The sequence below is a fragment of the Arminella tubonensis genome (assembly GCF_003240585.1).
Lineage (GTDB): Bacteria > Pseudomonadota > Alphaproteobacteria > Rhizobiales > Rhizobiaceae > Rhizobium > Rhizobium tubonense.
The window spans coordinates 335,170-450,512 of the sequence record NZ_PCDP01000001.1 but is presented as its reverse complement, the minus strand read 5'-3'; the positions used below and the strand labels follow the sequence as shown (position 1 = coordinate 450,512).

Below are 115,343 nucleotides of genomic sequence, written 5' to 3'. Positions count from 1 at the left end.
CCGTCCATTCCGCTGATGGAGATTCTGCCATGAGAAAGATTGCCCAGGACTTTGCAGCGCACCTGTCGGGCGGTGCCACGACGACGTGTCATTGCTGGCGTCTGCAACGGCGCGATGGCGTGGTGCTCGGCTTTACCGAACATGACCACGACCTTGCCTTCGTAGATACGCTGTTTCTCGCAGCGAGCGGATTTTCGGCCAGCGACGGCGAGGAAGCAGCGGGCCTGCCGGCCTCGACAAGCAATGTCACCGGCGGATTTTCCAGCGATGCCATCACCGAGGCGGACCTGAACGCCGGCCTCTATGACGGCGCCCGCGTCGAGATCTACCTCGTCAATTGGGCAGCCCCTGAACAGCATCTTCTTCTGAAAGTACAGGAGATCGGCGAGGTGACGCGGCAGACCGGCCAATTCCAGGCGGAATTGCGCAGCTTTGCTGCCCGTCTCGCCGAGCCGCAGGGCCGCATCTACACCAGGCGCTGCGACGCCGTGCTTGGCGACGCCAGATGCGGGGTCGACCTCGGCCGTCCGCAATATCGGGCCGAAGGCACGATTGTCGCCGTCAGCGATACGACGCGACTGAGCCTCTCCGGCATTTCGGGTTTCGCCGATGGCTTTTTCGCCCACGGCAAACTGTTCTTCCTGGACGGAGCCAATGCCGGGTTCTCGGTGGACGTCGACAGTCAAGCGCTGGTGGGGGCGATCACGCAGGTCAATCTCTGGCTGCCGCTTTCACCTCCACCTGCAGTCGGCGAGCGGGTGGCGTTAATCGCCGGCTGCGACAAGGCCTTTGCAACCTGCCGTTCGAAATTCGGAAATCCGCAGAATTTTCGCGGCTTTCCACATATGCCTGGCTCCGACTTCGCCTACACCTATGCGGACGGAACGAGCGTGCACGACGGGAGCCCGTTGTTTCCATGAACGACGATATTCGCACACGCGTACTCTCGATCGCCGGGAGCTGGACAGGCACGCCCTATCGCCACCAGGGTTCGACCAAAAACATCGGCTGTGATTGCCTCGGGCTCATCCGCGGCATCTGGCGCGAACTCTACGGTACAGAGCCCGAACTGCCGAGACCCTACGCGCCGGATTGGGCCGAACGCAGCGGCGAGGATCGGTTGATGCAGGCGGCAATCCGCTATTTCGGCGCCCCTGTGCCGCAGGGGGAGGGTCGGCCAGGCGACTTGCTCCTCTTCCGCTGGCGGCCGGATTGTTCGGCGAAACACGCCGGCATTCTCTGCAAGGACATGCATTTCATTCACGCCTACGAACAGGCGGCAGTGATACGCTCTGCCCTCGTGCCCTCGTGGCAACGCAAAGTAGCGGCGGCCTTCGAATTTCCGCTGGGTTGAATTGAAGACCTCGCTCCCTTGCAAATTACGACAACCGCTGGTATTTTGGAGTGGTGAGCGAAGCGCTAACTCCGCTCACCGTTTTGGTTATCTTTCGAACAGTACCCGGACGGTGATTAACCAGCCCGTCCGGGTTTTTCTTAAGCTAAGCGTGATGCCAAGTGGTAACAACCACATAACCTCACCTCCATCTCAGAGAGCAAGGCCGTTACCTCGGTCGGCGTGGCCTATCCTCGCCGACGCACCGGCTGGCGCGGTGCCTGCTGCTTCTGCTCTCCAAGCTTTTACATGAATGCAATTTTAAAGAGCATACGCAAGCGGTTCATTCGACCGACGCGGAGTATTTTGCACGTCCAGGTCGCGGCGATTTCAGAGAGACACTCATGGCAACCATTGCATTCCAGGCGGCGGGCGCGGCCCTCGGCAGCGTGTTCGGTCCTGTCGGCGCGATGCTCGGCCGGGCGGCCGGCGCGATGCTCGGAAGCGTCGTCGATAAATCGCTGATCAACGGCAGCCAGACGAAATCGGGAACTCATCTCTCGACCGCGCGCATCCCCGGCGCCGACGAAGGGACCGCCGTCACCCGCCTGTACGGCACAGCCCGCATCGGGGGCACGTTGATCTGGGCAACCCGCTTCGAGGAGGCGGTGTCCAAGGAGCGCTCTGGTGGCAAGGCGAGCGGGCCGCGGGTCGAGACCTTTCGCTACTTCGCCAATCTTGCCATCGGCCTCAGCGAGGGGCCGATAGCCTGCGTCCGTCGCGTCTGGGTCGACGGCAAGGAGATCGACCTGACGCAGATCGAGATGCGCGTCCATACCGGAGCGGAAACGCAGCAGCCCGATCCACTAATCGAGGCGAAGCAGGGTATAGGCAATGCGCCGGCCTACCGTGGGCTTGCCTACGTTGTTTTCGAACGCCTGCCGCTCGACGGCTATGGCAATCGCATTCCGCTCTTCCAGTTCGAGGTGGTGCGGCCGATCGGCAGGCTGGAAAGCCAGATCCGCGCCGTGACGCTGATCCCGGGCGCCACCGAACATGGCTACAGCACGATACAGGTCACCGAGAAAACCGGTGCCGGCAGCGCCCGCGCAATGAACCGCAACGTATCGACCGCCACGACTGACTGGCAGGCATCGCTGGACGAATTGACGGCAGTCTGCCCCAATCTCGAGAGCGTAGCGCTGGTCGTCGCATGGTTAGGCACCGACCTTCGTGCCGGCAATTGCCGCGTCGTTCCGGGTGTTGAGACGAATATGCGCGATGGCGAGAGCAGCCTCTGGTCGGTTTCCGGCATTCCGCGCGCAGCTGCCCATCTCATCAGCCGCAATGAAGGCGGCCCGGCCTATGGCGGAACCCCCGACGACGCGAGCGTCTTTCAGGCGATTGCCGACCTTAGGGCGCGCGGACTGAAGGTCTATCTCTACCCATTCCTGATGATGGATATCCCTGACGGCAATGGCCTTGCCGATCCCTACGGCAGCGGTGAGCAGTCGACCTACCCATGGCGCGGCCGGGTCACGTGTTTCCCCGCGATTGGCCTGCCCGGAACGCCGGATCGCAGTGCGCTCGCCAGAGCACAGGTCATGGCGTTTTGCGGTGCTGCCTCCGCAAAGGACTTCGTCGTCAAAGGCCAGTCGGTCAGCTGTCAAGGCGGCGACCAGGGCTATAGGCGGCTGGTGTTGCACTATGCCAATCTCGCCGTGGCCGCCGGTGGTGTCGACGGCATCATCATCGGCTCGGAGCTGCGCGGATTGACGCAACTGCGCGATGGATCCGACCGTTTTCCCTTCGTCGAAGCGCTCGCGACGCTCGCGGCGGACGTTCGCTCTGTCGTCGGTCCCGCTACGAAACTCACATATGGCGCCGATTGGAGCGAATATTTCGGCTATCATCCGGCCGACGGCAGCGGCGACGTCTATTTCCACCTCGATCCGTTGTGGGCATGCCAGGCGATCGATGCTGTCGGCATCGACAATTACATGCCGCTTGCCGATTGGCGCGACGAGGATCTTTCGACGCCGAGCCCGGACGGCCATCGGACGGCGGACGATCTCCTTGGCATGACCGCGGCGATCACCAGCGGCGAAGGCTTCGACTGGTACTACGCCAGCGAGGTCGACCGGGCGGCCCGCCGCCGCTCGCCCATTGCCGACGGGCTTGCCGGCAAGCCCTGGGTCTACCGCTACAAGGACATAGAGTCCTGGTGGAGCAACCCACACTATGAACGCGTCGCCGACGCCGAGAAGTCGAAACCGACGGCATGGACCCCACGCGGAAAGCCGATCTGGTTCACCGAACTCGGCTGCCCGGCGATAGACAAGGGCGCCAACCAGCCGAATGTCTTCCTCGACCCGAAATCGGTGGAATCGGCGGCACCTTATTTCTCGAACCGCACCCGCGCAGACAGCATGCAGCGCCGCTTTCTCGAGGCCCATCACGATCATTGGGGCGCGGCGGGCGGCATGGTCGAACCGCATCACATGTTCGTCTGGACCTGGGATGCTCGTCCTTATCCCGCCTTTCCGAAGAATAGCGCCGTCTGGAGCGACGGTGCCAATTGGCAGACCGGTCACTGGTTGAACGGAAGGCTCGGCGCCGGAACGTTGGCCGATGTCATCGCCGCCATTCTTCGCGAGCAGAACTTCACCGATTTCGACGTTTCGGAAGTCAGCGGCGACCTGACCGGCTATGTTCAGGGCGAGGTGGCTGCGGCGCGCAACCTGATCGCTCCTCTGCTGGAGGTTTTCCAGATCGACGTTATCGAAGATGGGCCGCTGCTGCGCTTCCGGTCTCGTGCGCGAGCGAGCCTGCCTGCCATTCCAATCCCGGCGCTCGTCGATCTCGACAACCAGCCGCTTTGGCAGGAGACGCGCGGCCATGACAGCGACTATGCGACCGAGGCGATCGTCACCTTCTACGACCCGCTTGACGACTATGAACAGGCGAGCGTCCGCTCCCGACGGGCGCCGTCCTCGTCGAACCGTGTCCTGCGCTACGATCTCGGCGCCATTCTGCCCGAGGAGGCTGCGCACGCTGCTGCCGAAAACCTTCTGCGCGACAACCGGATTTCCCGCCGCTCGCTGACCCTGTCGCTGCCGCCGACCGATATCGGCGTGCAGCCGGGAGATGTGCTCTCGATCGCCGGTGGACCGGAGGGCCGTTTCCTCGTTACCCGGATCGAGGACGGAACGTCGCGCAAGATCGAAGCCCGTGAAATCGTGCCGCTTCTAGGTGGCGCCGCGATAACCGCGACGACCGGCAAACGAAGCGCCGGCATGGCATCCGACATTTTCGCGCCCCTGGTCGAACTCATGGACCTGCCGCAATTTACGGCCGGGGATCCGGCAAGCTTCGCGCGTGTGGCGGTCTATGCAAAGCCCTGGCGCACCGTTTCGATCTCGGCATCGGTGACCAACGAAGGCTATGCGAGCCGCGTGACGCTCGCGCGCCCGGCGCAGATCGGCAGCCTCACGAGCGCGTTGGTGCCAGGCGTCACCGGTCGCTTCGACTGGTCGCAATCGATCGTGCTGGATTTGCCATATGGAGGGCTGTCGTCGTCCGTTGAGCTGTCGTTGCTCAATGGCTCCAACCGCTTTGCAATCCTCTGCACGAACGGGAGCTGGGAAATCGGCTGCTTCCTGCAGGCAGACGAGATTGTGGCTGCCCGCTGGCAGCTCCGCGGTCTCTTGCGCGGCCTTGCTGGCACGGAGGATGCGATGGCATCCGGAGCGGCCGTCGGCGCGCCGCTCGTCGTGCTTGACGATGCAGTTCAGCCGATCGGTGTCGCGAATGAAGAGATGGGCCTTAAGCTTAATTGGATTGCCGAGGCCTCCGGCTCGACCGGAATGGCCGGCCCCTTTGCTTTCGAAGCCGGGTTGCGGGCCCAGACGCCGCTCTCGCCGGTCCATATCGGCGGCAGCCGCGGTTTGGACGGATCGGCCCTGATGACTTGGATCAGGCGCGGCAGGGTAGATGCGGATAACTGGATACCTCCTGACATTCCGCTTGATGAGCCCTCTGAGCGTTACCGGATAGAGGTTTTGAAGGGCGACAAGGTCCTGAGGCAGGTCGAGGTGACTGGGCCGGCCTGGCGCTATGCCGCCGCTGACGAAATCTCCGACTTCGGCGAGCGCCAAACGCAACTGCAGATACGGATATATCAGATGGGGCAGCGAATTCCGCTTGGCATTCCCGCGGTGGCACTCGTCACATTCTAGCTTTAAACCAGAGGAGTGCATCATGAACGACGTCAAGCACTGGTATCTTTCAAAGACCGTATGGGGTGGCCTTCTTGCGGTGGCAGCCTTCGCATTGCAGCTGAAAGGGTTTCAGCTCGATCCAACCGATCAGTCGGCAATCGCTGACTCGATCGTTTCGATCACCGGCGCTGTCGGCGGTATCTTGGCAATCTATGGGCGGGTCATTGCTACGGCAGCGATCAGGATCAGCTAAAAGCGTCAGGCTTAATGGATTAATATTCCGCCGCACGCTGGACGCGCGGAAAATTACCGCCCATTCATTTGCCATTCAGGCGGGTTTGGATAACTATTCGCTCAAGTTAGTGTCCCTTGTGGAAGTATCGAGCATGGCATCACTCTTGAGCGTAGCAACGGTCATCGCAACGATGGCGGGATCGGCTGTGCTTCCGGTCACGACGCCGACATTTGTCGCGCGCTCGAACAATGACTGCAGTGAAGCTGCCGCACAGGTCGTCGCCAAGACAGGGGGTCAGCTTCTTTCCGTGCAGCCCTCCGGGGACAGCTGCATTATTACCGTCCTCGTCCAGGGAAACGGCGAGCGGCCACGCAAGGTGACCGTGAAGGCACCGATGTAGTAATAAGCTCGTATAGAGCTTTGCGAATCGGTTAGGAATTGGGCGGAAACATGCGCATTCTCGTAATTGAAGACGATATCAATCTGAACCGACAGCTTGCCGACGCCCTCAAAGAGGCGGGCTACGTTGTCGACGTCGCGTTTGATGGGGAAGAGGGCCATTTCCTCGGCGATACCGAACCCTATGACGCAATCATCCTCGACATCGGCCTGCCCGAGATGGACGGCATCACGGTACTCGAGAAATGGCGCGCTTCCGGCAAGGGCACACCCGTCCTGATGCTGACGGCTCGCGATCGGTGGAGCGACAAGGTTGCCGGCATCGATGCAGGCGCCGACGACTATGTGGCCAAGCCGTTCCATGTCGAGGAAATCCTTGCACGCATCCGCGCTTTGATCCGCCGCGCCGCTGGTCACTCCTCCTCGGAGATCACCTGTGGGCCGGTACGGGTCGACACCAAGAGTTCGAAGGCGACAGTCAACGGCAAGCCGCTGAAGCTGACGTCGCACGAATACCGGCTGCTCGCCTACCTTATGCATCACAAGGGTGAGGTCGTGTCCCGTACGGAACTGGTCGAACATATGTACGATCAGGATTTCGACCGTGATTCCAATACGATCGAGGTGTTTGTCGGTCGCTTGCGCAAAAAGATGGGCGTCGATCTGATCGAAACCGTCCGCGGTCTCGGTTACCGCATGCAAGCGCCGACCAATGCGAATTAAGTCGCTCACCGCACGCGTCCTCCTACTGACTACACTGTGGTCGACGGTGGCGCTCGTGGTGATCGGCCTTGTTATATCAACGCTCTACCGCAAGAGCGCCGAGCGCGGTTTCCAGGATCTGTTGCGGGCGCAGCTCTACAACGTCGTCAATTCGGTAACGATCGGCGACCAGGAGGCGCTTGCGGGCAGTCCTCAGCTCGGTGATTTGCGTTTCGCCCAGCCGAAGACCGGCTGGTACTGGATGGTCGAGCCGCTCGGCACGTACACCGCGGCTCCATTGGTCTCACCCTCGCTCGGCGCTTCCAATCTGCCTGTCCTGTCGGTGCTCGAAGCCCCATTCGACAAGAACTACGAGCGTTATTACATCGTCACCGATAGCTTCGGAAACCGCGTTCAGGTCGCCGAGACCGAGGTCGTGCTCGATACGGATGGACGTGCCGCACGCTTCCGTGTCACCGGCAACATCGCCGTCGTCGAGGACGATGTAGGCACATTTTCCCATAGCCTGTATCTGGCATTGGCTGGCTTCGGCGTCGGCAGCCTGATCGTCAATGCGCTGGCTATCCTCTTTGGCCTGAAACCGCTCGATAAGGCCCGTGGCGCATTGGAGCGCATCCGCGCCGGCGAAAGCGAGCGGCTGCAAGGCGATTTTCCGCGTGAAATCCTGCCGCTTGCCAACGAAGTCAACGCCCTGATCGAGAGCAATCGCCGCATTGTCGAGCGCGCCCGTATGCAGGTCGGCAATCTGGCTCATTCCCTCAAAACGCCTATTGCGGTCCTGCTCAACGAATCCCGTGTGCTCGACCGGTCGCATGGCGATCTGGTGAAGCTGCAGGCCGAAGCCATGCAGGGGCAGGTGCAATCCTATCTCAACCGCGCCCGCATCGCCGCCCAGCGCGAATCCGTTCTCGCTCGCACAGAGGCGGAGCCTGCGCTCGAGCGGCTTGTGCGCGTGATGCGCCGGCTGAATGCCGACAAGGAATTCGAGCTCTCGGTTACGCCCAATCTGGCGCTGGCCATGGAGCAGCAGGATCTCGAAGAGACGGTCGGCAACCTTCTTGAAAACGCCGCGCGCTTTGCCGATCACAAGGTCCGCATAGCAGCCAGCGAGGCGCCGGCGGAAATCAAGGGCAACGATCCGGCCCGCCGCTTCTGGGTCGAACTCGTCGTCGAGGACGACGGCCCGGGCCTCGAGCCAGACCAGATCCGCGAGGCGATGAAGCGAGGCCGCAGGCTCGACGAAAGCAAGCCGGGCACGGGTCTCGGCCTTTCGATCGTCAGCGAGATCACCAACGAGTACCAGGGGCGGCTGGAACTGTCGCGCGGCACCTGGGGTGGACTTCGTGCAAGCCTAATTCTTCCAGGGGTTATGAAGGATGTTGCGTGAACAACGGCATGATGCCAAAAAGACGAGGTGCGCCATGGGGATGACCTCCATGAGCCGCAGGGCGGTAATCGCGCGTTGGCCTGTTAATTCTGGTTCGGTTGAATGAATCTTCGCTTTGCACGTCTGATCGTCCCATCATTGTTGGGTGCCGTTCTCCTTTCCGCTTGCAGTACAACCCACGGGACCGGCGCCGGCCGCGCATTGGCGGCACTCTCGCCGCTCAAGACCAATTCTTCCGCGACCTACATCAAGGCGCTCGATGGCGGTATCGTGAGCCGCACGGGCGTCAAGATCAGCGATAGCGACCTGCAGCGAGCGCTCGAAGCGGAATACCGCGCCCTGGAAGCGGCACCCGGGGGCCAGCCGGTCGTTTGGAGTGGCCGTGGCATCAGCGGTCAGGTGGTCGCGTCGGCGCCCTATCAGGTCGGCTCGCAGAATTGCCGCCAATATACGCATACCGTGACCGTCGACGGCGAGGAGACGAAGGCGCGCGGGGCAGCCTGCCGCAACGAGGATGGAACCTGGTCGCCGCTGAACTGAGCCGCCACAGCGGACAATCGGCCCGTTGCGCCGCCGGATTGGCTGCAATGCCTCACTTTTGCCGGGACAATTGCGGCGAAACGCCTCAAATCTTCGTCATATTGGCTTTGGCGGTTGGAATGACAGCCCCGGTAAAGTATTGGGCTTCCTATGCTGTTCTGGATTCTCGTGGCCGTTCTGACGGCGGGCGTCGGCGCCATTCTGCTTCATCCGCTCTTGCGCGGAGCGCAGGCGGCTGAGGATAGCCGAGCCGGCGAGGCGGCCGTCTACCGCGACCAGCTCCGTGAACTCGACCGCGATCTGGCGGGAGACCTGATCACTGCCGAGCAGGCCGGCTATGCCCGCGCCGAAATCGGCCGCCGCTTGCTGGCTGTGTCTTCCACTGGGCCGGCCGAGAAATTGGCGGCCCGCCCGAGCCGATACCGTCTGGCGCAGGCCTTCATTGTCGTCGTGCTCCCGGTCATCGGGCTCTGTCTGTACTTGGCGACCGGCAATCCCGGGCTCCCGTCGCAGCCGCTCGAGGCGCGGCTCGCAAATCCCGGCAACGACATGGCAATCCTCGTCGCAAAAGCCGAGCGTCATCTGGCCGAGGACCCGAACGACGGAAAAGGCTGGGAAGTGCTCGCCCCGATCTATTTCAAGACGATGCGGGTCGCCGACGCCGAGATGGCCTATCGCAACGCCATCCGCCTGCTCGGGCCGACGCCTGAGAGGCTCGGAAGTCTGGCGGAAGTGCTGATGGCGGTGTCGGATGGCATGGTCACCGCGGAGGCTCGCGATGTCCTGCAGCAGTTGGTCAAACTCGATCCAGCCAATCCGCGTGCGAAATTCTATATCGCCCTCGCCTTCGAACAGGAGGGCAAAGCCGAGGAAGCAAAGGACGCTTTTACGGCGCTCGCGAAGGAATCGCCCGCTGACGCGCCTTGGGTTCCACTCGTCAACGAGCATATCGCCAAGAACGGTGGTGTGCCGGTCGTCGCCGCGGCTGATCCTGATGCGCCCGGCAACCCGACCGCTGGCGACATCGCCTCGGCGGAGACCATGAATTCCGGCGATCGCCAGCAGATGATCCGCGGCATGGTCGAAAGCCTCAATGCCAAGCTGACGGAAAACCCTGATAATTTCGAAGGATGGATCCGTCTCGTTCGCTCCTACGCCGTTCTCAACGACAAAGACCGCGCTACGGATGCGCTGAAGCGCGGCCTCGCAGCCTTTCCTGCTGATAGCGGGCAGGGCCAGCAATTGGTGACGTTGGCGAAGGAACTGGGTCTTCCCCTGGAGGAAAAGCAGCCATGACCCGCAAGCAGAAGCGCCTGGCCGTCATCGGCGGCGGCATGAGCTTCATCATCGCCGCCGTGCTGCTGGTGTTGTTCGCCTTCAGCCAGTCCGTCGCCTATTTCTACATGCCGGGCGACCTTGCCAAGAATCCGATCGCGCCCGGCACGCTGATCCGCCTCGGTGGGCTGGTCGGCGAAGGAACGGTCGTTCGTGGCGAAGGCACGACCGTGCAGTTCGCTGTCACCGACGGCTCGGACGCGATCAAGGTCAAATATACCGGCATTCTGCCCGATCTTTTCCGCGAAGGGCAGGGCGTCGTTACCGAGGGCAGGTTCGAGCCGGGCGACAATGTTTTCGTTGCCGACACGGTGCTCGCCAAGCATGATGAACGCTATATGCCGAAAGAGGTCGCCGACCGCCTGAAGAAGGACGGTGTCTGGAAAGGCCAGGAAGCCAGCAAATGATCATCGAGCTTGGACATTACGCACTGGTTCTGGCGCTGGCGACCGCGATCATCGTCTCGATCATCCCGGCGCTCGGTGCCCGGCGGCTCGACCAGTCGATGATGGATGTGGCGCAGCCCGGTTCTTTGGCGATGTTCGCGCTTGTAGCCTTTTCCTTTGCGGTGCTCACCTACGCGCATGTCGTCTCCGATTTTTCGGTGGCCAATGTCTGGGAAAACTCGCATTCGCTGGTGCCGCTGGTGTTCAAGATCTCGGGCGTCTGGGGCAATCACGAGGGATCGATGATGCTCTGGCTTCTGATCCTGACGCTGTTCAGCGCGCTGGTGGCCTTGTTCGGCCGCAACCTACCGGACACGCTGCGGTCCAACGTGCTGTCCGTCCAGGCATGGATCTCGGTCGCCTTCCTGGTCTTCATCCTCTTGACCTCGAACCCGTTTACGCGCCTCAGCCCGGCTCCGGCCGAGGGCAAGGACCTCAACCCGGTACTGCAGGATATCGGCCTCGCCATTCATCCCCCGCTTCTCTATCTCGGTTATGTCGGCTTCTCCGTCTGCTTCTCGTTCGCCGTCGCTGCTTTGATCGAGGGCCGCATCGACGCCGCCTGGGCACGCTGGGTCCGCCCCTGGACGCTTGCCGCCTGGACATGCCTGACAGCCGGCATCGCTATGGGTTCTTACTGGGCCTATTACGAACTCGGCTGGGGCGGCTGGTGGTTTTGGGACCCGGTTGAAAATGCGTCGTTCATGCCGTGGCTGGCGGGTACCGCGTTGCTGCACTCGGCGCTGGTCATGGAAAAACGCGATGCCCTGAAGATCTGGACAGTGCTTCTGGCGATCCTCACCTTCTCGCTGTCCTTGCTCGGCACATTCCTTGTCCGCTCCGGGGTCCTCACTTCCGTCCACGCCTTTGCCAGCGACCCGACACGCGGCGTCTTCATCCTCTGCATATTGCTGATCTTCATCGGCGGCGCATTGTCGCTCTTTGCCTTCCGCGCGCCAAAGCTCACCTCCGGCGGGCTATTCGCACCGATTTCGCGCGAGGGTGCGTTGGTGCTGAATAATCTCATCCTGACCGTTGCCTGCGGCACTGTGTTGACCGGGACGCTTTATCCCCTGGCACTGGAAACCCTGACCGACGACAAGATCTCGGTCGGCCCACCATTTTTCAACTTGACGTTCGGCCTCCTGATGATCCCGCTGCTGGTGGCCGTTCCCTTCGGACCGCTGCTGTCGTGGAAGCGCGGCGACCTGCTCGGCGTGCTTCAGCGGCTATATGCAGCCGCAGGGCTGGCATTCGCGACTGCGGTCGTGTGGTTCTACATGCAGCATGGCGGCCCCGTCATGGCGATCCTTGGTCTGGCGGCGGGATTGTTCCTGATCTTCGGCGCGTTGACCGATCTCTGGTTTCGCGCCGGAATCGGCAAGGTGGCGGGCGACGTTGCCTGGCGCCGGCTGGCCGGGTTGCCACGCTCTGCCTTCGGCACGGCGCTCGCCCATGCCGGCCTCGGCGTCACCGTCCTCGGCATCATCGCGGTCTCCACGTTCCAGACGGAAGACATCACCGAGCTGAAGCCGGGTGGAACGGCGGATCTTGGCGGCTACACCTTGCGATTCGACGGCATGACGCCGGGCATCGGGGCCAATTTTACCGAGGACCGCGGTCACTTCACTGTCAGCCGCGGCGGCGTCGCGGTCGCCGAAGTCACCTCCGCCAAGCGGCTGTTTACAGCACGGAAATCGGCCACCACCGAAGCCGGCATCCTGACCTTCGGCCTCAGCCAGCTCTACGTCTCGCTCGGCGACGCCGGCAACGATGGAAGCATTGTCGTTCGCATCTGGTGGAAGCCCTACATCGTCTGCATCTGGGGTGGAGCCATCATCATGGCGCTCGGCGGGCTGGTCTCGCTCAGCGATCGACGCCTGCGGGTCGGCGCCCCCAGCCGACGCGCAAAAGCCGCGCGCCCGGCCATGGAGCCTGCGGAATGAGAGGGATCCTCACTTCCCCCTTCTCCCCTCGGGGAGAAGGTGCCCGAAGGGCGGATGAGGGGGCTCTTCGCGCGAATCCGGAGCAAGCTGCCCCCCTCATCCGGTCCTTCGGACCCCCTTCTCCCCGAGGGGAGAAGGGGAGGTTGCCGCACCCTTCGCGCCGAAGAAGCCCCGTTCTCCTCCGCCTATCCCTCTTTCTCGTCCTGCTCCTTGCTCCGCTCGCAGCCTTCGCGGTCAATCCCGACGAAGTTCTCACGGACCCGGCACTGGAGGCGCGGGCGCGGCATATCTCCACGGAACTGCGCTGCATGGTCTGTCAGAACCAGTCGATCGACGATTCGAACGCGGATCTGGCGCGCGATCTTCGTCTGCTGGTGCGAAAGCGCCTCGTTGATGGCGACAGCGACCGGCAGGTGGTCGACTATCTTGTTTCGCGCTACGGCGAGTTCGTGCTGTTGAAACCGCGGCTCAGCGAGAAGACGTGGCTGCTCTGGGGCGCGCCGGTGGCGCTGTTTTGTGTCGGAGGCGCGGCCCTTTTCATCTATGCCAGGCGTCGCAGTGGCAAGCCGACGGGGACGCTCCTGACGACAGACGAGGAAAAGCGCCTCAACGAGATTCTCGCAAAGTAACGCAAGCTTGTTCTCCGGGTCGGGAGCCAACGAGAAACATTTTACAACATTACCAACTTTTCATTGCCAGGACAGTTCACGGTAACGTCCGAACTCCTATATCTTCTGTACGAGCTGATCATCGCCCATCCCGGCTCCATAAGTCAGAAGAGAAGAAGAGAAGGTACGAACATGTTCAGGACCATCAAGGAACGTCTGTCCCGCAGCACCGCTTTGAAGGCATCCGCCGTCGCGGGTCTCGCGGTCGCAGTGCTTGCGACGGGCATTCCGATCGAAATCTCCCGGTCATATGCCGAGGCCGTCGTCGTTCAAGCCCCGCAGGTTCCGAGCTTCGCCAATGTCGTTGATGCTGTTTCGCCCGCCGTTGTTTCCGTGCGCGTCGAATCGCGCGCCAATCCGGTCGCCGATGATGACGACAGCTTCGGTCTCGGCCGCGGCTTTGACGAGCTTCCCGATGACCACCCGCTGAAGAAATTCTTCCGCCAGTTCGGCGAGCAGCAGAATGGCCACGGCCCGCAGGAAGGCCAGAAAGCCAAGCCTGACGGCAAGGGCCGCCTTCGCCCTGTCGCACAGGGCTCCGGCTTCTTCATCTCTGAAGACGGCTACCTCGTCACCAACAACCACGTCGTCTCCGATGGCGCCGCCTTCGTCGTTGTCCTCACGGACGGCACCGAACTCGATGCCAAGCTGATCGGCAAGGACCCGCGCACCGATCTCGCCGTCCTCAAGGTGGATGACAAGCGCAAGTTTACCTACGTGAAGTGGGCCGATGACGAAAAGGTCCGCGTCGGCGACTGGGTCGTTGCCGTCGGCAACCCCTTCGGCCTCGGCGGCACCGTCACCGCAGGCATCATCTCCGCTCGCGGCCGTGACATCGGCTCCGGTCCCTACGACGACTACCTCCAGGTCGACGCAGCCGTGAACCGTGGCAATTCGGGCGGCCCAACCTTCAACCTCAGCGGTGAAGTCGTCGGTATCAACACCGCAATCTTCTCGCCATCAGGCGGCAGCGTCGGCATCGCCTTCGCCATCCCGTCGACGACTGCCAAGGATGTCGTCGCCGACCTTATCAAGGACGGCTCGGTTTCCCGCGGTTGGCTCGGCGTCCAGATCCAGCCGGTCTCCAAGGATATCGCTGAATCGCTTGGCCTTTCCGAAGCGAGCGGCGCACTCGTCGTCTCTCCGCAGGAAGGTTCGCCCGGCCAGAAGGCTGGTATCAAGAACGGCGACGTCGTGACCGCGGTCAATGGCGAAACCGTGAAGGATCCACGCGATCTCGCCCGCCGCATCGGTGCCATGGCACCTGGCAAGAAGGTTGAAGTCTCGCTCTGGCGCGATGGCAAACCGCAGTCGGTCACGGTCGATCTCGGCACGCTGCCGGCAGAGCAGAAGGAAGCGTCGAACGACGATAACGCGCCTCAGCAGGCAACGCCTCAGCAGCCGGCCTCCGAAAAGGCGCTTGCCGATCTCGGCCTGACCGTCGGTCCGTCTGACGACGGCAAGGGCGTCGCCATCACCGGCGTCGATCCGGATAGCGACGCCGCCGACAAGGGCGTGAAGGAAGGCGAGAAGATCACCTCCGTCAACAACCAGGAAGTGGCCAACGCGGCTGACATCGCCAAGGTCATCACCCAGGCGAAGAAGGATGGTCGCACCAAGGCGCTCTTCCAGATCCAGTCCAACAGCGGAAGCCGCTTCGTCGCTCTCCCGCTCAATCAGGGCTGAGTTCCGATCCAACGACAAACGGAGCCGTGCAGGCCGACCGCTTGCACGGCTTCGTCGCTTCTTGATCGATGATGGGTGAAAACATGACCCCCGGCAGCCAAGATACCGTCGACAGTCCCGATTCCGCCAATACGCCCGATTCTGGTTGTGCAGAGGCGCGACCGGCGAGTATTGTCGTCCATATGAAGATTTTGATCATTGAAGACGACCTCGAAGCCGCCGCCTATCTGACGAAGGCGTTCCGGGAAGCCGGCATCGTTGCCGATCATGCAAGCGACGGCGAGAGCGGTCTCTTCATGGGCACCGAGAACTCCTATGACGTGATAGTCATCGATCGCATGCTCCCGCGCCGTGACGGCCTGTCGGTGATCGGCGAGCTGCGCCGCAAGAGCGTGCATACGCCTGTTCTCATCCTGTCGGCACTCGGCCAGGTGGACGACAGGGTCACGGGTTTGCGTGCCGGCGGCGACGACTACCTGCCGAAGCCATATGCTTTCAGCGAATTGCTGGCCCGCGTCGAGGTTCTCGGCCGCCGCAAGGGAACGCCTGACCAGGACGTGCTCTATCGCGTCGGTGACCTGGAGCTCGACCGGCTTTCGCACGAGGTTCGCCGTGCGGGCAAGGAGATCGTCCTGCAGCCGCGCGAATTCCGTCTTCTTGAGTACCTGATGAAGAATGCCGGGCAGGTCGTTACCCGCACGATGCTGCTCGAAAACGTCTGGGATTACCACTTCGATCCGCAGACCAATGTCATCGACGTCCACGTCTCGCGGCTGCGCTCGAAGATCGAGAAAGACTTCAATATGCCGCTTCTGAAGACGATCCGGGGTGCCGGCTATATGATCAAGGACGAGGGATGAGTCGCTTCCGCGTCCTCTTCAAGTCGACAGCGGTTCGCCTTTCTGCCCTTTATATTCTTCTGTTCGCACTCTGCGCCGCGACGCTGGTCTTCTATGTCACGGCGATGTCGGAACGGTTGTTGACCGGGCAGATCCGCGATGCGGTCCAGCAGGAAGTCAACCAGGTCAAGCACGCCTACGAAGTCGGCGGGCTGAACCTTTTGTTGCGCACCATGGAGCGTCGCGCCCGCCAACCGGGTGCCAATCTCTATGTCATCGCCGGTCCATCGGGCGATATCCTCGCCGGCAACGTTGCCTCCGTGCAGCCGGGCGTCTTCGACGATGAGGGCTGGACGGAGCTTCCCTTTCTCTACGATCGCTATGCGGACACCGGCGCCGAGAAACGGCACCTGGCGATCGCCAACATCTTCACGCTGGACAACGGTCTTCGCATCCTGATCGGCCGCGACCTTGGGGAGCCGGAGCGGTTCCGCGTGCTGGTCCGCCAGGCGCTGATGCTGGCTTTGGCGATCATGGGCGTCGGCGCGCTGGTCATATGGTTCGCCATCGGCCGCAATGCGCTGAAGCGTATCGATCGTATGACTGACGCCAGCCGCAAGATCATGGCTGGCGACCTTTCCCAGCGCCTGCCATCCGGCGGCTCCGGCGACGAATTCGACCGCATGTCGGATTCGCTGAATACCATGCTTGAACGCATCGAGAAGCTGAACGAGGGGCTTCGCCAGGTCTCCGACAACATCGCCCACGACCTGAAGACACCGCTGACCCGCCTTCGCAACAAGGCGGCCGATGCGCTCGACAGCGCCGACGGTGAAGGTCGCCGCGTTGCGCTCGAAGGGATCATCGGCGAGTCCGACCAGTTGATCCGCACGTTCAATGCCCTGCTGATGATTTCACGCGTTGAGGCGGGCTCCGTCGCAGCCGAGATGACGCCGGTCGATATCTCGGCAATCGTCGCTGATACGGCCGAGCTCTACGAACCTGTCGCCGAGGAGGCCGGTCTGGCACTGACGACGGATATCGAACCCGGCATCGAGGTCCAGGGCAACCGCGAACTGATCGGCCAGGCGATCTTCAATCTGATCGACAACGCCGTCAAATATGCGCCGGGAGGCGCCGGCAAGCCGGAGGTGACACTTCGGCTTCTGCAACGTCCAGATGGCGTCCACCTCTGTATCGCTGACCACGGCCCGGGCATTCCTGTCCAGAAGCGCGAGGATGTAGTCAAACGCTTCTACCGCATGGACGAGAGCCGCTCCAAACCCGGTACGGGCCTCGGCCTGTCGCTGGTCGAGGCGGTGATGGAGCTGCATGGCGGACGGCTGGAGCTTTCCGACACGGACGCGGAGAGCACCGATTCGCGTGGTCTGACGGCCAGCATTGTCTTCCCTGCGAAGAAGGACTGACAGCGCGCTTCAAGCACCCTATTGGCGTCATCCGCTGATGGCCCTAGGTTGTCAGTGACGCGTCGCGATTCCTCGCGAGGCCGGAGAGCCGCATGCCGACATCCGATCATCGTCTTGCTTCTGTTCAAAAGGGGCTGCTTCGCCCCGTCAATCAGACCGAAGCGAAGTCTGTCCTGGCTGATCTAAAAGACATCGGCAAATCGGAGCCGGCGGTCGCGACGCTTCTCGAGGGTGAAACGCCTCTGCGCGAGTTTGTCATCAGCGTGCTGACCTTATCGCCCTATCTGCGCGACATGGCCAAGCTGGATCCAACCGTGCTCGCCGCGGCCATCGAGCAGCCGCTTGAGCCGCAGATCGAGCAACTCGTCGTGGCGGCGCGCCATGCCTGGGAGACGCTGCCGGGAGAGGGGCAGCCGTCCGAGTCCGAAGTCATGAGCCGCCTGCGCATCATCAAGCGAAAGGCGGCCTTCCTGATCGCGCTTGCCGATCTTGCACGCGTCTTCGACGCCCGCGCCACCACGAGCTGGTTGAGCGCGCTCGCCGAAGGTGCGATTTCAGCCACCATCGATCACCTGCTGCTCTCGGCACACCATGCGGGCAAGATAGTCCTGAAGGACCCTGCGCGTCCGAGCGAGGGCTCTGGGCTCATCGTGCTCGGAATGGGAAAGCTCGGCGCCGAAGAGCTGAACTATTCTTCGGATATCGACCTCGTCATCTTTTTCGACGAGACGGCCGGCATCGTGCCCGATCCGCAGGATGCTATCGAGATTTTCCCACGGCTGATGCGTCGGCTGGTCCGTATCCTGCAAGAGCGCACCGCCGACGGCTATGTGTTTCGCACCGACCTGCGCCTACGCCCCGATCCCGGTGCAACGCCGCTTGCGATGCCCGTCGATGCCGCGATGATATATTACGAGGGCCGTGGGCAGAACTGGGAGCGAGCTGCCTTCATCAAGGCCCGTCCAGTCGGTGGTGACAGGGTAGCCGGTGCCGCCTTCGTGCAGGATCTCGTCCCCTTTGTCTTCCGCAAGTATCTGGATTACGCCGCAATTGCCGACATCCATTCCATCAAGCGCCAGATCCACGTCCACAAGGGACACGGCGCAATCGCGGTGAAGGGCCACAACGTCAAGCTCGGTCGCGGCGGCATCCGCGAGATCGAGTTTTTCGTCCAGACCCAACAGCTGATTGCCGGTGGCCGCATGCCGGCCCTGCGTTCCCGCGCCACCGAGGAAACGCTGGAAGAACTGACGAAGGCGAAGTGGATCGACGAGGAAACCCGCGATGAGCTGACGGGTGCCTACTGGTTTCTCCGCAATGTCGAGCATCGGATTCAGATGGTCCGGGACGAGCAGACACATCTGCTGCCTGAGACGGAAAGCGAGCTGAAGCGCATCGCCTTCATGATGGGTTTCAGCGATACGCCGAGTTTTTCCGAGGCGCTTGTTTCAATCCTGAAGACGGTCGAGCGGCGCTATTCCAGGCTTTTCGAACAGGAAGCGAAGCTTTCAAACGAAGCGGGCAATCTTGTCTTCACCGGCCAGAACGACGATCCGGATACGCTGGAGACGCTGCGCAAGCTTGGTTTCGAGCGGCCGTCGGACATCTCGCGCGTCATCAGGACCTGGCACTATGGGCGCTATCGTGCCACCCAGTCGGTCGAGGCCCGCGAGCGCCTTACGGAACTGACGCCGGAACTGCTGCAGGTGTTCGGCGCAAACAAGAGGGCCGACGAAGCGTTGCTTCGCTTCAACAACTTCCTCTCCGGGCTGCCGGCGGGGATCCAGCTTTTCTCCCTTCTCGGTAACAATCCGGCCCTCCTGTCCCTCATTGTCAACATCATGTCCTCGGCACCTCGTCTCGCCGATATCATCGCTGCAAAGCCGCATGTATTCGACGGCATGCTGGACCCGGGCCTGATGGCGGAGCTTCCGACGCGCGACTATCTCGCAGGGCGCATCAAGAGCTTCCTGGTCTCCGCGCGCCACTACGAGGAGATCCTCGACCGGTTGCGGATTTTCGCGTCCGAGCAGCGCTTCCTTATCGGCATCCGTCTCCTGACCGGCGGCATCAGCGGCGCGATGGCGGCACGCGCCTTCACGCATCTGGCTGATCTCGTCGTCGCAGCAGCCTTCGAGGCTGTGATGAAGGAGGTAAGACTGGCGCATGGCGACTATCCCGGCGGTCGCGTCGCGATCATGGGCATGGGCAAGCTCGGCAGTTTCGAACTCACCGCCGGTTCCGACATCGACATCATCCTGCTCTACGACTACGACGATGATGCAGGCGAATCCGACGGCCCGAAGCCTCTCGATGCGACGCGCTATTTCACCCGCATCACGCAGAGGCTGATCGCCGCACTCTCGGCCCCGACGGCCGAAGGTGTCCTCTACGAGGTGGACATGCGCCTGCGCCCGTCCGGCAACAAGGGCCCGGTCGCCACCCGCATCAATTCCTTCGAAAAATACCAGCGCGAGGAAGCCTGGACCTGGGAGCATATGGCGCTCAGCCGCGCTCGTCTGCTCTGTGGTGACGACGGCCTGATCCGCGACGCCGAGAGGATCATCGGCGAGGTGCTTTCGACCAAATCAGACGTTGCGAAAATCGCACGGGATGTGGCTGAGATGCGCGTGCTCCTCGAACAGGAAAAGCCGCCGAAAAGCATCTGGGACCTCAAGCTGATGCCGGGCGGATTGATCGACATCGAATTCATCGCCCAGTATCTCAGGCTCATCGCGCCGGCCAAGGGTGTGGAACTCGAAACCGGCAGCTTGAACACTGGGGAAGCCTTGAAGGCGCTGGGTCTGAGACTGATGGACCGAAACGACCTCGACACCTGCCTGGAGGCGCTCGCGCTCTATACCGAGCTCGCGCAGTTGATCAGGCTTTGCGTCGACGGTCTGTTCGATCCGGAAGAAGCCCCCGCCGGTCTGATCGAACTCGTCTGCCGGGCAGGGGATTGCCCTGACATCCGCACGCTCGAAGCCGAGATCCGGCGTCTATCCAAAGCTGTGCGCAGCATATTCCAGACGGTCACGGCCCACTGACATGTCTACGACTTGCCTGTTCTGATCGGGGATGTGGATCGAGATGACGGTGCCGAACCCGACCCGCGAGCGGATCTTCATGCGGCCGTGGTGCAGGATCGTCAGAGACCTGGAAATTGCCAACCCAAGGCCGGAGCCGCCCTTGCTCTTGGCATACTGGCTCTGCACCTGTTCGAAGGGCTGGCCGATCTTGCCAAGCGCGGATTTGGGAATGCCGATGCCGGTATCGGCGATCGTCAGCACGACGCCGCCGGAAACTTCGCGGGTGCGCACGGCAATCCGTCCCCCATCATTGGTGAACTTGACCGCATTGGAGAGCAGGTTGAGCAGGATCTGCTTCATCGCGCGTCGATCCGCGGTCAGGCTCATGCCGGAGCACATGCGCTGTTCGACCAGGATATTCTTGGCTCTGGCCGGAATGGAGGTGAAACGCAGGCATTCCTCGACGAGCGGTACGAGGTCGATGCTCTCGCAATAGAGCTTGATATGTCCGGCCTCGATCTTCGACATGTCGAGAATGTCGTTGATGACGTTCAAGAGGTGCTTGCCGCTGTCGTGGATATCCTTGGCATATTCGTCGTATTTGCCGGAGCCGAGCGGTCCGAACATCTGGTTCTGCAATATCTCCGAGAAGCCCAGGATGGCGTTCAGCGGTGTGCGCAGTTCGTGTGACATATTGGCGAGGAATTCCGACTTCGCCTTGTTGGCGGCTTCCGCGCGATCCTTCTCGGCCAGGTAATTCTTGTTCGCGGTCGAAAGTTCGGCCTTCTGCCGTTCGAGAATCTGCCGCGACGCCGAGAGGTCGTTGATCGTCGCCATCAGCCGGCGTTCGGAATCGCGCAGGCGCTCCTGATTGCGCTTCAGGAGGGTGATGTCGGTGCCGACCGATACCATGCCGCCGTCGCGGGTGCGCCGCTCGTTGATCTGCAGCCAGCGCTCGTCGGCGAGCTGCACTTCCGTCGTCTGCGAATAACCGGAGCGATCCGGGTCGGCGATGCGGCGCTCGATCACCGGCCGCGCCGCGGCTGCATAGACGCTCAGGCGTTCCGTGCCTGGCACCAATACGCTGTCGGGAAGTCCGTAAGCCTGCTGATAGTGAGCGTTGCACATGACCAGGCGGTCGTTCTTATCCCAGAGCACGAAGGCTTCGGACGTGCATTCGATCGCGTCCGCGAGGCGCTGGTCGGCCTCTGCGTAGCGCTGCGCCAGCCGATGCTGCTCCGTCACGTCCATGGCAATACCGATCATGTGGACGCTGCCGGAGTTGGTTCGGATCACCTGGGCACGAGCGCGCATCCAGACGTAGTGTCCCTTGGCATGGCGGATGCGGAGGATTTGGTCGACCTGTCCGGCATTGCCCTTGGCAACGGAGCGCGCCAGTGCATAGAGGCTGTTGTCGTCGGGATGCATCAAACGAGCCGCATCACCGAAGGAAAGCGTCTTGTCGGAGGCAGGCAGTCCGAGCATGTCGTACATCGACCGCGACCAGAAGAACTCGCGGCTGGAAAAGTCGAAATCCCACAATCCGCAGCGGCCGCGCGACAGCGCCGTCTCGACGCGCAGATTGGATTCGAGAAAGATTTCATCCGCGTCGCGGGCGCGTTTCACCTGCACGTAGTAGGCATAGAGGATGACGAGCAGGATCGAAGAGATACCGGCAAACAGCGTGACGTTGAGCGTCAGCTCCTGGCGCCAGAGATCGTCGATCTGATTGAGCGAAGAGGCTGAAAGTATGAAGTCGCCCTTGTCGCCGACAAGCGCGATCGCCGCATAATAGGGGTCACCGGCGATGGTGGTTTCGATCACGCCGGCACGATCGCCGAAGCGACGGATCGTGGAGACCTCGGGAAAGAAATCGGAAACCGCCAGCCCGACATAGGAGGTTCCTGCCGCCGACGCGCCGAACACTCGACCGCTTGCCTTGACGAGCAGGACGAAGCCGCTGGCGTCGAGCCGGTCTTGCGGCAGATAAGTTGCAAGGCGACCTTCTGCCGCAACGCGGTTGCCCGCTTCGAACAGGGTGGGATCGTCGGAAAAAGCAGCCGAGGCGGCGGCCGCTGAAAGCGAGACGGAGTGGCGCGTCGCCGCCTCCATTCTCGCGTGCTCCATCATCATCCCGAAAAAATGCGATGCAGCGACGACTGCAAGGAAGGCGATGATCAGAACAGGGATTGCCCGCTTCAGGATGTTCTCCGCCTGCGGATAGCGCCGGGTCACTGTCTCCGCACGGATCCCTGCACGCTGGGCAAGGCCGTTTTGCCACGACTTCAGACCGTCGAAATTGACACGCAGCCGACCATCGGCCGCGGTTGCCCGCCGCACGTCCACCATCTCTACCGCCTTGATCCCTCGTGTGATTCGCCGCCCGCTCGCTCGAACCTGTCCTAATGAATCACTGGTGATTCGCCTTGTCCAGAGGGCGCGGTAAAACTTTCTTAACTATTTGCGATCGCAGGGTTTTTACGACTCAATGAAAAGAGCGGTACGGGCCTTTCCCATCTCCCAAGAAAAAAGCGGGCGCAAATCACCCGCTTCGATCATGGCGATGGCAACCGGAAAATCACTCTTTCAGGATGCGGTCCACAATATCCCTGACGTCGGTCGAGAGCTCGCCGGAGCGTTCGATCTGCATCAGGGCCGCATGTGCGTGGTCGGCCCGCACCGGTTCCAGCGATCGCCACGAACGCATCGAGGTCAATATCCGGGCTGCGAGCTGTGGATTGCGGCCATCGATATCGAGGATTTCCTCCGCGAGGAAACGGTAGCCGGCACCATCGGCGCGACTGAAACCGGTCGGATTGGCGAACGCAAAGGTACCGACCAGCGCGCGTACCCGGTTCGGATTGGTGCGTTTGAACAGTGGATCCTCCATGAGACCCTTCACCCGCTCCAGGGTCTCGGCGCCGGGAATAGCCGCCTGGATCGCCAGCCATTTGTCGACCACCAGCGCATTGTTCTCATAGCGCGCCTTGAAGGTCGCCAAAGCCTGCTGCGCTTCTGCAGAACCCGGGAAGCGATGGGCGAGCACGGTCAGCGCGTGGCTGAGATCGGTCATGTTGTTCGCAGCGTCGAACACAGCCTTGGCGCGGGCGGGGGCGTTGTCGGACTGCGACAGGAAGGCGAGAGCGGTGTTGCGCAATGCTCGCCGGCCGGCGCTTGCCGCGTCCGGGTTGAAGGCCCCCGATGTAGTCACGCTGTCGTAGAGCGCGCCGAAGATGTCTTTCCCTGCGTCAGCAATCTGCGCCAGGATCGCCTGTCGCCCGGTGTGGATCGCATCCGGATCATTGTTGCTGCCGAGTTCGCGGGCGATGTCGGCTTCGCTAGGCAAAGCGAGCGCCTGGGCGCGGAATGCCGGTTCCAGGCTCTCGTCGGCGGCGGCAGCGAGCAGCGCGTCGAGAAAAGCGGCGTCGCAGGTGATCGGCTTTCGAAGGCTCGCGTCACGCGCCGCCTGCAGGAGGTTTGGAAGCGCCAGATCGGTCAGCGCCTGCCAGCGGGCGAAATGATCCTTCTCATGCCGCGCGATCAGCGCCAGATCGGCCGTGCTCTGGTCGAAGTGCAGATTGATCGGCGCGGAGAAACTGCGGTTGAGCGACAGAACCGGCCGCGAGGAAATCCCCTGGAAGATCGCAGTCTGTGTCCGCTCGGTCAGATGCAGGACATCATCGGTAAACTCCGCGCCAGTGACGGCGCTGGGCGTGAGCTGCGCGCCGCTTTCGGCGATGAGCCCGAGCCGCAGCGGAATGTGCATCGGTTCCTTGGCCGACTGGCCGGGCGTTGCCGGAACCATCTGCTCAAGCGAGAGCGCAAAGGTGGCGCTAGCCGCATCATAGGTGCCGGAGGCAGTGACCAGCGGTGTGCCCGCCTGGTGATACCAGAGCGAAAACTGGGTCAGGTCGCGACCGCTGACTTCGGCAAAGCAGGCGACGAAATCCTCGACAGTTGCCGCATCGCCGTCATGTCGCTCGAAATAGAGGTCCATGCCCTTCTTGAACAGGTCCTTGCCGAGCAGCGTCGCGATCATGCGGGTGACTTCGCTGCCCTTCTCGTAGACCGTCGTCGTATAGAAGTTGTTGATCTCGCGGTATTTCGTCGGACGAACCGGATGGGCGAGCGGACCGTTGTCCTCGGGAAACTGCTCCGACTTCAGATGGCGCACCTCGGCGATACGCTTCACTGGACGGGAGCGCTGGTCGGCCGAGAACTCGTGGTCGCGAAAGACCGTGAGGCCTTCCTTCAGGCAAAGCTGGAACCAGTCGCGGCAGGTAATGCGGTTGCCGGTCCAGTTGTGAAAATATTCATGCGCGATGATCGCTTCGATATTGGCATAGTCCGCATCGGTTGCCGTTTCGGGGTCGGCCAGCACGTATTTGTCGTTGAAGACGTTGAGACCCTTGTTCTCCATCGCCCCCATGTTGAAATCGGAGACGGCAACGATCATGAAGATATCGAGATCGTATTCGCGGCCGAACGTCTCCTCATCCCACTTCATCGAACGCTTGAGTGCGTCCATCGCATAGGCCGCTCTCGGTTCTTTTCCGTGCTCGACATAGATCTTCAGCGCGACCTCGCGCTCGGACATGGTCGTGAACGTGTCTTCGACGACGCCCAGATCGCCGGCGACAAGTGCGAACAGATAGCTCGGCTTCGGATGCGGATCGAACCAGGCGGCGAAATGCTTGCCTTCGCCATAGCCGGCGCCGCCGAGGAAGTTTCCGTTCGAAAGCAGCAGCGGATTGGCGGCCTTGTCGGCGATGATGTTGACGGTGTAGGGAGCCAGCACATCGGGCCGGTCCGGGAAATAGGTGATCCGACGAAATCCCTCGGCCTCGCACTGGGTGCAGTAGATGCCGCCCGTGCGGTAGAGACCCATGAGCTGCGTATTGGCTTCCGGGTTGATGATGGTGGTGATAGTCAGCTCGAACGGCGCCGTCTCGGGCAGGTCGCGCACCGTCAGGCTTTCCGGCATCGCGCTATATTGTTCGGCCGGCAATTCCACCTGGTCGAGCAGCAGGCCGGAAAGGACCAACTCGTCGCCATCGAGAACAAGTGGCGCCTTGGTATCGGTGCCTTCGCGGCGGTGGAAGATCAACCGGGCTTCGACCTTGGTCTCCGTCGGGTCCAGTTCGAAGGTCAGGTCCACACGTTCCAGTACGAAGTCGGTGGGGCGGTAGTCTGCCAGATAGACGATCTGGCCGGTGTCTGTGCGCATGGTACTTCCTGATCAGGCGTTATCGGCGGTGCCATTGCACCTTTTCGGGAATGGGGTTCCCGAGACGGAATTGTTCTTCGATATAATTACATTAAATTCTGAACTAAAACTAAAGCCCCATCGCAGCTTTGCCGCTATTTGTGATGAGCGCGGATACAATCGGGTTTGCTTCGCTCCGAACGTATGTTCATGGAATCAAGACTATATCTCGTTCCTGAAATGCCCTCGCCAGGCTGTTGGCGGGCTTTATCTAGTGCCGAATGGCATTTTTAATTTGGAACAGTCCCTCAGGCCGGCTGATCCCCGGGATTGGGGATCGCGCGCGTGCCGGGGTCCGTACCGCGCAGTGGCAGGGGCATCGCCTGGAAATCACACTTCTCGATGCGCCCTTCGCCAACCTTGCGTCTTGCCATCCGCCAGGCCGCATATCCCGCATAGAACGCGAAGCTGAGCGTCATGAACCATAGAAGCCCCGAAGGCCCGGCAATCTGCATCAGCGCTCCGCCGACGAGCGGGCCGGAGACGGTGCCCAATCCGTACAGGATCATGATACCGCTGGAGATCGTCACATATTCGTCCGGCGCCGCGCGGTCGTTCGCGTGGGCAACGTTGATGGCATAGATCGGATAAAGCACCGTGCCGACGAAAAAGCCGGCGACGTACAACGCGACGATAGACTGCGCGTCGAAGATGGTCATGACGGCGCAGGCGAAGACTCCGACGATGCCGCAGATGATCATCATGATCCGGCGGTCGATCAAGTCGGAAATCCGTCCGATCGGCATCTGCGAGATCGCGCCGCCGGCAAGCACGCAGGCAAGCAGCGTCGCGCCCTGGGCGGTATTCATCCCGACATTCTGCGTATAGACGCCGCCGAGGCTGTTCCAGGTTCCCGACAGGGCGCCGGAGAGCAGCGAACCGATGAAGGCGATCGGCGACAGCCGGTAGAGCTTTGGAAGGTCGAACTTCGCCTGGGCGATCGGCGTCGGCGACTTTGCAGACGAAAGCGCGGTCGGCAGCATGGCCAGCGCAAAGATGATGCCGCAAAGAACGAAGAGATAGGTGGTCTTCGGATCGCCAAGCGGCACGAGATATTGCCCGCCGATCGAGCCGACCAGGCAGGTGATCATGTAGACCGAGAATATGGTCGCACGATTGGCGTTGTTGACCCGCTCGTTCAGCCAGCTTTCGATGATGAGGTAGCTGCCGGCGATACCGAAGCCGCTGATGAAGCGGAAAGCGACCCAGGCACGCCAGTCGACCATCAGTGCGCAGAGGAGGATACCGACGCTGAGCAACGAGATCAGGGCGCCGAACACGCGAACATGGCCGACACGCTTCACGAAGCGCGGCGTGACGATGCAGGATATGGTGAAGCCGAAGGTGTAGCCTGTGGCGATGACGGAGATGGTGAAAGTCGACCAACCCTCGGCGACCGAGCGGATAGGCACGACGAAGTTCATCAGGCCATAGCCGACCATCATCAAGAATGTTGACAACATCAGACTGGCGATCGAAACGAGGCTGGCCAGCATAGCGAAGATTCCGGTCGATGTGATTGAGGGACGTCGGCGTGCATCTTCCTCTATCTGACGAAATGCGCGCGATCAATCGCGACAGAAGCTGGCGCACCGGCGGGTCGACTTCGTCGGTTGGTTCAAACTCGGCGAAAACACAAAAAGCCGGGCAAAAGTGCCCGGCTTGCGAAAGTCGTTTGAAGCGAAGTAAGAGGCGGCGGAAGTTATCCGGCCTGCTCTACAATGGGATGCCTGATGTCGGAGCGGTCGTCGGCGCATCGCTTTCGCGATCGCCTCGTGCCCGCTCAAATTCCTCGGCAGCGCGCACAGCGACACCGATGTCGGCAGCCGATTCCAGCAGGGCGAGAAATGGACGAAAACTCAAGGACAAAACGGCACTCCAGGCGTTACGCGACCAACGGCCGTGATCAGCACTCGCGGAAATCGGCGAAGATGGCGGCAGGACGGGCGATCCGGGCAGATACGCCGGTGCCGCGAGCGATCATCTGCTCGTTGGCAGCGGAACCGTGTCCGCGGTAACCCTGCGTGGTGCGTGCCATTTCGCTGGCGTGGCGGAGGGTTTCAAACCCACAATGAATAGGACGGTAGCGTGCAGTCATCGTCTTGGTTCCTAAATTTGGTTCCTCCCAAGACACAACCTCTATATTGCAGTGCAGCATCGATTCTACAATGAGCCATAACGTGACGCTGCCATGCATAAATGACATGGCTTATTTCATACTTCTTTAATATTGCTCATAAAATAGTCGCTCATTCCCTGATGAGACGGCTCTCGAACGCCAGAAGATCGGCCCATGCCAGGCGCTTGTTGACCGGCGCCGTCAGCAGTTCCTGAGGATGCAGGCTGGCAATTGCCGGGATTGCTTTGCCGGCAATGCCTATTTCCCGCCATTGCCCGCGCATGCCATGAATGGTGTCGTTGCCGCCGAAGAAAAAGCGCGCGGTGAAATTGCCGAGCAACAGCACGGCTTTCGGTTCGGCAAGCGCGATCTGCCGTTCGATGAACGGCCGGCAGATGTCCATTTCGGGGCCTGAAGGCGTGCGATTGCCCGGCGGCCTCCACGGGATCACATTGGTGAGCAGTATCTGCTCGCGCTTGAGGCCGATGGCGGCGAGCATCCGGTCCAGCAACTGTCCATTTCGGCCAGCAAAGGCCAGACCCTCGCGATCGTCGTCGGCGCTCGGCATAGGGCCGATCACCATGATGCCGCTCTCCGCGCTGCCGCTGGCAAAAATCGTCGACTTGGCGCTATTCTTCAGATTGCAGCCGCTGAAGGCCTCCAGCGCGGTCTTGAGTTCGCCGAGCGAACGGGCTGTTTCCGCAGCGAAACGCGCCTGTTCCACCGCCTGCTCGTCGGGGATCGCAGGGGCGGCTCTGGAGGACGGCGGAGCGAGAGGTGCTGCAGACGACCGTCGCGCTGCCTGAGTTGGCGCCTGCGATGGCGTCGGTGCGCTCGACACGACAGGTGGCGCCGCGCGTGCGCCCTGGCGCGCCGCCTTCATAGCCTCGAATTCGGCAAACCGATCGACGGCCTCGTCCTCCAAAAGCCACTCGACGCCCGCATCCGCATGGAAATGCAAAAGGGCGGCCAGTTCTGCCGGGCTGAGGTCGTTGACGGAAATCATGCCCGAACTCTATCGAATGGTACCTGGCGGGGGAAGAGCGCCGGCGCTGCTATTCGGCAGGGCTTCAAGCTGTCCACTGCGCGATGTCGTCTCGCTCGCCGATCAGTGCAAGGCCATGGGCAATCGACAGCAGTTCGCCGCCGGTCTCGATGCGATCATGGTCGAATCGTTCGGTGAAGATCCGCCGGACGGCAGGAACGAAGGAGGTGCCGCCCGTGAGGAACACCTTGTCGATGGCGCCGATGGCCGTATTGGTCTTTTCAAGCACTTCGTCGAGCGCGCCTTCGATCCGGGTGAGGTCGTCGGAGATCCATCGTTCGAAGTCCGCGCGACGGATTGTCTTGCGGCCACCCGGCCCGAGCGGGGCGAAGTTGAATTCCGCTTCCTCCTGCGCAGAGAGCGCCATCTTGGTGGCGGACACCGCCTGGTACAGGGGATAGCCTTCGTCATGATCGACGAGATCGATGAATATCTCGAGCTTTTCCGGCTCCAGGCTGGTGCGCACCAGCTTCCGCATCTCGGCGAATTCGCGCGACGTCTTGAAGATGGACAGCTGGTTCCAGCGGCCGAAATTCGCGTAGTAGGATGACGGCACTTCAAGTACCTTGTCGAAGCTCTTGAAATAGCTGCCTTTGCCGATTTGCGGCGCGACGATGTTGTCGATCATGCGATAGTCGAAATGATCACCGGCGACCCCGACGCCGGAATGTCCGATCGGCGTTGCGGTCAGCTTGCCGGCGTGGGTCTCGAAGCGGACGAGTGAATAGTCAGTCGTGCCGCCGCCGAAGTCCGCCACCAGGACGGTGGCGTCTGATTTGAGGTTCTGCGCGAAATAGAACGCCGCCGCCACCGGCTCGTAGACGTAGTGGATCTCAGGAAAACCGAGGCGCGTCAGTGCCTCGTTGTAGCGGGCGGTGGCAAGGGCAGGATCCGGGTTGGCGCCGGCAAAGTGCACCGGCCGGCCTGTGACGATCCGCGTGACGTCAGATGGCCACGCGTCACCGGCATAGGCCTTCAGGCGCCGCACGAACACCTCCATCAGATCCTCGAAGGTCTGCCGCTTGCCATGGACCAAGGTGCCCTGGAAGAGGGCGCTCGCGGCAAAGGTCTTGATGGATTGCAGGAACCGGCAGTCGCCCGGATTGTCGATGAACTGGCGGATGGCGGCGTGGCCGGCCTCGACCTTCAAGACCGATGCTCCAAGTATCGGGTCCTTCATGAATGACAGCGCCGTGCGCATGCTCTCGGCCTTGCCGGTTGCGCTCGTGAAGCCTACCGACTGCGTTGCGGGCCCATCGGCAAGCGCCAGGACAGTGTTCGTCGTACCGAAGTCGAAACCCAGCGCCTGAGCCATGCCCGCACTCCTTATTGTCGCAAAATGTGAAATGGGAACCGATCCCGGGAAAGGCGAGACGCGCCCTTCGAGCAAAGAGGGCGCGTAATGGCATAGCCGGGATGGGAGTGCAAGAGACGGTTGGCGGGAAACGAAGCGGGCGCCAATGGCGCCCGTTCAGCATCATTCGGCGGCGATCGCAGCCGGAACATGTTTCTCCGGCTCCTTTTCCTTCTTGCGGCCGAGGTTCTTGACCCAGGTGTTCAGCCTGTCCATCTCGACGAAGATGACGGGCGTGATGAACAGCGTCAGCGCCTGCGAGACGATCAGGCCGCCGACCACCGCGATGCCGAGTGGCTGGCGCAGTTCGGAGCTGGCGCCGCCGCCAAGTGCGATCGGCAGCGCGCCGAGCAGGGCGCAGAACGTCGTCATCATGATCGGCCGGAAACGTCGGACGCAAGCCTCGTGGATCGCCTCCGATGGGGTCATCTTCTCAGTCCGAAGCGTCTCCAGCGCCACGTCGATCATCATGATCGCGTTTTTCTTGACGATACCAATCAGCATCAAGAGGCCGATGAGGGCGATGATCGACAGGTCGAAGCCCATGACCTTCAGCGCCAGCAGGGCGCCAAGCGCCGCCGCCGGCAGACCGGACAGGATGGTCAGCGGGTGGATGAAGCTCTCGTAGAGAACGCCGAGAACCACATAGATCGTAAGGACAGCGGCGAGGATCAACATCGGCGTGTTGCCCTGCGAATCCTGGAAGATCTGTGCCGTGCCGCCGTAGGATGTGAAGACGTCGGTCGGCATGCCGATCTGCTGCTTCATCACATCGATCTGCGCTGTCGCATCACCGAGTGCGACGCCTGCGGGAAGGTTGAACGACACTGTGGTCGACACCAGCTGGCCGGTCTGGTTGATTGTTACCGGACCGGTGTTTCGTTCGACGGTAGCGAAGTTCGCAAGGGGAACCAGGCTGCCATTGGCGGACATCACCCGTATTTCCTGCAGTTTTCCGTCGTCCCAGGGCTTGCTCGTATCGTACTCGACGAGCACGTCGTAACTGTCACCCGTCGACTGGATCTGGGCCGCCGCAAACCCGCCGAACGATTCCTGCAACGTCGTTCTGAGTTCGTTGTCATTGATGCCGAAGGCGGCCGCCTTTTCCGTGTCGACGACGATATTGGCCTGGAGCGCATTGTTCTGCGCATCGGACGTGACGTCGACGAAACGGCTGTCGTGGCTCATCGCGTCCTGGATCTTGCCGGCCCAGAGGTTGGTCTGGTCGGCACTCAGGGCCTGGACGACGAGCTGATACTGGCTGGCCGTCTGGCGGCCGCCGAAGCGAAGGCTCTGCTGTGGCGTGATGAAGGCCTGCAGGCCGGCGATCTTGGCGATGCTGGCGCGCAGTTCGCGCAGTGTCTGGTCAAGCGGCTCGCGGTCCTTCTTGTCCTTCAGTTCGACGTACATCGTGCCGTTGTTCAAAGGCTGACGGGCATTGCCGCCGACGATCGACATGACGTGGTTGACTGCAGGGTTCTGCTTTACCAGTGCCGCGGCCTGGTTTTGCAGGTCGCGCATTGCTGGATAGGAGATATCCTGGCGGGCTCGGGTCGAGATCGAAAGACGACCGATATCTTCCGTCGGGAAGAAGCTCGCCGGCAGCACCATGAACAGGTAGGCCGTCAGGCCGATTGAACCGAGGAACACTAGCAAGATGATGGGACGGTGCCTCAGGCACCAACTGACACCCCTGTCATAGCCGCGCTGGGTCCACTCGAAACCGGCGTTGAAAACGCGAACTGGCCACGGTGGCCGGCTGTGGCCGCCGGAGAGGCGCGCACTCAGCATTGGCGTCACCGTCAGCGAGACGATCGCCGACGAGACGATGGCGATGGCAACGACCATGCCGAATTCGTTGAAGATACGGCCGACGACGCCGCCCATCAAAAGGATCGGGATAAAAACCGCGATCAGCGACACCGACATCGAGATGATCGTATAGCTGACTTCAGCTGCACCCTTGATCGCCGCCTGCATCGGCGGCATGCCTTCCTCGACATGCCTGAGAATGTTTTCCAGCATCACGATGGCGTCGTCCACCACCAGCCCGACCGCGAGCGTCAATCCCAATAGAGATATGTTGTCGATACTGTAGCCAAGGACATACATGGCGCCGAAGGTCGCAACCAGCGACAGGGGCACCGCAAGGCCCGGAATGATCGTCGCTGTCAGGTGTCCGGTAAAGAGATAGATGACGAGGACGACGAGGCCGATCGTCAGCATCAAGGTGAATTTGACGTCTGAAATTGCATCGCGGATCGGCTTTGCCGAATCGTTCATCACCTTCATGGAGACGGAGCCGGGAAGCTCGGCTGCAAGGCCCGGCAATTTGGCGTTGATCGAATCGACCACGTCGACGGTGTTGGCGTCCGGCTGGCGCTGGATGGCGAGGATGATCGCGCGCTTGCCGTCATACCAGCTGCCCGTGTTCTGGTTTTCGACGCTGTCCTGGACATCCGCTACGTCTGCGAGGTGGATCGGTGCGCCGTTGGGCGAGGCAATCACCAGCGACTTGAATTCCTCGGCGTTGGTGCGCTGGGTATTGGCCGTGATGGTCATGCTCTGCGAATCGTTCTGCAGCGTGCCGACCGGAACCTGGCTGTTGGCATTGACGATGGCGGTGTTGACCGTATCGATGCCGATGCCGCGATTCTGCAGCTTGTTGGGGTCCACCTCGACGCGGACGGCATAGGTCTGCGCGCCGAATACGGTAACTTCGGCGACGCCAGGAAGCGTCGAGAGCGACGGCGAGATGATGTCTTCGGCAATTGAATCGAGCTTGCTGCGCGGCATCGTATCGCTCTGCACGGCAAGCAGCATCACCGGCGCATCCGCCGGGTTGGTCTTTCGGTAGCTCGGCGGTGTCGTCAGGTTGTCGGGCAGCTGCCGGGTCGCGTGCGAAATCGCCGCCTGAACGTCGGCGGCCGCGGCATCGATATTGCGGTTCAGGTCGAACTGCAGGACAATGCTGGTATTGCCCAGCGAGTTCGTCGAACTGATTTCGCTGATGCCGGGGATGGTCTCGAACTGTTTGATCAGCGGCGTCGCGACTGACGTCGCCATCGTCTGCGGCGAGGCGCCCGTCAGCTGTGCGGAGACATTGACCGTCGGGAAGTCGACCTGCGGCAGAGCTGCCACCGGCACCAGGCGGTAGCCGGCAAGCCCTGCCAGTACGACGCCAAGAGCCAGGAGCGTCGTTGCGACCGGGCGTTGAATACAGAAATTAGGGATCATTGGCCGGCTCCAACCGCGATCGTTTCGTTCTGCTGACTGGCTGTCGTGGCGGCTGAAGCGACATTCTGAGCAGTGCCGTCGTTGAACTGCTCATTAACTTTCTGCCCGTCCGATAGTTGCACCTGGCCTTCGACAACCAGATGATCACCCTCCGAAATGCCCTTGGCGATGGCGGTAAAGCCACCGTTTGCGCGTTCAACCGTTACCGGCGTCAGCTTCACCTTGCTGTCCTTGACGACATAGGCAAAGAAGCCATCCGCACCGGGATTGACGGCAACAGTGGGCACGACAATGACTTGGTCGGTATTGTTGAAGTGAAGGACCAGGTTGATCGACTGACCCGGCCAGATGGCGCCATTCTTGTTGTCGAACTTCGCTTTGACGAGAATTGTCCCGGAGGCAGCGTCGACGTTGTTGTCGTAGAAGCTGACCTGGCCTTGGCGCGACTTGCCCTTGTCGGACCGGGGAATGGTCGAGACTGCAACAGGGCCGCCGACGAGCGCGTCCTTCAACTCCCGAAGATGGCTTTCCTGAAGGTGGAAGTTGACATAGATCGGATCGTATTCGGCGATCGTGACGATTGCCGTTCCAGGGCTGACATAGGCGCCGAGACTTAAACTAACAGCGCCGAGCCTGCCGTCGTACGGCGCCACGATCCTCGTGTGCTCGAGCGTAACCTGGTCTGCGGCGAGCTGGGCCTTGTCGCTGTTGACGTCGGCCGCCGCCGTGTCGCGGGCAACCCGGGCCAGATCGACGGTCTGCTGCGTGCCGGCGCTGTTCAAAAGGCTTTGCGCGCGGGTCAATGCACTCTCGGTTTGAGCGAGCGCCGCTTCGTCCTTGGTCTGCTGCGCCTTGTCCTTGTCGACCGCTGCCTGCGCCGTGCGCGCGTCTAGCGTTGCGATCAGATCGCCGGCTTTCACCATCGCGCCGTCTTGAGCCTGGACCGAGGTAATGATGCCGGCTTCCTGAGCGGCGATCGTCGTGGTGTCCTGCGCTTCGGCCGAGCCCGTGGCCGTAATGTCGGTCGGCAGCGTCCGGCGAACTGCCGCAATGGTCTTGACGACGGTGGGTGCCACCTCGCGCTTGGGCTTTTGCCCACTGCTTGCGGATTTCGTTGCGGCGGAAGCTTGGTCGACCAGTGCTGAAACATAAGGGATGCGGTCGCGGTACGAGTAGACTGCCACGGCCGCGACGACGAGAAGGCTTAAAGCGAGCCAGAATTTCTTCATATTTGATAAAACCGGTCTAGGCGTGTTTCGGGAGCACGCGGGTGCAGCTGAAATGAATTTTTGCGACGCAAACAAGACAGGTTTCGCCGCAACTGATCACATCGCTGTTACCGCTTACGTCGGGCGATTGGTCCATCTAACGTTTATTTGTGACACTCTGTTCGCCTCAAACTTTACCACAGTTCAATCCGGTGAAAAATTAAAGCTTGGAAAGCTTTCGAAAGGCATCGTGCACGTTGCAGTGCAACAAACCATGAATCTGTACGATTCCGGCCGCCGTTTTCACGCGTTGGTTTCAGTGCGATTGTCGATTTCTGCTTGGAGTAGGCGGGTCGAACACTAATTTGTGACCACCAACGACCGGTTTCGACACCCCGAGTTGCAGTCGCAACGGCTCGCTGCCGTTCGTTGACAGCGAGACACGCGCGCTATTGGCACTTAGCTGATGGATTCGGCGCTAGACCGAACGGGCTGCGCCGCCATCGCAGCGCACCATTGCACCGGTGATATAACTTGCCGGCTGGCTGCATAAAAATGCAGCGGTCGCAGCGAATTCGTCCACCCGTCCATAGCGGCCGGCCGGAATACGGGCCTGCTTTTCCTCGCGGATGTCTTCCATGCTGCGCCCGGTGCGTTTGGCGGCCGCGCCGTCGAGGTCGTCGAGGCGGTCGGTCGCAATGCTACCCGGCAGAAGCATATTGGCGGTGATGCCCAATCCCGCGACCTCCGAGGCGAGCGTCTTGCTCCAGCCGGCAAGGGCGGGGCGAAGCGTGTTCGACAAAGCGAGGTTGGCGAGCGGTTCGATGACACCGGAGGAGGCGACGGTAAGGATGCGGCCCCAGCCCTGCGCTTTCATGCCGGGGAGCAGCGCGTTGGTCAGCGTGATGATTCGCGCCACCATCGAAAAGAAATAGGTTTCCAGTTTTTCAGCTGACATGTCTTCGGTGGTGCCCGGCGTCGGTCCGCCCGAGTTGTTGACGAGAATATCAAGACCACCGAATTTCTCAGCCACGCCCTTGCTCATCGTCTCGACAAAAGCCGGATCCGAGAGGTCGGCCGTCATCCAGTCGGCCTTGCCGTTGCCTTCGGCATTGATCGCGGCGCAATTTGCTGCCAGTCGGTCGCTGCTGCGCCCGCAGAGCAGGACATCCGCACCTTCGCGCGCCAAGGCGACGGCAATGCCATGGCCGAGACCCTTCGACGAGGCGAGGATAAGCGCGCGTTTTCCCTTGATACCCAAATCCATGACGGTCGGTCCCTTGCTGCAGCATTTTCAAAAGCTGTCGACGATATAGAGTGGAGCCGGTCTCGATTGAAGACATAAAGCGCATTTGTGCGAATTGGAGGATTGCCTGTCGCTTCCCGGCTCGACAATCCTTTTCCGGTTTGAGAAGAGATAGATCAGAAATAGGGAATAAGGCCGCGCACGCGGCCAATCCGGAGACGATGAATGACTGATGCAATCGAACTGCCTGAACGCGAGAGCATGGAATTCGATGTGGTGATCGTCGGAGCCGGCCCGGCTGGTCTGGCCGCAGCGATCCGACTGAAGCAGATCAATCCGGATCTGACCGTGGTCGTGCTCGAAAAGGGTGCGGAGGTCGGTGCGCATATCCTGTCAGGTGCCGTCGTCGACCCCATCGGCATCGATCGCCTGCTGCCCGGCTGGCGCGAAGAAGCGGGGCATCCGTTCAAGACCGAAGTAACCGCCGACCATTTCCTGTTTCTCGGCCCGGCGGGCTCTGTGCGGCTGCCGAATTTCCTCATGCCGCCACTGATGAACAATCACGGCAACTACATCGTATCGCTCGGCACAGTCTGTCGTTGGCTGGCCGAAAAGGCCGAAGCGCTCGGCGTCGAGATCTATCCTGGGTTCGCGGCAACCGAAGTGCTTTACAACGGCGACGGCGCCGTGATCGGTGTCGCAACCGGGGACATGGGTGTCGAGCGCAACGGCGAGCCCGGTCCGAATTATACCCGTGGCATGGAACTGCTTGGAAAATACGTCCTGATCGGCGAAGGCGTCCGTGGCTCGCTTGCCAAGCAGCTGATTGCCAGGTTCGACCTCCAGAAGGATCGCGAACCGCAGAAATTCGGCATCGGCATCAAGGAACTGTGGCAGGTCAAGCCGGAGCATCATAGGCAGGGCCTCGTGCAGCACTCCTTCGGCTGGCCGCTCGGCATGAAGACCGGTGGCGGGTCGTTCCTTTATCACCTGGAGGACAATCTCGTCGCCGTCGGCTTTGTCATCCACCTCAACTACAAGAATCCCTATCTCTACCCCTTCGAGGAATTCCAGCGTTTCAAGACGCATCCGTCGATCCGCGGCACCTTCGAAGGCGGCAAGCGCATTTCCTATGGCGCCCGCGCCATCACCGAGGGCGGCTACCAGTCCGTGCCAAAGCTCACCTTCCCCGGCGGCGCCCTCATCGGCTGCTCCGCCGGCTTCGTCAACGTGCCGCGCATCAAGGGTTCGCACAACGCCGTGCTGTCGGGAATGCTCGCCGCCGACAAGATCGCCGCGGCGATCGCTGCCGGTCGCGCCAATGACGAGGTCGTCGAGATCGAGAACGAATGGCGCGCCACCGATATCGGCAAGGATCTGAAGCGCGTGCGCAACGTCAAGCCGCTCTGGTCGAAGTTCGGCACCGCGATCGGCATAGCGCTGGGCGGCCTCGATATGTGGACGAACCAGCTTTTCGGCTTCTCGTTCTTTGGTACGCTGAAGCATGGCAAGACCGATGCCGCCTCGCTGGAGCCGGCATCGATGCACAAGAAGATCGACTATCCCCGCCCGGACGGCGTCCTCACCTTCGACCGCCTGTCCTCGGTGTTCCTGTCGAATACCAACCACGAGGAAAACGAGCCGGTCCATCTGCAGGTCAAGGACATGGCCCTGCAAAAATCCTCCGAGCACGACATCTATGCCGGCCCATCGACGCGCTACTGTCCGGCCGGCGTCTATGAATGGGTGGAGAAAAACGGCGAGGAGACCTTCGTCATCAACGCCCAGAACTGCGTCCACTGCAAGACCTGTGACATCAAGGACCCCAACCAGAACATCAACTGGGTCCCGCCACAGGGCGGCGAGGGACCGGTTTATCCGAATATGTGAACTCAAAAAAGAGCCGCAGAGGTTGCCTTACTCAACCTCTGCGGCTCGATTTGTTTTCACTGGGAAATCATCCCTTGCGCGACATAACCCCGGTCGACAGCGCTACACCCATACCGGTGACGATGGCCGCAACAATCTCCGCCGCCCCTATCGTCTCGCCGAGAAGCAAGCCGCCGCCGAGAGTGGCGAGGACCGGCGTGATTGCCGTGAAGGCCGCTGCCTGGCTGCCGCCGAGCGCTTGCACGGCGATGCCGTAGGCGACGGTGGCGGCGAGACCGGAGAGGAAGCCCTGGCTCACCACCTGCAGCCCGATTTCCGGAAGCGGGATGCTCGCAAGCGACGTTCCGAATATTGCTGCCAGTCCGAGGTGGATGAGGAACGACCAGATGGCGATGAGAGCGCTCGACTGGATGGCGCTAAGGCCGGAGCGGCGGAAGGCATGGGTGTAGCTCGCCCAGAGAATGGCCGCCGCCGGCAGCAGGGCAAAACCAATCCAGGAAACGTCACTGCCTGAGAGGCTGCGAACCAGTAGGATCGCCACACCGGCGACAATACCGGCGAGACCAAGCAAGCGCATGGTATCCGGCCGCTCGCGGAAAAGCGTGATGCCGATCAGGGCGGCGGCGAGTGGCATCGATCCGCCGAGCAGGATACCTGCCGAGGCAGCAGGGATCGAGTGGATAGCAAATGTGGTGAGCTGGAAGAACAGGGCGCCGGCGCCGCAGACCATAAGCGCCAGAAGCTTGAGCGGCACGCCTTTCGGAAGAAGGCCCGTTTTCAGCCAGACAGGCGATAGCACAAGTGCCGGGATGCCGTAGCGGATCAGGCCGAGATCGATCGTGCCCATCTGCGTCTCCGCGGTGTGGCGGGTGGCAAGGATCCAGTTCGCCCAGATCAACACGGTAACGACAGCGCCGGCGTAGCCGAAGGCTGTTGAAGGTTGTTTGCTTGTGCTTGGTGAGAGGGTCAAAACGGTCATCGGAGTATCCTTTCCTGATCATCCGGCGTGACGTCCGGTCGAAAAGAAAGATACTGCTGATGGCCGGGGCATGTCCTTGCTATATGTGGCGCTGAAATTATGATATGAGCAATTATCGGCCAATATGTATCGCAAAAGATCACGAAAATGCCAAATCTAGATAAATTCGATATCGCCATCCTCCGGTGCCTTCAGGAGGACGCGCGCGCCACCAACGTCGAAATCGCCGAGAAGGTGAACCTCTCGCCGTCGCCCTGCCTGAGGCGTATTCGCAACCTGGAAAAATCGGGAATATTGCGCGGCTATCGTGCCGATATCGATCGGAAGGAAGTGGGGTTGGGCCTGACCGTCTTCGTCGAGTTCAAGGTCGGCCACCACAGTCGCGAGAATTCCGATGCGCAGCAGAAGGCGTTGCTGTCTATTCCGGAAATCGTTTCCTGCTTCCTGATTTCGGGCACGGCCGATTTCCTGGCGGAGGTGGTGGTCGAGGATCTGTCCGCCTATGAGCGGCTGTTGACGGAAACGCTGCTGGCGCTGCCCGGCGTCACCGATATCCGCTCGAATTTCGCAATCCGCACCATGAAAACCGGCGGGAGGCTGAAATTGCCGGAACCGAAATGAGCATTTCTCCAAACAGAAAAGGGGCCGTCGCCGGCCCCTCGATCACATTGTTTCTCTCTTGCGATCAGAGAAGCGTGCCGCTGAGAATAGCCAAAGCGACGCTGAAGTAGATCACCAGTCCGGTCACATCGACAAGGGTAGCGACGAACGGTGCCGAAGCGCTGGCGGGATCGAGGCGCAGCCTTTGCAATATGAACGGCAGCATAGACCCGCAGATTGACCCGAACGTGACGATGCCGATGAGTGCCGCAAAGACGGTGAGCCCGACGAGCTGCCAATGCGGCCCGTAGTCGAATAGACCGGTGGTCTGCCAGAGCACGACACGGGCAAAGCCGACCATGCCAAGGATCGCGCCGAGCACGACGCCGGTGGGCAGTTCGCGCAGCATTACCCGCCACCAGTCGGAAAGCTTGAGTTCGCCAAGCGCCAGCGCCCGGATGATCAGCGATGTCGCCTGGGAACCGGAGTTGCCGCCCGAGCTCATGATCAACGGGATGAACAGCGTCAGCACGACAGCCTTCTCGAGTTCCCCCTCGAAGTGCTGCATCGCGCTGGCGGTCAGCATTTCGCCGAGGAAGAGGGCAGCGAGCCAGCCGGCGCGCTTGCGGATCATACCGGCGAAACCGATCTGCATGTACGGCTTGCCGAGCGCCTCCATACCGCCGAACTTCTGGGCGTCTTCGGTGGTATCGGCGATCATCGTGTCGATGACGTCGTCGACCGTGACAATGCCAAGCATATGTCCGTCATCCTGAACGATCGGAAGGGCCAGCAGATTATGCTTGCGGATGAGCCTTGCAACATCCTCCTGCTTCATCAGTGGACGCGCCGTTACCGGCTCGCCGAGCTGCGCGACGGACAGGATGGACGCATCGCTTGCACCGTTGATCAGCCGCCGCAAGGTCACGACATGGGTCAATGCCTGAGTTAGGGCATCCAGTACGTAGATGGCATAGACGGTTTCGCGCGAACGCTCGACCTGGCGAACATGGTCGAGCGTCTGCCCGACGGTCCAGTTGTCCGGCACGCTGACGAACTCCGTCGTCATGATGCTGCCCGCCGTCCGTGGCGGGTAGCCCATCAGGTTCTGGATGGCGAGACGGGTGGCGTTGTCGAGTCGCGCGAGCAGCGGCGCGCGCACATCGTCGTCCATCTCGAGAAAGATGTCGGCGACGCGGTCGTTGGCCGTGGCGTTCAGGAGCTTTGCCGCATGCTCCGGCAGTATCTGCGTGAGGATGGCCGCCGCATTGTGCAGCTCCGGCCGGTTGAGCACGTGGACCGCCTTCTGCAGAGGGAGTGCTGCAAGGGTGCGTGCTGCCTCGTCGATATCGAGCGCATTCAAGCGTTCGACCCGCTCGGCAGTGGTTATTCCGCGGCCTTCGTTGATGAGATTACGGGCAGCGTGGCCGGCCCGAATGGGTAAGCTGTTGATGTTCATTTGCTCGCCTTTCCGTCGATCCGCCGTCGCGGCAGATCGTGGCGAGCCGACAGGAGTCGGTTACTGCACGAACGCCGCTGACGGCAAAGGCAATCGACTACTACTGTCGCTAGGCATCGTAAGATGACTCCGGTTGATCGGCGTGAAAGCATAATGTCTTTCACATCGCGAGAGATCGCTCCAAGTTGCGAAAAAGTCAAGTGGCATAGAGGCTTAGTGCCATAATGCCGCACCTGTACTTCAATTTGGCGGCTAACAGGGTGTACGCGCTGTTAAAACTGGATTTGCCTTGACGAGGAAATGGCCGGGCGATCGTTCCGCCCGACCAGTTGCCATGTCAGAAGCTGGCCAGAACGACCTTGCCTTTCATCCTGCCGCTTTCGACCAGCGCATGCGCCTTCTTGAGGTTCGCAGCATTGATCGTGCCGACAGTCTCGGTCAGCGTAGTGCGTATCCGGCCGGCGTCGACGAGCTCCGCCACCTTGTTCAGGAGCCTGTGTTGCTCGATCATGTCGGCGGTGCCGAAGAGCGGACGCGTGAACATCAGCTCCCAATGGATCGAGACCGCCTTGCGCTTGAAAGGCATGACGTCGAGCGTCTTCGGATCGTCGATCAGGGCAAAGCGACCCTGCGGTGCGATGAGCTCGGCGATGTCGACGATGTGGTCGGCCGTGTTGGTCGTCGAAAACACGAAGGCCGGCGCTCCGAGGCCAAGAGCCTGGACCTGAGGGGCAAGGGGCTTCGAATGGTCGATGACGTGGTGGGCACCCAGTGCCTCGACCCATTCCCGGGTTTCCGGGCGCGAGGCCGTGGCGATGACGGTGAGGTCTGTCAGGGCGCGCGCCACCTGTATCGCGATCGAACCCACGCCACCCGCACCGCCGATGATGAGGATAGCATTGGCGACACCGGCGACCGGTTGCTGAACCTTCAGACGGTCGAACAGAGCCTCATAGGCAGTGATCGAGGTCAATGGCAGGGCCGCCGCTGCGGCAAAGTCCAGGCTCTTCGGCTTGGCGCCGACGATGCGCTCGTCGACGAGGTGGAATTCGGCATTCGAGCCGTCGCGATTGATCGCCCCGGCGTAGAAGACCTCGTCTCCCGGCTTGAACATGGTGACGTCGGCGCCCACAGCCTTGACGATCCCTGCGGCGTCCCAGCCGAGAACCTTGAATTTTCCCGCTTCGGGGGCGACGCCGGCGCGAACTTTGACGTCGACGGGATTGACGGAAACGGCCTTGATCTCGACTAGAAGATCGCGTCCCGTCGCTTCAGGTGTGGGCAGATCGACGTCGATCAGGGAGGTCTCGGCCGAGATCGGCTGCGGGTTCTTATAGGCGACTGCTCGCATGGAAGGCTCCAATGTTTTATTGCACAGAGGCTAGATGCGCATTACGTCTGACAAAGGCAAGAACGCACAATTTCTGTATATAGTACCCAAAAGGATACCGTCGATGTCCCTGCCACGCGCCAAGCTCACGAAGAATTTCCCCGGCTGCCCGGTTGAGGCGACGTTGAGCTTTCTGGATGGAAAGTGGAAGGGCGTCATCCTGTTCCATCTCATGGACGGAACGCTGCGGTTCAACGAACTACGCCGCCGCCTGCCGGCAGTCACGCAGCGCATGCTGACGAAGCAGCTTCGCGAACTGGAAACTTGCGGGTTGGTGTCGCGCACCGTATTCGCGGTTGTGCCGCCGCGCGTCGACTATGCGCTGACGCCGCTCGGGCTGACCTTGGAGCCGGTTATTCGCGCTCTTGCGGAATGGGGCGAGGAGAATGTGTTCTGCGTGTCGGGCAAGATGGAAATCGGCTCGGCAAACGCCCTAAACCGTCCGGCCCCGGCGCTCCAGGGAAATTGATATCACAAACACCACCAGTCCGCCGGCTGAAAGAACCGCGCCGACATATCCGGTCGATGCGGCCGTGAACCCCCAGGAAATCGCAAGGCCGCCGAGCCAGGCGCCAAGCGCATTGGCAACGTTGAATGCGGAGTGGTTCGATGCGGCAGCCAGCGTTTGTGCGTCAGCCGCGACATCCATCAGCCGCGTCTGAACTGCCGGACAGGCGGCAAATCCGCAGCCGACCAGGAAAACGCAGATGCAGAGCATCATCGGGTTTGTTGCCGTCAGCGAGAAGACGGTCATGATCACCACGTTGAACGCCAGCATGCTGCCGATCGTGCCGGTCAGCGAGATGTCGGCAAGCCGCGATCCGACGACGTTGCCAACGTTCATGCCTATGCCGAACAGTGCCAGCACGATCGGGATCATCGTTGGGGACATGCCGGCAACATCGGTGGTCGCCGAGGCGATGTAGGTGAAGATCGAAAACATGCCGCCGAAGCCGACGGCGGCGATGGCAAGCGTCAGCCATACCTGCACCCGGCGAAGCGCACCAAGTTCGCGCATCACACCGGCGCCTTCCGAGACCTTGTCCTTCGGCAGGAACACGGCGATCAGCACGACCGTCAAGGCGCCTACGGCTCCAACCATCATGAAGGCCGCCCGCCAGCTCAGCATCTGCCCGAGGAACGTTGCGATCGGCGTGCCGACGAGAGTGGCGATCGTCAGCCCCAGCATCACCTGGCCGACCGCTCGAACGCGACGATTGATCGGCACCATCGACGCGGCAACGAGCGCGGCTACGCCGAAGAACGCGCCATGCGGCAGGCCGGTGATGAAGCGCAGAGCCGTGAAGCTTTCGAAGGTGGGTGCCATCGCGCTGCTGATATTGCCGAGCGTGAAGATGGTCATCATCAGGAGGAGGAGGGTGCGACGGGCCATCTTTGCCGCAAGCACGGCGATGACGGGTGCGCCGACGACGACACCGAGTGCATAGGCGCTGATGACATGCCCCGCCTGGGGCGTCGAGACATCGAATGTCCTCGCAACATCTGGCAGCAGGCCCATGATCACGAATTCGCCCGTGCCGATACCGAAGCTGCCGACCGCGAGCGCCAGGGTCACCAAGGCAATTGCGCTGCGCGACGGCGTTTCGGAAACTGTTTGCGAATCGAGGATGTCGACGGCGATATCGCTCACGAGAGCTCCTTGGCAGCGGGCATGGGACAGGCTCGTCGAAGCAGCAGCCGGATATTTCCGGTACGCCTACATCGGACACTTATCCGGGGAAATGGCTGGAAAGGCGCGAAGCGCCGAATATGTTATTTATCAGCCAATGCGCTACCCGTGTCGCGTGCGTTTTATGCAGTGCAGCATATCGTTTCATGCATAAGTCGCCTCCGAAACGAGCAGCCTTACACACGGTCATTTATCGGAGATCGCGGATCAGCTTGAAATGACTGCCGGATTGACCCATCTTTTCGTTGATGCTTGTGGGGAGGCGAGGAAACTGCCGAGCAAGTTATCGAAATGAGGAAACCGGGATCCTCGATGAGACTTATTGGCTTTTTCAATCGCGATGGCGGCACCTTCAGAACCACCGACATGGCAGCCTATGAGCGGCGCGCCGAAGAGGTTTTCCGTGCGGCCGGCCATGATTTTCAGGGCATGGTTGTTGCCGGAAGCGAGATCGTTCCCGCCATGGAGCGAGCCGCCCGGCGTGACGACATCGACGGCATCATCGCCGGCGGCGGCGACGGCACGATCTCTGCCGCCGCCTCGGTCGCCTGGAAGAACGGCATACCGCTCGGCGTCATTCCGGCCGGCACCATGAACCTGTTTGCCCGTTCGCTGCGGTTGCCGCTCGATATCTGGCAGGTACTGGAAGTGATTGCCAACGGCGAGGTCGACGCAGTCGATATCGGCAGCGCCAATGGCCGGCCGTTCATCCACCAGTTTTCGGCCGGCATGCACGCCCGCCTGGTGCGCTACCGCAATTCCTACACCTACCGCTCAAGGATAGGCAAAATGTCTGCGAGCACGCGCGCTGCCCTCGGCGTATTGTTCAACCCGCCGGAATTCGATGTCCTGTTCGAGTTGGACGGCAACCGCGAGCGGCGGTGCGTCTCGGCGATATCGGTCTCGAATAACCCCTTCGGCAAAAACACACTTTTCTATGCCGACGACCTGACCACCGGCACACTCGGCGTCTATCTCGCCAAACCGATGAAGCCCTTCGGCGTCGCCAGGCTGGCCTTCGACATGTTCCGCGGCAGGTTCCGTGAAAATGCCGACGTCATGGTGATGAACACGCGGGCAATTCACCTGAATTTTCCGAAGAAGAGCGCCAAGGCGAACTGCGTTATCGATGGCGAGCTGTTGCCTCTGGCGAGGGACGTCTTCCTGAAGCTTCATCCCGGCGAACTGAAGGTGATGGTCGAGAAGGGGACTGCGCGTCGCGTTGCCGAAAACGGGGTCGTCGAGACCGCCGCTGTCTGACCAAGGATCATCGCCCGAAATGCCAGAGACATCCAGCCTGTCCAACCTCGCAGCCATCGATGCCGCTCATCACCTTCATCCGTTTGCGGATACGAAAAAGCTGAACGCGGAGGGGTCGCGGATCATCCAGCGCGGCGAGGGTGTCCATATCTTCGACAATCACGGCAGGAAGTATCTCGATGGCTTCGCCGGACTATGGTGCGTCAATATCGGCTACGGACGGACGGAGATCGCCGACGCCGTGGCGCGGCAGATGAACGAGCTGCCCTACTACAACACCTTCTTCGGAACGACGACGACGCCCGCAACGTTGCTGGCCGAGAAAGTCTGCTCCCATGCAGGGCCGAACTTCAACCACATCTTCTTCACCAATTCCGGGTCGGAGGCGAACGACACCTGGTTTCGCATGGCTCGGGTCTATTGGAGCGCGATAGGCCTGCCGTCGAAGAAGATCGTCATTGCCCGGAGGAACGGCTACCACGGTTCCACCGTCGCCGGTGCCAGCATGGGCGGCATGAAATATATGCACGAGCAGGGCGACCTGCCGATAGCTGGCATCGTCCATATCGGCCAGCCCTACTGGTATGCCGAGGGCGGCGAGCTTTCCCCCGATGAATTCGGCCTCGCGGTCGCGCGGGAGCTGGAAGCGAAGCTCGATGAGCTTGGCGAGGAGAATGTGGCAGCTTTCGTCGCCGAGCCGATCCAGGGCGCCGGCGGTGTGATCATCCCACCCGCCACCTATTGGCCGGAGATCGCCCGGATCTGCAAGGCGCGCAATATCCTGCTGGTTTCGGATGAAGTGATCTGCGGCTTCGGTAGGCTCGGCTCGTGGTTCGGCTACCAGCATTTCGGCGTGGAACCGGATCTGGCGCCGATCGCCAAGGGGCTTTCCTCAGGCTACCTGCCCATTGGCGGCGTGCTGGTCAGCGACCGCATCGCGGATGTCCTGATCAACGATGTCGGTGAGTTCAACCATGGCTTCACCTATTCCGGCCATCCCGTCTGCGCCGCCGCGGCGCTCGAAAACCTGCGGATCATTGAGGGTGAGCGGCTGGTGGAGCGGGTGCGCGACGATATCGGCCCTTACTTCGCCCAAGCCTGGGGAGCCCTGGCAGATCACGCGCTGGTCGGGGAGGCGGTCAGCGTCGGGCTGATGGGCGCGCTTCAGCTGGCAGCCGACAAAGCGACCCGCCGCCGCTTCGAGAAACCGGACGCAGTCGGCTCGGCAGTCCGCAATCATGCGCTGGCAAACGGGCTGGTTCTGCGAGCCACTTCCGACCGCATGCTGGCATCCCCACCGCTGGTCATCAGCCACGAGGAAGTCGACACGATGGTTCGCATCACGCGACAGGCGCTTGACCTGGTGTGGAGCGAAATGAAGCTGTGAAAACTGCTCCGGCTGACTACTTCGGATAGATCCAGGAATAGGCGAAGCGGTAATTGTCGCCGTCCTTGCCGTAGACGTAGCGGATTTCGGTGTTCTTGACGTCAGGTGTCGCATATTGCGGACCGAGATTGTCGCGCAGCCAGGTGGCAAGAATCGGCGGTAGCGTTTCTCCAGTCCTTCTCGGCAACCACGCTACCAGGACCGGCCGGTCGGCCGACCAGCTGTAGGGCAGGGTGAGATTGGCGAAGAACAGTGACATGACAGGAACATCGGTTAACTGCAGCCGCAGATTTCCCGCCGGCAGCCAGTCGTCGGTCAGCACGAGCCCCGGTCGCTTGCCTTCGGCGGCGACGATCTGGTCGATGAAGCCGGTGTAGGGAACATTATAGGCTTCGTAGACCCTGAACAGCCTTGGAAAGCTGGCGTGGCTGAAGAGCAGCGCCGGGATGATCAGCATCATCGCCAGCGGAATATAGAAGAAACGCTTGGCGAAATCTTCAGCCCTGACGCCGGCAGCCTCCATCTTCAGGCAGAGGTAGATCGGCAGCAGGAACAGGAAAGGCAGCAGCCAGCGGTCGCGCAACGCGGTCATGCCGATGCCGACGATCAGAGCCAGCACCAACACCCCGATAACGAGGAAAATGGTTCCGAAGAAGCGGGTCCACTCATTGGATTGCCGCAGGCTGCGGAAGAAATCCTTGCCGAAGACAAGGGCGTAGATAACCAGCGTCGGCGCGCAGATGACTATGACCACTCTCAGGAATTTTAGCGGCCCCGTGGCGATTTTCGCCAGCGCACTTGCCGGCGCGTCCTGCTCCATGATGCCAAGCGTACGGCCGGAGGCGAGCCCGAGATTGTGGATCAGCCACAGCCCATGCGGCAGGAAGATCAGCAGCGCGATGAGGATCGTCACCAGGAAGCGCTTGTCGAGGAGCCTCGCGCGGCCCTGCGGATGAAACCAGACGGCAACGATGGCCGCCACCGCCAACAGCGCGAAATTGTATTTCGACAGCATGCCGAGACCAAGCGTGATCCCGGTCATGACGTAGGATGTCAGGTCCGGCGACTTCAGCGTGCGGATGGCGCTGTAGAGGAAGAGATTGATGGTCAGCAGCTGGGCGACGGTGTGGGTCAGGTCGCGCTGGGCTTCCCAGAACAGCTGCGGGATCGTCAGCAGCGACAGCGTCGCGATGACGGCGAATACCTTGTCCGACAATACCAGCTGTGCCAGCCTGTAGTAGGAGAGGTAGACTAGGAAGAGGACGGTGTTCTTGACCAGCGAGATTGCCGCCAGCGACAAGCCGAGACGGGAGACCACTGCCGTCTGGACCCAGTTATAGAGTGGCGGCTGGGAATCGTAACCGAACGTCAGCCATTGCGAGAAAAGCGCCTGCTGCGATTCGTCGTAGCGCATGCCGTGCGGCATCGCCAGCCGCACGAGAAATTCGAGGATGAAGTAGGCGGCGATGAGAAGAACGACTGTATCCGGTTTGCGGACCAGAAGCTTATGCATCCCGACGATCTCCGTCGAAGATATTGCGCACGATGTAGTTCGGCGAGGCGTCGTCCCGATAGTAGGTCCGCGCGATCATTTCGGCGAGGATGCCGGTGGTGATCAGCTGCACCGAGGACAATAGCAGCACGACCCCGACCATCAGCATCGGCCTCGTGCCGATATCGTTGCCCATGATGAACTTGTCGACGAAAAGATAGAAAAGGATCAACATCGCCAGCGCCCCGATCCCGAGGCCAAGCGAGCCGAAGAAATGGCCCGGCCGCGCCTTGTAGCGCATGAAGAACATTACTGAGAGCAAATCGAGGATGACGCGGAATGTCCGCGATATTCCGTATTTGGATTTGCCATGGGCGCGGGCATGGTGCGTCACGACCATTTCTCCGATCCGCGAGCTGGGCACGACGCCGGCGACCCAGGCCGGAATAAAACGGTGCATTTCGCCCATCAGCTTGACTTGCTTGATGATCGACGCGCGGTAGATCTTCAGGCTGCAGCCATAGTCGTGCAGCTTCACGCCCGTCATTCGCCCGATCAGCGAATTGGCACACCAGGATGGGATCCTGCGCAGCAGCAGGCCGTCCTGCCGATCCTTGCGCCAGCCGACGAGCAGGTCGAGCTCGCGCCGCTCCAGCTCGGCAACCATCGCCGGAATATCCTTCGGATCATTCTGGAGATCGCCGTCCATGGTGGCAATCAGCCGGCCGGTTGCCGCATCTATCCCCGCCTGCATGGCCGCCGTCTGGCCGAAATTTCGCTGCAGTTCGATGATGCGCAAAACCAGGCCGTCGCGACCGAGATATCCACGGGCATTGGCCAGCGTCGCGTCCGTGCTGCCATCGTCCACCAGGATCAATTCCCAGGACATGGAAAAGCCGGCCATCGCCGCGGAGATGCGCTCGACCAGCGGGCCGACGCTCTCCTCCTCGTTGAAAATGGGCACAACAACCGAAAGTTCGATCGGGCTTGCCGTATCCGTCAGCGAGCGGATTGACTCTACCGTTGTCTGCAACTCTTAACTCTCCTAAAAGACCGGTGTGATCGACCGGACAAGATGAGCGATAGTCCAGCCGCCAGCCAAAGCTTACATGGGTGCTTAACTACATGAAGACTCCGACGGTTGCCAGCCGCGACACCTGGTTTATTCGCAACCGCATGACGCTGCTGACCCTTGGGGTCGTTATCGCCTACGCCGCCTTCATCGAGTGGTTCTGGGGCTGGTCGACGATCCTCTCACAATGGGCGCAGGTGGGAATCGGGCCGATCCTCACCGCGCTGGCGCTGCTGACAGGCACGTACTTCCTAAGAACCTGGCGGATCTACGACTACTTCCCCCGCGAGACATCAGGTCGTTTCACCGCCCTTTTCCGGGTGACGCAAATCCACAATCTGCTGAACGTCATGATGCCGTTTCGATCGGGCGAGACCAGCTTCCCCCTGTTGATGCGCTCCGAATTCGCCATCCCGCTGGCGCGCGGGACTTCCGCCCTTTTCGTGATGCGGCTTCTCGATCTGCACGCCTTGATGGCCGCCGCCGGCATCGGCCTGGCGGTCGCATCCCCCCATCGCCTGCTTGCCTGGGCCTTCTGGCTTGCGTTCCTGCTGCTGCCGGTAGGCGCCTTCGTTGCTCGCCGGGCGCTGGTTCGGTTTGCAGCCAGGGTATTGCCGAAGAAGGCGCAGCCCGTGGTGCATGAAATCGAGCGCGGTCTGCCCGCCGATGCCCGCGCATTTGCCCGCGCGTGGTTTGCGACAATCGTCAATTGGCTGGTGAAGGTCCTGGTTCTTGCCTGGGCGTTGCGCCTGATGAATGTCACCCCGCTGGTCGCAAGCTTCGGTGGCGCGCTCGGCGGCGAGCTTTCGGCCGTCCTGCCGGTTCACGCGCCCGGTGGTATCGGCACCTATCCGGCCGGGATTACCGCCGGCGCCCTTGCCTTCGGCGCTTTGAACGACAAGGCCGCATTGACCACGCTGGCGCAGGCCAGCATCAACTGCCACCTGCTGATCGTTGTCTCGGCCCTGATCGGCAGCGCGCTCGGATTGCTGATCTCGAAAAAGCGCGTGATCTGAGAGGTCGCGTCAGCCGCGGTTCAATTCGGCCAGTCTCTTCCGTAAAAACGCTTGTTCCGGCGCCTGATGGCATAGCGACAGAGCCCTCTCATACGCTTGCCGGGCTTCGTCGAGACGACGGAGTTGCCGAAGAAAATCGGCTCTCGCTGCATGGGCGAGATGATATTCCGCGAGCTGGTTCCGGTCCAGAATGGCGTCGATGGCCGAAAGGCCGGCGAGAGGCCCTTCGCACATCGAGACGGCAACGGCCATGTTGAGCTCGATCACTGGAGAGGGCTGCACTTCCAGAAGCCTGTCGTAAAGAGACGCGATGCGCTGCCAGTTCGTAGCTGCTGTGCTGTCGGTACGCGCATGCTCGGCAGCAATCGCCGCCTGCAACGTGAATCGCCCGGCCGTATCCGTCGCAACGATCTGGTCGACGAGGGCAAGCCCCTCGGCAATCTCGTCGCGATCCCAGCGGGTCCGATCCTGATCGCCAAGCAGCACCAGATTGCCCGACGGATCGGTGCGAGCCAGACGCCGCGAATCCTGCAGCAGCATCAATGCCAGAAGCCCGATTGCTTCCTTGTCTGGCAGAAGGCTGATGAGCAGCCGGCCGAGGCGAATGGCCTCTGCGGATAGATCGGTTCGGACGACGGCCGGGCCTGACGAGGCCGAGTAGCCCTCGTTGAAGACCAGGTAGATGACGTGCAATACCTGTTGAAATCGCGCCAGCAGTTCGGCCTCGTCGGGTACTTCATAAGGAACTCCCGCCGTCCGGATGCGGTTCTTGGCCCGCACGATGCGCTGCGCGATGGTTGGCGTCGAGACGAGGAACGCGCGGCCGATTTCCTCCGTGGTCAATCCGCAAACTTCCCGGAGCGCCATCGCGATCTGGGCATCGACGGGCATGACCGGATGGCAGCAGGTGAAGACCAGCCGCAGCATGTCGTCTTCGATGGCTTCCATCTCGCCCATTTCGGTTCCCGGATACAGGTTGTCGGCGATATCTGCCATCGAGGCATCGAAGCGCGCGCGCCTCCGCAAATGGTCGATCGCCTTGAAGCGGCCGGCGGAAACGAGCCAGGCAAAGGGATTGGCCGGCATGGTCTCGGCTGTCCATTGCCGCGCCGCCGCCGCGAAGGCGTCGTGCAACGCCTCCTCCGCCCGGTCGAAATCGCCAAGCAGGCGGATCAACGTCGCCAAGACCCGGCGCGATTGCGAGCGGTAGATTTCTTCGATCACGTTTTCCAAGGAACCCGCCTCGTCAACTCAGCATTCCTCCGTGATTGAATAGGCCGGCCGCACCTCGATGGCGCCGTAGCGGGCGACCGGGAAGCTGGCGGCGATCCGGGATGCCTCGTCAATATCCCCAGCCTCGATCAGTACGAAGCCACCGAGATGTTCCTTGAGCTCGGCAAACGGACCGTCCGTCACGGATACACCGCCGCTTCGAACGCGCACTGTCACGGCCGTCGACGGTGCCCGCAGTGCCTGCGCCACGAGCAGATGTCCGCTGTCCCGCAATCTGTCGTCGTTGACGATCGATTCCCTGGTCAGCAATTCGCCTTCTTTTTCAGAAATGGCGCTTATCTCAGCGGTGTCGAACCAGACCTGGCAGAGGAATTTCATCTTCTCCTCCCTATTGCTCGGTGCTGAAATCATAGATCGGACGCACCTCGACGCTGCAGAGTTTCGCAAGTGGAATACCGGCAGCGATGCGGATCGCATCGTTCATGTCTTTCGCATCGATCAGGATGAAGCCGCCGAGTTGTTCCTTCGTTTCGGCGTAGGGTCCATCGGTCGTCAATACTTCGCCGTCGCGAACCCGCACCGTCACGGCTGAGCGCGGCGATTGCAGCGCTTCGGCAGCAATCAGCTGCCCGCGCTCGACGAGAACCTCGTCATAGGCAAGCGAATCCCTGTCGAGCTTTTTCTTGTCTTCCACCGACATGGCATCGACCATCCCGTCTTCCATCCAGACCTGGCAAAGATATTTCATGGCAGCGTCGCCTCCCGTTTCATTGATCTCAGCCTTTAGACGAATGGGCTGACTGCAAATCGACAGCGATGATGCCCCCGAGGTGAATTTTTTTCGAGGGACATTCCTGTCGAAAAGCATCGTGACCGTTCGACTAACCTCCGTCATCACCAATGAGGAGTGGCAGTCATGTATTTCCCAGGTTTGACCCTGATGGGCCCTTCGAAGAAACTGACGGAAGAAGAACTGATGCAGCCCGTTGATATCAAAGGGCTTGCCTTGCGGCTCGGAATAGCCTTTGCCGCCTTCGCCTTGCTGATCCTGTCGCTGAGCGTGGCGTACGACGACAAGCGGCCGCAAACAGTTGCGACCGATCATTCATGGGGGACGTCAGGTACAGAGCGAAGAGGCCCTTATTGAAAGGCCGTCTCGAAGAAGCTGCGCAGCTTGCGCGAATGCAGTTTCTCCGGCGGCATGGCAGCCAGCTTCTGGACGGCGCGGATGCCGATCCTGAGATGCTGGTTGACCTGCGTGCGATAAAACGCGGTCGCCATGCCCGGCAGCTTGAGTTCGCCGTGCAACGGCTTGTCGGAGACGCAGAGCAGGGTGCCGTAGGGCACGCGAAAGCGGAAGCCGTTTGCGGCAATCGTCGCCGATTCCATGTCGAGCGCGATGGCGCGCGCCTGGCTCAGCCGCTTCACCGGCCCCGCCTGGTCGCGCAGCTCCCAGTTCCGGTTGTCGATGGTGCCGACCGTGCCGGTCCGCATGATGCGCTTCAGCTCGAAGCCCTCATAACCGGTGATTTCCGCAACGGCGGCCTCAAGTGCGACCTGCACTTCGGCAAGCGCCGGGATCGGCACCCAGACCGGAAGGTCGTCGTCGAGCACATGGTCTTCGCGCATATAGGCATGCGCCAGCACGTAGTCGCCGAGGCGCTGGCTGTTGCGCAGTCCGGCGCAGTGACCGAGCATCAGCCACGCATGCGGCCGAAGCACCGCGACGTGGTCGGTAATGGTCTTGGCGTTCGAAGGGCCGACGCCGATATTGATCATGGTGATCCCGCCATGACCTTTTTTCTTCAGGTGATAGGCCGGCATCTGGGGCAGGCGGGTCAACACTGCATCGGTTTCCGGCTGGCTGGAGCCAGCGTGCGTCACGATGTTGCCGGGCTCGACGAAGGCGCAATAGTCCTCGCCGCCCTTGGCCATCACGTCGCGCGCCCAGGCGCAGAATTCGTCGATGTAGAACTGGTAGTTGGTGAACAGCACGAAATTCTGGAAATGCGAGGCGCTTGTCGCCGTGTAGTGCGACAGGCGGGCAAGCGAATAGTCGATGCGCTGCGCCGTGAAGGGGGCAAGCGGCGAGGGCTGGCCGGGCGGTGGAATATATTCGCCGTTGGCGATCTCGTCGTCCGTCGTGTTGAGATCCGGCGTGTCGAATATATCGCGCAAGGGGATGTCGACGAAAGCCGAAGAAGACGCCTCGACATGGGCTCCTTCGCCGAAGGCGAAATGCAGCGGGATCGGCGTTGATGATTCCGAGACGATGACAGGAACATTGTGACTGCGCATCAACAACGCCAGCTGTTCCTTCAGATAGTGGCGGAACAGTCGGGGATGGGTGATCGTCGTGGTGTAGACGCCCGGCGCCGTCACATGGCCGTAGGACAGCCGCGAGTCGATATGCCCGAAACTGGTCGTCTCGATGCTCACCTGGGGATAAAAGGCGCGATAGCGCGAGGCAATCGGCGCGCCCTGAGCAAGATCTGCGAAATTATTGATGAGGAAAGCGGTGTTGCGCTCGTAAAGCTCGGTCAGCGCATCGACTGCCTTGGCCGGGTCATCGAAGCTTTGCGGCTGAAATGGAGCGGGAGATGAAACGTCGAGGGTCGGTAAAGGAGAGATTCGGTTGCTCATGAGCCATTATATAATGTTGTCTTTGACAAGCAAACGACGGGCTCGGAGAATTCAGGATATTCGTGGTGTTTTCGCAATTTTCGGTCGTGCGGAGGCGAATTCGGGGTCCGGATGCCGTTATTTATTGAACCGTCGAGCAATATGGGCTCGAAGATTGCAGGCAAGTGAAGCTTGCACCGAAATGCGACTGCGCGCCGCTTGAGTTCGAATGCTGCACCGCTGCCGAAAATGTGATCGCGAACACCGTCGCAAAAAGCATAATGATGGTGAAGCGCCGCGCCAGAATGACCATGTCCGTTTTCCTTTAGTAGGATCATCGCCGATCCTGGCCTTGGTTTTGACATGGTTCGGCTGAACGGACGCTGAGACACCGGTTCATCGGGCGTTCAGCTTCGCCGCGCGGTCAGGGCTTGAATGCCTCGAGCGCTTTCATATGTTTTCGGACATCAAACATGGAGTTATCTGGATGGCGGCACCGATCGAACTGCACTACTGGCCCACGCCGAACGGCTGGAAAATCAGCATCATGCTCGAGGAACTCGGCGTTCCCTACGAGGTCAAATACGTCAACATCGGCAAGGGCGAGCAATTTACGCCTGAGTTCCTGAAGATTGCCCCGAATAACCGCATGCCGGCAATCGTCGATCCAGACGGTCCGGGCGGTACGCCGATCTCGGTCTTTGAATCCGGCGCCGTCCTGCAATATCTCGGCCGCAAATATTCAAAGTTCTATCCAAGCGACGAACGCGCCCGCGTAGAGGTCGAGGAATGGTTGTTCTGGCAGGTCGGCGGTCTCGGACCGATGGCTGGACAGGCAAACCATTTCCGCCACTACGCGCCCGAAAAGATCGAATACGGCATCACTCGTTACACCAATGAGGTCAACCGCCTCTATGGCGTCATGAACAAGCGCCTGGCCAACCGCGATTTCCTCGCTGGCGATAATTCGATCGCCGACATGGCGAGTGTCGGCTGGGTCGTCTCCTATGAGCGTCAGGGCCAGGACCTCGACGAGTTCCCCAACCTCAAGCGCTGGTTCGACACGCTGATGGCGCGCCCGGCCGTTATCAAGGGGATGGCCGTCGGCAGGGAAGAGCGCGAAAAGAGCAATCTGGCAACCGACAAGGAAGCCCAAAAGATACTGTTCGGCCAGCGCGCCCGTTAATTCCCGCTAATTTTTTAATTTGCATCGAAGGCCCGGCAGCTTGCCGGGCCTTTTCGTATGCGTCCGGAACGCCGAAAACCGCCCATTTGCAGCCGTTCTATCGAGAGAAAAATGTCCTTCCGCAAAATGCCGCTGATTTCGTGGTGAAGGAAGGGTTTATTTTGAAATACTAATTTTTCGTAAAACTCGCGCCAAAGTCCTTAATTTGCAAGGGATGCGATGTTTAACAAAATCCCAAGTTTACCAAGCGTTTGTACTTTGTTTGTCTCAAATTAATCATGCATTTTAAGCGCTTTTTGAAAGCCGTCTGCGATAGTGAAGCCATCAAACGAGCGGGGCAAACCCGCCGACCGGAAGGGCCAAAAAGCTGCGATAGACGGCGAGGCTCCGACGGGAAGACAGGGATAGCGTTAACAGGCTGAAACAGGGATTGAACCGATGGCACGCTTTGAAATGACGACTTCTGAAATGGCCACCATGGGTGGCGAAAACAACGCCGACGTCTTCTGTGAAATGGGTCTGATGTACGCAACCGGCCGCGGTTGCGACATCGACCTGATCGCCGCCCACAAGTGGCTGAACATCGCCGCCATCAAGGGCTGCGATCGCGCCGCCGAACTTCGCGCCGATGTCGCGGCTACGCTCACCAAGATGCAGCTGGCTGCTGCCCTTCGCTCCGCTCGCGAATGGATGACGATGCACTGAGGCCCTGGGGCATTGAAATGCTCCCAGATCGCCCGGTTCAAGAAATTCTAAAAGAACAATACCTCGGAAAGAGGGGGAACGGCTGGCGCTCTGGGGAGGGGCCGATGCCGAAAAGAGAACCGCGACCGGCAGATACAATGCCGGCGCGGTTCTTCGTCTTTTGTATTCAGCCGAGCGCTTTCAGAACCTTCGGCAGCGCTTCCTCGAACAGATCGAGATCGGCTTTCGGCCCGACGCTGACGCGAATGCAGCGGTTGAGCGGAGCAACGCCCGGCATGCGGATGAAGACCCCGTGTTCGATCAGTCCATCGACGATGGCTCGCGCAAAGACGCCGTCGCGGCCGCAGTCGATCGCCACGAAATTGGTCGCGGAGGCGAGGGGCGTAAGTCCCTTGTCGCGGGCGATCATGCCGATGCGCTCCCGCGCCGCATGAATGTTCCCGATCACTTCTGAGAGGTAGGCTTGGTCCTTGAGTGCCGCCAGTGCCGCTACCGTCGCAAGCCGGTTCATCCCGAAGTGATTACGGACCTTGTCGAAGGCCTGCACGGTCTCGGCCACCCCGATCACGTAGCCGACGCGCGCACCGGCAAGGCCATAGGCTTTCGAAAATGTCCGCGTGCGTAGGACATTCGGCATGTCGATCAGCGCGGCGATATCGGGAGTGGAACCCTTCGGGCCGGTCTCGCTGTAGGCTTCGTCGAGAACCAGCATGCAGGTTTCCGGCAACGCCTTGGCAAAAGCGACGATCTTGTCCGCATCCCACCAACTTCCCATCGGATTATCAGGGTTGGCAAAATAGACGAGCGAAGCATCCTCGCGCTTCACCGCCTGAAGCAATCCGTCGAGATCCTCGCGATCCTCGACATAGGGGACGGTTACCAACCGGCCGCCATACCCCACGACGTGGAAATTGAACGTCGGATATCCGCCATGGGACGTGACGACGGCGGTCCCCGGCTCGACGATCATCCGGACGATGAGGCCAAGCAGTGCATCGACGCCTTCGCCGACACAGACATTCGAGGCCTTGACGCCGAGATGTGCGGCCAGCGCCTGTTTCAATGCGAAATTCTCGGGGTCGTTATATTTCCAGATATCGGCCGCCTCGCGGCGCATCGCCTCGATGATGGAGGGGGCGGGACCGAAGCCGTTCTCGTTGGCTCCGATCCGCGCCTTGATGGTGAGGCCGCGCTGGCGCTCCAAGGCTTCGGGCCCGACGAAGGGAACGGTGGAGGGGAGGGCGCTGGTCAGCGGCGTGAAGCGCAAAAAAGCGGACATTCTGTCGTTTTATCCCGGATTGCGATTGGAAATCGCACGCACAATAGGCCCTTGTCGAGCCGGTGCAATAGTAGATGATCCTGTTGGGGCGCTGTTAGCGGCGCATCTTGCGGGCGGCGTTGGCTTCCGCGTTGCCGATCATGAAGTCGGCACGTACGACCAGCCGCAATGTCTCGGGTGTCAGCAGATTGATGAATTTGACACCGACCCGGTTTTCGTTGGTCCGGTAAACCTCGGCGCAGCCGATGCGATAGGCAAGGCCAAGGATATTGAGATAATAATGAAGCGGCAGACCGATCGTCGTACCGACAAGGAAGCTGGCGCCGCCTTGGGAAATATCGATGATTTCGGCGCTGCGCATCGAAACGCCTGTCAGGCATGGACGAACGGCGACCAGACGTGCCGGACGCTGCACGTAAAAGCGCTCATATTGTCGTTCGTAGACTTCCGATTTGACCTTCGCAAGATGCGTTGCGTTCAGCATCGACGTTCCCCGGCTCTGCACGACCAAATTTATCTCGGTCTTATGCAGCATAAGCCTTGCACGAAGCATTTGTGCTTTCGTCAATTGTAATATTAAAATTCTAGCGATCACGCTCTTTGCGACCGGTCGGCATCAGCTGAGCCGGAATTCAACCGAAATAGCGCGCGACCGCATATCCTCCGCCCGCCGCCGCCGCCGTGATGACCGTGCCCCAGGCCATGTCGACGGCGCTCATCAGGAGCGGCCAGTTCCTAAGGGTGGAGAGGTTGGTGATATCGTAGGTGCCGTAGGCGGCAAGCCCGAGGACGGCGCCGTAAAGCAGCGCTTTTCCGACCGACGCGGCCGCCAAGCCCGGCATGACCGCGAGCACGACCACGGCGACGGTGAAGAAGATGTAGAAGGCAGCCCCCACCGCCAGATCGGGCTGCGGCAGCATCAGCTCCCCCAGCTGGTCGCGATAGAATGTCCGGGCGACCAATCCGAGCCAGATCGCATCCAGCACCAGCAACGTGGCGAACGAACCGGCATAAGCGGTGAGGGCGGTCTTGATCATCAATGGGCTCCTTTTCAGATTGTTACGAACGAAAATGATCGTCGGATTGTTTCGCGCCTCCAATTCTCGATTTGTTCGAACCCTTTGTTGCCTCGGGCGTTTCCTCTCGTCGATGGCACATGGGCGCTTCATGTGCCGAACGAGAAGTATGAGGAAAAAATAATGAGCGATATCAAGGTTCCGTGGGAGTCATGGGTGGTTGTCTGCGACGGCGCCAAGGCGCTGATCCTGCAGAATGCGGGCGACAACCAGCACATGAACCTGCAAGTTCACGAAACCCTGTTACAGCCGAACGAGGCCGATCGCGACATCGGCGCGGGCAAGCCGGGGCGATCGCACCAGGCCGATGGCGCTGGCGGCAGTGCGGTCGAGGAAACCACATGGCACGATCAGGCGGAAGATGCTTTTCTGAAGCAGGTCGCCATCAAGCTGGATGAGCTCGTCCATGAGAAGAACGCCAGACGCATAGTTCTGGTGGCGCCGCCGAAAGCGCTCGGCAAGCTCCGGCCGAACCTGAGTGCCGATGCGCAGGCCGCGATCACGTCCGAACTCGCCAAGGATTTGACCAACATTCCGATCGACCAGATTGAACGGCATCTGGCCGCGTAGACCGACGAATAGGTGTTGGATCGGAGGCCGCGATTCGCAGGAGTCGCGGCCTTCTACTGGCTGGCTTCGAAATTCAGCCGGATGACGTGATGCAGAAATTCCGGGTCGATCAGCATGTTGAAGCCGACGGTAACCGCACTGCCCTCGCGCTTGACCAGCGTGCAGCCGATCTCGTCATGGATGCCGAGAATTTCAAGGAAGAAGTTGTTCGGTACCTCAAGGCCCTCGCCGATCTCGAGAACTGCCCCACCGAGCGAGATCGTTCTGATCAGGCAGCGAACTTGCGTCCCGGTGCTGAGATGATGGCCGACGAAAATGATGCTGCCGGGGCGGTCGACGACAAATTCCTCGAGCGCGCGGTCGGGTTCGGGGTGTTGCATATCAAGGTGCGTCTGAAGGGGCATGTTGCCCTCCGCTGTTTTAATCTACTGTTCCAGAATAATATTTGACCGTTGATGAATGTTGAATCCATTCGCTTAAACGCCAACAAACATGTGCAAAAATCACTCAGGCGCTTCTAATTTGGGCATTTCAGGGACGATTCTGCCGTCCTTGACAATGACCGGCCCATCGCGCATATCACGGATCGGTCGAGGCGCCTGCCGCTCGCGAGCCAAAAGCTCTTGGTGAAGCCCTTACGTCGGTTATGAAGCCCAATCAGTGCATGCTGACTGAAGGCAATGCGAGCACCCTAATTCCGGTCTGAAAGCATGCCTTCCTGAAAGGCTTTATCATGACGACGTCGCTCCCGACGATTGACGAATTGAAACAACAGGCCAAGCGTCTGCGTCAGGCGATGGCCGATCGCGGCACTCCCATTGCGCACGGCGCCGCACTCGAACTCCTTGCCCAGCAGCACGGCGCCCGAGACTGGAACACGCTTTCAGCCCGCGTGCTGCGTGAGCTCCCTGAGCGCGTGCTACCCTTTGCGGTCGGCAGCAAAGTCTCCGGCCGCTATCTGAACCAGGATTTCGAGGGCAGGGTGCTATCGCTGGCCGCGCTACCGGGCGGCAATCTCTTCAACATCGCAATCCAGTTCGACAAGCCGGTGGACGTCGTCACTTTCGACAGCTTTTCCGCCCTGCGCCACCGCATCCGCGCGCAGGTAGATGCCAAGGGCATCTCGCCCCGAAAGACCTCGAACGGACTGCCGCATCTGGTGCTGGCCATCTAGGGCTCCCGATTTCCTCGACGTTTCATCTCGGTCGCCTGGTGCGGCTGGCTTTTGCCATGGGTTTGCTATGAAAAATAATAGAGACAATATCTTCCTGACCGGATGGCTCCCCGGTGTCTTCGCAAGGACTGCAGCACCGATCGTCCTCATCACCACCATCAACGGCCTCTTTGTTGTCGTCGACGCCTATTTTCTCGGCGCCTATGTCGGCCCGGCGGCCTTGTCTGCCGTCACGCTGATCTTTCCCGGTTTGATGATGCTGATCGCCCTCCAAGCGCTGGTATCGAACGGAATGGCCAGCATCCTTGCCCGGAAACTCGGGGCCGGCGATCGCGAGGGCGCAAGGCAGACTTTTGCGGCCGCCAATGCGCTGGCTATCGGATTGGTCCTGCTGCTCTACGCGCTCTACTGGCTTGCTGGCGCCCGCATCATCGATGCGGCGGCGGAAGGTGCGGTTGATGTCGCGACCAACGCCCGATCCTTCATGGCGGTCACGATCGCCTTCGCGCCGGTCGCCTTCTTTCTCTCGCTGAACGTCGACGCCTTGCGATGCGAGGGCAGGATCGGCTTCATGGCGTTGGTGACTATCGCCTCGTCGCTGCTGAATATCCTGGCGAATTGGCTCTTGATGGCTGTTGCGCACTGGGGCGTCATCGGCTCCGCTGCCGGTTCTGTCTTGGCGCAATTCATTTGCCTGATCGCGATCCTGTTCTATCGGTGGCGCAATGTTGAGGCGCTTCGGCCATGGCTGCGCTTCCCCATCTCCGACTGGCCGAGAATCCTCTCGCTCGGTGCACCGATGAGCCTCGGCTTCATCGGCATGTCGCTGAGTTCGGCTGCAGTCATCTACAATCTGTCCATCTGGGACGCCTCGAACTACGTCGCGACAGTCGGCGCCTACGGCATCATCACGCGGATCATGACCTTCGCCTATCTGCCGCTGCTCGGGATCAACATCGCTTTTCAGACGATTTGCGGCAATAACTACGGCGCAGGCCTGACGCAGCGCGTTGGCCGCAGTCTTCAGATCGCGTTGCTGTCGGCGCTCATCTATTGCGCGATGGTGGAAATCGTTGTCGAATTGCTGGCGGGCCACCTGGGAGGCATCTTCGTTGCCGATCCGCAAATCATCGCCGCGACCACGCGTATCCTGCCTTGGATGGTGGCGTCATATTTCCTCTTCGGGCAGATGATCGTCCTGTCTGGATATTTCCAGGCGCTCGGCGACCCTCTCCGAGCCGGCGCTTTCGGACTGGCGCGGCCTTATCTCTTCGTGCTGCCGCTGACATTTCTGTTGCCCTATGCTTTCGGCGAGACCGGCATCTGGATGGTCTCGATCGCCGCGGAGGGTGGCATGTGCCTGCTTGCGCTGCTGGTGCTGTCGCAGAATGCCCGGCGGCGCGGCTGGCGGTACGGACTTCTGCCAGGCTGAACACACGAGAGCCGGGCGGTTGCACGCCCGGCTCTCAATCCGGCAATTCCTGATAATCAGGCCTTTAGCAGCCACTCATGCTCAGGCGCATTGTAGAACTTCCAGACGCGCTTCGGCCCAGCCATGACGTTCAGATAGTAGAGATCGTAGCCGTGGCAGGCAGCGCAGGGGTGATATCCCTTGGGCACCATCGTCACGTCGCCGTCCTCGACTGCCATAGCCTCGTCGAGCGAACGATCATCCGTATAGACGCGCTGGAAGGCGAAACCCTGCGGCGGGTTGAGACGGTGGTAGTAGGTCTCCTCAAGAAAGCTCTCGTTCGGCAAATCGTCCTGGTCATGCTTGTGCGGCGGATACGAAGACGTATGCCCGCCGGGCGTGATCACCTCGACCACCAGCAGCGAATGCGCAGCACCATCGTCTTCCGGCATGATGTTGTTGACGTGGCGGACATTCGTGCCCTTGCCGCGGGTCAGCGGCGGATGCGTGCCCGGCGGAATGGCGCGAGCCTCATGGTTTCCACCTCCGGGCGCCGAGCAGACACCTAACTCGAGATCGGTCTCGGCCGTGACCGACCAGTTCGATCCAGCCGGGATATAAAGCGCATGCGGAGCACCATCGAACGGGCTCATCCGCTCGCCCAGCGTACCGAAATCCTTGCTGCCCGCCTTGGCTTTCCCCTTGCCACTCACCCAGACAAGGCAAACCTCGCGCTCACCGGTCTCACCCGACGCGGATTGTCCCGGCTTCAGCCGATGCAGGTCGAAGCCGACATAGGTCCATCCGGCACTCTCGGGGGTGACATGCGTTACTCGGCCGTTTGTCCCCGTCGGTTTGACTTTAAGGTTCGGCATCGGTTGTCTCCATGTTGACGTTCATCCTCCCCTTGAGGGGGAGGGTCGGCACGCAGTGCCGGGGTGTGGTGATCGCCTCAGGCACCCAACTATCACCCCCATCCGTAGCTCCGCTGCGACCTCCCCCATCAAGGGTGAGGTGAAGAAAGCTCCGCGCCCCGGGCCAGCCCTCGTGGTTCGAGGCCCGCCGCCTCCGCCTTCGCTCCGGCATCGAGGCACCTCACCATGAGGGCTGGACGGCCCTTGTCACTAGGGCGGAGCATCCGACGTTAAGCCCTCATCCTGAGGTGCACAGGCCGGAGGCCGGAGCCTCGAAGGGCGAGGGCGCTTGCTCGGTGGTCGATCTTACCCCTTCGGAAACCCCTCAGTCTCCACCGTATATCCGGCACTAATCATGATCCGCACCAATTCGGCATGGCCGATCTCCGCCATTTTCTGCGGCGGCGCCTTGCGTGGGTCCTGTTCGGCCTCGACAACGAACCACCCCTGATAGCCGTGATCGGCGAGCCGCTGGACGATGGCGCCGAAATCGAGCGAGCCGTCGCCGGGTACCGTGAAGGCGCCGAGCGCTACCGCATCGAGGAAGGACTGCCGATTGCGGTCCAGCCCATCCACGACAGACTGGCGGATGTCCTTGACATGGACATGGTTGATGCGGGCGTGGTGGTTGTCGATGGCGCGCAACACGTCGCCGCCGGCAAAGGCCAGATGTCCGGCATCTAGCAGCAGAGGGATTCCTTCGCCCGAATTGCGCATGAAGGCGTCGAGTTCCGGCTCGGTTTCGACCACGGCGGCCATGTGATGGTGATATGAGAGCGGCATGCCCTGCTCGGCGCACCATTCTCCGAACTCGGTCACCCGGCGACCATAGGCCCTCATCTCGTCGTCGGATAGGCGAGGCTTCGTCGCAAGCGGCTTGGAGCGGTCGCCCTGGATGGAGCGGCCGACCTCTCCGTAGACGATGCAGGGCGCGTCGACTGCCTTGAACAGCTCGATCATCGGCGCAATGCGGTCCTTGTTCGCTGAAAGGTCCTGATCGACGAGCGTGCCCGAGAACCAGCCGCCGCACAGCGTCACGTCGGCGGCGCGCAGAATGGGCAGCATCACCTTCGGGTCTTCTGGGAAACGGCGGCCCTTTTCCATGCCGGTAAAGCCCGCACTGCGCGATTGCCGCAGGCACTCCTCGAGGGACACATCGTCGCTCAGTTCAGGAAGGTCGTCGTTCCACCACGCGATGGGCGACATACCGAGTTTGGCCTTCATCGAAATTCTCCATAGGAATGCTGTGCAAACGCTTTTCCGAAATCGGACGATAGGCGATTAACGGACATGTTGCTGCTTCAGTGCTTGTTCATAGGCCGCGCGAGCCTCGTTGACCTGTTTGCGCGGGCTGACCTCAGGAACGGCGACATCCCACCAGTGGCCGCCTTCATCAGTCGTGATCAGCGGATCGGTGTCGATGACGAAGACCGAGGTGCGGTCGTTGTTTCGCGACGCTTCGATCGCCTGCTCCAGTTCGGCAATGGACGCAACCTTGACCGATATCGCCCCCATGCTTTCGGCATGCGCCCGGAAATCGATCTCCGGCATGACCTCGTGGCGTGAGTCCTTCAGCAGATTGTTGAAGTTGGCGCCGCCCGTGCCCATTTGCAGCCGGTTGATGCAGCCGTAGCCACGGTTGTCGAGAAGGACGATGTTCAGCTTCAGGCCGAGCATCACCGAAGTGGCGATCTCCGAATTGAGCATCATGTACGACCCGTCGCCGACCATCACAACGACATCCTTGTCCGGCCTGGCCATCTTGGCGCCCAGCCCCCCGGCGAGCTCATAGCCCATGCACGAGAAACCATATTCCATATGATAGCTGCCGGGAGCAGTCGCCGGCCAGAGCTTGTGCAGTTCGCCGGGCAATCCGCCCGCTGCGCATAAGAGAATTGTGTTCTCGCCGCCGAGGGTCCGGGCGACCGCGCCGATCACCTGTGCATCCGAAGGCAGGGCGGCATTGGTGGTCGCCATCGCTCTTGCGGCAGCCTCCATCCACACTTTCTTTTCTCGGGCAGCTCTGTCAGCGAGTGCCGCCGGCGCTTTCCAGCCGGAAAGTCCCTTCGACATCGCCTTCAGCCCCTCGCGCGCATCTGTCACCAGCGGGTGACTATTGTGCTTGGCCGCGTCGTAAGCCGCTATGTTGAGCCCGATCATCTCGAGCTTCTCGTTCTTGAAGAGGGCCCACGAGCCTGTCGTGAAGTCCTGGCAGCGCGTGCCGACAGCGATGACGAGATCGGTATCCTCGGCAATCGCATTGGCGGCCGATGTCCCGGTGACACCGACGGAGCCGAGCGCCAGCGGATGTGTCTCGTTGATGGCGGATTTCCCCGCCTGGGTCACGACCACGGGAATCCCGTGCGCCTCTGCAAACGAAATCAGTTCCTTCGTCGCCTGTGAATAAAGCACACCGCCGCCGGCAATGATAACCGGGCGCTCCGACTTGCGAATGAGGGCGATGGCATGCGCCAGTTCATCGGCATCCGGCTGCAGCCGGCGATGCGTCCAGACATGTTCCTCGAAGAAGCTTTCCGGATAGTCGAATGCTTCCGCCTGCACATCCTGGCAGAGCGCCAGCGTCACCGGACCACAATCGAGCGGATCGGTCAAAACCTGCATGGCCCGCTTCAGCGCGGAGATGATCTGCTCCGGACGCGTGATCCGGTCGAAATAGCGTGAGACCGGGCGAAAAGCGTCGTTGGCGGAAACCGTACCGTCGCCGAAGTCCTCGATCTGCTGCAGCACCGGATCGGGCGCGCGGTTAGCAAAGACGTCGCCCGGCAGGAAGAGAACGGGGATGCGGTTGACATGGGCAACGCCCGCCGCGGTCACCATGTTCAAAGCGCCGGGGCCGATCGATGTCGTGCAGGCCATGAAGCGCTGGCGAAAGCTGGTCTTTGCATAGGCAATCGCGGCATGCGCCATGCCTTGCTCGTTGTGGGCGCGATACGTCGGAAGCTCGTCGCGTACCTGGTAGAGCGCTTCGCCCATGCCGGCGACGTTGCCATGGCCGAAGATCGCCCAGACGCCGCCGAATATCTGCACCTTCTGGCCATCGATGACGGTCATCTGCTTCTTGAGGAAATGCGCAATCGCCTGCGCCATCGTCAATCTGATTGTCTTGCCCATCGGGGCGCCTCCCAATCTACTCTTCTCTCAAAGGCCGCGGGTCTTGAGCCACGCCTCGGTCAAGTGCCGGAAGCGGCCGGCCATGTCGGCGATCGCTTCCTCGTCGTTGATTTCACCGGACATCCAGGCCCGTGCCGCATCGGCAAAGATCGTCCGACCGACCGCAAAGCCCTTGACCGAAGGCGCTGCGAGCGTCGCCTCGAAACCCTTCAGCAGCTCTTCCGCCGGCGCTTCCAGTCCAAGCAGCACGATACCGCGGCACAATGGGTCGTTTTTGGCGATCACCGCCTCTATTCTGCGCCATGCGGCAGTCGATGCCTGCGGCTCCAGCTTCCACCAGTCAGGCTTGATGCCAAGCGCATAAAGCTCCTCCATCGCCGTCGAGATGGTCGTGTCGGTCAACGGCCCGTTCTTGCTGGCGATGATTTCGACCAGAAGTTCGCGTCCGACCTTGCGCGCCGCTTCAAACAAAGTCGTAAGCTTTTCCTGCTGTTCGGTCTTCAGCTCGGCCGGATCGTCAGGATGATAGAAGCAAAGGCACTTGATGCAATGGTTCGTCGGCCACTCGATAAGCTGCGAGCCGATATCCTGGCTGAATTCGAAACGCAGCGGCTTGGAACCCGGCAGCTCGACCGGGCGTCCGATCCAGGAGAAGTTCTTGGTTGCAGCATCGAAGAAGGCATCGCGCCCGAAGCGCTCGTCGATCAGCATGCCGTAGCCCTCGCGGCCGTCGGCCACGCGCGCCGCAGCCGAAACCGCAAGCCGCTTGAACGCGTTGATCCGCTCGTACGACACGCCGAGTTCGTCGGCGACACTCACCAGTTGGGAACGATGGTCGATCGCCAGCGCCATCAGCAAAGGCACTTCACCACGCCGCGTGGTTGCCCAATGGATGTGATTGATCGTCTCGTCCTTGCGCAGCGCCCGGTGCTTGCTGCCGTTTTTCAGGAAGAAATCGAGCTCGGCCCAGGTCGGATATTCCGGCGAGCAGAGAAGGCGGGAGACCGCGAAGGCACCGCAGGCATTGGCCCATGTGGCGCAGGTCTTCAACGCTTCGCCCTTCAGCCAGCCGCGCAGGAAACCAGACATGAAAGCGTCGCCGGCCCCGAGTACATTGTAAACTTCGATCGGAAACCCTTCGCCCACGATGCCGGCTTCGAGGTCATCGGCGATCGGCCCGTCATAGACGATGCAGCCCATGGCACCACGCTTCAGGACAATGGTCGCGGCGCTGAGGCTTCGGATGGTTTTCAATGCGCCAAGCACGTCGTCGGCACCGGATCCGATCAGGATTTCCTCTTCCGTCCCGACGATCAGGTCGCAATCCGGCAGCGTCTGTTTCATCTTGTCAGTGACGCGATCGGATTTCACGTAGCGCTCGAAACCTTCCGCATGGCCGGCAAGGCCCCAGAGGTTTGGGCGATAATCGATGTCGAACACGACCTTGCGGCCGGCAGCCTTAGCAATCCTGATCGCCTTGCGTTGTGCAGCCTCGGTGTTCGGCTTGGAAAAATGCGTGCCGGAAACCAGCACCGCGCCGGAAGAGCGGATGAAAGCCTCGTCTATATCCTCTTCGCAAAGCGCCATGTCGGCACAGTCCGAGCGGTAAAAGATCATCGGTGAGACGCCCTCGGCCTCGACGGCGAGCAGCACCAAGGCTGTCAATCGTTCCTTGTCGGTGACAATTCCATCGGTCGCGACGCCTTCACGGGCCGACTGCTCGCGAATGAAGCGACCCATCTGTTCGTTGCCGACCCGCGTGATCAAACCCGACTTCAAGCCGAGACGCGCAGTGCCGATGGCAATGTTGGCCGGGCAGCCGCCGACGGACTTGGCAAAGGATGCAATATCTTCGAGTCGCGAGCCGATCTGCTGGCCGTAGAGATCGACCGACGAACGGCCAATGGCAATCACATCAAGCGTCGGCTCCGGCCGCGCGCCGTGGTTCTGATCTGCCATGATATCCTCCCGTCGAGATCGCAGCGGGCATCTCCCGGTGCCGGCGCCTTATAGCCATAATGAAACATTGGTTCCAGTATTTTGTCAATTCGGAATGTTTATTCCATTTTGGCCTTGATAGGTTTTGCAAGGATAGTTTTGCGCCGCCGTTCTGCAATGGCAACGGGAAAAGCCATGATCAAAGCCATCGAGGCCGACAGCGACCGGAAACCGGCAAAATCCGATTCCGCCACTTCGAACCAATGCGTCGCGCAGGCGGCCAGGGGTGAAAACGCCGAATCGGTGATCGCGATAACGGGAACGCCACGCTCAGTGAGCGCCTGACTTTGGATCAGGCTTTCGGCCGCATAGGGTGAGAAGCTCGCAGCGATCGCCGCATCTCGCGGTGTGGCGAACTGCACGAGCTCCTGGTCGACGCCATTCGGCGAGGCGACGATCTGGTGGCGGATGTTCAGTTTCGAGAAGGCATAGGTCATGTGCGCGGTGAGGGGATAGGACCGTCGCTTGGCGATCAGGTAGATCGTCTCTGCCGCCGCCAGGATCTCTACCGACTTGGCAAAGGTGTCCGTTTGTATCGTCGCTGCGAGCCGGTTGACCGATTGGCTCGCCGCGGAAATAAAGCCGGACAGGATATTGGCGTTCTCGTCCTCGCCACTGGTTTCCTCCAGCGAAATCAGCCGTTCCTCGTAACTCAAGGTCCGATCCCGCAACCGCTCCCGGAAAATGCTCTGGAGATCTGAAAAGCCTTCATAGCCGAGATGGTGAGCCAGTCGCACGAGCGTCGAAGGCTGTACGTCGGACGCCGCCGCAATGCTTGCCGTCGTGCCGAAGGCAATCTCGTCAGGGCTGTTCAGCGCGAACGCCGCGACCTGCGCAAGGCGCTTGGGCATCGCCTTCTTGCGCTCGATGATCGTGCTGCGCAGGCTTTCGAAATCCCGGGGGACTTTCCTCGGAACCTTGATATCGTCGTCCATTCCTCGGCCCTTCGCGGGTTTATATCTGCTGATGAAACAAACGTTCCATATGGCGACCATAGCGGATTTCGTTTTTCGCGGCACCAAGATTTTTAAGCCGCTGTATTTTCTATTAGAATTGCGAAAAGCGGCCGTATCGTATCTTGCCACGACCGAGCAGTGCCTTGTCAAAACGGTCCAAATATTCCAAAAACTGTCCTTGAAGCCGGGAGCGGGCTAGAGGAGAGGGTTAAATATGAAGGCGTTGGGCATCGGTCTCATTGGAACCGGCTACATGGGCAAATGCCATGCGCTGGCCTGGAACGCGGTGAAGACGGTTTTCGGCGACGTCGAGCGTCCGAAGCTGGTTCATCTCGCCGAAGCAAATGCCGAACTGGCGCAGAGCCGCGCTTCGGAGTTCGGCTTCGAAAAGGCGACCTCCGATTGGCGGCAGCTGATCGCCGACCCTGATGTCGATGTCGTCTCCGTCACCACGCCAAACCAGTTTCACGCCGAGATGGCGATCGCGGCGCTTGACGCCGGCAAGCATGTCTGGTGCGAAAAGCCGATGGCGCCGGCTTATGCAGAAGCGGAACGTATGCTCGCCGCCGCAAAGAACTCCGGCAAGGTAGCGATCCTTGGCTACAACTATATCCAGAACCCGCTCATGCGACACATCAAGACATTGATCGGCGAAGGCGCAATCGGTGCCGTCAATCACGTCCGCGTCGAGATGGACGAGGACTACATGGCCGATGCCGAAGCTCTCTTCTATTGGAAGAGTGAAAGCGTCTCCGGATCCGGCGCGCTCGACGATTTCGCCGTGCATCCGCTGTCGATGCTCTGGTTCCTGTTCGGCCATGTCGAAGCGGTCATCACTGATATGGTCAAGCCCTATGCGGATCGCCCTCTCAAGGATGGTGGACGCCGGGAAGTCGAGAACTACGATGCGGCCAATGTGCTGATGCGCCTTGGCGGTGGAATTTCCGCCGTCCTGATGGCCAATCGCGCCGCGTGGGGCCGGAAGGGACGCATCGCCCTGCAGATATTCGGCTCGAAGGGCTCCATCTCTTTCGATCAGGAGCGGATGAACGAATTCGAGCTTTATCAGGCCGAGGGGCGGGGCACCGAGCAGGGCTACCGCAAGATCCTGGCCGCACCCGCGCACCATCCCTATGACCGTTTTATCCCGGCGCCAGGTCACGGTCTCGGCTTCAATGACCTGAAGATCATCGAATGCCGCGAATTGATCCGGGCGATTTCGGGTGAACCATCTTCGACTGTCACCTTCACGGATGGCCTGCGGATCGAGAGGTCCGTGCACGCCATGGCGCAGTCCTTCCACGAGCGGCGCTGGATAGAGATCGCCGACTGACCATCTGGAATAGCAAGGCTGCCGCACTAATTGGGCTGGATATCGATGGCAGCAGGCGGGGTGTGGTTGACGCCCCAAGGGCGAGGGGATACCCCTGCCGTCGACATCGGAAGATGCTCGCCGAACACGGCGAGTATGTCGTCGGCAATGTGGAGCGGATATCGTGGCGGGTAGATTGGTCATCGTCGGAGCCGGACAGGCTGGTTTCGCCCTTGCCGCAAAGCTGAGGACACTGAAGGACCAGCGGCCAATCACTATCATCGGCGCCGAAGACGTCCTGCCTTATCAACGTCCGCCGCTTTCCAAGAAATACCTGCTTGGCGAAATGACCTTCGACAGGCTGCTGTTCCGCCCCGAGCATTGGTATGCCGACAACAATGTTGAAATCCGCCTGTCGACCTGGGTCGAGCAGATCAAGCGCGACAAGAGACAGGTCGTCATGCAGGACGGAAGCACGCTTGAATACGAGACCCTGGCATTGGCAACCGGCGCAACCCCGCGGCGCCTGCCCCTTGCCGTTGGTGGCGAGCTTGAAGGTGTCTACGTCGCCCGCGACAAGAACGATGCGGACCTGCTCTCAGGCGAAATGCGGGCCGGCCGCCGCGTCCTTATTATAGGCGGCGGCTATATCGGCCTTGAAGCAGCTGCCGTTGCCCGCCACCGCGGGCTCGAAGTGACCGTCATCGAAATGGCCGATCGCATCCTCCAGCGCGTCGCCGCCAAGGAAACCGCCGACATCATGCGCGTGATCCATCAGGACCGTGATGTCGTCATCCGTGAGAAGACCGGCCTCAAGCGCCTGATCGGCAAAAACGGGCATGTTGTCGCTGCTGAGCTGTCCGACGGCACGACCCTCGACATCGATTTCGTCGTCGTCGGTATCGGCGTCGTGCCGCTCGATCGGCTCGCGAAGGAAGCGGGACTGGATGTCGGCAACGGCATCGTCGTCGATGAATTTGCCCGCACATCCGATCCCGCCATCTACGCCATGGGTGATTGCGCCGAGCTTCCCTGGAATGGCGGACGCATCCGCCTCGAATCGGTACAGAACGCGGTCGACCAGGCCGAGGCGGTGGCAGTGATCCTTGCAGGCGGTACCGAGCCCTATGATCCGAAGCCCTGGTTCTGGTCGGACCAGTACGATGTGAAACTGCAGATCGCCGGTTTCAACATTGGCTACGACGAGACCGTCCTCAAGCACGGGGTGCGCGAAGGCTCGGCCTCGGTCTGGTATTTCAAGGCAGGCAAGTTCGTGGCTGTCGACGCCATCAACGATGCGCGTGCCTACGTCACCGGCAAGAAACTGCTGGAAGCCGGCATCGAACCCGACCGCGCCATCCTCGCCGACCCAAATGCCGACCTAAAGCAACTGCTCGGATCGCCCTCATGACCCTGCCGCCAAACGCCTTCAAGATCGCCCTGCGCGAACGCCGGCCGCAAATCGGCCTCTGGGTCGCCATGGCGGACGCCTATGCCGCCGAGATCGCCGGTCACGCCGGTTTCGATTGGCTGGTGATCGACGGCGAACATGGACCGAATGACCTGCGCAGTATTCTGGCACAGCTGCAGGCGCTTCAGGGCTCACCGTCCGAACCGGTCGTGCGCTTGCCGGTGGGCGAGACCTGGATGATCAAGCAGGCGCTCGACATCGGTGCGCGGACATTGCTGATCCCCATGGTCGACAGCGCCGAGCAGGCCGAGATGCTGGTCCGCGCTGTCCGCTATCCGCCGCATGGCGTCCGAGGAATGGGCTCGGGTATAGCGCGGGCGTCCCGTTTCAGCACGATTCCCAACTATGTCGCCAAGGCGAGCGACGACATCTGCCTGCTGATCCAGGCCGAGAGCCGGGCAGCGATGGCCGATCTTGAGCGCATGGCCAAGGTCGATGGCATCGACGGCGTCTTCATCGGCCCCTCGGATCTTGCAGCCGACATGGATTTCCCGGGCAACATCGAGGCTCCCGAAGTGCAGGCGGCGATCGAGCAGGGGATAGCGACGATCCTCAGGGCGGGGAAGCCGGCCGGTATCCTGACATCTCATGAGAGCCTGAACCGTCGATACCTCGATCTCGGTGCGACCTTCGTCGCCGTCGGCGCCGATGTGTCGGAGTTTTCAGCAGCGCTCAAGCGGCTGCGCATGAAATACAAGCCTGATGCGGACACGGGCGAAACACCAACGTCCGGCGGTTACTGACCAACCCCACACTTTTTATCCTGATTTATCCACCCGCCTGAAAAAAAACCTTGCGTTTATGGGTTCGGCGAAATAGTCACGGCCTCGGAGAGGTGGCCGAGTGGCCGAAGGCGCTCCCCTGCTAAGGGAGTATACGTCAAAAGCGTATCGAGGGTTCGAATCCCTTCCTCTCCGCCACTACCCTTCCAAATTTCAGATCTGCTCGCCGGCTACTCACATCTGGGTAATTGACCAATCGCGGTCGAGCGGTCAGCTTTTCCACCCGTCACCATTGTCACATTATGATCGGCGGCGACACGGAATCGAATTTCATCGACGAATCAACAGACTGTGGAATCGCTGCCTCCCGAATCGCAAGTTGGCGTCAACGCCGCGCGATTTGTCAGTCGGACTTCGTTGCCGGACCTTGAGCGTTACTCCCTCTCGTTACGGCCGATCTGCCCCATTTGGCCGGAATCAGCGCCGTGATTGCGCTGTTTTCCACAGGCGTAGCCCGTCTCGCGAAGGCCCTAAGTCCCGGCAGGATAAAGCTTTTCTTAATAAAGTATAAAGAAATAAGGCAGGCTGTGTCGGCTTTGTGACCTTTAAGCAACAACACTTATATAAGAGGCCTCATAATTAGCTAGTTCGAGCGGATGTCGATTGCGTGACGGCCCGCGTCTTGTATTTTCAACTTCGGAAGCGAGGGCGTGTCGTCCACTTCTTGAAACATGGGTCTGGGGCAGGGAATGCCTTAGGGCAAAAAATCCTGGATCCGATTGAAACTTTGAACTGGAGGTCAATATGAACATCAAGAGCCTACTTCTCGGCTCCGCTGCTGCCCTCGCAGCAGTATCCGGTGCTCACGCGGCTGACGCTATTGTTGCTGCTGAACCGGAACCACTTGAATACGTACGTATCTGCGATGCATACGGTGCTGGCTACTTCTACATCCCGGGCACGGAAACCTGCCTGAAGATCGGTGGTAAGGTTCGTACCGAAGGTGAATGGTATGACGCTTACAACCGTGACAGCAAGGTTGGCACTCTGTGGCACACCCGCGCTGAATTGAACGTCGACACGGCAACGGACACCGAATACGGTGCCCTGAAGACCGAGACGATCGTTCGTTGGGATTGGCAGGAAGGCAACAGCACCAACACCAACCTGCTGTGGTCCTACATCAGCCTCGGTGGTTTCACCGTTGGTAAGACTGACTCGCAGTACAACCAGTTCGTTGGCTATGCCGGCGACGTCATCAACGATGACGTGATCTATGACGGCCCGTACGAACTCAACCAGTTGACCTACAACTACGATAGCGGCACCGGCTTTACCGGCGTTATCTCGCTTGAAGACTCCAACTCGTCGAGCGATGCATCCAGCTACGGCGGTGCTTGGGAAACTTCCAAGCAGGATCACTATGCTCCGAACGTTGTTGCCGGTCTCGGCTACAAGGCTGGTGCTTGGTCCTTCAAGGTTGTTGGCGGTTACGACTCGATCGTCGAAGAAGGCGCTATCAAGGCTCGTATCGACGCCGACTTCGGCGGCTTCACAGCCTTCTTGATGGGCGGCTGGAACACGGACGGCGACAAGCTGAACCAGTACGCTGGTTCGAACCAGAACGTTTCTGCTTGCACGACGTCTGACGGCGTTGTTCACGGGGCAGATTGCGGCTGGGGCGACTGGGCAGTTTGGGGTGGCGTTGGCGTACCGTTCAACGACAAGCTCAAGTGGAACCTGCAGCTCGCTTACTCTGACAGCAAGATCTTCGAAGCTACGACGAACCTCAAGTTCAACCCAGTTAAGAACCTGCTGGTCGAGCCTGAAATCACCTACGTTCACTACGACGTACCATCCGACGACACGGTTGCTGGTATCCTTCGTTTCGAACGCAGCTTCTAATATGATCTGATTTGGCTTCGGCCAATGAGAGAAGCCCGGCTTTCGAGCCGGGCTTTTTCGTTTTTGGGTAGTGCCGCTTCGCGTGTGTCGAGTTCGTTTCCGGCACCTAGCAGGACGAGAGGTTCTGGTCCGCCACCTCTCCTCCATCTTCGACGGCTGTCTCAGCGCAGGGCCGAGGCGACGCGTGCTTGCGAAGGCTTTCCAGCCGAGCGCTGGGCAACTGCCGCGCTAGAGCCATTTACATCGGCAACGCCTCCCGCTCTCCCATCAGACTACCAGCCTTTGAGATCGCCGGCCCGGCAGCAGATCTCCAGACCCATGGCATCCGCAGTTGGCCCGGCTCGACTGAGGCAGGCCGGGAGGAGCGAGACGTCCGGTCAAGCGGCGTCCTTGGACTCGAATGCGCCTTTGGCCGACCTGAACATCAGGCCTCCGCAACTTGGGTAGATTTAGAAAGCGCTACTTAAGTAAAATAGAATAGTGATATTGTACTATAACGTATAAAAGGGAATACTAAGAAAGAATATATCTATAAATTAACTAATATATAATATTAATTCCCATAAATCGCGAAAAAATCGCGTCGCAAATCGGTAATGTGTTTTTTTTGCAACTCGAAATACCAATAGTTTGTTGAGTCAGAGTGGAAGACGCTGTTCATGTTGCTTAGAAAAACCGAATCTGTAATCTCACCATCAGAGGCGACTTGAAATCCGGTTTCTCCTGAAAAAGGGAATATTGAACCGGGGCCGGTGCGTTGCGTCCAGTCAGGCGCAAAATCTCGAGCTCGATTGATTTTGAATTGGAGTTAATATGAACATCAAGAGCCTACTTATCGGCTCCGCTGCGGCGCTTGCAGCAGTTTCCGGTGCTCACGCGGCCGACGCCATTGTTGCCGCCGAACCCGAGCCGCTGGAATACGTCCGCATCTGCGATGCATACGGCGCCGGTTACTTCTACATTCCGGGCACGGAAACCTGCCTGAAGATCGGCGGTAAAGTTCGTACCGAAGGTCAATGGTACGATGCGTACAACCCGAATTCCGCTCGCGGTACGCTTTGGCATACCCGTGCTGAATTGCAGCTGCAGACCGCGACTGACAGCGAATACGGCGCCCTGAAGACCAACACTGAAATCCGTTGGGATTGGCAGGAAGGTCTCTCCACCGGCACTAACCTTCTGCATGCAAGCATCAGCCTCGGTGGTTTCACCGTTGGTAAGGAAGACTCGCAGTTCAACGTCTTCACCGGTTATGCCGGCGACGTCATCAACGACGACGTGGTCTATGACGGCCCGTACGAACTCAACCAGCTGACCTACAACTATGATGCCGGCAACGGCTTCACGGCTGTAGTCTCCGTTGAAGACAGCAACTCCGGTCCGGGAAATCCGGCCAGCCGCAACCACTACACTCCAGATGGCGTCGTCGGTCTCGGCTACAAGGCTGGTGCTTGGGGCTTCAAGGTCGTTGGCGGTTACGACTCGATCGTTGAAGAAGGTGCTGTCAAGGCTCGCGTCGATGCCGACTTCGGTGGTTTCACGGCTTTCTTGATGGGCGGCTACAACACGGACGGCAACAAGCTGAACAAGTACGCGGGTGCTGGTGGCTCAGGCCCCGCTTCCGGTATCGGCTGGGGTGATTGGGCAGTTTGGGGTGGCGTTGGCGTACCGTTCAACGACAAGGTCAAGTGGAACCTGCAGCTCGCATACACCGACAGCAAGATCTTCGCCGCAACGACGAACGTCAAGTGGAACCCGGTTAAGAACCTGCTGGTCGAGCCGGAAGTCTCCTACACCAACTGGGATTCGATCAATCAGGATCAGTGGGCTGGTATTCTTCGCTTCGAGCGTAGTTTCTAATAATTTCGAATTGGTCTTGGCCAATGAGAGGAGCCCGGCTTTTGAGCCGGGCTTTTTTTCGTCTGATCGACCTGGGTGGTTTGTCTTTCGCCGAAGCAGGAAAGTTATATATAGATAACTCGTCACTTTATCGAATTAAATGCAGCTATAGATATATAAGTGGATCGTTTATATGAATGTAATTGATATGATAACGATACAATAATGTAGAAAATACTAAAATAGATATGAAGATATAGTGACGTGATCTTTGTGCAACGTCGGGCGATAATTAAATGGCGATTGTTTCGATAATCTATTGTTATTGTTGCTCTGAAAAATTCGATCTGTAAATTCAACATCGGAAGCAGGGTCGTGTGCCCCGCTTCGCCCGGGTAGGGATTGTTTGAACCGGTGTGAGGTACTGCGCGTCAATTTTCGGCGCGAAATTTCACGCCAGCAATATTTCGAAATGGAGTTACTATGAACATCAAGAGCCTTCTTCTCGGCTCCGCTGCTGCCCTCGCAGCGGTTACCGGTGCTCACGCGGCTGATGCTATTGTTGCAGCCGAGCCGGAGCCCCTTGAATACGTTCGCATCTGCGACGCATATGGCGCCGGATATTTCTACATCCCCGGCACGGAAACCTGCCTCAAAGTCGGCGGCGCTGTTCGTACCGAAGGCAAGTGGTATGACGCTTATGATCCCCTCAGCCATAACGGTACGCTTTGGCACACCCGCGCCGAGCTCAAGCTCGACACGGCGACCGACTCCGAATACGGCGCGCTCAAGACCAACGTTGTTGTTCGTTGGGATTGGCAGGAAGGCGGCAACGGCTCCGACGGCAACAAGACCAAGCTCCTTTGGGCAAACATCAGCCTGGGCGGCTTCACCGTCGGTAAGACGGACTCGCAGTACAATCAGTTCGCGGGCTATGCCGGCGGCGTGATGAACGACGACGTTATCTATGACGGCCCGTACGAGCTCAATCAGCTGACCTACAACTACGACGCTGGCAACGGCTTCACGGCGGTCGCTTCGATCGAAGACAGCAACTCCACCGTAAACGCTATCGGCAAGAGCAACACGGCTTGGGTCACTGCAAAGACGAATCAATACGCTCCGAACGGCGTTCTCGGTCTCGGCTATAAGGCTGGCAACTGGTCCTTCAAGGTTGTTGGCGGTTATGATTCGATCGTCGAAGAAGGCGCGATCAAGGCTCGCGTCGATGCTGATTTCGGCGTCTTCAAGGCCTTCCTGATGGGTGGCTGGAACACGGATGGTTCGAAGCTTAACCAGTATGCCGGCACGAACCTGGCGCGGTCGGCCTGCCCGGTAGGTCGCGGCGATCTTTGCGGTTGGGGCGACTGGGCTGTTTGGGGCGGCGTAACCGTACCCTTCGACGCCAAGCTGAACGCCAACCTGCAGCTCGCGTATACGGACTCGAAGATTTTCGCAGCCACTGCCAACGTCAAGTACACCGTGGTCAAGGGCTTGGTCGTGACGCCTGAAGTCAGCTACACGAACTTCGACTCCGTCAACCAGGATCAGTGGGCCGGAATCCTTCGCTTCCAGCGCAGCTTCTAAGCTCGTATCGTTCTAATTGATCCCAGGAGGAGTGGCCCGGCATAGCAGCCGGGCCATTCTTTTTGCAATTATGCTGGTCAACTCGCCGACAGGAAGCTCTGGATCGCCGACGGCAAATCGTCGAGGTGCAGGATAGGCGCATGACCTTGCCCGATTGCCGTCTTGGCTAGCATGCCGGGGTGCCGCTTCCCCATTTCTGCAAGCGTTTCCACGGAGAGAAGCTTCGAATTTTCGCCGCGTATGGTCATCAGCGAAATGCCGCCGAACGCGTCGAACTGCTCCCACAGCGTCGGCAAGGGTCTGCTCAGATCGAGCGCTGTCATCTGCTGCGCAATCGCGGCGTCGAAATCCGCGGTGACTTTTCCATCAATGTCAGCGTAGATCGCATGGCACATATCCAGCCAGTCCTCATCGTTGAGGATCGTGAAGCTGTCGCCGTGGTTGGCCCTGATGATTGCGGCCGCATCGTCCCAGCTGACAGGCCTCCTGTCGCTGTTGAGGTAGTCTCGGATCTCGGCCAGGCCCTCCACCTCAAGGGCAGGCCCAATATCGTTGAGAATAACGGACTTCAAGATGTCCGGCCGCTGGGTAGCAAGCAGATGCAGAACCAACCCGCCGCGAGATGTCCCTATGAACACCGCCTCTGGCACGTCGAAAATCGCACAGGCAGACAGCACGTCCGCCGCTTCGACGCTGAGATTGTAACGGCTCTTGTCGTCGTCCCAGCCCGATAGCCCGCGGCCACGCGCATCGAGCGTGATGACGCGGCGTGGGGCGATCGTGTCGCTGGAGAGGATAAGTGCCAGTTGGTGGAAGTCACGCGAATTGCGCGTCAGCCCCGGCAGACAGAATACAGTCGGCCGATCTGCCGTCAGCGGGTTGTCGTGGCCGTAGTCACGCGCATAGAGCTTCAGCCCGTCCGATGCCTCGAATATCCTTGCAAGAAAGCCGATCTCGTAGTCGGTGGTCATCGACGCTGCCCTCGGTCGTTGATTCCCCGACGAGGATGTAACGCCATTTTTGCAGTTTCGACAATCTACTCCCTTGGGAGTAGCCTTCAGCCTCGACCGCGGATCAGGTCCTGCTCGATATCGGTCTTCTGGCCGAGCCGCGCCTTGTAAACCTGGTAGTTTTCCATGACACGCTGGACATAGTTCCGGGTTTCGGGGAAGGGGATGCGCTCGATCCAGTCGACGACCTGGTCGATCGACTTGCCGCGCGGATCGCCATAACGGTCGATCCATTCCGGCACCTTGTTCGGGCCTGCATTGTAGGCAATGAAAGTCAGGATGTAGGAGCCGCCGAAGGCATCGATCTGTTCGCCGAGATAATGCGCGCCAAGCGTCGCATTGTAGCCGGCATCATCGGTCAGGCGATCCTTGGAGTAGGCGATGCCATGGCGGCTGGCGACGGCCTTCGCGGTCTTCGGCAGCAGCTGGAGAAGGCCGCGAGCGTTTGCCGAGGAGACGGCCTGCGGGTTGAACGCGCTTTCCTGACGAGCAATCGCATAGGCGAGCGCCTTGCCCGATCCGGCGATGTTGGCATTGTCGGGGATGACGCCGATAGGGAAGGCAAGCGCTGCGACGTCGACGCCGCGGCCATAGGCGATCTTCCCGACTTGAAGAGAGAGCTGGTGATTGCCGGATTTCTCGGCTCGCGCCGCCAGGATAGCGATTTCGCCGGGGCTCTGGAGCTGTTGCGCCAGCGCGCGATAGAGGCTGTCGGCGCGCCAGCCGTTCCCGGCCGCCTCGAGCCTCGAGATCGCCAGAACGGCCTCGCGCGATTGAAAACGCTGGCGATCTGCCGTCGTAGGCGTCGGATAGGTCACATTGAGCGTCCGGCGGCCAAGTCGGTCATCGGCCAACTGGCCGTAGAACGTCGTCGGCAAAGCAGCGGCCTTGCCATAGAAATCCGCAGCTTTTCCGGGCCCGCCGCCTTCGGCTGCTCGCCCAAGCCAATACCAGGCGCGCGAGACGGAGATCGGTCCGCTCGATACCTGCAGGATCTTCTGGAAATGCTTTTCTGCCGTTGCGCCGTCATTCAAACCACGCAGCGCGTACCAGCCGGCATGGAATTCTGCTTCTCCCACATCCTGCGGACTTACGGCAACATTGCTGGCAGCAATCCGGTAGGCAGCCTTGAAGTTGCCCTCGTCGGCCAGACCCCGGCTGACGATGCGCTGTTCGTTCCACCATTGGCCCGGATCGATAAGTGCCGCACGGTCGCGCGGCATCTGCGCCAGAAGAGCGGCCGCCTCGTCATATTTGTCCTGACGGCGCAGATATTCGATCCGCATGAACAGATAGGCCGGGTCGCTTTTCCACTTGGCGTCGATCGAGCTCAACAACGCGCCGGCGTTGGCTGACTTGTTGTTGACCGCCACCCAGGCATTGTAGAGCGACTGCGCCTTGCCGAGGTCGCTGAAGCGCTTCGCCTGGGCCGCCCGGTCGCGATAAAGCAGATAATCCATTCGCGCCTTGTGATCGGCGGGGGTTAGCAGGCCGGAAAATTCGGCCAGCACCTTGTTCTCGAAGGGCTTGTCGAGACCCTCGGTTCGCCAGATCTTGCGAATGAACTTCGTGGCCTGTGCGGCTTGGCCGCGAGAGACCAGGGCGCGCGAAAGGACCACGGCACCCTGCGCCGTTTCCGGCTGCGTGTTGCCGAATGCCGCAAGGACCTCGTCTGCGGGTGGGTTTTCGTTGTAGAGCGCCCGTTCCGAACTGGAGCGGAGCCCGCCGAGGCCTGGCCAGCCGGCAAGTTCGCGCGCGGCCGCGGCGATCTCGGAGGACGGAACGCCCGGCAGGCCGGAAGTCACGATTGCCCAGGTCAGTATGTGTCGGTCGAGAGAACCTGCGGCCATGCCGTTTCTGACAGCAAGTGCCTGCTGGGGTTTCTTGTCGGACAGAGCGTCGAGGCCGGCTTTGAGGTCGCCGCTGACAGGCGCAATCGAGGAGCTGCGCGGGATCGATCCGGTCACAAGCGTGTCCGGCATCGTCATTGCCACATCGGTTACGTTTCTAGCGCCCGAAACGGGGGGATTCTTGCCAGGCAGCTCTGCCGCAAAGCTGCTCCACGCGGCGGTCAGGCCGACGACAGAAAGGAACAAACCAGTTTTTTTCATGCCCGTACCCACGCGAAACAGCAGACCCCTTCCATTTGCCGAGTGGCTCCTTAATGAAACCTTAGCGATGGCACTAAATTTCGATCAATTATGATGTCGGATTTTGCCCATAACCATGCAAAGCGCGCTTGTAGCAGTCAAGAGGCCGCTTTATGGTGCGCGGATTCATAATCATGGAATGCGGCTGAAGCGTGAATGCCAGGCCTTGAGGAGTCTTGCATGTTCAGGGGATCCATTCCCGCTCTCGTCACGCCCTTCACCGATATGGGCAAGGTTGACGAGACATCTTTCGCTTCCCACGTCGAATGGCAGATCGCGGAAGGCAGCAGCGGGCTCGTTCCCGTCGGCACCACAGGTGAATCGCCGACCCTGTCCCATGAAGAACACAAACGGGTCGTCGAACTTTGCATCGAGGTGGCGCGCAAGCGCGTTCCCGTGATGGCCGGTGCAGGATCCAACAACACGCGCGAGGCGATCGAGCTGGCGTTGCATGCCGAGAAGGTCGGTGCCGACGCCGTTCTCGTCGTCACGCCCTATTACAACAAGCCGACGCAGAAGGGCCTTTACGCCCACTTCGCAGCGATTGCCGAAGCGGTGAGGCTGCCGATCTATATCTATAATATTCCCGGCCGTTCGGTCGTCGACATGACGCCGGAGACCATGGGGGCGCTTGCGAAGGCCTACGGCAACATTGTCGGCGTCAAGGACGCGACCGGCAAGATCGAGCGTGTTTCCGAGCAGCGCATCACCTGTGGCAACGAGTTCAGGCAATTGTCGGGTGAGGATGCGACAGCCCTCGGCTTTAACGCCCATGGTGGCGTCGGCTGTATTTCGGTGACGGCAAATGTAGCCCCGCGCCTCTGTGCGGAACTACAGGCGGCAACGCTTGCGGGCAACTATGCCAAGGCGCTGGATTATCAGGATCGGCTGATGCCGCTGCACAAGGCGATCTTCCTCGAGCCCGGTCTGTGTGGAGCAAAGTATGGCTTGGCCAAGCTTGGCCGCATGAGCCGCAACGTCCGCTCGCCGCTGTTGTCGACACTGGAGCCGAGCACCGAAGCTGCAATCGATAGCGCCATGCGTCATGCCGGCCTCTTGAACTGAAGCATCAGCGAAAGAGACGCGGCCTTGCCGCGCCTCTCTCCATCAGCCATCTTCACAAGAACGTCGCACTCGCCTATCTAGGGCTTAGAGTGTTCAGTGGCTGCGCGGCCTCGTTGTTGCGTAAGTCGCCGCTGTAATTTGAGGGACGGACAGAGAAGCCATGGCACCCAAAGGCAGCCAACGCGTCGTGAAGAAGATTGTCGCCGAGAACCGCAAGGCTCGCTACAATTACGAGATCATGGACACCTACGAGGCCGGGCTCATGTTGATGGGCACCGAGGTCAAGGCGCTGCGCGAAGGCAAGGCGAACATTGCCGAGTCCTACGCGTCGGACGAGGGCGGCGAGATCTGGTTGATCAATTCCTATCTGCCGGAATATCTGCAGGCCAACCGCTTCAATCACGAGCCGCGCCGTCGCCGCAAGCTGCTACTTTCCGCCCGTGAAATCGGTCGCCTGCGCACCGGCATCAACCGCGAGGGCATGACGCTCATCCCGCTGAAGATCTATTTCAACGACCAGGGCAGGGCAAAGCTGGAGCTGGCGCTTGCCAAGGGCAAGAAGCTGCACGACAAGCGTCAATCCGAGAAAGAGCGTGATTGGAACCGGCAGAAGAGCCGGGTGCTTAAGGATCACGGCTAAGTGGAGCGGCTAAGGATATCTGTCGGTGACATCAGTTTCGTTGCGCGACTTGAGGTCGATAAGGCGCCGCAGACCTGTGCCATCTTCGAGACATTGCTGCCGTTTCGCAACAAGACCATCCATTCACGCTGGAGCGGCGAGGCGGTGTGGGTGCCGCTAGGCGATTTCAAATTCGGCGTCGGCTTTGAAAACCACACGAGCCACCCGTCGCGCGGCGACATTCTGCTTTATCCCGGCGGCCACAGCGAAACCGAACTGCTGTTTGCCTATGGCAGCTCGTCGTTCGCCAGCAAGATGGGTACTTTGGCCGGCAATCACTTCCTGACTGTCATCGAAGGCCAGGCACAGCTCGAAGAAATGGGCCGACGCGTTTTATGGAACGGCGCGCAGCCTATTAGCTTCGAGGCGATGGCCTGAACATCACTCTTCGACTTCGCCGCTCGACGTCGCCGGTTCAACTTGTCGTTGAGGCCGTTCGGAGGGATCCCTGCCGATTTCGGCCTTCAAGGAAATAAGGTCGATGAAATGGTCTGCCTGACGACGCAGATCATCGGCGATCATCGGAGGCTGGGTTGCCATCGTGGATATGACCGAGACCTTTCGGCCGCGCCGCTGCAGTGCCTCGACAAGCGTCGTAAAGTCGCCGTCGCCGGAAAAAATCACCAGGTGATCGACCGTTTCGGACTGTTCCATGGCATCGATGGCAAGCTCGATGTCCATATTGCCCTTGATCTTGCGACGTCCCATGGAATCGGTGAATTCCTTGGCGGGCTTGGTGACGACCTTGTAGCCGTTGTAGTCAAGCCAGTCGATCAGCGGGCGGATTGACGAGTATTCCTGATCCTCGATCAGCGCCGTGTAGTAGTAGGCACGGAGCAGATAGCCTCTTTTCTGAAAGGCTTTCAAGAGCTTGCGGTAGTCGATATCGAAGCCGAGGCTCTTGGATGCGGCGTAAAGATTGGCGCCGTCAATAAAAAGTGCAATTTTTTCGCGTGGGTCAAACATTGTCTGTTTATCCATTGTTATCTAAAGGTAATAATCTCGCCAAACGGCAATCAAAACAATCTCTTGCACCATCCGGTGGGAACAATTCAAGTATTTTATGAATTATTCATATACATCAGATTTAGGGCAGGATTCGAGATATTCCAAGCAACCGCAGGTGGAATTAGCAAATTGTCTAACGAAAACTGGAGCGCGAAACAAGGATTGGCAGCTCGATCTCAGGAAAAACTTGAATTTGCCTTCGTTTGATTGTATCGGGCATCCTAACTCCAAGACATGTCGACGACATCACGACCCGTAAAGGACAGGCAATGGCCCGTGTCACAGTAGAAGATTGCATCGATAAGGTAGAAAACAGGTTCGAGCTCGTCCTGCTCGCAAGCCATCGCGCCCGGCTTGTTTCGCAGGGCGCTGCGATCACGATCGATCGCGACAACGATAAGAATCCGGTGGTAGCACTTCGCGAAATCGCCGACGAGACGCTGTCTCCGGACGATCTCAAGGAAGACCTCATCCATTCGCTGCAGAAGCACGTCGAAGTCGACGAGCCCGAGCCCGATCCGGCCAGCCTTGCAAGCGCCGGTGCCGCTGCTTCGTCGGATAACGAGCAGGAAGACGACCAGCCGGAAGCAGTCACCTTCGACCAGATGTCCGAAGAAGAGCTTCTGGCAGGCATCGAAGGCCTTGTTCCGCCGGAAAAAAGCGACGATTACTAATCCTGCGCTTGATGCTCTATCGCTGAGCGATATGATGATGAACTATGTGTGCGCCAGTCACCCGATTGGCGCGCTTTTATTTTCTCGGAGTAGCTTTGGATGATGCGGCAATACGAGCTCGTTGAGCGAGTTCAAAAATACAAGCCCGACGCCAATGAAGCCCTCCTGAACAAAGCCTATGTCTATGCGATGCAGAAGCATGGGCAGCAGAAACGCGCCAGCGGCGACCCCTATATTTCCCACCCCCTCGAAGTCGCCGCCATTCTGACCGACATGCATCTCGACGAATCGACGATCGCAGTCGCACTTCTCCACGACACGATCGAAGACACGACCGCCACGCGCGCCGAGATCGACGAGCTGTTCGGCGAGGATATCGGCCGGCTCGTCGAGGGCCTGACGAAGATCAAGAAGCTCGATCTCGTCACCAAGAAGGCCAAGCAGGCCGAAAACCTGCGAAAGCTGCTGCTTGCCATCTCCGACGACGTCCGCGTGCTTTTGGTCAAGCTCGCCGACCGCCTGCACAATATGCGCACGCTCGAGCATATGTCGCAGGAGAAGCGGGCCCGCATTTCCGAAGAGACGATGGACATCTATGCGCCGCTCGCCGGCCGCATGGGCATGCAGGATATGCGCGAAGAGCTTGAGGAGCTGTCCTTCCGGCATATCAACCCCGAAGCGCACGACACGGTCACGAAGCGCCTCGAGGAGCTGTCGCGGCGCAATGAAGGCCTGGTAAAGAAGATCGAGACCGAACTGCGCGACCTTCTGGTCGCCAACGGTCTGTCGAACGCGGTGGCCAAGGGCCGGCAGAAGAAGCCGTATTCGGTCTTTCGCAAGATGCAGTCGAAGTCGTTGTCCTTCGAGCAGCTCTCTGATGTCTACGGTTTCCGCATCCTCGTCGAGGATATCCCGGCCTGCTATCGGGCGCTGGGGATTGTCCATACCCGCTGGCGTGTGGTTCCCGGCCGGTTCAAGGACTATATCTCGACCCCGAAACAAAACGACTATCGCTCGCTGCACACCACGATCGTCGGCCCGTCGAGCCAGCGCATCGAGCTGCAGATCCGCACCATGCGCATGCATGAGATTGCCGAATACGGCATCGCCGCCCACGCGCTCTACAAGGACCCGACCAATATAGAGGGCGCGCTGCTTTCGCGCGAATCGAACGCCTATTCCTGGCTTCGCCACACGATCGAGGCATTGGCAGAGGGCGATAGCCCGGAGGAATTCCTCGAGCACACCAAACTCGAGCTTTTCCAGGACCAGGTCTTCTGCTTCACGCCGAAGGGCAAGCTGATCGCGCTGCCACGTGGCGCCACGCCGATCGACTTCGCATACGCGGTTCATACCAACATCGGCGACACGACTGTCGGCGCCAAGATCAATGGCCGCATCATGCCGCTGGTCACGCGGCTCGCCAATGGCGATGAAGTCGAGATCATCCGCTCGGGCGTGCAGGTGCCACCGGCTGCCTGGGAAGAGATCGTCGTGACCGGCAAGGCGCGCGCCGCCATTCGCCGCGCCACTCGCATGGCGATCCGCAAGCAATATGCCGGCCTCGGCCACCGCATCCTGGAGCGCACCTTCGAGCGCGCCGGCAAGATATTCTCCCGTGAAGCGTTGAAGCCGGCGCTGCATCGTCTCGGCCAGAAGGACGTCGAGGACGCAATTGCAGCAGTCGGGCGAGGGGAGATGTCGTCGCTCGATGTGTTGCGTGCCGTCTATCCGGATCACCAGGACGAACGCGTCACGGTAAAGCCCGCCGGCGACGAAGGCTGGTTCAATGTCCGCAGCGCCGCCGGCATGATTTTCAAGATTCCCGGCAAGACGAAGGCAGATCTGGCCAATGCAGGCGGGGACGGCCTTGAAGGCCTTCCCATTCGCGGGTTGGCCGCCGACGTCGAAGTGCATTTCGCTCCAACCGGTGCCGTGCCCGGCGATCGCATCGTCGGCATCGTGGAAAAAGGCAAGGGCATGACTATATATCCGATACAGTCGCCCGTGCTGCAGCACTTCGACGACCAGCCGGAGCGCTGGATCGATGTGCGTTGGGATCTCGACGAGGCCAACAAGTCGCGCTTCATGGCCCGGGTCCTCATCAACGCGCTGAACGAACCGGGGACCCTTGCCAAGGTTTCACAGACAGTCGCCGATCTGGACGTCAACATACGCGTGCTCAACACAGTGCGCGTCGCGGCGGATTTTACTGAAATGGCGCTGGACGTAGAGGTCTGGGATCTCAGGCAACTCAATCAGATGCTGGTGCAACTGAAGGAGCTTGATTGCATCGCCACGGTGAAGCGACTTTACGAATAATTAAGCCCCGCGCCGCAGTTTTGGCGGATTGCATAATTTATGATCGTTTTATAATCATCTTTGACCGTTAAATGACATAGGTATGCGCCTTGTGCATGACTGCACTCCTCTTACAGCGGTGGTAATCAACCTTTGCAACGCCTATGTTGTGGTCATCGAAAAGATGAAACCAAGATGAGGCAAGACAATGTTTACCCCTATCAAGAAGCTCGCTAAGGCTTTGCGTGCCCGTAGTGTTGAAGAGCGCGAAATGGCTTACCTGAACGGCTCGAACGACCGTTTTGATCTTGAATACCGCCAGCGCCAGGTCGACCGTGGCCTGTTCCGTCAGCTCTAATCAGACGGCAATACTTTGAAGATGCCCGGGGGCGTGCAGATTGCGGCGCCCCTAGAGAGAATAGACGCGAAAGCCGCTATTCCAATATCATATGCTTCTGTGCCCTTGTCATTGCGGCACCCCTTGCACTAGATATGCGGCATGTTGTTCCGCCGTCGAAAACCACAAAAACTGAGTGAGAAATTGCGGGAAGCCCTATGGCCCCGCAAGGGGCCGTTGCGACCGCTGCGCTACTTCCAGAAGCGCATCGTGCGCCTGACGGCGTCGCCTCATGCGATCGCCGCGGGCTTTACCGCCGGCATCCTGGTGTCCTGGACGCCCTTCATCGGGGTTCACATTATCATGGCGTTCGTGCTCGCCTATGTTGTCGGCGGCAACCTCGTTGCGGCCGCGCTTGGCTGTCTCGCCGCCGGTAATCCGCTGACCTATCCGTTCATCTGGGCCATTACCTGGGAAATCGGCCGGGTCATCCTTGGCATGGACGGCAGCACGCATAGCAACGGCATCGATCTGCCGGCGCTTTTCAAGCGGCTGGATTTGTCCCAGCTTTGGGACCCCATTTTGAAGCCGATGCTCATCGGCGCCGTCCCGCCCGCCGTCATCTCCGGCCTGATCGTCTACGGCATCACCTACTACGGCGTTCGCGGTTTCCAGGCTCGCCGAAAGGCGAAGTTGCTGGACCGGGCGCGGGAGCGCATGACGCTTGCAACCGAAAGTGCGCCGAGCGTCTGATCGCGACGGCTCACCGGCGACATCAGGCGGAGGAACCCTTTCATGATCATCGGCATCGGCAGCGACCTGATCGACATCCGGCGGGTCGAGAAATCGATCGAGCGTTTTGGCGAGCGGTTTACTCATCGCTGCTTTACCGACATCGAGCGCGCAAAGTCAGATGCCCGGCGAAACAGGGCCGCGTCCTACGCCAAGCGTTTCGCCGCCAAGGAAGCCTGCTCGAAGGCGCTCGGAACCGGCCTTGCCCAGGGCGTGTTCTGGCGTGACATGGGCGTCGTCAACCTGCCCAGCGGCAAGCCGACTATGCAACTCACGGGCGGTGCGGCAAAAAGGCTGGCGGCGATGTTGCCGGAAGGCCATCATGCTGCCATCCATTTGACGATAACCGATGATTTCCCGCTAGCTCAAGCCTTTGTGATCATAGAGGCCCTGCCGCAACAGGGCTGAGCCGGCGGGTGTTACCCGCTTTTAATGTTCGCGCCATTGCCGCCGTGATATGAAGCGGATAGAGAGTCCCTAAAATCCATTGCGCCGGTGGGCTGCGAAAAAGGAATAAGACTGCGTGTCCGAGAAAGTCGAAAAACAGCAGAGCGCCCTCTGGGAAAATATCAAGGTCGTCATTCAGGCACTGCTCCTGGCCATGATCATCCGCACGGTATTGTTCCAGCCCTTCACCATCCCGTCAGGCTCGATGATGCCGACGCTTCTTGTCGGCGACTACATCTTCGTCAACAAGTTCGCCTACGGCTACTCGAAGTATTCGCTGCCGTTTTCGCCCGATATCTTCAGCGGCCGCATTTTCGCGAGCGAGCCCAAGCGCGGTGACGTCGTCGTCTTCCGCTTCCCGCCAAATCCTGACGTCGACTATATCAAGCGTCTGGTCGGTCTGCCGGGCGATCATATCCAGGTGAAAGAGGGCATCCTCTACATCAACGGCACCGCCGTTCCGCGTCAGCCGGACGGGTCGTTCACCTCGGACTACAAGCTCGATCCCGGCGAGGATGTTCCCGTCTACAAGGAAGTGCTCGACACCGGCAAGACCTACGACACGCTTGACCAGTCCCCGGTTTCGCGCGGCGACAACACCCGCGAATTCATCGTGCCCGAAGGCCATTATTTCATGATGGGCGACAATCGCGACAACTCGCTCGATAGCCGTTTCGATGTCGGCTATGTGCCCGCCGAGAACCTTGTCGGTCGCGCCAGCGTCATCTTCTTCTCGCTCGGCAACGACACTTCGTTCCGCGAAATCTGGAAATGGCCGACGAACATGCGTTGGGATCGCATTTTCAAGGTTGTCGAATGAATAAATCGCCTACGCTCTCATCGACGGATCGTGCCAAGCTTCAAGCAGTCATCGGCCACGAATTCGAAGAAAAAGAGCGCCTTGACTGGGCGCTGACGCATGCCAGTGCCCGGAGTCAAAAAGGCGGCAACTACGAGCGCCTGGAGTTTCTCGGCGACCGGGTCCTTGGCCTGTGCATCGCCGAGTTGCTGTTCCGGACGTTCGGCTCGGCGGCGGAAGGCGAGCTGTCCGTTCGCCTCAACCAGCTGGTCAGCGCTGAAACCTGCGCGCTGGTGGCCGATGAGATGCAACTGCATCTCTACATCCGTACCGGCGCCGACGTGAAGAAGCTCACCGGCAAGCGAATGCTGAATGTTCGTGCCGACGTCGTGGAAAGCCTGATCGCGGCGCTTTACCTCGATGGCGGGCTCGAAGTTGCCCGCAAGTTCATTCTGCGCTACTGGGAAGGCCGTGCCGTCCGACCTGATGGCGCGAGACGCGATGCGAAGACAGAATTGCAGGAATGGGCACACGCCAAGTTTGGTGTTACACCCATATATAAAGTTGAAGACCGCAGCGGACCGGACCACGATCCCCGCTTTACGGTGACGGTGGAAGTGGCCGGCACTGCGCCTGAAACCGGGATAGAGCGCTCCAAGCGCGCAGCCGAACAAGTGGCTGCGACGAAGGTCCTGGAGCGCGAAGGCATATGGCAGATTCCTTCTGCCGGGAAATGACGGAAAAAATGACTGACATTGAAGACACGGCCGCCGGCGACGGCGCCCCCGAAATCGATACTCGTCCGACCCATTCGGGCTTCGTTGCCCTGATCGGACCGACGAACGCCGGCAAGTCGACGCTCGTCAACCGCTTCGTCGGCGCCAAGGTGTCGATCGTCAGCCACAAGGTGCAGACCACGCGCGCCGTCGTGCGCGGTATCGCCATCCATGACAATGCGCAGATCGTCTTCATGGATACGCCTGGCATCTTCAAGCCACGGCGAAGGCTGGATCGCGCCATGGTGACCTCCGCCTGGGGCGGCGCCAAGGATGCCGACCTGATCATGCTCCTGATCGACAGCGAGCGCGGACTGCGCGGCGACGGAGACGCGATCCTCGAAGGTCTGAAGGAAGTTTTCCAGCCGAAGATCCTTGTCCTCAACAAGATCGATCAGGTGAAGCGCGAAGACCTGTTCGAACTCGCGCGCGTTGCCAACGAGAAGATCAATTTCACCAAGACGTTCATGATCTCGGCCGAAAACGGTTCTGGCTGCGACGACGTCATGGACTATCTGGCAAAAACCCTGCCGGAAGGTCCGTGGTATTATCCCGAAGACCAGATTTCCGACCTGCCGATACGCCAGCTTGCAGCCGAAATCACCCGCGAGAAGCTGTTTTTGCGCCTGCACCAGGAGCTTCCCTATTCCTCGCATGTCGAGACGGAAAAGTGGGAAGAGCGCAAGGACGGCTCGGTTCGGATAGAGCAGGTCATCTACGTCGAGCGCGACAGCCAGAAGAAGATCACCCTCGGCAAGGGCGGCGAAACCATCAAGGCGATTTCGACTGCCTCCCGCAAGGAGCTGTCGGAAATCCTCGACCAGCCGGTACATCTCTTCCTTTTCGTCAAGGTTCGCGAAAACTGGGGCGACGACCCCGCGCGCTTCCGCGAGATGGGTCTCGACTTCCCGAAGGGCTAACGCCGTGCATAGGCGCCGTCAGTCGTTTATGCATAAAAATCAAAAGTCTACGGAACAAGATCTGATTTTGCGAGTTTATGGCCGGACGGGCCAGGTGTGGGCCGCTGTCCCCGCCTCAAGCCGCAAGATCACGAATGGCCCCGACAAAAACGACCCACGAAGCAAAGACGCCCTGCAAGCAGTGTCCGTTGCGCGACCTGCATATTTTTCGCGAATTCACGGCGGACGAGCTAGACTTCGTCTCTCGCTTCAAGACCGGCGAACTCGTGGTCGATGCCGGTTCGACGATCCTCGTCGAGGGCTCGCATAGCGCCCATCTTTTCACCGTCCTTTCCGGCTGGGGTTTCCGCTACAAGACGCTGGAGGACGGGCGCCGACAGATACTGAACTATGTCATGCCCGGCGATCTTATCGGCCTCCAGGGCACGATCATGGGGGAAATGCAGCATTCCATCGAGGCGCTCTCGCCGGTTACCCTCTGCGTGTTCGAGCGCGACAAGCTAATGACGCTCTACAACACGCATGCTTCCCTCGCTTTCGACCTGACCTGGATTGCAGCGCGCGAGGAACGCATCCTCGACGAACATCTTTTGAGCATCGGTCGGCGGTCGGCACTTGAAAGAGCTGCCTATCTGCTTGCCTATCTTTATCAGCGTGCCGCCGCGCTCAAGCTTTTCAATGGTCGCAATTTCCTGCCGATCACGCAGCAGCATATTGCCGATACTCTCGGCCTCTCCATCGTGCACACCAATAAGACGTTGAAAAAGCTTGCTCTTCGAGGAATGATCCGTTGGCAGGAGCGCGGCTGCGATGTTCTTGACGGCAAGGCTCTGGCCGATCTCGCGGAGTGGGTGGGGCTCGGTGAGAACAAACGGCCATTCATCTAAAGTTGCATATGCCTTACATGTCTTTTTTAAATGCTTTAGAGCGGCGAACAGCATAGATTGTTGCAAGCGATATTTTTCGACCAGTTTGGAATTTCATTAACTGTTCCGGAAAAAGCGGCAAACAAAGCGGATCAGCGAATGCGATCCAGATAGGAACGGGCCATGCGGGGCGCCGGAGGAATAGATGCGGAAATTTCGACCAGGCTGCGCTTGCGGGGGCGCTCAGACGGGAATAGCAACGCTATGATCGCGCGGCGCGTACTCATTCTCGAAGACAGCCTTATCATCGCCATGGAAGCCGAAGAGATCCTCCACGAGATCGGTGTGGATACGGTCGAGATCGCTTCCAATCTGGAGCAGGCAATCGCCGCCATCAATGCGGACCGATATGATTTCGCGTTGCTGGACGTCAATCTGGGGGAGGCGATGAGTTTCGGCTTCGCGCGGTTGCTGATGGAGCGCGGCATTCCCTTCGGCTTCGTCAGCGGCTATTCGAATACTCAGGATTTTCCACCCGACATGCAGGATGTCCCGCTGTTGGTGAAGCCTTTCGACGAGATGGCCATGCAGCATTTTCTTGGAAAGTTGTTTGACGACAAGTAAAGTCGAATCGGAAAAGCGCGTGAGGACAGGCCGCTTATGCAGTGGCAGGACCAGGCCATCATCTTGGGAGTGAAACGTCACGGCGAGACAAGCGTCATCGTCGAAGTGATGACGCGTGAGCGTGGCCGGCATCTAGGCCTGGTGCGTGGCGGACGGTCGCGGACGATGCAGCCGGTCCTGCAGGCAGGCAACCAGATCGAGGCGACCTGGCGGGCGCGGCTTGATGAACATCTCGGCGAATTCCGCATCGAGCCGGTCCGCTTGAGAGCCGCGCGACTGATGGAGACGGCAACTGCGGTCTACGGCGTCCAGGCCATGGGCGCGTTGCTACGGCTGCTGCCCGAGCGCGACCCGCACCCGCATCTCTACGATGCGCTCGACGTCATCCTCGAAAATCTCCACGACCCTGCCGATGCCGGGGAGCTTTTCGTTCGCTTCGAGCTGGCGGTGCTGAACGATCTCGGCTTCGGCCTCGATCTTCTCGAATGCGCCGCGACTGGAGTACGCGAGGATCTCGCCTATGTCTCGCCTAAGTCTGGCCGTGCCGTCTGCCGCGCCGCCGGCGCGCCCTGGGCCGACAAGATGCTGGTGCTCCCGACGTTTCTTGCCGTGGGCAACGCCAAGGCGGCCGATTGCGACAGCCTCGCCGCCGCCTTCCGGCTGACCGGCTTCTTCCTGCACCGTCATGTCTACGAACCGCGCGGCATCGATGCCGGATCGACGCGCGACGGATTTGTGCAGGCGGCGCTGAAGGCGCTCAATGCGGCGTCGCTGTCGGATCGACCGACGCAGGAACCCAGATCCGCTTAGGCGCGCCGCGCCTTGAATGCCCACCCCTCAGACCGCTCCTCGATGACGGTTACCTCATCGCCAATCGCAACAGTGCCTTCGCCGCGCGGAACCGCGTTCCAGCCGAACAACGGACCGGGCACGCGCCGGTCTGCAGACATTCGGATACGGCCCATCGCCGGCATCGGGTTTGGCACCTCGCGCGATCCTGTCGCTTGGTCCTGCGTCGTCATGATGCACCGGGCGCAGGGCTTGACGAGATCGAGCCTTATGCCACCGATCTCTATTGCCGCCCAGCGATCCTCCGCCCATTCCTCCTCGCAATCGAGGACGATGTTCGGCCGAAAGCGTTCCATGCCGACCGATCCTTCGCCGTGCTTAGCAAGGTCGGCGTTCAAAGCCTTTAGCGAGCCCGATGTCGTCACCAGGATCTGGTAGCCGTCGGAAAATGTCACCGGCGTATCGCCGCTTGCCCATTCCGGGTTTGCGATGCGCTTGGCAAGACCATCGAAGAAAACCAGCTTCACCTCGCGCCCGAGCCAGTCCGAAAGCTGGCTGTTGGCTTCATCGTCGGCGACCGCGGCGCTGATGACGGATTTCCATATATCCACCTCCATCCGCCGCTCCGGCTGCGGCGGCGGCACAAGGATGTCGGATTTTCCCTGCATTTTCAGGCGTATCGAGGTGGTGCCGGGTTCAACATCTATTCGGGCCAGGTCCTGGAGCTCGCGCTGGGTGATTCCATGCCCTTGTGGATCGGTGATCATCATACGGCGATCGCCGATAAGGCCGAACACGTCGACGGTGGTCGAGGGAATGGCGATCCCGCGGGCACTCTTGAGCGGATAGATGAAAAGATCGCTGATGCGCATGGCGTCTCTCAGATTTCGTCGATGAACATTGCGAGAAATGACTTCAGCCGCTGATGACGTTCGCTGGCGAGCGCCCGTCCTGCCGATGTCTGAAACCCGTCCGCCAGTTTGAACAGCTTCGTCTCGAAATGGTCAATGGCGAAGCGCTTGTCGTCGAGCGGTCGGTAGGTGGCCAGCGGGTCGAGGGGATCGTAGAGGCCGGAGCCAAGGCGGCCGGCGATGTAGAAGCAACGTGCCGCGCCGACCATGCCGATGGCATCAAGGCGGTCGGCATCCTGCAGGATCTTCGCCTCCAGCGTTTCCGGCAGGAGATTGGCCGAGAAGCTATGCGTGGTTATCGCGTGCGCGACGGCGGCGATGTCGCGCTCCGCCCAGCCGAGATTCTTCAATATATCGGAAGCCTTGGCGGCGGCCAGCGCAGAGGCCTGGGCACGTATCGGCGAATTCTTCTCGACCGCGACGCAGTCGTGCAGCAACACCGCAGCCGCCAGCGTCAGGGCGTTGCCGCCTTCTTCCGCCTGGATGCGCATGGCATTCTTGAAGACACGCAGGATATGGGCAACGTCATGTGAGCCATCGTCGCCATCCGCTATATGGGGCAGGAGCTGTGCAGCCAACGATTCAAAGGGAGCGAAGGCGCCCGCCGCCGAGTTTAGGTTCACTTGTCATCCTCGCGCCACATACTCTCTTGTTTCCTACCTCGCGTGGACCCTTCGCACAATCGACAGTGGTAGCAAAATGCCGCAGAATCCGCGGTCGAGGTTGGCCACGTGCTATTCCCGCTACAACGGATTCACGAATTTGCAACTATAGTTAACGGGTATTAACAATTTCTTTGACGCGACTCACAAACCGGGCTATCAGCGCCTATAGATCAACCCGAATGTATTGCGTACAAACGAGGTCGCATGAGGCGACCCTCTTCCGATAGGAGGTTTGTATGTCCCATGTTTCTTCCCTAGCAAATAGTTCGTATCCCTATCGTGGAACGCTTTCGCGTCTCGACGAGAACGGTGATGGCTTGCTCAGCCGCCAAGAGCTCGCAGCAGGTCAGCGTCCCGGCCTTCTCGAGACGGACGCCAACGATGAGAATGACGGCACGCTGGACGGTCCGCTCAGCAGCCTTATGGCGAAGCTGATGCAACTGCCCAGCTCGATCAAGCCTGATCAGGCCAAGATTTCACTGATGCAGCCGAGTGCAAGCACCGATGCCGACCTGCAGACCGCGATCGACGCGTATCGCGGGACCTATGGTCAGTATGAAATGGATAATGTCGCCTGAGCGACACCGTGTTTTGAAATTCGCCTCGATACGGCCCGGCTAGCGTCGGGCTGTTTTCGTTCTGGTTGATTTTGAAGGCGATCAGGTGATCGCGATGCCTTTTTCATCGAAGGTCTGCTTTGTCCGCCGAAGCATGTCGCGACTGGTTGTCGCCCATTGCGCCGTCTTGGCCCAATATTGCAGCGTGATGCTGATCGTGCCGCCGAGGCTGTTGACGAACACCTGTGGCTCCGGTCGCTTTTCTACGCGCGGTTCAGCCTTGGCAACGTCAAGAAGCGTGTTCAGCGCCAATTCCAGGTCCTGCGTCGAGGCAACACCGAATGTCACGTCGAATTTCCGAAGCGGCTCCCGGCTGTAATTGGTGATCGGCGTGTTCCAAAGCGTCGAATTCGGCGCCAGCCGGTACAGGCCGTCGCCCGTCTTCATCTCCGTCGCGAAAAGGCCGATCTCGGTAACCGTTCCCGTTATGCTTCCGGTTTCGATATATTCGCCGACGCGGAAGGGACGCAGGACGAGCAGCATGATACCTGCCGCGATGTTCTGCAGTGTGCCCTGAAGTGCCAGACCGACAGCCAGGCCGGCAGCGCCGAGGGTTGCGATGATCGATGCGGTCTGCACCCCGAATTGTCCGAGAACCGTAACGAACACCAGGATCAGCAGGGCATATCGCAGGACGTTGGTGAAGAACCGCGCCAGCGTCTCGTCTATGCCTTTGACGCGGGAGATGCCTTCAAAGGCCCAGCGACTGACAAGCCCGGCCAGTGTCCATCCGAGTATCAGAAGGATGAGCGCTCCGAGAATGGAGAAGGAATATTGTACCGCCAGGGCGCTTGCCTGGCTGAGAGCGGTTCTTGTGGCGACGATTACGCTTGTTGCTTGTTGTTCCATGGGTCTGTCTTACGGTCCCTCTTCGTCGTGAACGGCTAGATGGGGCATATCCCCTGAGCGTCAACCGCTCAAACGTATTTCGAAATCGGCCGGCGATTCGGCCAAGCGTCTACGACGCTCCGTCTCCGAAGGTCAGCACGAAAGGCATATTGCCGTCGGCATCTGCACCACGGCCGATTGAGCGGATGGCGTCGACCAGCCGACCGCGGCGCTGCAGCATTTCGTCTCCGATCTGGATCAGTCGTGCATTCGGGGTGGCGTAAGGGGAGGCGGATCGCAGGCGCCGGACGAGCGTCATATCGTCCTCTTCGGGGTGAACGGCCAGGGCGGCGATCAACGCCGCTGCCGGGGAGCGCGAAACTCCCATCCAGCAATGGATCAACAGCGGCGCGCTACGATCCCAATCCTTGGCGAAATCGATGATTGCCTGCACATGTGCTTCCTGTGGGGCGACCAGCCCGCCCGTGCTGGCAAAGCTGATGTCGTTCATGCCGAGCAGCAGGTGCCGCTCGGCCGAGATCACGGCCGGGCGGTGAAATGCCTGCTCCTTGGCAATCAGGCTGATCATCTCGCGCGATCGATGCCGTACTGCCATTTCGGCGATACGCGCCAGGGGAGAGACGATGATCGCGGTCACAGCCTCTCGACCCCGCTTTCAATCCGGCGATCCCGTTCGATTGCTTCGAAGCGCTCGAGGAAAAGACGCTGCGCCTCGACGGCCGGCAATGGCTCGATCAGCAGCGTCTCCCTGGTAATGCCTCGAGGCTGTCCAAAGAACTTCTGCGCCTCGGTCGGCGTGAAGCCGGCAAGCAATGTCGCCTCGAAATAAGCGGCGATCGTATCGGCCTTCTTGATCTGATCCTTCAGTGTGCGGGCCGGGTGGGCCGGCAGGCTGAAGCGAAGGTGGATGGCCTCCTCCAGCCGCTTCTCGACCGTCTTGTAGCCGCCGCCTACCACAGATTTAAAAGGCGAAATCATGTCGCCGATGACATATTCGGGTGCGTCATGCAGCAATGCCACCAGCAACTCGTCCGTCGTCGCAGGCACTATGCGCCGGAAAATATCCTCGACGACGAGACTGTGCTGGGCAACGGAAAAAGCGTGGTTGCCTGATGTCTGGCCGTTCCAGCGGGCAACACGGGCAAGGCCGTGGGCAATGTCGGCGATTTCCACATCCAGCGGCGAAGGATCGAGCAAATCCAGTCGACGACCGGAAAGCATGCGCTGCCAGGCACGCGGTGCGGTCGCCGATATCACGCGGATGCCTCGTCTACGCCTGAGGAGGCAGAGAGCGGGGTCGGGAAGGAGAGGCCGGACCAGGCCGGAAGCGACAGCGACACCGCAATTTCGCCTGCAAGGATCGGCGTGGCGGCGGCAATGGCCTCGCCGGCCCTGTCGATTCGCACGATGGCGAGGCCGTGATTGCCGGAAACGGAGCCGAGCGTCCCCATCGGCTTGCCGCCCGAGGTGATCTCGGTTCCGGTTGCGGGGAGGGCACCATCGCCGATGACAGTGACCACCCGACGGCGCGCCGTGCCGCGATGCTGCATGCGGGACACGACCTCCTGGCCAACATAGCAGCCCTTGCGGAAGGACAGCCCGCCATTGAAATCCAACAGGATATCGTGCGGGAATGCATCCTGCAGCGCGAAATCTTTGCCAGAAATGGCTATTCCATGGGCGATACGAAGATCGTCATAAAGAGCCGCGTCGTCGCCGCCGTGGTTGCCCGGCGTGCGGACCAGAGCTATCCCCGCCTTCTCGAATCGTGCGTCCTTACGGCCTTCAACTGCGCCGGCGTCCCACGAAACCGTGACGCCGTCGGGCTCGTCTGCCTTCAGATCGACGGCTGCCCGCAGCCGGTACATGGTGAGGCGTTTCAACAAGCCGTCGCGCTGTTCGGCGTCGGTTTCCAGGACGAGGTCCGTGCCGTCGCGCCAGACCATGAAATCGAACAATATCTTGCCCTGCGGCGTCAGCAACGCGCCGGGACGCGCCTCTTCCGCGGCCAGTGCGGCAAGGTCCGTGGTAATCAGGTTTTGCAGGAAAGGCTCGGCCTCGGTGCCGGCAACACTGATCAGGGAGCGATCTTCAAGAAATACGGCTGGCATGGGAATCCCGTCACGTTGGCCTATCGCACAGAGGTAAGCTTTGCGACCGTGAACCGCAAGGTTCAACGCTTAACGGCGCCGACACGGAGGCGGCGTCGATCACTCGCCGGCGGAGAAGAATTTCCACTTGCCATCGGGCGTGATGCCGACCCGGTAGAAATTGTAGCCGCCGAACTCCAGCATGTCGGAATAGTCGCCCGCGGTCACGATTCGCATCAGGTCGACCTTCTCGGGCGCCGTCAGCGTCTTGATGTCCTTCTGCGCAAAATACGGCCAGACATACATCTCGTCGGGGGTCCCGGCGCCGACATGGGCAAAACCGGTCGACATGATGTCGAGAAGGATGGAGAGAACCTCGATGCCGTCGGCGTCACCGGAAAGATCATGCAGCGACTTGATCGGATCCTCGCCAGGATCGTCCGCGGTGATCTGCGTCTGGTTGAGCCCGCCGCCGACGTTCATCAACGGGCGAAGGCGTTCAAGATCGCCGGATGCCGCAGCTTCGACGATCATCTCGCGCAACTTGCGCACCGGCTCCGGAGCCTTGTTGATGTCGTAGAGGACCTCGACGGACTTCGAATCAGCCGCTGAATTGCCGGATCCCGTACCGCTGCCGGTACCTTGACCTGCTTTGTCGTTCACCAGCGGGTCAGGCATCGGGATTGTCTTGGAGGGTGCTTCGAGCGCCTGCTGCACCGGCTTTTCCTTCGCGGCAGGAGCGTGCTGTGTCACTGCCGGCTGCAGAACTGGGCCGCCTGACAATGAGAATGCGAAAGCAGGTAGAGGCAGGAGAAGTCCGCCGACGAGCATCGTTGCGGTAAGGAGCGAGGCAGCGGGATGTCGCCGGTCATTGCCCAGGGCGGTGCACATCAAAGGTCTCTTGCGGTTATTATTGCAGGGCTCGGTTCGGCGAGAATTCACCTGCCAGCATGCGGTCGCGCAATGATTCGAGCAAGGCTTCCGCGCCGTGCTCTCCAATGATGCGAATGGTTTCCCGGATCGCATGGGCGATGGCGGCGTCTGCGATGATCTCCGGTTCGATCCCGTCGGCCATCCCATCTGCCCAGGCTTCGTTCTGGTACTCCAGGGCGGCCTGCATCTTTTCGTGGACGATCATGTCGTCAATGTCGTTGAGGCTTGTTTGCATTGTTTCTTTCCTCGAAACGTCCATGTCCTTACCGCTCTGTTAACAAGTTTAACAGCCTTTTCCTAAAACGACACGGCTCGCCGTCGAAAGAGGTTAATAAACAGTCAATTTCCAAAGCGGGCGGCTATTTCTGTAGCGAGTGTTGCACCTTCGTTACGGTAGCGCTCTTCTGCCACGATCGCCTGAGATGTGCAATCGGTGTAGACGGATGCAAATGATCTGTAGCCGCGGTTGAAGGCGGCGGTCAGCTTTTCGCGACGCTTCGGCTCGTCCTTCGTCTCGGCATCGAGCAGCTGTTGCATACCGATACGCCAGTCGTCTTCCTTGCTCGCATTGCATAGATTGCGCAGATATTGCACGGAGCCGAGGATGACCGAAAGCCGCGTCAGATCTTCGTCATAGGGCGCCGGCCGTTCGCTCTCTTCGGCCCCGGGCACCTTTTCCTGCGTCGCCGTATTCGCGGCGGGCTGGGCGAAAGCCGGAAGCGCGGAAGAAGCGCAGGCAAAGACCAGAACGGCAGCGGAACGGCGAAGAATCATGTCACTAGTTGATACCCACAGGATGACCGGAGCAAGGCCGACATAATGTTTTCACCCGTTTATTCGCTTTTTCTAAGGCGTTCGATGCAGTCGAGCACGCTCGGGGGAACAGGCAATTCGCGGATTTCCGCGGGCGTGTACCAGCCGATATCGGCGGCGTCGTCGGCCGCGATCGCAACCGCGTCATCGTCGGCCTCGACGGTAAAGACTGAGAGGAAGAAGTGGCTGACGAGCGTCCCGTCATCGGCGCGGGTAGGCAGGTCGTAGGTGGCAAAGAGCTCTGCGTTGCGCGCGACTATCCCGGTCTCCTCGGCAAATTCGCGGAGAGCCGTTTCATCAGGTGTTTCGCCTTCTTCGGCGCGCCCACCCGGAAAAGCGTACATGTCAGCCGACGGCGGATTGCGTCGCAGAACCAACAGAAACCGGCCGTCGCGTTCTAGAATGGCTGAGGAGGCAAGGCGGGGAAGGGTCGTCATGGCAGCGATTCGACCTCATTTGAAGTCCGATCATAATTGCATGACTGGTTAAACGCTTCCATGGCTCGACGCAGCTTTCATAAGGCGACCCGATCGAAAATATTGGATCGAAAGGGAACATGCGACTCGTGTCATATCCGCTGAACACGTGATACCGAGCCACGATGATGACCTACGGACTATATGCACTCGCGGCGCTGGCGGAAATTGCCGGCTGCTTTTCGTTCTGGGCATGGATGCGCCTGGCAAGGCCCGTCTGGTGGCTGGCGCCCGGCATGGTGTCGCTGGCGCTTTTTGCCTGGCTCCTGACGCTGGTGCCGAGTGAGGCGGCGGGCCGTACGTTCGCGGCCTATGGCGGCATCTATATCGCCGCCTCGGTTGTCTGGCTGTGGCTGGTGGAGGGGCGGACGCCGGATCGCTGGGATATCTCGGGCGCTGCCGTCTGCCTGGTCGGCGCCGGCATCATCCTTTTCGGACCGCGTGCCTGAGCCGATCCTTGACCGCGCCATTGGCTGATGCGAGACAAGCCGCATGTGCGGACGATTTGCATTGACGGTCAGCCCGGAGGAGGTGCGGGAACTGCTCGGGCTGCTGGAGCTCGAGGATTTCCCCGCGCGCTACAATATTGCCCCGACGCAGCCGATCCTCGTGGTCATTGCCGGAGAGGGACAGGACAGAGGCAGCAATCTTCCCGATCGCCGCGCCTTGCTGGTCCGCTGGGGGCTAACGCCTTCATGGGTCAAGGATCCGAAGGAATTCCCGCTGTTGATCAATGCGCGTGCCGAGACGGCGATCGGTAAGGCCTCTTTTCGCGCGGCCATGCGCCATCGGCGGGTGCTCGTGCCGGCATCCGGCTTCTACGAATGGCATCGTCCTGCCAAGGAAACCGGCGAGAAGCCGCAGGCCTACTGGGTCCGCCCGCGCGGCGGCGGTATCATCGCCTTCGCAGGGCTGATGGAGACCTGGTCGTCATCAGACGGCTCGGAGGTCGATACCGGCGCGATCATGACGACCAAGGCCAACCGCTCCATGTCGTCAATCCACGAGCGGATGCCGGTCGTCATCAAGCCGGAGGATTTTTCGCGCTGGCTCGATTGCAAGACGCAGGAACCGCGTGAGGTCGCCGATCTCCTGGTGCCGGCGGAAGAGGATTTCTTTGAAATGATCGCGGTGTCGGATCGCGTCAACAAGGTTGCCAACATGGGTCCAGACCTTCAAGAGCCCGTGGTCGTGGAGCGCCCGCCAAAGCCGCCGAGGAAACCGGACCCCGACGACGGCCAGTTGAGCTTTCTCTGACCACCGACCTTTTCCTCGCTATCTCGGATATCCCCATGCCAATCTTTTCTGCCGCCGTCTCCGGCTTCTTCCTCGGCGCCTCGCTGATCATCGCCATCGGCGCCCAGAACGCCTTCATCCTGCGTCAAGGCCTGCTGCGCTCGCATGTTTTCATCGTGTGCCTGATTTGCGCGCTCTCCGACGCGGTGTTGATCGCCGCCGGCGTCGCCGGTCTCGGCACCATCGTCTCGCAATCGCCAAGGCTGATTGCCGTCGTTACGATAGGCGGTGCTGTTTTCCTAGGAAGCTATGCGTTCCTGGCGTTTCGCCGCGCGATGCAGCCGCATGCGCTGCAGGCAGATGCCAAGAGCGGCATGACGTTGAAGGCGGCGGTGGCCACCTGCCTCGCCTTCACGTTTCTCAATCCACATGTCTATCTGGATACGGTGTTGCTGCTCGGCAGTCTGTCGGCGGCCTATCAGGGAATGGCGCGGCTGGCCTATGGGGCAGGGGCTGCCCTGGCGTCGTTCATATGGTTCTTCGGGCTCGGATATGGCGCGCGGCTGCTTCAGCCTGTATTTGCCAGACCCGCTGCATGGCGGGTGCTGGATGTCATCATCGGGATCGTCATGAGCCTGCTGGCGCTCAGCCTGCTCGCCCGATTCTTCAGCGGCAGCTAAGCCAGCTTCTTGGTAAGCGGCGGCTTGCTCTTCAGCATCAGATAGGCTGCCGTGACGGCTTTCAAGCCGAGTGGGCGATACAGTGCCGTGAGGTCCGTGCTCGCCGCCTGCTGTTCGGCGTTGTCCTTTTGTGAAGTCATGGTGTTCTCCTTCCCGGGGTGTTGTTATGATTCGCTTTTTTGATGCCAATCACGACAAATCCAAGGCGTTTTCCAATCAGCTTTTATGAACGCCCAGCATATTTCGCGAGCCTGACGCAAAGCTGGTCATTCTATAAATGTCTAATATATGTATGTATTTTTCGTTAAATATGCCGGCCGATATCGTCGTTGGCATCGTCGACGTCGGGGTCGGCTGGTCCGTTGATTGTGTAAGTGCCGTATTTCCGCTGCCAGGAGCGCGCACCGAGAGGCAGCGAAAGCAGGTATGCCGCGACCGTCACCACCATCACTTCCCAGGTATAGCTCATCAAAAGCGCCACATAGACGACGATGCCGAGCATGATCGGAAGCACCAGGTCCCGACGAATGCGGCTGCCCTCGGTCTTGCCCGACCAGACCGGCAGGCGGCTGACGAGAAGAAAGCCGATGAGGACGGTATAAGCGGAACTCCAATAGGCAAAAGCCGGGCCGGGGGTCACGCCGAGGAAGCCGATATAGACCGGCAGCAACACCAGCATCGCGCCCGCGGGCGCGGGTACGCCGACGAAATATTCCGATTGCCAGGAGGCCTTGTTCTCCCGCTCGGCCATGACATTGAAGCGGGCAAGCCTCAGGCCCGCGGCAATGGTGTAGATCAGCGCGGCGATCCAGCCGAGCGAACGCGCCTGATCGAGCACGAAGACGTATATGACGAGGGCAGGGGCAACGCCGAAATTGACGATATCGGCGAGCGAATCCATCTGGGCGCCGAATTTGGAGGTCGCCTTCATCAGCCGCGCTACGCGGCCGTCGACCCCATCTAGAAAGGCCGCAAGCAGCACCATGGCCACGGCCAGCTCGTAACGGCTTTCGAAAGCCAGCCGTATGCCGGTCAGCCCCGCGCAGATGGCAAGGACCGTGATGAGGTTCGGGACCATCAACCGGAGCGGAATTTCACGCAGACGAGGGCCACGCGCCTCGTCGTTCGGACCATTCGGCTCGAAGGGAGGAAAAGGCGTCTTCATGTCGCGCTCCCTGTCCTGATCAACCGCGTCGGCTTGTGGTCGGACCCTTGGAGGAGCCGAATTCCGCAATGACGGTCTCGCCGGCGATCGCGGTCTGCCCAAGCGTCACCCTCGGCTCTGCGCCGGCAGGAAGAAAGACGTCCAGCCGCGAGCCGAAGCGGATAAGGCCGATACGCTCACCAGCCTCGAGCGGCTCGTTCGGCTGCACGAAGCACAGAATGCGGCGGGCGACGAAGCCGGCGATCTGCACGACGCCGATCTTGCCGTGAACCGTCTCGACAACCAGGCCGTTGCGCTCGTTCTCCTCGCTCGCCTTGTCGAGCTCGGCGTTGAGGAAATTACCCTTGCGATAGGCGATATCGACGATGCGGCCGCGCATCGGCGAACGGTTCACATGGCAATTGAAGACGTTCATGAAGATCGAGACGCGCAGCATCGGCTCAAAACCGAGATTGAGTTCGGCCGGCGGTGTTACCATCTGCACGCTCGATACCTTGCCGTCCGCCGGCGAGATCACGAGATCGTCGTCCTGCGGCGTCATCCGTTCCGGGTCCCGGAAGAAATAGGCGCACCAGAGCGTCAGGATCAGGCCGATCCAGAACAGCGGCTTGAATATCCATCCGAGCACCAGCGACGCGACGAAGAAGCCAGCGACGAAGAGATAACCCTCCTTGTGCACCGGTACGATCGTGTTCCTGATGGTGTTGTACAAGCTCATGGATGGCCTACTCGCGTTGTTGCTCGTCCACGCTGACTACAGGCAAATGTCGCGGGGAGCAATGCCGCGACCCACTCTGCCCCCAACCGATCGCGAGTGGGAAGCCGGCCGCAGGCCGTAAGGTCAGGTTGCTGGAGCAAGCCGCGTCACCACCCCGAGGTCGTCGCTCTCGCGGACCTGCTTCAGATGCTCCTCGGCCTGCGTTGCCTCGCGCTGGCGATTCCACATCGATGCGTAGAGGCCGTTGCGCTCGAGGAGTGCTGCATGGGTGCCACGCTCGGCGATTTCGCCGCTCTTCAGCACGATGATTTCGTCGGCGCCGATGACCGTCGATAGCCGGTGGGCGATGACCAGCGTCGTGCGGTTTTTCGAGACGACGTCGAGGGCGGCCTGGATATCGCGCTCTGTCGTCGTGTCGAGCGCCGACGTTGCTTCGTCGAGTATGAGAACCGGGGGAGACTTGAGGACCGTCCGGGCGATGGCGACGCGTTGTTTCTCGCCGCCGGAAAGCTTGAGCCCGCGCTCGCCGACCTTGGTGTCGAAACCTTCGGGCAGCATTTCGATGAAATGCCCGATCTGGGCGATCTCGGCGGCAGCCATGACGGCGGCATCGTCCGCACCCGGCCTGCCGTAGCGGATGTTGTAGGCGATGGTGTCATTGAAGAGCACGGTGTCCTGCGGCACCATGCCAATCGCCGAGCGCAGGCTCTTCTGCGTGACGGAGCGCACATCCTGGCCGTCGATGGTGATCGATCCGCTCTGCACGTCGTAAAACCGGTAGAGCAGTCTGGACATCGTCGACTTGCCGGCGCCGGACGGCCCGACGACCGCAACGGTTTTTCCGGCGGGCACCTCGAAGGAAATGCCCTTCAGGATCGGACGGGCGGGATCATAGGCGAAATGCACATCCTTGAAGGCGATCGCCCCTTGGCTGATAGCCAGCGCCTGCGCCCCCGGCGCGTCGACCACTTCGGGCTCCACTTCGAGAAGCCCGAACATTTCCTCGATGTCAGTCAGTCCTTGGCGGATTTCGCGGTAGACGAAGCCGATGAAATTGAGCGGCACGGAGAGCTGCAGCAGCATCGAATTGATGAAGACGAAGTCGCCGACTGTCTGCTTGCCCGCAAGCACCGCGTAGGCCGAGAACACCAGCATGACAGTCGTGCCGAGACCGAAGATGACGCCCTGGCCGAAGTTCAGCCAGCCGAGCGACGTCCAGACGTCGGTGGCGGCCTTTTCGTATCGGGCCATCGAACTGTCGAAGCGCTTGGCCTCCATTTCCTCGTTGCCGAAATATTTGACCGTCTCGAAATTCAACAGCGAATCGATCGCCTTGGTATTGGCGTCGGTGTCGCTCTCGTTCATCGACCTGCGGATCGAGATGCGCCAGTCGCTGGCCCGGACGGTGAACCAGATATAGAGCCAGACGGTGACCGCGGTGATCGCAAGATAGGAGAAGCCGTAGCCACGCCAGAAGATCAGCGCTGTCAGCAGGAATTCGACGAAGGTCGGGATCGTGTTGAGGATCGTGAAGCGGACGATCGTCTCGATACCTTTCGTGCCGCGCTCGATGATGCGCGACAGCCCGCCGGTCTTGCGCTCCAGATGAAAGCGAAGCGACAGCTGATGCATGTGGACGAAGGTACGGAAAGCCAGCTGCCGCACGGCATGCTGCCCGACGCTCGCAAACAGCGCGTCGCGGAGCTGGTTGAAGCCGAGCTGGATAAGGCGCGTGATATTGGTTGCGATGACCAGCGCGATTGCGCCCAGCATGAATGTCGGCAGGATGCCGGCCATGTCCACCTTGCCGTTGAGGGCATCGATCGACCATTTGAAGAAGTACGGAACCAAGAGCAGGACGAATTTCGAGATCAGCAGGTAGACCGAGGCCCAGACCACCCGCATCTTCAAATCGAAGCGCCCGGCTGGCCACATGTAGGGCCAGAGGTTGATGATCGTTTGCAACGGGTTGCTGCTGTCCGCCGATATGGTTTTCTTGCGGTCTGCCATGCTCTTCTCCAGCAGAAAATCTTGAACGACGGTCGTTCGTCGAACACCCGTCAGCCGGTCCGAATGGGCCCACTTGTCGCGCGATAACGCGGCACGCATATACTATTTTTATGTGTCGGGAAAAGTTTAATGGTCAAACAAATTAAATGGGAAGGCCACCGGCACGGCACCGAACGCCGTCCCCTTGAGAAGGAGGGCGGGCAGGCCCGTCGGCATGCTCAGGATGTGGGGGTAGGGTGATCACTCGTGACATCCAGTGATCAGCGCTATCCGCAGCTACGCAGCGGCTTCCCCATGTGGAGAATTGAAGTGAGGCCTGGTCAGCAGGTCATGCCGACGTCAACTCCGATCGCCTTACTGCGTGTGCTGCTGCCAAGGGCGCTTGCGATGCAGCTCTTCGGCGTTCGGCAGCGCATCCTTAGGCAGGCCGAAGACCTGGCCGGGCAGGATGTGATCAGGGTTGTTGATCTTGTCTTCGTTGGCCAGGTAGATCGTCGTGTAGCGAACGCCGAGGCCGTAGGTGCGGCGGGAGATCTGCCAGAGCGTGTCGCCGTGACGGATGATGACTGCATTCGAATTGGCCGCGAGCGGCGCCTGCTGGAAGGTCTTCGGCTCGCCGCTGTTCGGTGTCGCATCGGCGGACGCCTGGACCGGTACGGCAGCGACCGGCTTGATGATCGAAGCCAGCATCAGCTCGATGCGATCGATGGCATCCCCGACCGACTTAGCGTCCTTCGGCAGCGCCTGCAGGAATGCAAGGGCCTTGGCAGCGCTCGCCGACGCTGTCGTGGCCGATTGCTTCAATGTCGCGTTGGCGTCGATTGCCGGGCGGAATTCGGAAAGTGACTTCAGCGCGATCTCGGTGCCCGAGCGGGCGGCGGCGAGCTGTTCGTCGCCCGGAACCTTGCCGCCCGTAAAGAGGCCCTTCAGCAAGCTGAACGCCTTGGCAATGTCGTCGCGAAGCTTGCCGAGCTGGCCCTCGTCGAGCGGCACCATCGCGGCAGCGCTGCTTGCGGCAGGGGCTGCTGCTTGCGTCTGCGCCGCGACCGTCACCTGGTTGCCGGCCGGGCGGTTGAAGTTGACGGCGGTGCGCAGCACGGCCTTGCCGGAAGCATCAAGTACGTCGACCCGGATATTGTGATCGCCGACCGACAACGGCATCGTGCCGTCAATGACAAAATGTCCGTCACCTGCAGCGACGATCTCGCCGATCAGCTTATCGTCGGCATAGGCACGAACCTTGGCTCTCGGCCGCGTGGTGCCGGCGACGAAGATGTGATCGTTCTCGATTTCGACGGCGTTGACCATGATTTCAGGGTGATCGTCAGTCGCGACAGCCGCCGCCGGGTTGGTCGTCGGGGAGGCCACCGCCAACGTCGTGTCCTGCGCGCCCGCAGTGCCATCCGTCGAAGCGGGGGCGGCTTCACCCGTGGCAGAGGCCACGCGTGGCTGCTTGGCGGTCGGCGCAGTGATGATGCGGCTTGCCTTGCCGGGCTTGGAGACCATGGCCAGAAGCTGGGTCGAATCGTCCTTCGGCACGGAGACGGTCGCGACTTCCTCCGACACAACAGACTTACCGTCCTTGCCGGTCGCCTTCAGGACGAGTTCATGGTCGCCGGGCGGCAGCGGATTGTCGAGCACGGCGGCAAAATCGCCGCTCGGGCCGACCTCGGTCGTGGTGACGACCTTGTCGCCGTCGAGGATTTCCAGTTTGGCGCCGGGCTGGGCGGAGCCGGCAATGACGGTCGAACCGTCGGGCTCGACGCGCAAGACATCGAACGCAGGTGTCACCGGTCCAGCAACGGTTTCCGCACCGGGCTGTCCGATCAGCGCCGCCTCGGCCTTCTGGATTGCTCCCAACCCATCGGTGATGTTTTCCGGCAGCGCCTGGATGATGCTGAGGGCCTTGCCGGCACCGTCATGCGCCCTGTCGACCATGGCAGTGGTAGCCGGATCGGCACCCTGCGGCAGGGCAAAATCGACAATCGCCTGGAGTGCTGAGATCACCTTTGTCTTGGCTGAGCCGAAAACATCTGCCGTCGGCCCCTTGCCGTCGGCAAAGAGCGCCTTAAGTTCGGTGAGCGATGCAGTGGCCGCGCCTGTCAGGCTTCCGAGCTTCTGTGCCGTCTCGGTGTTGGCAGCCGCACTGTTTTGCGTTGCCTCGCCGGTCTTCGGCAAGACGTCGGGTGCCTTCTGGGTGCTGTCGGCAAGTGTGTTTTTGACCGCGGAGCTGGCTTGATTGACGGCGTCGCCGATCGGCTTCTTGTCGTTGCCTATGCGCGGCAGTACAAAGAAGACCATCAGCAGGGTCGCAGCTACAAGCACCAACAGTGCCAGCAAGCCGGCGCGGTTTTTCATCATCATTCGTCTCCAGGCGGCGTAGTCGTCGCCGCTCTTGAAATTGCTAACGATTTCCGCTGCTTTTACAAGCATCCTCAGCTATTTCCGGCCATTCCAACACAATTTTTCCTTTAAAATTCTTGACGGAGCATCTGCAGCATAGTTGTTTGCATTCATGACTGACGATTCTGTGCCAATACGATCCATCTGCGTCTATTGCGGTTCCCGCCCTGGACGTGACCCGTCCTACATTGCTGCAGGCCGAGAACTCGGCAAGGCTATCGCCGATAGCGGATTGCGCCTGGTCTACGGCGGCGGCACGAAGGGCATCATGGGCGCTGTAGCGAGCGGCGTGCTGTCGAATGGCGGTCAAGTGACCGGCATCATCCCGGAATTCCTGGTCGACATGGAGGCAACCCGTCATTCGCTCGCCCAGTTGGACGAGTTGATCATAACCCCTGACATGCACAGGCGCAAACATCTGATGTACGAGCGCGCCGACGCATTCGTAGCGCTGCCGGGCGGCATCGGCACTCTCGAGGAGATTGTCGAGATCATGACCTGGGCGCAGCTCGGGCAGCATGAGAAACCGATGATCTTCGCCAACATCAACGGCTTCTGGGATCCGATGATGCAGCTGATCCGTCATATGACGGAGGAGGGATTCGTCCACACCGCCCATCGCGTGCAGCCAAAGGTCATCGATAAGGTTGCCGACATTGTCCCGGCCATCCTGAAAGAGGCCGCCGAGATCCACGGAAACCGCGCCGGAGAAGACGCCGTCATCGCCAAGCTCTGACGCAAGCTAGGACAAGGTATCGTTAACCGTGTCTCCGGCGGCTTGCCGGCCCCTGGCCTGCCGCAGCATCGACCAGCTGTAGAGAACAAGACCTGCCCAGATCAGCGGGAAGGCAATCATCCGCGCTGTCCCCAGCGGTTCCTTGAAGATGAACACCGCGATGATGAATATCATCGTCGGCACGATGTATTGCATGATGCCGATGGTGGAGAGGCTGAGCAGCTTGACGCCGTTTGCGAAGATCATCAGCGGCAGTGCGGTTACCAGCCCGCAGCCGATCAGCAGCGACGTATCGTAGATGCCGGTGCGATAAAGATGCCCTTCGCCCTGCGCTTCCAGATAGACGATGTAGAAGAAGGCCGGCACGCAGAGCAGCAGTACCTCGATGAAAAAGCCCTGGTTGGGACCGACGGGCAGCGTCTTGCGAAGGAATCCGTAGAACCCCCAGGAAAGCGTCAGCGCCAGCGCGACCCAAGGGAGGCCACCGGCATCGAAGGCAAGGACGGCAACGGCGATGGCCGCGAGCGCGATGGCGACGATCTGCGTCGGCATTAGCTTCTCTTTCAGCAGCAGCGAGCCGAGCGCGATGCTGAAAAGCGGATTGATGAAATATCCAAGCGCTGCGTCGAGCGAATGTCCGTTGCCGATCGCCCAGACATAGGTGCCCCAGTTGATGGTGATCAATATCGCAGTCACCGAGGCCATGGCGACGATTCTCGGTGTCCGCAGCGCGGCCATCACGTCCCCCATCCGGCCGAGCATCAACAGGACGATGCCCGCGACCGGGACCGACCAGACGATGCGATGGGCGATCACCTCCAGCGACGGGATATGACCAACCGCCTTCATGTAGAACGGCAGCACGCCCCACATCAGATAGGCCGAAAGCGCAAAGGCGAAGCCACGCGCCCCGTCGTTGTTTGGCGTCACCGGAGCAGATGCGTCGACCGCCATTTGAATATCCCGTCCTGTTGTTTGTTGGGACGGGCTTACATTACCGGCCTCTGATGGGCCAATTCATTTCGTTGAAGACTGGTTCGTCACTTTCGTCACTGGCATTACTCCGCCGCGATCTTTCCGGCCATCTGCCGGTTCTTCATCAGCTTGTAGACGACCGAGTCCATCAGAGCCTGAAATGAGGCGTCGATGATGTTTTCCGAGACTCCAACCGTCCACCAGCGCACGCCGTGGCTGTCGTTGGATTCGACCAGCACGCGCGTGATCGCCTCGGTGCCGCCATTGAGGATACGCACCTTGAAATCCGCCAGCACGAGATCGGCGATTTCCTCCTGGTATTTGCCGAAATCCTTGCGCAGCGCCAGATCGAGCGCGTTGACGGGCCCGTCGCCTTCCGCCACGGACATGATGGTATGTCCGTCTATGATCATCTTCACGACGGCTTCGGACACGATCTTCACCCGACCATGGGAATCGAACCGGCGCTCGACCATGACGCGAAAGCCGTCGATGGAAAAGAACTCCGGGATGGTACCCAGCGTCCGTCGCGCTAGCAGCTCGAAACTCGCATCCGCGCCTTCATAGGCATAGCCGGAGGATTCCCGTTCCTTGACGATCGAGATCAGCATGTCGAGCTTGGGGTCGTCCTTGGCGACCTCGATGCCGCGCCGCTTCAAGGCATTGATGAAGTTTGCCTTCCCACCCTGATCCGACACCATGACCTTGCGAAAATTGCCGACGGTCTCGGGCGGCACGTGTTCATAGGTCCGGGGGTCCTTCAGCAGGGCCGAGGCATGGATACCGGCCTTGGTGGCGAAGGCGGAAGCACCGACATAAGGCGCCTGATGGTCCGGCGAGCGGTTCAAAAGCTCGTCGAAAGCATGCGCAAGCCCGGTGAGCCCTTCCAGTCGCGCCGCATCGATCGCCGTTTCGAAACGGACGTTATAGCTGTCCTTCAGGGCCAGCGTCGGGATCAGCGTTACGAGGTTGGCATTGCCGCAGCGCTCGCCGATGCCGTTGAGCGTGCCCTGGATCTGCCGGACGCCGGCATCGACCGCGGCCAGCGAATTGGCAACCGCCTGGCCGGTGTCATTGTGGGCGTGGATACCAAGTGCCGTGCCTGGAACGCCGTCGGCGATTACAGCCTCGACGATGGCGCGGATTTCGGACGGCTGCGTTCCGCCGTTGGTGTCACAGAGCACGACCCAACGGGCGCCGGCTTCATAGGCAGTCCTCGCGCAGGCAACCGCATAGGCGGGGTTGGCCTTGTAGCCGTCGAAGAAATGCTCGCAATCGACCATCGCCTCCTTGCCGGCCGCGACCGCTGCCTTGACGCTCTCGGCGATGCATTCGAGGTTTTCCTCGTTCGAACAGCCGAGCGCCACTCGCACGTGATAGTCCCAGGCCTTTGCGACGAAACAGATCGCGTCGCTTTTGGCCTGCAGGAGCGTGGCGAGCCCCGGATCATTCGAAGCGGAAACCCCAGCGCGCTTGGTCATGCCGAATGCGACAAAAGATGCCGACTGTGTCCGCTTCTCGCTGAAGAAGGCCGTATCCGTCGGATTGGCCCCGGGATATCCGCCCTCGATATAGTCGAGGCCGAATTCATCCAGCATGGAGGCAATCGCAATCTTGTCCTCGACCGAAAAATCGATGCCGGGCGTCTGCTGCCCGTCACGCAAGGTCGTATCGAAGAGGTAGATTTTTTCGCGTGTCATTGGGTTTTCCATCCGGTGGATTTTTCTATGCCGCGCTCACCCCCCTCTGTCGACGATGTCGACATCTCCCCCACAAGGGGGGAGATTTGGCACATGAGGCCGCCGCTCGCCGATCTCCCCCCTTGTGGGGGAGATGTCACGAAGTGACAGAGGGGGGTGAGCGGCATCGGCATTTCTTCTTCGTCCCTAAACTGCCTTCCCGGCAAACTTGTCCGTCGCCCGTATCAACTGATCCAGAATGCCCGGCTCTGAATAGGCATGTCCCGCGCCCTCGACGAGATGGAAATCCGCTTTCGGCCAGGCCTTATGCAGTGCCCAGGCATATTTCGCCGGGCAGGGCATGTCGTAGCGCCCCTGGACGATCGCGCCGGGAATATCCTTGAGCTTGACCGCGTCGCGGATCAGCTGGCCTTCGTCGAGCCAGCCGGCATTGACGAAGAAATGGTTCTCGATGCGCGCAAAGGCATATGCGAATTCCGCTTCCTCGAAATGATCGCTGGTGGAAGGCTCCGGCAAAAGCGTGATCGTCTCGCCCTCCCAGATTGCCCAGCTCTTGGCGGCTGCGACGCGAACGGCCTTGTCCGTATGCGTCAACCGCCTGTGATAGGCGAGCATCATTTCGTGGCGCTCCTCGGCAGGGATTGGCGCGATGAAGCGCTCCCACTTGTCCGGAAACATCTCGGAGACGCCGAACTGATAATACCAGTCGAGCTCTGCCTTGGTCAGCGTGTAGATGCCGCGCACGATCAGCTCGGAAACCCGCTCCGCATGCTTTTCGGCATAGGCAAGCGCCAGCGTAGAACCCCAGGAGCCGCCGAAGACCAGCCATTTATCAGCACCGGTCATCTCGCGGAGCCGCTCGATATCGGCGACCAGATGCCAGGTCGTGTTCGCCTCGAGCTCGGCATTCGGCGTCGATTTTCCACAGCCGCGCTGGTCGAACAGGATGACATCATAAAGCGACGGATCGAACAGCCGCCGATGGCTTGGCGAGATCGTCCCGCCAGGTCCGCCATGCAGGAAGACGGCGGGCTTGGCACCCGGCGTGCCCGCGCGCTCCCAATAGATGACGTGGCCGTCACCGACATCGAGATGGCCGGAAGCGTAGGCCTCGATTTCAGGATAGAGCGTGCGAAAAACTTCGGTCATTGGGGAGATTCCTGTGGTGGCCAATGCTGGGTATCGTGGTCGGGATGCTGGTAGGAAACGACTTCAAGCAGATATGGCGCCGCCGCGACATCGTCCTCGGTTCTCTCGCCGGGTAGGGTGTGCAGTGTATCGACAAACGGTAGCTTCGCCTCGATGCCGAACTGCACGACCGGCGGCAACAGCGATGGATCGTCGAAGGCGCCTGCTGCGATCGCCAGCCCATCCGGCGCTTCAAACGTCAGCGGCGTCCCGCAATCGCCGCAGAAGCCGCGCTCGACGAGATTAGAAGACCGGAACCGCTTCCGCTCCCCGCGCGTCCACTCGAACGCCGCGCCGCGGACGGAGACCAGCGGCGCATAATAGGCCCCGAAAGCCTTCTGGCACATCCGACAGTGACAGATCGATGAATCCTTGAGCTCGCCTGTAACGCGGAAACGCACCGCGCCGCACTGACAGCCGCCTGTGTGGGTGAGGATGGTCATGGGATGGTTCCTATAGTGCTAACGATGTGGCCGCAGACATTTGTGATGTCCTGCAGGACATCGTCGTTCCAGAAGCGCAGCACGGTCCAGCCGTCCTGCCGAAGACGGCCCGTGCGTTCGCTGTCGTACCGGATTTCCTCATCTTCGCCATGTTGCGATCCGTCAAGTTCGACAATCAGACGATGGGATGGGCACGCAAAATCAACGATGTATCCGGCGATCGGCATCTGGCGTCGAAAGCCAAGACCCATCAGGCGATGGGCTCGGAGTTCGTTCCATAGTTTTAGTTCCGCGTCGGTTAGTGTGCTTCGCATCTTGCGGGCGTTGGCGCGGTTCTTTGGAGGGATCGGTGTATGCGGCACGCGACCCCCCTCTGTCACTGCGTGACATCTCCCCCACAAGGGGGGAGATTGGAGTATGCCGTTGGTGCACGCAATCCTTAGCAATCGAGGGTCGAATCGAACAAGATTTGCCGGAATGCCGTAGCCCCCACGAATTCCCAATCTCCCCCCTTGTGGGGGAGATGTCACGAAGTGACAGAGGGGGGTATCCGCACTCACCGCTTAACCTCCCAAGTCGTCACCCGCTCGCCCGTCGCCGCGTCCTTTCCGTCCTTCAACTGAACGCCCTTGGCCGAAAGATCATCCCTGATCTTGTCGGCTTCAGCGAAATTCCTGGCTTTCAGCATCTCTAGCCGCATCGCCACCAGCGCGTCGACTGCCAGGACGACGGCATCGTCGATTTGGGCCTTCTTGGGCAACACACCGAGAAGTTCCGCGCTGGCAGCAAACCGGCTCAATACTGAAGGGTCCGCATTGGCGGCTTGGGCCAGTGCATGCAGCGCCTGCACGGCCCCAACGGTGTTGAGATCGTCGGCAAGTGCTGCAAGCACGGTTTCGTCGACAGTCCCGTCACCCGCATCCGCAGCCGGCCATTTCGCAAGCAACCGCTCGGCTTCCTCCAGCCGCTTGATCGAGAAATCGATCGGCTCGCGGTAGTGCGTCATCAGCATCGCCAGCCGCAGCACTTCGCCCGGCCATTTCCGGCCGCCGAATACCTCCGTATGCAGCAGGTCGTAAATCGTGACGAAATTGCCTTCGGATTTCGACATCTTGCGGCCTTCGACCTGCAGGAAGCCGTTGTGCATCCAGACATTGGCCATGACCTCGGTGCCGTGGGCGCAGCGCGACTGGGCGATCTCGTTTTCGTGGTGCGGGAAGATCAGGTCCAGCCCGCCGCCATGGATGTCGAAGACATCGCCGAGATAACGCCCGCTCATTGCAGAGCATTCGATATGCCACCCCGGACGGCCGCGACCCCAGGGGCTTTCCCAGCCGGGTTCGTTCTCGTCGGAGAGCTTCCAGAGCACGAAGTCGCCGGGGCTCCTCTTGTGAACGTCGACGGCAACGCGGGCGCCGGCCTGCTGTTCATCGAGATTGCGCTTGGACAGCTGGCCGTAGTCCGCCATGGATTTGGTGTCGAACAGCACTTCGCCACTCGCCCGATAGGCGTGACCCTTGGCAATGAGCTTTTCGATGATCTCGATCATCTGGGCAATATTGTCGGTCGCGCGCGGCTGCTCGCTCGGCTCCAGGCATCCGAGCGCCTTCACATCGTCGAGATATTGCGTCTCGGTCTTCTCGGTGACTGCGCGGATCGCTTCGTTCAACGGCAGACCCGGAAAGTCGCGCAAGGCGCGCGCATTGATCTTATCGTCGACGTCGGTGATATTCCTGACATAGGTGACGTGGCTGTCGCCATAGACGTGACGCAGCAGTCGGAACAGCACGTCGAATACGATGACCGGGCGGGCATTGCCGATATGGGCGAAATCATAGACCGTCGGGCCGCAGACATACATGCGAACATTATTCGCATCGATCGGCTCGAACCCGGTCTTCTCGCGTGTCAGCGTGTTGTAAAGCTTGAGCTTAGTGCCCATTCCCAGTCTCCCAAAACCCATAAATGACGACACCCGGGTCCGGACGTTTGTCTGCGCTAGGTTTTGCAAGGAGACGAAAACGGCCAGGCCAGCGGGATGCTAGCGAATAATCTTCCGGCAGATAATGCAGGTAACCGTTTTCATGGCGCGCTTTATCGCGCGGATGGGGGAATTGGTCAAGAGGTGGGTAGGGACATCAATGAAGCTCTCGCCAAGTCGCCCCCCTCTGTCGGCCGGGCCGACATCTCCCCCACAGGTGGGGAGATTAATATGCCGAGAGAGCGCGGCATCCCCCAATCTCCCCCCTTGTGGGGGAGATGTCACGAAGTGACAGAGGGGGGTGCGCCGCAGGTACAGTCGTCTATTCCGGCAGCCGGTAATCCACCAGCTTGTTCTCGCGAACAATAAACAGCCTGCCGGTCTCTGTAACGTCATCCCCCACCAGCGGCAGGATCGCCTGTGCCACATCGCGTGGATGCTGCACCGTCTCCGGATCCTCGCCAGGCATCGCAAGCGCCCGCATGGCCGTACGTGTAGCGCC

At 60.4% G+C, this 115,343-nt stretch carries 106 protein-coding genes, 1 tRNA gene and 2 pseudogenes (2 of these 109 only partly in view); 55 read left to right on the top strand and 54 right to left on the bottom strand.

Features of this window, described 5'->3' with window-relative positions; all coding sequences use genetic code 11:
* The 17 genes from CPY51_RS02265 to CPY51_RS02185 form a co-directional block, all read left to right on the top strand.
* Positions 1–33 carry the 3' end of a DUF2460 domain-containing protein gene (locus CPY51_RS02265; RefSeq protein ID WP_111158408.1) on the top strand. It extends 609 nt beyond the left edge of the window, so 33 of the gene's 642 nt are visible here — the last part of the coding sequence; the start codon falls outside the window, past its left edge; its stop codon occupies positions 31–33.
* Positions 30–920, top strand: coding sequence for a DUF2163 domain-containing protein (locus tag CPY51_RS02260; RefSeq protein WP_111158407.1), 891 nt, complete (start codon positions 30–32; stop codon positions 918–920). The genes CPY51_RS02265 and CPY51_RS02260 overlap by 4 nt, the downstream gene beginning before the upstream one ends.
* Positions 917–1,354, top strand: coding sequence for an NlpC/P60 family protein (locus tag CPY51_RS02255; RefSeq protein ID WP_111158406.1), 438 nt, complete (start codon positions 917–919; stop codon positions 1,352–1,354). The genes CPY51_RS02260 and CPY51_RS02255 overlap by 4 nt, the downstream gene beginning before the upstream one ends.
* A 383-nt stretch (positions 1,355–1,737) precedes the next feature.
* On the top strand, positions 1,738–5,571 hold the full coding sequence (locus tag CPY51_RS02250; protein WP_111158405.1) for a baseplate multidomain protein megatron: 3,834 nt from the start codon (positions 1,738–1,740) through the stop codon (positions 5,569–5,571).
* 22 nt (positions 5,572–5,593) lie between these two features.
* Complete coding sequence (locus tag CPY51_RS02245; RefSeq protein WP_111158404.1) at positions 5,594–5,806, top strand: hypothetical protein; 213 nt, start codon at positions 5,594–5,596, stop codon at positions 5,804–5,806.
* A gap of 172 nt (positions 5,807–5,978) precedes the next feature.
* Positions 5,979–6,188: a hypothetical protein gene (locus CPY51_RS02240; protein WP_420820660.1), complete on the top strand. Its 210-nt coding sequence runs from the start codon at positions 5,979–5,981 to the stop codon at positions 6,186–6,188.
* A 50-nt stretch (positions 6,189–6,238) separates the two neighbouring features.
* Positions 6,239–6,910: a response regulator transcription factor gene (locus CPY51_RS02235; RefSeq protein WP_111158402.1), complete on the top strand. Its 672-nt coding sequence runs from the start codon at positions 6,239–6,241 to the stop codon at positions 6,908–6,910.
* The gene (locus CPY51_RS02230) at positions 6,900–8,297 is read left to right on the top strand and encodes a sensor histidine kinase (RefSeq protein ID WP_111158401.1); all 1,398 of its coding nucleotides are present in this window, start codon (positions 6,900–6,902) and stop codon (positions 8,295–8,297) included. Before CPY51_RS02235 ends, CPY51_RS02230 begins: the two co-directional genes overlap by 11 nt.
* A gap of 102 nt (positions 8,298–8,399) precedes the next feature.
* The gene (locus tag CPY51_RS02225) at positions 8,400–8,837 is read left to right on the top strand and encodes a hypothetical protein (protein ID WP_111158400.1); all 438 of its coding nucleotides are present in this window, start codon (positions 8,400–8,402) and stop codon (positions 8,835–8,837) included.
* A 150-nt stretch (positions 8,838–8,987) separates the two neighbouring features.
* Entirely contained in the window at positions 8,988–10,133 is a 1,146-nt protein-coding gene (gene ccmI, locus CPY51_RS02220; RefSeq protein ID WP_111158399.1) for a c-type cytochrome biogenesis protein CcmI, read from the top strand.
* Positions 10,130–10,579, top strand: a complete 450-nt coding sequence (ccmE, locus tag CPY51_RS02215; RefSeq protein ID WP_111158398.1) for a cytochrome c maturation protein CcmE — start codon at positions 10,130–10,132, stop codon at positions 10,577–10,579. Before ccmI ends, ccmE begins: the two co-directional genes overlap by 4 nt.
* On the top strand, positions 10,576–12,564 hold the full coding sequence (locus CPY51_RS02210) for a heme lyase CcmF/NrfE family subunit (protein ID WP_111158397.1): 1,989 nt from the start codon (positions 10,576–10,578) through the stop codon (positions 12,562–12,564). The genes ccmE and CPY51_RS02210 overlap by 4 nt, the downstream gene beginning before the upstream one ends.
* 143 nt (positions 12,565–12,707) lie before the next feature.
* On the top strand, positions 12,708–13,193 hold the full coding sequence (locus CPY51_RS02205) for a cytochrome c-type biogenesis protein (RefSeq protein WP_244598386.1): 486 nt from the start codon (positions 12,708–12,710) through the stop codon (positions 13,191–13,193).
* 171 nt (positions 13,194–13,364) lie between these two features.
* A complete protein-coding gene (locus CPY51_RS02200) occupies positions 13,365–14,918 on the top strand; it encodes a Do family serine endopeptidase (protein WP_111158395.1) in 1,554 nt (517 codons plus the stop codon).
* Positions 14,919–15,100: 182 nt separating this feature from the next.
* Positions 15,101–15,778 carry a response regulator transcription factor gene (locus tag CPY51_RS02195; protein ID WP_111158637.1) on the top strand — a complete coding sequence of 226 codons (678 nt, stop codon included), beginning with the start codon at positions 15,101–15,103 and terminating at the stop codon, positions 15,776–15,778.
* Positions 15,775–17,184 (top strand): sensor histidine kinase, encoded by a 1,410-nt coding sequence (locus CPY51_RS02190; protein ID WP_111158394.1) that lies wholly within the window; start codon positions 15,775–15,777, stop codon positions 17,182–17,184. The genes CPY51_RS02195 and CPY51_RS02190 overlap by 4 nt, the downstream gene beginning before the upstream one ends.
* Before the next feature lie 92 nt (positions 17,185–17,276).
* Positions 17,277–20,231 carry a bifunctional [glutamine synthetase] adenylyltransferase/[glutamine synthetase]-adenylyl-L-tyrosine phosphorylase gene (locus CPY51_RS02185; protein ID WP_111158393.1) on the top strand — a complete coding sequence of 985 codons (2,955 nt, stop codon included), beginning with the start codon at positions 17,277–17,279 and terminating at the stop codon, positions 20,229–20,231.
* 24 nt (positions 20,232–20,255) lie between these two features.
* Here CPY51_RS02185 and CPY51_RS02180 read toward each other — a convergent pair.
* The 10 genes and pseudogenes from CPY51_RS02180 to CPY51_RS02140 all read right to left on the bottom strand — a co-directional run.
* Positions 20,256–22,562: pseudogene (locus CPY51_RS02180) on the bottom strand (PAS domain-containing sensor histidine kinase); the annotation flags it as partial.
* A 229-nt stretch (positions 22,563–22,791) separates the two neighbouring features.
* On the bottom strand, positions 22,792–25,440 hold the full coding sequence (gene pepN, locus CPY51_RS02175) for an aminopeptidase N (protein ID WP_111158391.1): 2,649 nt from the start codon (positions 25,438–25,440) through the stop codon (positions 22,792–22,794).
* Between the two features lie 287 nt (positions 25,441–25,727).
* Positions 25,728–26,975: an MFS transporter gene (locus CPY51_RS02170; protein WP_111158390.1), complete on the bottom strand. Its 1,248-nt coding sequence runs from the start codon at positions 26,973–26,975 to the stop codon at positions 25,728–25,730.
* A gap of 220 nt (positions 26,976–27,195) precedes the next feature.
* The gene (locus CPY51_RS32665; RefSeq protein ID WP_195909390.1) at positions 27,196–27,348 is read right to left on the bottom strand and encodes a hypothetical protein; all 153 of its coding nucleotides are present in this window, start codon (positions 27,346–27,348) and stop codon (positions 27,196–27,198) included.
* A 37-nt stretch (positions 27,349–27,385) separates the two neighbouring features.
* Positions 27,386–27,577: a hypothetical protein gene (locus CPY51_RS02165; RefSeq protein WP_111158636.1), complete on the bottom strand. Its 192-nt coding sequence runs from the start codon at positions 27,575–27,577 to the stop codon at positions 27,386–27,388.
* A gap of 151 nt (positions 27,578–27,728) precedes the next feature.
* Positions 27,729–28,604 carry a uracil-DNA glycosylase gene (locus tag CPY51_RS02160; protein ID WP_111158389.1) on the bottom strand — a complete coding sequence of 292 codons (876 nt, stop codon included), beginning with the start codon at positions 28,602–28,604 and terminating at the stop codon, positions 27,729–27,731.
* Between the two features lie 64 nt (positions 28,605–28,668).
* Positions 28,669–29,958, bottom strand: coding sequence for an Hsp70 family protein (locus CPY51_RS02155; RefSeq protein WP_111158388.1), 1,290 nt, complete (start codon positions 29,956–29,958; stop codon positions 28,669–28,671).
* Positions 29,959–30,120: 162 nt separating this feature from the next.
* Positions 30,121–33,234 carry an efflux RND transporter permease subunit gene (locus CPY51_RS02150; RefSeq protein ID WP_111158387.1) on the bottom strand — a complete coding sequence of 1,038 codons (3,114 nt, stop codon included), beginning with the start codon at positions 33,232–33,234 and terminating at the stop codon, positions 30,121–30,123.
* Positions 33,231–34,463 (bottom strand): efflux RND transporter periplasmic adaptor subunit, encoded by a 1,233-nt coding sequence (locus tag CPY51_RS02145; RefSeq protein ID WP_111158386.1) that lies wholly within the window; start codon positions 34,461–34,463, stop codon positions 33,231–33,233. Before CPY51_RS02145 ends, CPY51_RS02150 begins: the two co-directional genes overlap by 4 nt.
* A 457-nt stretch (positions 34,464–34,920) precedes the next feature.
* Entirely contained in the window at positions 34,921–35,709 is a 789-nt protein-coding gene (locus CPY51_RS02140; protein ID WP_111158385.1) for an SDR family oxidoreductase, read from the bottom strand.
* Positions 35,710–35,913: 204 nt separating this feature from the next.
* On the opposite strand from CPY51_RS02140, the gene CPY51_RS02135 reads away from it, so the two are divergent.
* On the top strand, positions 35,914–37,578 hold the full coding sequence (locus CPY51_RS02135) for an electron transfer flavoprotein-ubiquinone oxidoreductase (protein WP_111158384.1): 1,665 nt from the start codon (positions 35,914–35,916) through the stop codon (positions 37,576–37,578).
* Between the two features lie 67 nt (positions 37,579–37,645).
* Here CPY51_RS02135 and CPY51_RS02130 read toward each other — a convergent pair whose 3' ends face one another.
* On the bottom strand, positions 37,646–38,557 hold the full coding sequence (locus tag CPY51_RS02130; protein WP_111158383.1) for a DMT family transporter: 912 nt from the start codon (positions 38,555–38,557) through the stop codon (positions 37,646–37,648).
* Positions 38,558–38,704: 147 nt separating this feature from the next.
* Here CPY51_RS02130 and CPY51_RS02125 point away from each other — a divergent pair, with 147 nt between their 5' ends.
* Complete coding sequence (locus CPY51_RS02125) at positions 38,705–39,178, top strand: Lrp/AsnC family transcriptional regulator (RefSeq protein WP_111158382.1); 474 nt, start codon at positions 38,705–38,707, stop codon at positions 39,176–39,178.
* Between the two features lie 64 nt (positions 39,179–39,242).
* Here CPY51_RS02125 and mgtE read toward each other — a convergent pair whose 3' ends face one another.
* A complete protein-coding gene (gene mgtE / locus CPY51_RS02120) occupies positions 39,243–40,616 on the bottom strand; it encodes a magnesium transporter (RefSeq protein WP_111158381.1) in 1,374 nt (457 codons plus the stop codon).
* Between the two features lie 337 nt (positions 40,617–40,953).
* Positions 40,954–41,967: a zinc-binding alcohol dehydrogenase family protein gene (locus CPY51_RS02115; RefSeq protein ID WP_111158380.1), complete on the bottom strand. Its 1,014-nt coding sequence runs from the start codon at positions 41,965–41,967 to the stop codon at positions 40,954–40,956.
* Between the two features lie 103 nt (positions 41,968–42,070).
* Between CPY51_RS02115 and CPY51_RS02110 the strand changes: the two genes are divergently transcribed.
* A complete protein-coding gene (locus tag CPY51_RS02110) occupies positions 42,071–42,475 on the top strand; it encodes a winged helix-turn-helix transcriptional regulator (protein ID WP_111158379.1) in 405 nt (134 codons plus the stop codon).
* On the opposite strand, the gene CPY51_RS02105 is transcribed toward CPY51_RS02110, so the two are convergent.
* Positions 42,440–43,648 (bottom strand): MFS transporter, encoded by a 1,209-nt coding sequence (locus tag CPY51_RS02105; protein ID WP_420820659.1) that lies wholly within the window; start codon positions 43,646–43,648, stop codon positions 42,440–42,442. The two genes, CPY51_RS02110 and CPY51_RS02105, sit on opposite strands and share 36 nt — an antisense overlap.
* 360 nt (positions 43,649–44,008) lie before the next feature.
* On the opposite strand from CPY51_RS02105, the gene CPY51_RS02100 reads away from it, so the two are divergent.
* Positions 44,009–44,956: a diacylglycerol/lipid kinase family protein gene (locus tag CPY51_RS02100; RefSeq protein WP_111158377.1), complete on the top strand. Its 948-nt coding sequence runs from the start codon at positions 44,009–44,011 to the stop codon at positions 44,954–44,956.
* 19 nt (positions 44,957–44,975) lie between these two features.
* The gene (locus tag CPY51_RS02095; RefSeq protein WP_111158376.1) at positions 44,976–46,343 is read left to right on the top strand and encodes an aspartate aminotransferase family protein; all 1,368 of its coding nucleotides are present in this window, start codon (positions 44,976–44,978) and stop codon (positions 46,341–46,343) included.
* Positions 46,344–46,359: 16 nt separating this feature from the next.
* On the opposite strand, the gene CPY51_RS02090 is transcribed toward CPY51_RS02095, so the two are convergent.
* Together CPY51_RS02090 and CPY51_RS02085 are read right to left on the bottom strand one after the other, a co-directional pair.
* Positions 46,360–47,856 carry a glycosyltransferase family 39 protein gene (locus CPY51_RS02090; protein WP_111158375.1) on the bottom strand — a complete coding sequence of 499 codons (1,497 nt, stop codon included), beginning with the start codon at positions 47,854–47,856 and terminating at the stop codon, positions 46,360–46,362.
* A complete protein-coding gene (locus tag CPY51_RS02085) occupies positions 47,849–48,868 on the bottom strand; it encodes a glycosyltransferase family 2 protein (protein ID WP_111158374.1) in 1,020 nt (339 codons plus the stop codon). Before CPY51_RS02085 ends, CPY51_RS02090 begins: the two co-directional genes overlap by 8 nt.
* 92 nt (positions 48,869–48,960) lie before the next feature.
* On the opposite strand from CPY51_RS02085, the gene CPY51_RS02080 reads away from it, so the two are divergent.
* Positions 48,961–49,923: a lysylphosphatidylglycerol synthase transmembrane domain-containing protein gene (locus CPY51_RS02080; RefSeq protein ID WP_111158373.1), complete on the top strand. Its 963-nt coding sequence runs from the start codon at positions 48,961–48,963 to the stop codon at positions 49,921–49,923.
* 9 nt (positions 49,924–49,932) lie between these two features.
* Here CPY51_RS02080 and CPY51_RS02075 read toward each other — a convergent pair whose 3' ends face one another.
* From CPY51_RS02075 to CPY51_RS02065, 3 genes are read right to left on the bottom strand one after another with little or no spacing between them, the layout of a single operon-like run.
* Complete coding sequence (locus CPY51_RS02075; protein ID WP_111158372.1) at positions 49,933–51,156, bottom strand: RNA polymerase sigma factor; 1,224 nt, start codon at positions 51,154–51,156, stop codon at positions 49,933–49,935.
* 18 nt (positions 51,157–51,174) lie between these two features.
* Complete coding sequence (locus CPY51_RS02070) at positions 51,175–51,534, bottom strand: YciI family protein (RefSeq protein ID WP_111158371.1); 360 nt, start codon at positions 51,532–51,534, stop codon at positions 51,175–51,177.
* 10 nt (positions 51,535–51,544) lie between these two features.
* Entirely contained in the window at positions 51,545–51,904 is a 360-nt protein-coding gene (locus tag CPY51_RS02065; RefSeq protein ID WP_111158635.1) for a YciI family protein, read from the bottom strand.
* 168 nt (positions 51,905–52,072) lie between these two features.
* Here CPY51_RS02065 and CPY51_RS02060 point away from each other — a divergent pair, with 168 nt between their 5' ends.
* Positions 52,073–52,303 (top strand): hypothetical protein, encoded by a 231-nt coding sequence (locus CPY51_RS02060; RefSeq protein ID WP_111158370.1) that lies wholly within the window; start codon positions 52,073–52,075, stop codon positions 52,301–52,303.
* On the opposite strand, the gene amn is transcribed toward CPY51_RS02060, so the two are convergent.
* Entirely contained in the window at positions 52,297–53,799 is a 1,503-nt protein-coding gene (gene amn / locus CPY51_RS02055; RefSeq protein ID WP_111158369.1) for an AMP nucleosidase, read from the bottom strand. The two genes, CPY51_RS02060 and amn, sit on opposite strands and share 7 nt — an antisense overlap.
* A gap of 466 nt (positions 53,800–54,265) precedes the next feature.
* Here amn and CPY51_RS02050 point away from each other — a divergent pair, with 466 nt between their 5' ends.
* Both CPY51_RS02050 and CPY51_RS02045 read left to right on the top strand, forming a co-directional pair.
* Entirely contained in the window at positions 54,266–54,964 is a 699-nt protein-coding gene (locus CPY51_RS02050; protein WP_111158634.1) for a glutathione S-transferase family protein, read from the top strand.
* A 438-nt stretch (positions 54,965–55,402) separates the two neighbouring features.
* Complete coding sequence (locus tag CPY51_RS02045; RefSeq protein ID WP_111158368.1) at positions 55,403–55,669, top strand: sel1 repeat family protein; 267 nt, start codon at positions 55,403–55,405, stop codon at positions 55,667–55,669.
* 166 nt (positions 55,670–55,835) lie between these two features.
* Here CPY51_RS02045 and CPY51_RS02040 read toward each other — a convergent pair whose 3' ends face one another.
* From CPY51_RS02040 to CPY51_RS02030, 3 genes are all read right to left on the bottom strand, one after another.
* Entirely contained in the window at positions 55,836–56,948 is a 1,113-nt protein-coding gene (locus CPY51_RS02040; protein ID WP_111158367.1) for a pyridoxal phosphate-dependent aminotransferase, read from the bottom strand.
* Between the two features lie 94 nt (positions 56,949–57,042).
* A complete protein-coding gene (locus CPY51_RS02035) occupies positions 57,043–57,432 on the bottom strand; it encodes a PilZ domain-containing protein (protein WP_111158633.1) in 390 nt (129 codons plus the stop codon).
* Positions 57,433–57,580: 148 nt separating this feature from the next.
* Entirely contained in the window at positions 57,581–57,982 is a 402-nt protein-coding gene (locus CPY51_RS02030) for a DUF2177 family protein (RefSeq protein ID WP_111158632.1), read from the bottom strand.
* Between the two features lie 165 nt (positions 57,983–58,147).
* Here CPY51_RS02030 and CPY51_RS02025 point away from each other — a divergent pair, with 165 nt between their 5' ends.
* On the top strand, positions 58,148–58,594 hold the full coding sequence (locus CPY51_RS02025; protein WP_111158366.1) for a baeRF12 domain-containing protein: 447 nt from the start codon (positions 58,148–58,150) through the stop codon (positions 58,592–58,594).
* Positions 58,595–58,647: 53 nt separating this feature from the next.
* Here the strand turns inward: CPY51_RS02025 and CPY51_RS02020 are convergent, their stop codons facing one another.
* Positions 58,648–58,998 carry a hypothetical protein gene (locus CPY51_RS02020; RefSeq protein ID WP_111158365.1) on the bottom strand — a complete coding sequence of 117 codons (351 nt, stop codon included), beginning with the start codon at positions 58,996–58,998 and terminating at the stop codon, positions 58,648–58,650.
* Positions 58,999–59,327: 329 nt separating this feature from the next.
* On the opposite strand from CPY51_RS02020, the gene CPY51_RS02015 reads away from it, so the two are divergent.
* Together CPY51_RS02015 and CPY51_RS02010 are read left to right on the top strand one after the other, a co-directional pair.
* Positions 59,328–59,768, top strand: a complete 441-nt coding sequence (locus CPY51_RS02015) for a glyoxalase superfamily protein (protein WP_111158364.1) — start codon at positions 59,328–59,330, stop codon at positions 59,766–59,768.
* Positions 59,769–59,835: 67 nt separating this feature from the next.
* A complete protein-coding gene (locus CPY51_RS02010; RefSeq protein ID WP_111158363.1) occupies positions 59,836–61,200 on the top strand; it encodes an MATE family efflux transporter in 1,365 nt (454 codons plus the stop codon).
* Between the two features lie 56 nt (positions 61,201–61,256).
* On the opposite strand, the gene iolB is transcribed toward CPY51_RS02010, so the two are convergent.
* The 5 genes from iolB to CPY51_RS01985 form a co-directional block, all read right to left on the bottom strand.
* The gene (iolB, locus tag CPY51_RS02005) at positions 61,257–62,054 is read right to left on the bottom strand and encodes a 5-deoxy-glucuronate isomerase (protein ID WP_111158362.1); all 798 of its coding nucleotides are present in this window, start codon (positions 62,052–62,054) and stop codon (positions 61,257–61,259) included.
* A 345-nt stretch (positions 62,055–62,399) separates the two neighbouring features.
* Complete coding sequence (gene iolE, locus CPY51_RS02000; RefSeq protein ID WP_111158361.1) at positions 62,400–63,317, bottom strand: myo-inosose-2 dehydratase; 918 nt, start codon at positions 63,315–63,317, stop codon at positions 62,400–62,402.
* A 57-nt stretch (positions 63,318–63,374) separates the two neighbouring features.
* Positions 63,375–65,225 (bottom strand): 3D-(3,5/4)-trihydroxycyclohexane-1,2-dione acylhydrolase (decyclizing), encoded by a 1,851-nt coding sequence (gene iolD / locus CPY51_RS01995; RefSeq protein WP_111158360.1) that lies wholly within the window; start codon positions 65,223–65,225, stop codon positions 63,375–63,377.
* Between the two features lie 27 nt (positions 65,226–65,252).
* Complete coding sequence (locus CPY51_RS01990) at positions 65,253–67,184, bottom strand: bifunctional 5-dehydro-2-deoxygluconokinase/5-dehydro-2-deoxyphosphogluconate aldolase (RefSeq protein WP_111158359.1); 1,932 nt, start codon at positions 67,182–67,184, stop codon at positions 65,253–65,255.
* A 98-nt stretch (positions 67,185–67,282) separates the two neighbouring features.
* Positions 67,283–68,158 (bottom strand): MurR/RpiR family transcriptional regulator, encoded by an 876-nt coding sequence (locus CPY51_RS01985; protein WP_111158631.1) that lies wholly within the window; start codon positions 68,156–68,158, stop codon positions 67,283–67,285.
* A gap of 235 nt (positions 68,159–68,393) precedes the next feature.
* Between CPY51_RS01985 and CPY51_RS01980 the strand changes: the two genes are divergently transcribed.
* The 7 genes from CPY51_RS01980 to CPY51_RS01950 all read left to right on the top strand — a co-directional run bounded on the left by CPY51_RS01980 (position 68,394) and on the right by CPY51_RS01950 (position 77,015).
* Positions 68,394–69,512 (top strand): Gfo/Idh/MocA family protein, encoded by a 1,119-nt coding sequence (locus CPY51_RS01980; protein ID WP_111158358.1) that lies wholly within the window; start codon positions 68,394–68,396, stop codon positions 69,510–69,512.
* A gap of 163 nt (positions 69,513–69,675) precedes the next feature.
* A complete protein-coding gene (locus CPY51_RS01975) occupies positions 69,676–70,902 on the top strand; it encodes an NAD(P)/FAD-dependent oxidoreductase (protein WP_111158357.1) in 1,227 nt (408 codons plus the stop codon).
* Positions 70,899–71,705, top strand: a complete 807-nt coding sequence (locus CPY51_RS01970; RefSeq protein ID WP_111158356.1) for an aldolase/citrate lyase family protein — start codon at positions 70,899–70,901, stop codon at positions 71,703–71,705. Before CPY51_RS01975 ends, CPY51_RS01970 begins: the two co-directional genes overlap by 4 nt.
* 86 nt (positions 71,706–71,791) lie before the next feature.
* Positions 71,792–71,882 (top strand) — tRNA-Ser (locus CPY51_RS01965).
* Positions 71,883–72,488: 606 nt separating this feature from the next.
* Positions 72,489–73,589, top strand: a complete 1,101-nt coding sequence (locus tag CPY51_RS01960) for a porin (protein ID WP_111158355.1) — start codon at positions 72,489–72,491, stop codon at positions 73,587–73,589.
* A gap of 813 nt (positions 73,590–74,402) precedes the next feature.
* Complete coding sequence (locus CPY51_RS01955; protein WP_111158354.1) at positions 74,403–75,449, top strand: porin; 1,047 nt, start codon at positions 74,403–74,405, stop codon at positions 75,447–75,449.
* 462 nt (positions 75,450–75,911) lie between these two features.
* Positions 75,912–77,015, top strand: a complete 1,104-nt coding sequence (locus CPY51_RS01950) for a porin (RefSeq protein ID WP_111158353.1) — start codon at positions 75,912–75,914, stop codon at positions 77,013–77,015.
* Between the two features lie 77 nt (positions 77,016–77,092).
* On the opposite strand, the gene CPY51_RS01945 is transcribed toward CPY51_RS01950, so the two are convergent.
* Together CPY51_RS01945 and CPY51_RS01940 are read right to left on the bottom strand one after the other, a co-directional pair.
* Complete coding sequence (locus CPY51_RS01945) at positions 77,093–77,986, bottom strand: alpha/beta fold hydrolase (protein WP_111158352.1); 894 nt, start codon at positions 77,984–77,986, stop codon at positions 77,093–77,095.
* 86 nt (positions 77,987–78,072) lie between these two features.
* Positions 78,073–80,013: a lytic transglycosylase domain-containing protein gene (locus tag CPY51_RS01940; RefSeq protein ID WP_420820658.1), complete on the bottom strand. Its 1,941-nt coding sequence runs from the start codon at positions 80,011–80,013 to the stop codon at positions 78,073–78,075.
* 342 nt (positions 80,014–80,355) lie between these two features.
* Here CPY51_RS01940 and dapA point away from each other — a divergent pair, with 342 nt between their 5' ends.
* From dapA to CPY51_RS01925, 3 genes are all read left to right on the top strand, one after another.
* Positions 80,356–81,240, top strand: coding sequence for a 4-hydroxy-tetrahydrodipicolinate synthase (gene dapA / locus CPY51_RS01935; protein WP_111158350.1), 885 nt, complete (start codon positions 80,356–80,358; stop codon positions 81,238–81,240).
* A gap of 160 nt (positions 81,241–81,400) precedes the next feature.
* Positions 81,401–81,880 carry an SsrA-binding protein SmpB gene (gene smpB, locus CPY51_RS01930; protein ID WP_111158349.1) on the top strand — a complete coding sequence of 160 codons (480 nt, stop codon included), beginning with the start codon at positions 81,401–81,403 and terminating at the stop codon, positions 81,878–81,880.
* Complete coding sequence (locus CPY51_RS01925) at positions 81,881–82,297, top strand: DUF3830 family protein (RefSeq protein WP_111158348.1); 417 nt, start codon at positions 81,881–81,883, stop codon at positions 82,295–82,297.
* A gap of 3 nt (positions 82,298–82,300) precedes the next feature.
* On the opposite strand, the gene CPY51_RS01920 is transcribed toward CPY51_RS01925, so the two are convergent.
* Entirely contained in the window at positions 82,301–82,885 is a 585-nt protein-coding gene (locus CPY51_RS01920) for a LabA-like NYN domain-containing protein (protein ID WP_111158347.1), read from the bottom strand.
* Between the two features lie 311 nt (positions 82,886–83,196).
* On the opposite strand from CPY51_RS01920, the gene rpoZ reads away from it, so the two are divergent.
* From rpoZ to recO, 11 genes and pseudogenes are all read left to right on the top strand, one after another.
* Positions 83,197–83,601, top strand: a complete 405-nt coding sequence (rpoZ, locus tag CPY51_RS01915; protein WP_111158346.1) for a DNA-directed RNA polymerase subunit omega — start codon at positions 83,197–83,199, stop codon at positions 83,599–83,601.
* A 99-nt stretch (positions 83,602–83,700) separates the two neighbouring features.
* Positions 83,701–85,923: a RelA/SpoT family protein gene (locus tag CPY51_RS01910; RefSeq protein WP_111158345.1), complete on the top strand. Its 2,223-nt coding sequence runs from the start codon at positions 83,701–83,703 to the stop codon at positions 85,921–85,923.
* A gap of 187 nt (positions 85,924–86,110) precedes the next feature.
* Positions 86,111–86,260 carry a DUF3563 family protein gene (locus tag CPY51_RS01905; RefSeq protein WP_111158344.1) on the top strand — a complete coding sequence of 50 codons (150 nt, stop codon included), beginning with the start codon at positions 86,111–86,113 and terminating at the stop codon, positions 86,258–86,260.
* Positions 86,261–86,401: 141 nt separating this feature from the next.
* Entirely contained in the window at positions 86,402–86,992 is a 591-nt protein-coding gene (locus CPY51_RS01900) for a DUF2062 domain-containing protein (RefSeq protein ID WP_111158343.1), read from the top strand.
* A gap of 42 nt (positions 86,993–87,034) precedes the next feature.
* A complete protein-coding gene (gene acpS, locus CPY51_RS01895) occupies positions 87,035–87,439 on the top strand; it encodes a holo-ACP synthase (protein WP_111158342.1) in 405 nt (134 codons plus the stop codon).
* A gap of 115 nt (positions 87,440–87,554) precedes the next feature.
* Positions 87,555–88,298 carry a signal peptidase I gene (gene lepB, locus CPY51_RS01890; protein ID WP_111158341.1) on the top strand — a complete coding sequence of 248 codons (744 nt, stop codon included), beginning with the start codon at positions 87,555–87,557 and terminating at the stop codon, positions 88,296–88,298.
* Positions 88,295–89,014, top strand: a complete 720-nt coding sequence (gene rnc, locus CPY51_RS01885; RefSeq protein ID WP_111158340.1) for a ribonuclease III — start codon at positions 88,295–88,297, stop codon at positions 89,012–89,014. The genes lepB and rnc overlap by 4 nt, the downstream gene beginning before the upstream one ends.
* A gap of 8 nt (positions 89,015–89,022) precedes the next feature.
* Complete coding sequence (gene era, locus CPY51_RS01880) at positions 89,023–89,973, top strand: GTPase Era (protein ID WP_111158630.1); 951 nt, start codon at positions 89,023–89,025, stop codon at positions 89,971–89,973.
* A 134-nt stretch (positions 89,974–90,107) separates the two neighbouring features.
* The gene (locus CPY51_RS01875; RefSeq protein WP_111158339.1) at positions 90,108–90,860 is read left to right on the top strand and encodes a Crp/Fnr family transcriptional regulator; all 753 of its coding nucleotides are present in this window, start codon (positions 90,108–90,110) and stop codon (positions 90,858–90,860) included.
* Between the two features lie 130 nt (positions 90,861–90,990).
* Positions 90,991–91,463 (top strand): annotated as a pseudogene (locus tag CPY51_RS01870) (response regulator).
* A 36-nt stretch (positions 91,464–91,499) separates the two neighbouring features.
* A complete protein-coding gene (recO, locus tag CPY51_RS01865; RefSeq protein ID WP_111158337.1) occupies positions 91,500–92,273 on the top strand; it encodes a DNA repair protein RecO in 774 nt (257 codons plus the stop codon).
* On the opposite strand, the gene CPY51_RS01860 is transcribed toward recO, so the two are convergent.
* Both CPY51_RS01860 and CPY51_RS01855 read right to left on the bottom strand, forming a co-directional pair.
* Positions 92,270–93,124: an MOSC domain-containing protein gene (locus CPY51_RS01860; protein ID WP_111158336.1), complete on the bottom strand. Its 855-nt coding sequence runs from the start codon at positions 93,122–93,124 to the stop codon at positions 92,270–92,272. The two genes, recO and CPY51_RS01860, sit on opposite strands and share 4 nt — an antisense overlap.
* An 8-nt stretch (positions 93,125–93,132) precedes the next feature.
* The gene (locus tag CPY51_RS01855) at positions 93,133–93,786 is read right to left on the bottom strand and encodes an HD domain-containing protein (RefSeq protein WP_111158335.1); all 654 of its coding nucleotides are present in this window, start codon (positions 93,784–93,786) and stop codon (positions 93,133–93,135) included.
* Between the two features lie 278 nt (positions 93,787–94,064).
* Between CPY51_RS01855 and CPY51_RS01850 the strand changes: the two genes are divergently transcribed.
* Positions 94,065–94,406, top strand: a complete 342-nt coding sequence (locus CPY51_RS01850; protein ID WP_111158334.1) for a hypothetical protein — start codon at positions 94,065–94,067, stop codon at positions 94,404–94,406.
* A gap of 81 nt (positions 94,407–94,487) precedes the next feature.
* Here the strand turns inward: CPY51_RS01850 and CPY51_RS01845 are convergent, their stop codons facing one another.
* From CPY51_RS01845 to CPY51_RS01810, 8 genes are all read right to left on the bottom strand, one after another.
* Positions 94,488–95,294 carry a mechanosensitive ion channel family protein gene (locus tag CPY51_RS01845; RefSeq protein WP_111158333.1) on the bottom strand — a complete coding sequence of 269 codons (807 nt, stop codon included), beginning with the start codon at positions 95,292–95,294 and terminating at the stop codon, positions 94,488–94,490.
* A gap of 109 nt (positions 95,295–95,403) precedes the next feature.
* The gene (locus tag CPY51_RS01840) at positions 95,404–95,931 is read right to left on the bottom strand and encodes a tyrosine phosphatase family protein (RefSeq protein ID WP_111158332.1); all 528 of its coding nucleotides are present in this window, start codon (positions 95,929–95,931) and stop codon (positions 95,404–95,406) included.
* Complete coding sequence (locus CPY51_RS01835; RefSeq protein WP_111158331.1) at positions 95,928–96,551, bottom strand: HD domain-containing protein; 624 nt, start codon at positions 96,549–96,551, stop codon at positions 95,928–95,930. The genes CPY51_RS01840 and CPY51_RS01835 overlap by 4 nt, the downstream gene beginning before the upstream one ends.
* Positions 96,548–97,405, bottom strand: coding sequence for a CAF17-like 4Fe-4S cluster assembly/insertion protein YgfZ (ygfZ, locus tag CPY51_RS01830; protein WP_111158330.1), 858 nt, complete (start codon positions 97,403–97,405; stop codon positions 96,548–96,550). The genes CPY51_RS01835 and ygfZ overlap by 4 nt, the downstream gene beginning before the upstream one ends.
* Before the next feature lie 99 nt (positions 97,406–97,504).
* Entirely contained in the window at positions 97,505–98,275 is a 771-nt protein-coding gene (locus CPY51_RS01825; protein WP_111158329.1) for a hypothetical protein, read from the bottom strand.
* A gap of 19 nt (positions 98,276–98,294) precedes the next feature.
* Positions 98,295–98,552 carry a hypothetical protein gene (locus CPY51_RS01820; protein ID WP_111158629.1) on the bottom strand — a complete coding sequence of 86 codons (258 nt, stop codon included), beginning with the start codon at positions 98,550–98,552 and terminating at the stop codon, positions 98,295–98,297.
* Between the two features lie 104 nt (positions 98,553–98,656).
* On the bottom strand, positions 98,657–99,091 hold the full coding sequence (locus CPY51_RS01815) for a TIGR02301 family protein (protein WP_111158328.1): 435 nt from the start codon (positions 99,089–99,091) through the stop codon (positions 98,657–98,659).
* A 59-nt stretch (positions 99,092–99,150) separates the two neighbouring features.
* A complete protein-coding gene (locus CPY51_RS01810; protein ID WP_111158327.1) occupies positions 99,151–99,567 on the bottom strand; it encodes an NUDIX hydrolase in 417 nt (138 codons plus the stop codon).
* 167 nt (positions 99,568–99,734) lie between these two features.
* On the opposite strand from CPY51_RS01810, the gene CPY51_RS01805 reads away from it, so the two are divergent.
* From CPY51_RS01805 to CPY51_RS01795, 3 genes are read left to right on the top strand one after another with little or no spacing between them, the layout of a single operon-like run.
* Entirely contained in the window at positions 99,735–100,055 is a 321-nt protein-coding gene (locus tag CPY51_RS01805; protein WP_111158628.1) for a YnfA family protein, read from the top strand.
* 43 nt (positions 100,056–100,098) lie between these two features.
* Positions 100,099–100,863 (top strand): SOS response-associated peptidase, encoded by a 765-nt coding sequence (locus tag CPY51_RS01800; protein ID WP_111158326.1) that lies wholly within the window; start codon positions 100,099–100,101, stop codon positions 100,861–100,863.
* A 41-nt stretch (positions 100,864–100,904) separates the two neighbouring features.
* Positions 100,905–101,522 carry a LysE/ArgO family amino acid transporter gene (locus tag CPY51_RS01795; protein WP_195909398.1) on the top strand — a complete coding sequence of 206 codons (618 nt, stop codon included), beginning with the start codon at positions 100,905–100,907 and terminating at the stop codon, positions 101,520–101,522.
* Here CPY51_RS01795 and CPY51_RS32660 read toward each other — a convergent pair.
* From CPY51_RS32660 to CPY51_RS01775, 5 genes are all read right to left on the bottom strand, one after another.
* Positions 101,519–101,662, bottom strand: coding sequence for a hypothetical protein (locus CPY51_RS32660; RefSeq protein ID WP_195909389.1), 144 nt, complete (start codon positions 101,660–101,662; stop codon positions 101,519–101,521). The two genes, CPY51_RS01795 and CPY51_RS32660, sit on opposite strands and share 4 nt — an antisense overlap.
* Positions 101,663–101,826: 164 nt before the next feature.
* A complete protein-coding gene (gene pssA, locus CPY51_RS01790; RefSeq protein ID WP_111158324.1) occupies positions 101,827–102,687 on the bottom strand; it encodes a CDP-diacylglycerol--serine O-phosphatidyltransferase in 861 nt (286 codons plus the stop codon).
* Between the two features lie 19 nt (positions 102,688–102,706).
* Entirely contained in the window at positions 102,707–103,405 is a 699-nt protein-coding gene (locus CPY51_RS01785; protein ID WP_111158323.1) for a phosphatidylserine decarboxylase, read from the bottom strand.
* 123 nt (positions 103,406–103,528) lie between these two features.
* Positions 103,529–105,415 carry an ABCB family ABC transporter ATP-binding protein/permease gene (locus CPY51_RS01780; RefSeq protein WP_111158322.1) on the bottom strand — a complete coding sequence of 629 codons (1,887 nt, stop codon included), beginning with the start codon at positions 105,413–105,415 and terminating at the stop codon, positions 103,529–103,531.
* Between the two features lie 354 nt (positions 105,416–105,769).
* Positions 105,770–107,776 (bottom strand): LysM peptidoglycan-binding domain-containing protein, encoded by a 2,007-nt coding sequence (locus CPY51_RS01775; protein WP_111158627.1) that lies wholly within the window; start codon positions 107,774–107,776, stop codon positions 105,770–105,772.
* Positions 107,777–107,930: 154 nt separating this feature from the next.
* Between CPY51_RS01775 and CPY51_RS01770 the strand changes: the two genes are divergently transcribed.
* Complete coding sequence (locus CPY51_RS01770) at positions 107,931–108,554, top strand: LOG family protein (RefSeq protein WP_111158321.1); 624 nt, start codon at positions 107,931–107,933, stop codon at positions 108,552–108,554.
* 6 nt (positions 108,555–108,560) lie between these two features.
* On the opposite strand, the gene rarD is transcribed toward CPY51_RS01770, so the two are convergent.
* From rarD to CPY51_RS01735, 7 genes are all read right to left on the bottom strand, one after another.
* Positions 108,561–109,508, bottom strand: coding sequence for an EamA family transporter RarD (rarD, locus tag CPY51_RS01765; RefSeq protein ID WP_111158320.1), 948 nt, complete (start codon positions 109,506–109,508; stop codon positions 108,561–108,563).
* Between the two features lie 104 nt (positions 109,509–109,612).
* The gene (gene cimA, locus CPY51_RS01760; RefSeq protein ID WP_111158319.1) at positions 109,613–111,229 is read right to left on the bottom strand and encodes a citramalate synthase; all 1,617 of its coding nucleotides are present in this window, start codon (positions 111,227–111,229) and stop codon (positions 109,613–109,615) included.
* Positions 111,230–111,415: 186 nt separating this feature from the next.
* Positions 111,416–112,378, bottom strand: a complete 963-nt coding sequence (gene pip / locus CPY51_RS01755) for a prolyl aminopeptidase (RefSeq protein WP_111158318.1) — start codon at positions 112,376–112,378, stop codon at positions 111,416–111,418.
* Positions 112,375–112,860 (bottom strand): GFA family protein, encoded by a 486-nt coding sequence (locus CPY51_RS01750; RefSeq protein WP_420820655.1) that lies wholly within the window; start codon positions 112,858–112,860, stop codon positions 112,375–112,377. The genes pip and CPY51_RS01750 overlap by 4 nt, the downstream gene beginning before the upstream one ends.
* Entirely contained in the window at positions 112,857–113,222 is a 366-nt protein-coding gene (locus CPY51_RS01745) for an endonuclease domain-containing protein (RefSeq protein WP_111158317.1), read from the bottom strand. Before CPY51_RS01745 ends, CPY51_RS01750 begins: the two co-directional genes overlap by 4 nt.
* A gap of 194 nt (positions 113,223–113,416) precedes the next feature.
* A complete protein-coding gene (gene cysS / locus CPY51_RS01740) occupies positions 113,417–114,802 on the bottom strand; it encodes a cysteine--tRNA ligase (protein WP_420820654.1) in 1,386 nt (461 codons plus the stop codon).
* Between the two features lie 361 nt (positions 114,803–115,163).
* A protein-coding gene (locus tag CPY51_RS01735; RefSeq protein ID WP_111158316.1) for an SDR family NAD(P)-dependent oxidoreductase crosses the window boundary here: on the bottom strand, positions 115,164–115,343 show its end. 561 nt of this gene lie beyond the right edge of the window; the window shows 180 of its 741 coding nt (coding positions 562–741); its start codon lies off the right edge, out of view; its stop codon occupies positions 115,164–115,166.

Bases quoted from the DNA above. Each gene is read 5' to 3' on its own strand.
- CPY51_RS02065 (WP_111158635.1), bottom strand. From the start codon at position 51,904: ATGAAATATCTTTGCCAGGTCTGGATGGAAGACGGGATGGTCGATGCC.
- CPY51_RS02160 (WP_111158389.1), bottom strand. From the start codon at position 28,604: ATGATTTCCGTCAACGACCTCAGCCCGGCAGAACTGGCCGCCCTTTTG.
- CPY51_RS01785 (WP_111158323.1), bottom strand. From the start codon at position 103,405: ATGAGCTTGTACAACACCATCAGGAACACGATCGTACCGGTGCACAAG.
- CPY51_RS02095 (WP_111158376.1), top strand. From the start codon at position 44,976: ATGCCAGAGACATCCAGCCTGTCCAACCTCGCAGCCATCGATGCCGCT.
- CPY51_RS02125 (WP_111158382.1), top strand. From the start codon at position 38,705: ATGCCAAATCTAGATAAATTCGATATCGCCATCCTCCGGTGCCTTCAG.
- CPY51_RS02145 (WP_111158386.1), bottom strand. From the start codon at position 34,463: ATGAAGAAATTCTGGCTCGCTTTAAGCCTTCTCGTCGTCGCGGCCGTG.
- iolD (WP_111158360.1), bottom strand. From the start codon at position 65,225: ATGGGCAAGACAATCAGATTGACGATGGCGCAGGCGATTGCGCATTTC.
- CPY51_RS01825 (WP_111158329.1), bottom strand. From the start codon at position 98,275: ATGTGCACCGCCCTGGGCAATGACCGGCGACATCCCGCTGCCTCGCTC.
- CPY51_RS02165 (WP_111158636.1), bottom strand. From the start codon at position 27,577: ATGACTGCACGCTACCGTCCTATTCATTGTGGGTTTGAAACCCTCCGC.
- CPY51_RS01950 (WP_111158353.1), top strand. From the start codon at position 75,912: ATGAACATCAAGAGCCTTCTTCTCGGCTCCGCTGCTGCCCTCGCAGCG.
- iolE (WP_111158361.1), bottom strand. From the start codon at position 63,317: ATGAAGGCCAAACTCGGTATGTCGCCCATCGCGTGGTGGAACGACGAC.
- CPY51_RS01800 (WP_111158326.1), top strand. From the start codon at position 100,099: ATGTGCGGACGATTTGCATTGACGGTCAGCCCGGAGGAGGTGCGGGAA.
- CPY51_RS01860 (WP_111158336.1), bottom strand. From the start codon at position 93,124: ATGCGCATCAGCGATCTTTTCATCTATCCGCTCAAGAGTGCCCGCGGG.
- CPY51_RS01815 (WP_111158328.1), bottom strand. From the start codon at position 99,091: ATGATTCTTCGCCGTTCCGCTGCCGTTCTGGTCTTTGCCTGCGCTTCT.
- ccmE (WP_111158398.1), top strand. From the start codon at position 10,130: ATGACCCGCAAGCAGAAGCGCCTGGCCGTCATCGGCGGCGGCATGAGC.
- CPY51_RS02020 (WP_111158365.1), bottom strand. From the start codon at position 58,998: ATGCCCCTTCAGACGCACCTTGATATGCAACACCCCGAACCCGACCGC.
- CPY51_RS02135 (WP_111158384.1), top strand. From the start codon at position 35,914: ATGACTGATGCAATCGAACTGCCTGAACGCGAGAGCATGGAATTCGAT.
- CPY51_RS01810 (WP_111158327.1), bottom strand. From the start codon at position 99,567: ATGACGACCCTTCCCCGCCTTGCCTCCTCAGCCATTCTAGAACGCGAC.
- rnc (WP_111158340.1), top strand. From the start codon at position 88,295: ATGAATAAATCGCCTACGCTCTCATCGACGGATCGTGCCAAGCTTCAA.
- cimA (WP_111158319.1), bottom strand. From the start codon at position 111,229: ATGACACGCGAAAAAATCTACCTCTTCGATACGACCTTGCGTGACGGG.
- CPY51_RS01900 (WP_111158343.1), top strand. From the start codon at position 86,402: ATGTTGTTCCGCCGTCGAAAACCACAAAAACTGAGTGAGAAATTGCGG.
- CPY51_RS02115 (WP_111158380.1), bottom strand. From the start codon at position 41,967: ATGCGAGCAGTCGCCTATAAGAACCCGCAGCCGATCTCGGCCGAGACC.
- CPY51_RS01940 (WP_420820658.1), bottom strand. From the start codon at position 80,013: ATGACGATGCCGGACACGCTTGTGACCGGATCGATCCCGCGCAGCTCC.
- CPY51_RS02110 (WP_111158379.1), top strand. From the start codon at position 42,071: ATGTCCCTGCCACGCGCCAAGCTCACGAAGAATTTCCCCGGCTGCCCG.
- CPY51_RS02025 (WP_111158366.1), top strand. From the start codon at position 58,148: ATGAGCGATATCAAGGTTCCGTGGGAGTCATGGGTGGTTGTCTGCGAC.
- acpS (WP_111158342.1), top strand. From the start codon at position 87,035: ATGATCATCGGCATCGGCAGCGACCTGATCGACATCCGGCGGGTCGAG.
- CPY51_RS01960 (WP_111158355.1), top strand. From the start codon at position 72,489: ATGAACATCAAGAGCCTACTTCTCGGCTCCGCTGCTGCCCTCGCAGCA.
- CPY51_RS02100 (WP_111158377.1), top strand. From the start codon at position 44,009: ATGAGACTTATTGGCTTTTTCAATCGCGATGGCGGCACCTTCAGAACC.
- CPY51_RS02035 (WP_111158633.1), bottom strand. From the start codon at position 57,432: ATGCTGAACGCAACGCATCTTGCGAAGGTCAAATCGGAAGTCTACGAA.
- pssA (WP_111158324.1), bottom strand. From the start codon at position 102,687: ATGAAGACGCCTTTTCCTCCCTTCGAGCCGAATGGTCCGAACGACGAG.
- mgtE (WP_111158381.1), bottom strand. From the start codon at position 40,616: ATGAACATCAACAGCTTACCCATTCGGGCCGGCCACGCTGCCCGTAAT.
- iolB (WP_111158362.1), bottom strand. From the start codon at position 62,054: ATGCCGAACCTTAAAGTCAAACCGACGGGGACAAACGGCCGAGTAACG.
- CPY51_RS01875 (WP_111158339.1), top strand. From the start codon at position 90,108: ATGGCCCCGACAAAAACGACCCACGAAGCAAAGACGCCCTGCAAGCAG.
- recO (WP_111158337.1), top strand. From the start codon at position 91,500: ATGCAGTGGCAGGACCAGGCCATCATCTTGGGAGTGAAACGTCACGGC.
- dapA (WP_111158350.1), top strand. From the start codon at position 80,356: ATGTTCAGGGGATCCATTCCCGCTCTCGTCACGCCCTTCACCGATATG.
- CPY51_RS01845 (WP_111158333.1), bottom strand. From the start codon at position 95,294: ATGGAACAACAAGCAACAAGCGTAATCGTCGCCACAAGAACCGCTCTC.
- CPY51_RS01910 (WP_111158345.1), top strand. From the start codon at position 83,701: ATGATGCGGCAATACGAGCTCGTTGAGCGAGTTCAAAAATACAAGCCC.
- CPY51_RS02225 (WP_111158400.1), top strand. From the start codon at position 8,400: ATGAATCTTCGCTTTGCACGTCTGATCGTCCCATCATTGTTGGGTGCC.
- CPY51_RS01980 (WP_111158358.1), top strand. From the start codon at position 68,394: ATGAAGGCGTTGGGCATCGGTCTCATTGGAACCGGCTACATGGGCAAA.
- pip (WP_111158318.1), bottom strand. From the start codon at position 112,378: ATGACCGAAGTTTTTCGCACGCTCTATCCTGAAATCGAGGCCTACGCT.
- CPY51_RS02260 (WP_111158407.1), top strand. From the start codon at position 30: ATGAGAAAGATTGCCCAGGACTTTGCAGCGCACCTGTCGGGCGGTGCC.
- ygfZ (WP_111158330.1), bottom strand. From the start codon at position 97,405: ATGCCAGCCGTATTTCTTGAAGATCGCTCCCTGATCAGTGTTGCCGGC.
- CPY51_RS01990 (WP_111158359.1), bottom strand. From the start codon at position 67,184: ATGGCAGATCAGAACCACGGCGCGCGGCCGGAGCCGACGCTTGATGTG.
- CPY51_RS01780 (WP_111158322.1), bottom strand. From the start codon at position 105,415: ATGGCAGACCGCAAGAAAACCATATCGGCGGACAGCAGCAACCCGTTG.
- CPY51_RS02240 (WP_420820660.1), top strand. From the start codon at position 5,979: ATGGCGGGATCGGCTGTGCTTCCGGTCACGACGCCGACATTTGTCGCG.
- CPY51_RS02045 (WP_111158368.1), top strand. From the start codon at position 55,403: ATGGCACGCTTTGAAATGACGACTTCTGAAATGGCCACCATGGGTGGC.
- CPY51_RS01955 (WP_111158354.1), top strand. From the start codon at position 74,403: ATGAACATCAAGAGCCTACTTATCGGCTCCGCTGCGGCGCTTGCAGCA.
- CPY51_RS02255 (WP_111158406.1), top strand. From the start codon at position 917: ATGAACGACGATATTCGCACACGCGTACTCTCGATCGCCGGGAGCTGG.
- CPY51_RS02200 (WP_111158395.1), top strand. From the start codon at position 13,365: ATGTTCAGGACCATCAAGGAACGTCTGTCCCGCAGCACCGCTTTGAAG.
- CPY51_RS32660 (WP_195909389.1), bottom strand. From the start codon at position 101,662: ATGACTTCACAAAAGGACAACGCCGAACAGCAGGCGGCGAGCACGGAC.
- CPY51_RS02195 (WP_111158637.1), top strand. From the start codon at position 15,101: ATGAAGATTTTGATCATTGAAGACGACCTCGAAGCCGCCGCCTATCTG.
- CPY51_RS02010 (WP_111158363.1), top strand. From the start codon at position 59,836: ATGAAAAATAATAGAGACAATATCTTCCTGACCGGATGGCTCCCCGGT.
- rpoZ (WP_111158346.1), top strand. From the start codon at position 83,197: ATGGCCCGTGTCACAGTAGAAGATTGCATCGATAAGGTAGAAAACAGG.
- CPY51_RS02060 (WP_111158370.1), top strand. From the start codon at position 52,073: ATGTATTTCCCAGGTTTGACCCTGATGGGCCCTTCGAAGAAACTGACG.
- CPY51_RS02190 (WP_111158394.1), top strand. From the start codon at position 15,775: ATGAGTCGCTTCCGCGTCCTCTTCAAGTCGACAGCGGTTCGCCTTTCT.
- CPY51_RS01820 (WP_111158629.1), bottom strand. From the start codon at position 98,552: ATGCAAACAAGCCTCAACGACATTGACGACATGATCGTCCACGAAAAG.
- amn (WP_111158369.1), bottom strand. From the start codon at position 53,799: ATGAGCAACCGAATCTCTCCTTTACCGACCCTCGACGTTTCATCTCCC.
- CPY51_RS02040 (WP_111158367.1), bottom strand. From the start codon at position 56,948: ATGTCCGCTTTTTTGCGCTTCACGCCGCTGACCAGCGCCCTCCCCTCC.
- CPY51_RS02210 (WP_111158397.1), top strand. From the start codon at position 10,576: ATGATCATCGAGCTTGGACATTACGCACTGGTTCTGGCGCTGGCGACC.
- CPY51_RS02050 (WP_111158634.1), top strand. From the start codon at position 54,266: ATGGCGGCACCGATCGAACTGCACTACTGGCCCACGCCGAACGGCTGG.
- era (WP_111158630.1), top strand. From the start codon at position 89,023: ATGACTGACATTGAAGACACGGCCGCCGGCGACGGCGCCCCCGAAATC.
- CPY51_RS02230 (WP_111158401.1), top strand. From the start codon at position 6,900: ATGCGAATTAAGTCGCTCACCGCACGCGTCCTCCTACTGACTACACTG.
- CPY51_RS02140 (WP_111158385.1), bottom strand. From the start codon at position 35,709: ATGGATTTGGGTATCAAGGGAAAACGCGCGCTTATCCTCGCCTCGTCG.
- pepN (WP_111158391.1), bottom strand. From the start codon at position 25,440: ATGCGCACAGACACCGGCCAGATCGTCTATCTGGCAGACTACCGCCCC.
- CPY51_RS02090 (WP_111158375.1), bottom strand. From the start codon at position 47,856: ATGCATAAGCTTCTGGTCCGCAAACCGGATACAGTCGTTCTTCTCATC.
- CPY51_RS01805 (WP_111158628.1), top strand. From the start codon at position 99,735: ATGACCTACGGACTATATGCACTCGCGGCGCTGGCGGAAATTGCCGGC.
- CPY51_RS02245 (WP_111158404.1), top strand. From the start codon at position 5,594: ATGAACGACGTCAAGCACTGGTATCTTTCAAAGACCGTATGGGGTGGC.
- CPY51_RS02155 (WP_111158388.1), bottom strand. From the start codon at position 29,958: ATGGCTCAGGCGCTGGGTTTCGACTTCGGTACGACGAACACTGTCCTG.
- CPY51_RS02150 (WP_111158387.1), bottom strand. From the start codon at position 33,234: ATGATCCCTAATTTCTGTATTCAACGCCCGGTCGCAACGACGCTCCTG.
- CPY51_RS01970 (WP_111158356.1), top strand. From the start codon at position 70,899: ATGACCCTGCCGCCAAACGCCTTCAAGATCGCCCTGCGCGAACGCCGG.
- CPY51_RS02185 (WP_111158393.1), top strand. From the start codon at position 17,277: ATGCCGACATCCGATCATCGTCTTGCTTCTGTTCAAAAGGGGCTGCTT.
- CPY51_RS02130 (WP_111158383.1), bottom strand. From the start codon at position 38,557: ATGACCGTTTTGACCCTCTCACCAAGCACAAGCAAACAACCTTCAACA.
- rarD (WP_111158320.1), bottom strand. From the start codon at position 109,508: ATGGCGGTCGACGCATCTGCTCCGGTGACGCCAAACAACGACGGGGCG.
- CPY51_RS02235 (WP_111158402.1), top strand. From the start codon at position 6,239: ATGCGCATTCTCGTAATTGAAGACGATATCAATCTGAACCGACAGCTT.
- CPY51_RS02250 (WP_111158405.1), top strand. From the start codon at position 1,738: ATGGCAACCATTGCATTCCAGGCGGCGGGCGCGGCCCTCGGCAGCGTG.
- smpB (WP_111158349.1), top strand. From the start codon at position 81,401: ATGGCACCCAAAGGCAGCCAACGCGTCGTGAAGAAGATTGTCGCCGAG.
- CPY51_RS02015 (WP_111158364.1), top strand. From the start codon at position 59,328: ATGACGACGTCGCTCCCGACGATTGACGAATTGAAACAACAGGCCAAG.
- CPY51_RS01775 (WP_111158627.1), bottom strand. From the start codon at position 107,776: ATGATGAAAAACCGCGCCGGCTTGCTGGCACTGTTGGTGCTTGTAGCT.
- CPY51_RS01850 (WP_111158334.1), top strand. From the start codon at position 94,065: ATGTCCCATGTTTCTTCCCTAGCAAATAGTTCGTATCCCTATCGTGGA.
- CPY51_RS02170 (WP_111158390.1), bottom strand. From the start codon at position 26,975: ATGCTGGCCAGCCTCGTTTCGATCGCCAGTCTGATGTTGTCAACATTC.
- CPY51_RS01945 (WP_111158352.1), bottom strand. From the start codon at position 77,986: ATGACCACCGACTACGAGATCGGCTTTCTTGCAAGGATATTCGAGGCA.
- CPY51_RS02070 (WP_111158371.1), bottom strand. From the start codon at position 51,534: ATGAAATTCCTCTGCCAGGTCTGGTTCGACACCGCTGAGATAAGCGCC.
- ccmI (WP_111158399.1), top strand. From the start codon at position 8,988: ATGCTGTTCTGGATTCTCGTGGCCGTTCTGACGGCGGGCGTCGGCGCC.
- cysS (WP_420820654.1), bottom strand. From the start codon at position 114,802: ATGGGCACTAAGCTCAAGCTTTACAACACGCTGACACGCGAGAAGACC.
- CPY51_RS01750 (WP_420820655.1), bottom strand. From the start codon at position 112,860: ATGACCATCCTCACCCACACAGGCGGCTGTCAGTGCGGCGCGGTGCGT.
- CPY51_RS01985 (WP_111158631.1), bottom strand. From the start codon at position 68,158: ATGGACGACGATATCAAGGTTCCGAGGAAAGTCCCCCGGGATTTCGAA.
- CPY51_RS02080 (WP_111158373.1), top strand. From the start codon at position 48,961: ATGAAGACTCCGACGGTTGCCAGCCGCGACACCTGGTTTATTCGCAAC.
- CPY51_RS01905 (WP_111158344.1), top strand. From the start codon at position 86,111: ATGTTTACCCCTATCAAGAAGCTCGCTAAGGCTTTGCGTGCCCGTAGT.
- CPY51_RS01770 (WP_111158321.1), top strand. From the start codon at position 107,931: ATGACTGACGATTCTGTGCCAATACGATCCATCTGCGTCTATTGCGGT.
- CPY51_RS01920 (WP_111158347.1), bottom strand. From the start codon at position 82,885: ATGTTTGACCCACGCGAAAAAATTGCACTTTTTATTGACGGCGCCAAT.